This window comes from Sinorhizobium terangae, from assembly GCF_029714365.1.
In the GTDB taxonomy this organism is placed as follows: Bacteria; Pseudomonadota; Alphaproteobacteria; order Rhizobiales; family Rhizobiaceae; genus Sinorhizobium; species Sinorhizobium terangae.
In genome coordinates this window covers 399,581-514,923 of the sequence record NZ_CP121659.1, presented here as the reverse complement: position 1 = coordinate 514,923, position 115,343 = coordinate 399,581, and the positions used below count along the sequence as shown (strand labels likewise).

The following is a 115,343-nucleotide window of genomic DNA, read 5'->3' as shown; positions in this document are numbered from 1 at the left end:
GCCCACGACCTTTCCGACATTGCCGCCGACTGGCGGGCCTGGGCGGAAGCCTACCGCATCCCGATGCTGATGGTCGAAGCCGACGGCGTCGCACGTCCTCTGGAAGAGCACCTCGGCGATGTCCGCACGGCTCCGACGAAACCGCGCCGCCGCCACTCCTTTTTCGCCGAGCGCCGCCCGCGCTTTCTCGTGCGCCGCTCGACCGGGACGCTCGGCGTTCACATGAAAATCGGCGGACGCGAAATCATCGCCCGGACCTGATTCCACTCCCTATCGACGTCCAGTGCGAGGACCGGCCGAACCCTGCGGTCGGTTCTCGTCTTTTGGCGCCTGTGGAGCACGCGGGGAACGCCGCCAGGTTTTCCACATGTTGCGGGCAAATGTTACCGCAGAAACAGTGGCTTCGCCTTCATCATGCCATATGCGCTCCATAGCCAATGGCACGAATGAAGGAGATATCGCATGCGCAAGCATCTGCTCGCCGTCCTCACTGCCATCCGGGCCGCTTTTCGTGCACGTGCTGCCATCAAGCTGCGCAAGCCCGATGGCGGACCGAGCTGGGCGTAACCGGCGTCACGATGGACGAGGCTTGACCGAAATGTCCGGTCGACCGGAAGCCCACACGTCCTCCGGATCCAGCCGGAGGATTTTTCATATGAGACGGATGAGTAGCGTCAGGACAAGCCCTGCAAACACAATGAGACCGACGACGCTGTTGAACTTGAACAATGCAAGGCATTGCAGCGGGTCATGGATATTCAGCACCAGGATCTGATAGCCAAGCATCACCGCCGCCACCAAAAGGGCCGCATAAGCGAAGAAGCCCACGCCCGCCGCGACAAAAGCGAGCAACATAAGCAAGACGGCAAATCCATAGAGCCCGATCAGCCAAGGCCGGGGATTGTCGCCGAACCGGCGCGCGGTCGAACGGACGCCGATCAGTGCGTCGTCCTCCCTGTCCTGATAGGCATAGATGGTGTCGTAGCCAATGGTCCAGGCGATCGCGGCTGCGTAAAGCAAAATGGAGGCAAGGGAGAGCGCGCCGAACTCCGCCGACCAGCCCATTATGGCGCCCCAGGAGAAGGCAAGGCCGAGGAAGAATTGCGGCCAGTCGGTGAAGCGCTTGGCAAACGGATAGATCGCCACCAGCGCCAGCGACAGAATACCCAGGAAAATACTGAAGCCGTTGAACTGCAGCAGGACGAGAAGTCCCACAAGGGCCTGCAGTACGATGAAGGCCTTCGCCTGGAAGCGCGTGACACGCCCGGAAGGCAGCGGGCGCGACCGGGTGCGCGCCACTTCCATATCGATATCGTGGTCGACAATGTCGTTGTAGGTGCAGCCGGCACCGCGCATCGCGATCGCGCCGACCGTGAACAGCATAACGTGGAACAGGAAACGGCCGGCCGAGAAGCTGCCAAGGGTTGCCGCAGTTGCGGAAGCCAACGCCGCCGACCAGAGGCAAGGCCACAACAAAAGCTGCCACCCGATCGGCCTGTCCCAGCGGGCAAGCTGCGCGTAGGGCCAAAGCGCGCGCGGCAGCACGCGATAAACCCAGTTGTTGGATGGTGCGTCGTAAACGCGGCCGGAATCGAGAGAAGAGGTGTTCATCACTCCTGTTTGGCTCCCCGAGGGCGGACGGTCAAGCGGCAACGCTCCGTCCCACAGTCAGTGCGGCATGGTTGCGGCAATTCAAAGTGGTACAGCATCCTCTGCGCGCCTGATAAGACGCACGGCGCTGTGGGCCGTCAAGGAAGAGTAAAGTCGAAGCGATAGGTCGCGGCAACGCCGACCAGAAGCTGGTTTCGGCTGCCGCGTTCGCGCACCAGGCTCGAATCGGCGGCGGGGCCCATCAATCGCCGGTATTCGGCATAGGCGCTGGTCTCCAGCTTCTCTGTCGCCTGCCAGGTGATCGCAGCACCGAGGCCGGCGGAGTGGATGCCGCCGCCCGGGTCATAGGCGCTCAGGCCGGACGCGGCGGATTCCTTGTTGTTCACACCGTAATAGGTGTCGAAATAATCACTCGTCGCAGCCGTCAGACGCGGACCGCCGGAAATCCGTACTGTGTCGCTGACATCGACGAACGCGTCCGCCGCAACGTCCGCGACGACACCGTGATGGGTGCGGATACCCTGGCGGACTTCGGCGCGCAGACGCATCCAATCGGTCGGATAGACTTCGGCGAAGCCGCCGACTTCGCCGCCGAACTTGACCGGATCGAGGCCCTTCAGATCGCTCGACCTATCCTCGTCGCGCTCAAAGAGCAGCTTGCCCACGACGCCTGCCCGCAAGCCGCCCTGATCGAGGAGCCCATAGGACATATTGTCGTTGCGCGACGAAAAACGCACGGTGCTGCCGGCCTTGCCGAGCGAGACCAGCGGCGCCGCCTGGAACATCCGATTGGATGCGCCTTCATATTTCGGGCCGATGAAACCGGTGGCGCCGACCTTCAGATACCAATCGCCCGACCAGATAAAGCGGCCGTCTTCGGCCTTAGCCGCGCCGGCCAGCAGAAGAATAGTTCCGGAAAGAAAAGCAATACGGATACGCAATGAACAACTCCGGGTGAATCATGCAGCAATTCAAAGTGCTACAGCGACCTTTGCGCGTCCGACTGGACGCGCGGCGCTGTAGTCGGCTGGATCGTGGCACGAGCGAGGGAGAGAGCTCTTATGTGATACAACCGCCGCTTTATTTGTGGTGTATTCCTACGATTCCGTTAACCAGGTCAATTCAGCATTCATTTCCCATGGCATGTTGTCGGTCAGCTTGAGTGGTCGCGCAGATAGAGGCTTGGCGGTGCGCCAAGCATGCGCCGGAACATGGTCGTGAATGCCGCGACGTTCTCGTAGCCCGCATCGAGCGCCACGGTCGTGATCGGTTCGCCGTCGGCGAGGCGCGGCAGCGAGCCGAATATGCAGGCCTGCTGTCGCCAGGTAACGAAGCTGACGCCGGTCTCGTGCCGAAAAAGGCGTGTAAAGGAACGGCGGCTGATGCCCATGCGATCGGCCCACTGATCTATGGTCGCGTTCGCGGAAGGTGTCTTCAGGAACTGCCGGCATAAGGTGGCAAGCCTCTGGTTCCGCGGGAAAGGCAGGCCCAACGGCCGCTCGGCGAGCCGCGGGATCTCCGCCAGCAACAGATCCATGATCAGTTGCTCCCGTCGTTCCGACGATACTTCGTCCTTAGCACCGACCAAGGCGTCGATAAGGCTGCCGACGAGCGCCGTGATCTCCAGCACGAGCGGCCGATCCGCGCGATTGGAGGCGGCGGAAATATAGATCGAGTGCATCCGGACATCGCTCACCATCTCCGCCGAGTGTTCCGTGCCAGCGGGTATGAGCAGGGCGTGACCCGGAGGGATCATCCAGCGCCCGCCCGGCGTGTGCACCAGGACAACTCCGCAGCGCGCCCACCACAACTGCGTGCGGCTATGGCTGTGTGGCGGAATCCTCAAGCCGGAGGCGTAGTCCTTGCCGATCGCCAGGACAGAGGCGTTCGCCTTCTCGATCCATTCCAGGCTTCTGAAGTGATCCGCATCCGGCAGTTGCAGCAGGTGATTTCTTCTCGATACCGGCATTTGGCCCACTCGCGAAAGAACTGGACCAAATCACAAAAGCAGGCCAGCGACAAGCCGTCTAGAGATGACCGGCAGATCAACAGGTGAGCCGTTCGCAGGGAAACATCTCATGGCTTCAGTGACGTCGACAGCAAGCATCAGTCCCGAAAAGACCGCCTTTTCCGTCATTCTTGCGGTCAGCTTCTGCCACATGCTGAACGATGTCATGCAGTCGCTGTTGACCGCACTCTATCCGTTGCTGAAGGAGAATTACGCACTCGACTTCGTTCAGATCGGCCTCCTGACCTTCACGTTTCAACTGACCGCATCGATGTTGCAGCCGGCGGTCGGCATCGTCACCGATCGGTGGGGCCTGCCCTATTCCCTGCCGGTGGCCATGCTTTCAACCTGCTCGGGCCTCATTCTCCTCGCAAACGCCGATCACTTCTGGATCCTTCTCGTGGCCGCGAGCCTGATCGGCGTCGGCTCTGCGATCTTTCATCCCGAATCTTCCCGGGTGGCGCGGCTCGCGTCGGGCGGCCGCCACGGACTGGCGCAATCGCTCTTCCAGGTCGGCGGCAATGCCGGCAGCGCGCTGGGACCGCTGCTCGCCGCCTTCATCGTCATTCCATTCGGCCAGGGCAGTCTCGCCTGGTTCTCGATCGTGGCGATCACCGGCTTCTTCGTCCTTTCCTGGGTCAGCACCTGGTATGTGCGCCATCGCCGCATGACCATGAACCGGCCCGCTCCGAACCGCGCGCTTCCCTTGCCGAAGGCTCGCGTTCTGTGGGCAATCGCGATTCTCGTTCTGCTGACCGCGACGAAGAACGTCTATCTCGCCAGCATATCCAGCTACTTCACCTTCTTCGTAATCGAGAAGTTCGGCACGAGCGTGCAGCAGGCCCAGCTCATGCTGTTCCTGTTCCTCGGCTCGGCGGCTGCCGGGACCTTCCTCGGCGGCCCGATCGGCGATCGGTATGGCGCGCGCTTCGTCATCTGGTTCTCGATTCTCGGCGTCATTCCGTTCGCGCTCATGCTGCCCTATGCAAACCTGTTCTGGACAGGCGTGCTGAGCGTAATCATCGGCCTCATCTTCTCGTCCGCCTTCTCGGCCATCGTCGTCTTCGCACAGGAGCTCGTTCCCGGCCGCGTGGGGCTGATCGCCGGCGTCTTTTTCGGCTTTGCCTTCGGCTTCGGCGGCATGGGCGCTGCAGTGCTCGGCATCTTCGCCGACCGCCAGGGCATTACGTTCGTTTACGAGCTCTGCTCCTACCTGCCGTTGCTGGGCATCCTGACGGTGCTGCTGCCAAGGCTTCCGACGAGGTAGGACGCGGCCCATGCAGTCCCGGCGGAGGACATCGGTCCAGCTACCGGTCGCGTCGAAACCGGTTTGTGCCGACGCGACCCTCTGTAATCATTCATAAATTATTGCGCGTTAGCGTTATTGGATGGGGGCTTGGGCAGGGGCATGAAATGAGAGGGCGCGCGGTCTTTTCCGTCTTCCTGGCGACGCTGGCATACGCGTCCGCCGCTCGCGCCGAAACACTCAACCTGCTCATCTGGGAATCCTACATCGACCAGGAAATCGTCGACCGCTGGACGGCGAAGACGGGCGTCGCGATCCATCAGGTCAACTATGACAGCGGCGATGCCCGCGACGAGATCCTGGCGGACCCTGGCAGCAACATTGATATCGTCGTCGTCGGCGAAAACGGTGCAGCGCTTTTCGGCAGGAAAGGCGTTCTCGAACCGCTTACGGAAATCAATGTCCCCTCGCTCAAGGATTATGCGCCTGAATGGCGCAAGCGCTGCGCCGGGCACGGCCTGCCCTATCTTTGGGGCACCATGGGCATTCTCTACCGCTCCGATGTCGTGAAGGAACGCCCGACCTCCTGGCAGGATCTAATGCGCCCGAAGCCGGCGTTGAAGAAGCACATCGCGATGTTCGACGACCACAACGAGGCCTTCGTTGCCCCGTTGATGCTGCTCGGCGCGTCGATCAACGCCAACGACAACGAGACGCTGAAGGCCGCCTTCGACCTCATGAAGGAACAGGCACCGTCCGTGCTGACCTATGATTATGTGGTCACCTCCATCCAGAACCCGGCGATCGGCGGAAACATTCACATGGCGCTCGGCTACAGCGGTGATGAGCATGTGCTCAACGACAAGGTTGGCGTCTCCGGTCTCTGGAAGTATTCGGTCCCGAACGAAGGCACGCTTTCCTGGCTCGATTGCATGGCCGCGACGGCGGGCTCGCCGAACAAGCGGCGGGCGCTGGAATTTGTCGACTTCATCGGCTCGGCGGAGAGCGCAGCCGCAAACGCGGTGGCACTGTCCATGCCGACAGCAAGCAGCGCGGCGCTCAAGCTCCTGCCCGAAGCGATGCGCTCCGACGCGGCGGTCTACCCCCCTGCGGAAATCCTGGCGAAAAGCCAATATCAGCAAGAACTCTCTGTCCAGTCGGTGCAAGCGCGCCGGCGCATTATCAGTACGTTGGCGAATTTCCAGTGACACTCGGCAAGCGCGCACTCATCCTCATCTTCCCTGTGGTGCTTGCGGGCTACCTCCTCGCCGCCCTCTCGGTCCACATCGCCCAAAGCCGCTCGATCCGGTCGCTGGAACACGCCAAGCTGTCGCAAAGGCTCGAGCATGCGGCCGCGGTCTTTCAGAACGAGGTCCGACGGAGCAAGAGTTTCCTCAACGCTCTCCTGAACAGCAATGCGCTGCGCCAGTTCGTATCCGAAACGGACAGAACCTATCGCGCCACTGCGCTTGGCGTGCGTCTGCAGGAGAGCGTAAAGTCGCTCTCGGACGAGCCGATGGGTTTCGTCTCATTGGTCATCCTGACCTCCAGGCTGGACACGGAATACTATTTCGAAAACAGTTGGGATCCGTTTGCGGAGGTCGACCAGGCACAGGTCGAACTCGCCAGACAACTCGTCAAGGGCAGCAAGCTTACGGATTGGACCTATCTTCACGACGTCGGCGGACGACCCAGAATCGTCTACTCGCAGTTCATCGATCCGATAACCCTTGGTCGCCCTCTGCCCAGCAACAAGGCGAACGCGCTTCTGATGCAGGTGGCCGTACAGCCCGATCGGTTCCTTCAGATGCAGGCCGCGCTGAAGAAGGAATATGAGGCCGACATCGTTCTCCAGCCCTGGCCGCTCGCCGTTACCGATGACCTTTCGGCGAGCGCACCTCTCGGACCGGCGCTCTATGCGACGCTGACGATTTCGGACGCGCATTTCGACAGCCAGATGCTGCGCCAGAAGACGTTGCTCGCCCTCGGCGCAGTGGCGATGAGCCTTTTTTCCATATGGCTGATCGTCTTCCTGATCCGGCGCTTCATTACCGGGCCGATCGCCACACTCGACGCCAACGTCATGGCGGTCATGGTCGGAGCACGCGACGAAATCGTGGATCACGACGAAGCGGGCGAAATCGGCCGCCTGACGCAGAACATCCGAGAGTTGCATCGCCAGTCGGTTCATTCGCTCGAGCTCGTGCAGAAAAGCTCATGGACGGACACGCTTACCGGCATCAGCAATCGCGCGCATTTCAACGCGCTTGCTACCGGCGTCGTTCAGGACGCCATTTCGTCCGGCGAAAAATGCAGCTTGCTGTTCATCGACATCGACAACTTCAAATTTGTCAACGACAAGCATGGCCACGAGGTCGGCGACGAGCTCTTGAAGACACTTGCCGCACGACTTGCAGACCATGTCGACACCATCACCCAAAGGCGGGGACAGAAACCAGCGATCTTCGCCCGCCTGTCCGGCGACGAATTTGCCGTGCTGGTGCGCTCAAGGCCGGGCGACGGCACCGTCCGGGAAATCGCGGCGGCAATTCTCGCTCTGTTCGACGACGGCTTCGAGGTTTCAGGCAAACGCTATCCGGTGACGGCGAGTATTGGCGCGGCGATCTGTCCGGACGATGCGAGCAATGTTGCCGAACTGATCTCCAACGCCGACGCCGCCATGTATCAGGCCAAGAGCGCCGGCAAGAACCGCTCCAGCCGTTTCTCCCGCGCGCTGCACGACAAACGCACGCGCCTGCGCCAGATACAGGAGGAACTGCGCTCTCTCGATCCGGACGAGCAGTTTCACCTCGTCTACATGCCGATCGTGGACACGAGAGGCCGCGTCACCGGTTGCGAGGCCCTGCTGCGCTGGCACTCCCCCATTCTCGGCAACGTCACTCCGGACGAATTCGTGCCGATCGCCGAAAGCTCCGGGCTGTTTTCCAAGATCGACTGGTGGGTCATCAACAAGGCGATGTCCGATTGCCGCCAGTTGAAGGCGCTTTTCGGCCCCGATACCGTTCTAGCGATCAACATTTCCTCCGCCGAACTGCACTCGCGCTCGATCAGCGACTATTTCTCCGATTGCATCGAGCGCCATGGACTTCAGCCGCAATCGATCGACATCGAACTGACGGAGACCTTCGCGGTCAAGGTGAGCGATCAGTTGCGCCGGAACATCGACGATCTGCGCCAGAAGGGCTTCCGGCTCTCCATCGACGATTTTGGCGCCGGCTACACTTCGGTTCAGCAGATCATCGACTATGCCGCGGACACGATCAAGCTCGACAGGGCGCTCGTCTCCAACCTGACCGCGTCACAGTCCCTGCCCGTCCTCAAGGCCGTTGTCGCCCTCTGCCACGCGAAAGATATGGCCGTGGTCGGCGAAGGCGTGGACACGCCGGAGAAGCTTGCGATGCTGACCGCAGCGGGCTGCGACCGGTTCCAGGGCTATCTGATCAGCAAGCCGCTTTCGCTCGACGATCTCGGAATCTGGGCGCTGACCCGAACAGCGCGCGCCACGCCGGAAGCGGTTGAAGGAAGTGCCGAGGACTCGCGGACGGGCTCTCGCTCAACCCCGGTAGCCATGTGATTCCGCTGCAGGGACCGCTTTTTCCTTGACCTTACCCCGCTTGCCGTCCTAACCGCAGCGCAGCAATGACCTGATGGCGAGGGTGGCAATGAAGGTTCTTCTGATCGGATCGGGCGGACGCGAACATGCGCTTGCGTGGAAAATCGCACAATCGCCGAAACTGACCGCGCTTTATGCCGCACCGGGAAATCCCGGTATCGCCGAAGAAGCGACGATCGTCGCCCTTGATGTCGACAACCAGCAGGCTGTGGTCGACTTCTGCCAGCGGACTGCGATCGATTTCGTCGTTGTCGGCCCCGAGGCGCCACTTGTCGCGGGGCTCGCGGACACGCTCCGCGCCGCAGGCATTGCGGTCTTCGGCCCGTCTGCTGCCGCTGCCCAACTCGAAGGCTCCAAGGGCTTCACCAAAGATCTCTGCGCGAAATACGGCATTCCGACGGGCGCCTACAAACGCTTCACCGAGGCGGATGCGGCCAAGGCCTATGTGCGGGAGCAAGGTGCTCCGATCGTGATCAAGGCCGACGGGCTCGCCGCCGGCAAGGGCGTAACCGTCGCCATGACGCTTGACGAGGCCCTCGCTGCAATCGAAGAGTGCTTTGCCGGCGCCTTCGGGTCAGCCGGTGCCGAGGTGGTCGTCGAGGCCTATCTCGACGGAGAGGAAGCGAGCTTCTTCTGTCTCTGCGACGGCAAGAACGCCCTGCCGCTCGCCTCGGCGCAGGATCACAAGCGCGTCGGCGACGGCGACACGGGGCCGAACACCGGCGGCATGGGCGCCTATTCGCCGGCGCCGGTAATGACGGCGGAAATGGTCGAGCGCACGATGAGGGAGATCATCGAGCCGACGATGCGCGGCATGGCCGACAGCGGCTATCCGTTCACCGGCGTCTTTTTCGCCGGACTGATGATCACGAGAAAGGGCCCGGAACTCATCGAATACAATGTCCGCTTCGGTGACCCCGAGTGCCAGGTGCTTATGATGCGTATGAAGAGCGATCTGTTGCCGCTGCTTCACGCGGCAGCGACGGGAACGCTTAGCGAGATGAGCGTGGACTGGCGCGACGAGGCGGCGCTGACTGTCGTCATGGCCTCGCGAGGATATCCGGGCGCCTACGAGAAGAACACGCCGATCACTGCCCTCCCCGACGAATCCGCAACGACAAAGGTGTTCCATGCCGGCACGGCGATGAAGGACGATCAGTTGGTCGCGACCGGCGGCCGCGTGCTCAATGTCACGGCGATGGGCGAAAGCGTCAGCGAGGCTAAGGACGCTGCCTACGCGACGTTGCGCGGCGTCTCATGGGAAAACGGATTCTATCGTCACGACATCGGCTGGCGCGCCGTCGCGCGGGAAACCGCCTAGAGCATTTTGCAGTCAGGTGGGATCACCTGACGTCGCACAAATGCGGCGCACTTTTGGGCGACATGCATTAAGCGAAAAAGCCGGCATCATTCAATTTTTACCAATCCTCATGACGGGAAGGTAAGGGAAAACACATATCGTCGCCTCGATAGTTTCGAGGAGAATCCAATGCGTTCCCTGCTTATCGCCGCCACTTGCGCGCTTCTCGCCGGTACGGCCGCCGCATCGTCGATCGAGGACGTCGTCTCCGGCAAGGCGGTCAACTCCAGTGTCGCTACGGTTTCCTGCGTGGACTGCCCGCCGCTGCAGCCGAAAAAGAAGTCCTCCTATGTCGTCCCCGAGATCGCTCCCGGCACCGACAAGGTCGAACTCAAGGAAGTCGGTGGCGAGGTAAAGCTGGTGCGTACCGAAGCCTGGCTCGGCGGATCACCGGTCGTCTTCGTCAGCAAGGCACCCGAGGAAGTCGTGAGAGCCGCGGCGATGAAAATCGAGCCGGCAACGGCGAATGCGTCCGCAAGCGTGGATCTTATCCAGCCCGGCACGCATGAAGTCGTTTCCGTCGAGATCGATGAGACGGCGAAAACTGCGGCTGTTCTTCCAATCTCGCGCGCGGAACCGGTTGCAGCCTCGATGGCGGGCAACTCACAGGAATTTGATCCGGCTGGATTCGAACTTCGGCTAGAGTAAAACCATATAAATACAGTTCCCTGCCCCGTCCAGCTGACCCCTGACTCACGGCTGGCGGGCCTTCGCTGCAATGGCGAGAGATTGCGCCCCTGAGAGAAGCAGGGGCGTAATCTTTTGGAGGAAACCCCATTCCGCGCACGGCCTAGCGCATCGGCCCGAAAATCGGACCCGATTTTCGGAAAGCACGATGCGTGGAATCAAAGAGTTACAGCGGCCTTTGTGCGTCCCAAAGGACGCACGGCGCTGTAACCTTCATCTGCCCTACAGCGCCGTGTCTTATCAGGCGCGCAAAGAACGCTGAAGCACTTCGAATTGCTGCATGTTTTTCGGCTATGATTCAAGGAAACCTGCAGCGGCGACGAGGCGATCTATTTCGCTGTCGGAATAGACCTCGATGCCGTTCTGCCGCAGCAATGCGGCGGTCACGCCCATGCCCGAGTGCCGGGCGCCGCTGAAGTTGCCATCGTAGATGAAGCGTGAACCGCAGGACGGACTGCCGTCGATCAGCAGCGCGAAGCGACAGCCGGTTTCCAGCGCAAGCGCCAGGGCATTTTCGGCTGCGCGAACAAATTCCTCCGTCACGTCGCGGCCGGTGTTTTCGACCACCCGGGCCTTTCCCGAAAGCACGTCGGTTCCCGCTTGTCCGTCCGCGATCTCCGCCGGAGGTCGTGGAACCGGCATGCCGGCCGACATCTCGGGACAGATCGTCACCAGCCGACCCTCCTCGCGCCAGCGATCGATCGCCGGGTGAGCAAGCGGCTTCGATGCGCCGTCATAACGCACCGCATGGCCCATGAGACAGGCACTGACGAGGATCTTGGCGGTCATGCGGCTTCATAAGCGGTAACCACGCGTCCTTTCAAGCGGCGAATCTACCGGAGCAACGGCAGGGCGATGGAGGCCAGCAAAAGGAAAGCGAAGATCAGGTTGGCGACACGCGCCTTTCGCGGGTCGTGGAGGATCGCCGCCATAGCGGCACCGAACCAGAGCCAGGTCGTGTTTACAGCGATTGCGAGGATGCTGAGAGCGATAACCTTCGCCATGGCGCCTTCGCCGGCGCCGGTAGCGCTGCCCGCATAAACGGCGCCGATCGCGGCATAGGCTTTGGGGTTGGCGATCGCGAGCACGAGGCCGCTCAGAAAAGACGGAGCGTTCGAGCCCTGCTCTTCAGCGGCAACGGGCGGCGCAGTGGCGATATGCCACGCGAGATAGATCATGTAGGCGCCGGCGAGGACCATGAGCGCCGGCTTCATGCCCGGCAGTTCGAGAATAACGGCTGTTACGCCCGCTGCGATCGCCAGCACGACGGCAATCGTGCCGATATTGACGCCCGCGGCGTAGTGCGCGCTCAGCCGCACGCCGTGGGCCGCGCCCATGCCGGCGAGGCTGAGCGTTGCTGGACCCGGACTGCCCATCAGCGGCAGCGCGGCAAGAACAAGGAGAGCGAGATCTCCAGCCATGGCCACATCCTCTGTGTCAGATCCAGAGATCGTTTTCAGCCGTGCGCTCACCGCCCTCATGCCCGGTGTTCAGGATGCCGCGCGGTTCGATGAGCAGCATCTTCACCTCACGGTCGGCAAATGGCTTGTGCTCGACGCCCTTCGGTACGACGTACATCTCGCCCGGGCCGACGTTGACCGAACCGTCCCGGAAATCGATCCGAAGCGTGCCGTCCAACACGATGAAGGCCTCATCCGTTTCTGGATGCCAGACGATATCGCCCTCGATGCGAACGATCTTGACCTGATAGTCGTTGATTTCCGCGATCACGCGCGGCTGCCACTGGTCGGAAAACCGAGCGAGCTTGTCCTGACAATTGACCGGTGCGTAGGTCCGCTTCGACGCATCCATTGCCGCTTCCTCCTGCCATTTCGAACGAGGTTAAGGCGATCATCGCAAGCGGTATTGAACAATCGTGCGAGGCGGAGCGTTCAACTCCAGGCTGGTTTGCCCGCCATCCGCAGCCAGCGTCCGGGTGAAAGACCGAAGGCCTTCTTGAAGTGGCGATTCATATGCGCCTGATCGGCGAAACCGGCATCCAGCGCAGCCTCTGCGGGCGATGTCCCTCGTCTCAGATCGGCTTTCACCGCCTCCAGCCGGCGTTGCACGAGATAGCGATAGGGACTGGTACCGAACAGCCGCCGGAAGTCGCGGCTAAGTCCCCAACGGTCCCGACCGCTGATTGCCTCAAGCGTCTCGAGCGTAACCGTGCCCTCCGGCAAATCGTGCAGGTAGAGCCGCGCCCGTTCCGCCGCACGGTAGTCCAGCGCACGGCGGCCGGGCGAAGAGCCGCCGGCGGCGGCTTCGAGCGCATGGGCAAGCTCGAAAAGGCCGTCGTCGAACTCCAGCGCTTCGATCCGGGCGTCCGTTGCAGGCAGGAGCGCGCGAACCGCTGCAAAGAGCCGCGGATCGGATGAAATGCCGCCGACAATGAAGGGCAGCGGACGGCCGCCAAGGACGCTTTGGATGGCGGCCGGCTCGATGTAGATCATGCGGTAGCGGAAACCGTCATCGCTGCCCGCATGACCGTCATGCAACTCGTCGGGATGGAGCACCATCGTCCTGCCGGGGAGACTGAAGCGATCGGCGCCGCGATAGTGGAAGCTCTGGACGCCGGAAAGCGTCTGCCCGATGGCGTAGGTATCGTGCCGGTGCGGCTCATAGGCCGGGCCGGCGAAGAAGGCTTCGATGCGCTCGAACGGCATAGCGTCGTCGGCAACCGCTATCCAGTCGCCGCGGTGCTCACGGGCCAGCGGCTCGATGATGCCCTCACCTGCACTCGGATGCTCACTCGTCATGCCCTACGAAATAGGCCAATTGCTCTCGCTTGTCGATGCAAAGGGGCCCGACGCGGGCCTATCCAAGCAGGTGCAGTCAACCGCACGAGAATGACAGTCGCTACCCCGCAATCTTCGAGAAATCCGCAACCGCCCCCGTGGCGGAGCGGATGAGCCCCAGCAATGCCAGGCGGTTGGCACGGATCGCTGTGTCCTCGTCATTCACCAGGACATCATCGAAGAATTGATCGACCGGCTCACGAAGTTTCGACAACGCCGCCATGGCCGAGCGGAAGTCCTCCTTGACGATCGCGTCGCGGGCATCGCCGGTCGCGACCTTGATCGATGCGTGGAGGGTCCTCTCGGCATCGAGCTTGAAGAGCCGCTCGTCGACGGAAGCGGCGACTTCCGTGCCCTTCTTCTCCTCAGCCGCCAGGATCTGCGTTGCGCGCTTGGTGCCCGCCAGCAGGTTCTTGCCCTCCTCGGCGGTGATGAAGGCCGTCAGCGCCTCGACACGCCGCGCGATCAGCAGCAGGTCGTCGGCGTCCGCGGCCAATACCGCGTCGATCAGATCGTAACGTGCGCCAAGATCACGCAGATAGACCTTCAGCCGGTCATGGAAAAAGGCGAGAAGATCGGTAGCAATATCGCCGGCAACCTCGGGCCTCTGCTCCTTGAGCCCAGCGAGCGCAATTTCGAAAACAGGTCGGAGCGGCAGGCGCGTCTTGCCTTCCAGGATGAGCCGGATCACGCCGAGCGCGGCACGGCGCAGCGCATAGGGGTCCTTCGAGCCCGTCGGCTTTTCGTCGATCGCCCAGAAGCCGGCAAGGGTGTCGAGTTTGTCGGCAAGCGCAACGGTTACGGCAACGGGATCGGCCGGTACGCGGTCGGACGGTCCCTGGGGCTTGTAGTGGTCCTCGATTGCATTGGCGACGGCGGATGTCTCGCCCTGCAGCACCGCATATTTGTGACCCATGATGCCCTGAAGCTCGGGGAACTCCCCGACGGCTTCGGTCCGCAAATCCGCCTTGGCCAGCACGGCGGCGCGGTCGACCTGAGTAATGTCCGCACCAGTCACCTTCGTGAGTTCTGCGGCCAGTGAGCGGATGCGAGCGACGCGTTCGCCCTGCGTGCCGAGCTTGGCGTGGAACGTCACGTTCAACGCGTCGAGCTTTGCCATGCGCTGGTCGAGCGGCTTCCTGAGGTCGAGCCCGAATTTCTTCGCGGACAGCTCGAGCGTTTCGAGATCGGGCAGGTTGCCCTGGTCCCGCTTCCAGAAATGCGCCGCGTCCGAGAGGCGCGCGCGCACGACCTTGCCGTTGCCGTGGACGATTTCCTTGCCGCCGTCCTTGGCCTCGATGTTCGACACGAGGATGAATTTGTTCGACAGCGTCTCGGCGCCCGGCTCGCGCGTGACGAAGCACTTCTGGTTGGTCTTGATCGTCAGGCGGATGATTTCCGACGGGATTTCGAGATAGCTCTCCTCAAAACTTCCCATCAGCACTTGCGGCCACTCGACAAGGCCCGACACTTCCTCGAGCAGACCCTCGTCCTCGACGAGTTCAAGGCCGCTGGCGAAGGCGACGTTGTGGGCGTCGGCGGAGATGATCTGCTTGCGGCGCTCGGCATCGATCACGACCTTCGCCCTTTCGAGCTTCTCAGCGTAATCGGCAAACCGGCGAACGGCGATCGGCTCAGGCGCATGGAAACGGTGGCCATAGGTCACGTTGGAGGCGACGATACCGTCGACCTCGAACGGAACAACCCTGGTTTCCTCCGTCTCCGAACCGAAGGTGCAGACGATCGACTGGAGCGGGCGCACCCAGCGCAGGCTTCCGGGCTTCGCTGAGGCGGCACCGGAACGCATTGATTTCGGCCAGGGGAAATTGCGGATGATCCCCGGCATTATCTCGGCGATGATCTCCTCGGCGTCCCGGCCTGGCTTGAGAATATGGGCGACATAAAAGTCGCCCCTCTTTGGATCGCTGTGGACATGGGCCTCGCTGATCGACGAGAGGCCCGCACCGCGCAGGAAGCCCTCAATCGCCTTTTCGTTGGCGTCGGTGCGCGGCCCCTTGCGCTCCTCGCGAATATCGGCAGACCGCGCATTCAGGCCGCGGATATCGAGCGTCAGCCGGCGCGGCGTCCAATATTCACGCGCGCCCTCATAGGTCAGACCCGCCTCGACCAACGCATCCGTCACGAGCTTCTTCAGGTCGCCCGCCGCCTTGCGCTGCATGCGGGCGGGGATTTCTTCGGAGCGCAGTTCGATAAGAAGATCAGGCATAGGACTCTGGACTTTGTTCTGTTCCGGACGGTTGCGGCGGACTTAGCAAGCTCCGATGAAAAAGTCACCAAGCCCGGCAAGGAAATTGGCCTGTAGCGACGGCACTACCAGCCGCCACCGCCACCACCACCGCCGCCGCCGCCGGAAAAGCCACCACCGGTGGAAAAGCCCGAGGACGAGCTCTTGGGCGGCGGCGGCAGGGACGACGTCATGGTGTCCGCCATCGAACCGGCGAACCCGCCGATCCTGTCGCCGAAGGAACCAGGGCCAAAGGAATCGCCGTGATACCAGCTCGGCTGATAGGCAGCGGCAGCAGCGGCGCCCGCGGACGCGGCAAGCAGCCAGCGGTCGAATGTCTCCGTCCATGGCTTCTCGACGCCAAGCGCCACGGCATAGGGGAGCAGCGTCTCGAAGTGCCGGGGCGACATTTCCGGCGCGCCCTGGAGGTTCATCCGGTCCTTCTCGGCGAGCGTCATGTATTGCCGCAGCCCGTCGATCCCGTCCATCATCCGGGTGCCGAGCGGCGTCGGGGCCCCCATCAGGAAGAAGAAAAGCACATTTACCAGCACGATACCGCCAACCGCGAAGAGCAGCGGCAGGTCGTCCGCGCCAGTCGCCGAGAAAACTATGGCAGCCAGGACTCCGGAAAATATCGTAAGGAACACGAAGGCGAAGAAGGCGAGGAGCACGATCGACATGATCCGGCGCGCGAGGCTCGACCCGCGCCGCAACGACTTGCCAAAGGAGACGGCGAAAATCGAGACGAAAAAGGCGATGAAGACCGGCACGATGACCAGCGGAATGCTTTCCTCGCCAAGATCGCCAAAGATGAAGAGCGCGGCCAAGGCAAGCAGCGAAAGCACGACGCCGCCGACAATATATGCGATGTTGGCGCGGTAGTACTTGCCGCGGTGTTCCCGCTCCATCGAACTGCGGAAGGCAGACCCCGCCGCCTCGACCGTCTTGCCGTTCGCCCGATCGATCGTGAGCTTGCCGCCCGCAGTCCCAACCGCCTTCATCAGCGCCGCCTCGCCGATCGGCAGCTTTTCGGCACCCGCCTTGCCCGTCGCGGTGATGACGATCGCCTTCTTGAGGTCGTCAAGGACAACATGGCCCTTGACCGCCAGGTTGAGCGCGGCGGCCGACAGCGCGGTCCATCCCTCGCCGGAGAATCCCTTGTTGTCGATATAGTTGACGAGCGCCGGCGAAATGCCATCCGGCGCGTCCCAGCGCGGTACCATCACGCCCCGCTCCGGATCACGACCGACGCGCACCCAGGCGCGTCCGTAGTAGAGCGCGACAACGACAAGGCCCGCACCGGCAATGACCAGAGCCAGATGGTCGCGCAGCCACCAGATGTTTTCCTCGGATGCGCTTGGCCGGTCGATGCTGCCCTTCGGCAGCTTGACGGCGATCGTCAGGCCTTCCCGCGGGCGCAGCCGACGTGTCGTCGCGAAGAAGATCTCGTCCCCCTCCTCGACCGCGCGTGCATCCTTGCCCGTTGCGCCATAACCGCCGGTAAACACGTCGAGCGCTTCGGATTTCACGCCCCTCGGCAAGGTGACGGTGGCGGTTGCCTCCTCGATCGGGAAGGCCCACTCGGTTCCGGTCACATTCCAATAAAGTTCGTCGTGATCGTCGAAGAAACGTATCTGCCGGCTTGTCTCATAGGTGATCTGGAACGTGTGTTCCCCGCGCGGCAGGAACACGTCGGCCTCGCCGGTATAGATGCGGATACCCCCGTCGATCGATTCGGTGCGGTAGCTCTCCTTCTCGCCGTCGCGTTCCACGGAGATGAGATCGAAGTCGACCTTGCTGCGCCGGCCGCGCGCATCGGCGAAGGTCAGCGGGAAATCGCGATAGATGCCGCGCCGGATCTGGTTGCCCTCGACATTGGCCTTGATCGTCTCGGTCACGGTGAGCGTTCCGTCCTTTGCGACCTCGATGACCGAATGGAACGACGAGATAAACTCTTGCGCGGCTACGGTGAGTGGCCAAACAAGGACGAGAAGAACAAACGCAAGCGCTGCGGAAAACCGCTTCATCGCAATTTCCTTCTCCGCATCGTCAGAACTTGACCGATGGCACCGCCCGGTCCGCTTCGTTGGCAATCTCGAAATAACCGGCCTTGGCAAAGCGGAAGGCATTGGCGATCAGATTGGACGGGAAGCTTTCGACCTTCACGTTAAGGTCACGGGCAGCGCCGTTGTAATAGCGCCGGGACATCTGGATCTCGCCTTCGATCGTCTCAAGCGTGCGCTGGAGCTCCGCAAAATTCTCGTTGGCCTTGAGATCCGGATAGGCTTCCGCGAGCGCAAAGAGCTTGCCGAGCGCCTGTGAAAGAGCGCCTTCGACGGCGGCCCGGCCGGCAACGTCGCCCTGCGGCATGGCCTGCGCTCGATTGCGCAACGCGACGACTTCTTCAAGCGTCGACTTTTCGTGCTCCGCATAGCCCTTCACCGTTTCGATCAGGTTGGGGATCAGATCCGCGCGCCGCTTCAATTGCACATCGATGCCGGACCACGCCTCTTCGGTGACCTGCCGCGCCTTGACGAGGCCGTTGTAGACAAAAACCAGATAAAGGATCACCGCGACGCCGATTGCCAGTCCGATCATGAAAGCCCCTCCTTGAGAATCCGCCAGAGATTAGCACCGGCTTTCCGGCTTGAAAGGCATTTTTTGCAATCAAAGCAACGGGCGGCCACAAAGTTGCGAGCGGCTCGCCTGGCCTGCGCGAGCTCGATTTCCTTACATCGGAATCGACCACTGGCTGCAACTACAAAGCTGTTCCGCCGGGAACGGCGCTGAAACCAAAGATAGGCGAAATTCGCCTCATCGGCCAACTCAAGACGAAAAGCCCAGGACCATGAAAACGCTCGCAACCCACATCAACGTAATCGCCTTCCTGGCCCTCTTCGTTGCCTATGCGAGCGGAGCCCAGGGCGACAGGCCGAACGGCGTGCGCCGTGCCCTGCAGACTTATGGCGGCCAGTTGTCGGCGGAGATATATCCGGTCGCAGGTCTGCTGTTGACGGATACGCGCCGATGCGCCCGAGGCCCGTGCCGCTAACGATCTTTCGATCGAAACGGGCGGAGGCCGGCGACCTCGTCCACTATGCTGCTTCCCTGCTCCAGTTGGCGCCGCCGGCGTCGGTCAGCAGGAACGCCTCGCCGCAAGCCTTTGCCAGCGTGCGGACGCGCAGGATATAGCTCTGGCGCTCCGTCACGGAAATCACACCGCGCGCATCCAGCAGATTGAAGACGTGGCTCGCCTTGATGCACTGGTCATAGGCGGGGAAGACGCATTTATGCAGGCGATTGTTGCTGCTGTCACCGGGTGCGCCGGCCGCCAGCAGTGCCAGGCACTCCTTCTCGGCATCGATGAAATGCTGATGGAGCATCGCCGTGTTGGCATATTCGAAATTGTATCGGGAATATTCCTGCTCGGCCTGCAGGAAAACGTCGCCATAGCTGATCTTCTCGGCGCCCTCGCGGCCGTTGAAGTTCAGGTCGTAAACATTGTCGACGCCCTGGACATACATGGCGAGGCGCTCGAGGCCATAGGTCAGCTCGCCGGAAACGGGCGAGCACTCGATGCCGCAGACCTGCTGGAAATAGGTGAACTGCGACACTTCCATGCCGTCGCACCAGCACTCCCAACCGAGACCCCAGGCGCCAAGCGTCGGGCTCTCCCAATCGTCCTCGACGAAGCGGATGTCGTGCAGCAGCGGGTCGAGGCCGATCGCGCGCAGCGAGCCGAGATAGAGTTCCTGCAGGTTCGACGGGTTCGGCTTCAGGAGCACCTGGTACTGGTAATAGTGCTGAAGCCGGTTCGGGTTCTCGCCATAGCGCCCGTCGGTCGGGCGGCGCGACGGCTGGACGTAAGCCGCACGCCACGGTTTCGGTCCAAGCGCACGCAGCGTCGTCGCCGGATGAAACGTACCGGCGCCAACCTCCATGTCGTAGGGCTGGAGCACAGCGCAGCCCTTATCGGCCCAATAGTTGTGCAACGTCAGGATCAGGGCCTGAAAGGAGCGCTTTGGGTTCATATGGTCCGGGAGGGAGGCGGTGGTCATAGGATCACGTCCGAATTCTTCGAAATTTGCCGGACAGGTGCCATGCCACAAAGCAAGGGTCAAGCGTCTTACCTAATCCGCGTCAGGGATGAGGCATGCGTCTTTCACTCGTCATCGCGCTTCAGGCGGTATTCTCCGGTCTTCGGATCCTTGACAAGAGTTCCATTGGCGCCGGTCTGCTGTTCGCGGCGCAGGCGCTCGCGCTGCCGCGCCAGCTTTTCGGCGTCGGCGATGAATTTCCGATAACCGAGCCAGGCGATAATACCGATGATCACGAGCAGGATGAGCTGCGGCATTGTTCCTCCTCTGCACGCTTCCTCCGATTCCGGCGAAGCGATACAGCCTCTCAAAGTTCTACTTCCACCTGATGCGCCTGACCAGACGCGAGGGGTGGAGCAGCGCGCCTAAAGCGCGTCGCCTTCAATCGGACTCATGCGATGCGCCTTAGGTCATGCTCTTATGCATGTCGTTGTCCCAAAACCGCTACACACTTTTGGGCGACATGCACTAGAGCCCGTACCGCGCCCACAGCGCCCTTTCCTCAAGCGCTTCGGCAAGCCCCGCCGCCGCGGATGCCGCCAGGGGTGCTGCGATCGCGGCGGCAACGGCCGCGCCCGGCTGGCGGCGGCCGAAGAGGCTGCGCGCCGGCTGGATCAATTCGAGCCGCGTTTTTGCGCCATAGCGTCTTCTCACCTCTCCGCGCATATCGCCAAGTGCGTCGACAAGGCCGAGTTCCTGCCCACGCCGACCGGTCCAGAAAAGGCCGGAGAAGATATCGGGATGATCAGCCAGAAGGGTTCCCCGGCGGGTCTTGACCATCTGGATGAACGTGTCGTGGATCTCAAGCTGCAAGCTCTTGAGAAACTCGACGTCGCGCTCCTTTTCCGGCTGGAACGGATCGAGCACCACCTTGTTTTCACCCGCCGTGTAGACGCGACGCTCGACACCGATCTTCTTCAGGAGTTCGGGAAACCCGAATCCACCGGAAACGACGCCGATCGAGCCGACAATCGAGGTCGGATCGGCGATGATCTCATCGCCGGCAAGCGCGATCATGTAGCCGCCGGACGCAGCCACGTCTTCGACGAAGATGAGGACGCGCTTCTTCTTTTCTTCCGCGAGATCGCGGATGCGCTGGTAAATCAGGCGCGACTGCACCGGCGAGCCGCCCGGCGAGTTGATGGAGATGGCAACCGCCGGCGCATCCTTGACCGAGAAGGCCTTGTCCAGAAGCGGGGCCACAGTCGCAAGGTTGAGAACCGGGCGAAACTGGCCGCCGCCGGCCATGATCGCTCCGTGAAGCCGGATCGCCGGGATCGTCAATCCCTCCCCGCGGAACCGCTTCGGCACCAGCCTTTTCAAGAATCCGGCCATTTCAACTCCTGCCCGTCATAAACCTGTTCTGCATGTATGCACTGCCGTCGCAAACACAATGCCTCGTTTTTTCGCTTACGTTTTATCACCGACGGCGGTAAGCGGCCCGCCCATTGTTGAGGTCATCCACTTCCGGAGAAAACCGGTGTGTTCCCTCGTCGTGCATGATGAGCGGCGCGCGCAGAGCCAATCGCTTTCGGCTCTGCTTGATCGCCGTCACGAGGATGCGCACGGCGTTCTCGCCCGCGCGCGGGAGAAGCGGCGTGATCTCGATACCGCCGAAACGCCGACCGCATGCCGCGATGATCTCGGCGATCGACTCCGGCCGGGCAATGAGAGACAGCTGCCCGCCTGGTTTCATGATCGCCCCTGCGGTCTTGATCCAGGCCTCGAAAAGATCGTCGGTCATCGCGTGGGCCTCGGCCTTGAGGCTGTCCGGCGTCTTCCGGTCCGCGGCATCGTTGAACGGCGGGTTCATGATGACATGATCGAAGGCATCATCCGGCAGACCCGCGGCGGTGCGCGCCTTGCCGTTCAGCGACACGTCCGCCTCGAGCACCGAGACCCTCGAAGCGAAATATGCGTTCTGCGGCAGTGCGAGACTGCGGCGAGCGAAACCGGCCATGACGGCCGAACGCTCCACCAGGAGCACGTCAGCCTCCTCGAGCCTCGAGGCGACCGCCATGCCGGCGGCTCCTGCACCGGCGCCGAGATCGGCCACGCGGCAGCGATCGCGGCAGGAAACGAGCGAGGCGAGGAGCATCGCATCCATTCCCGAGCGATGCCCCTGGCCCAGCGGCTGAATCAAGTGAAATCGGCCGCGGTGGAAGGCATCCACGGTTTCCGGCATCGCCGTCATTGCACCGCCCCTCCATAAGGAAGGTCGCAAGTGGTTCCCGGAAAAGCCGAAATCACTGCCGCAATTCCTTTTCCAGGCCCGCATCGATCAGGATCCGCCTCGCCTTCTCGGCATCATCCTCAGCAACCATGAAACGGCGCGGCAAAAGTCCAAGCGAGCCCTCCAAAATACTCATTCCCTGATCGGCAATAAGGCAGCCGATTCCGGCATCCTTCATCAGGCTTTCGGCGAAGGAGAGGAGTACGGCGTCGTTGGTGCGGATCAGTTCCTTCATTCGGCTCGGTTTTCCTGTCTTATTTCAAGCACGCGAGGCAATTCGCCTCTTGCCGCCTGAAAGCCCTCTTTCTATTGTCGAAATCGACGATGAAACAGGAGTCCGGGCGTTGGGCGTAGTGATACCGCTGGAAGACAATAAAAACAAACAGGCGTCTGTGAAGCCGCTCGTCGACCTGACCATGTCCGACATGGAACGGGTCAATCAATTGATCCTGTCCAAGGCCGGCTCCGATGTCCAGATGATCCCGGAGGTCGCCAACCACCTGATTTCGTCCGGCGGCAAACGCCTGCGCCCCATGCTCACGCTCGCCGCCGCCTCGCTGTTCGGCTACGAGGGCGACGCCCACGTCAAGCTCGCAACTAGCGTCGAATTCATGCATACGGCGACACTGCTGCACGACGACGTCGTGGACGAAAGCGACCTCAGGCGTGGCAAATCGACGGCGCGCACGATCTGGGGCAACCAGGCAAGCGTGCTCGTTGGCGACTTCCTGCTCGGTCAGGCGTTCCGCATGATGGTCGATGTCGGCTCGCTCGAGGCCCTCGACGTGCTTTCGACGGCGGCCTCGGTCATTGCGGAAGGCGAAGTCCTGCAGCTTTCGGTCGCCAAGAACATGGAGACAACCGAAGACGACTACCTGCAGGTGATCCGCGCCAAGACGGCGGCACTCTTCGCGGCGGCGGCGGAAGTCGGACCGATCGTCGCGGCAACCAGCAATGCGAACCGCAAGGCGCTGAAGTCCTACGGCATGAACCTCGGCTTGGCCTTCCAATTGGTCGACGACGTGCTCGACTACGGCGGCTCTTCGAGCGAACTCGGCAAGAATGTCGGCGATGATTTCCGTGAAGGCAAGATCACGCTGCCGGTCATCCTCTCCTATCGCCGCGGTACGCCGGAAGACCGCACCTTCTGGCGCGAAGCCATCGAAGGAGGAAACAGCGACGGTGCCAATCTTGAAAAGGCGCTCGGCCTCATCCGGCGCTATGGCGGGCTGAGCGACACGATTGCGCGTGCGCAGCATTATGGCACAATCGCGCGTGACGCATTGGCGCCGTTGCCGGCTTCTCCCTGGAAATCAGCGCTGATAGAGGTGATCGATTTTTGCATCGATCGAGTAAGCTAGACCGGCGGACAATTCCATATTAGGAATTTCTTGCCGCGTTGCGCCAAAAAAGCCATTCTGTTCCTCAAGACTTGCTTCCGGCAATCTCTGATCGATCCGGAACAACCAGCGACGGTGAAGCAAAACGCACCGTCGGCAATGAAAGGTTTGATATGCGGCAAAATACATTCCTTCGCCTTCTTAGCAGCGCAGCACTGCTTGCTTTCGCATCAGTGTCCGGCAGCTATCAGGCTTTTGCCGAGGAAAAGGCGGCCGTCGAAGACACGAAGCCTTTCGACATCAGATCGGTCGACACCTTTTCCGGCGCATTTCTCGCCGCCCGCACGGCCGATGTGGATCGCGACTTCGCATCAGCAACCGAGCTCTACAAGATTGCCCTGCGGTTGGAACCGGACAACAACGACGTCAAGCAGCGGCTGATGATCACGCTGCTCATGGCAGGCAAGCTTGATGAGGGCGTCAAGATCGCCGACGACCTCAAGTCCGATCCGGCCGTCGAACGGATCACGACGGTGGTCCGTGCCATCGAGGCGATCCGCAAGCGCGAATACCGCAGCGCCCAGAAGCTCCTCGCCTATGACGGCCCGAACGATCTCGACCGGCTGATGAATACGCTTCTGTCCTCCTGGGCGAAGTTCGGCCAGGGGCGGCCGAAGGAAGCGCTCGCGCAGATCAAGGCGCTTGAGGGCCCGGAATGGTTCCGTGTCTTCAAGAACTATCACGCCGGCGCGATCGCGCTTGCCGCCGGCGACAAGGCAACGGCACGCGCACGGCTCAACGACGCCATTCTCGACCGAGAAGGCGGCAGCGCCGCCCCGGACACATTCATGCGTTCGGTCGAGGCACTGGCACGCTTCGAGGCTCGCGAGGGTAACAAGCAAAAGGCGCTCGACACGATTGCCGTCGGCGAAGGTATGGTCAACAACTACACGCCGCTCGAGGCGCTGAGAAAGAGCATCGAGGAAGGCAAGCCTCAGGAACAGCAGGTTCGCACCGCCGTACAAGGCGCCGCCGCCGTGCTCTTTTCCGTCGGAGGCGCACTCAATCGCGAAGGCGCGGAAGACGTCGTTTCGCTTTATCTGCAGACTGCACGCCAGCTCGATCCGGAAAGTGCCGACATCCTCGTCATGCTCGGCGGCATTGCCGAAAACCTGAAGAAGCAGGATGAAGCGATTGCGCTTTACAAGAGCGTGCCGGAAGGTTCTCCGATGCGCCGCCTTTCCGAGCTCCAGCTTGGCCTTAGCCTTGCCAGCGTCGGCAAGGTCGATGAGGCCAAGAAGCACCTGAGAGCGCTGATCGACGTCGATCCGAAGAATATCCGCAACTATCTCGCCTATGGCAGCGTTCTGTCGGACGCCAAGGATTACAAGGAGATGGGCGAAGTCTACGACCGCGCCGTGGCGGCCATCGGTCCGGTACCGAAACGCGGCGACTGGACCGTGTTCTTCCAGCGCGGCATCGCCTACGAGCGGCAGAAGATCTGGGAGAAGGCCGAGCCGAATTTCCGCAAGGCGCTGGAGCTCAATCCGGACCAGCCGCAGGTCCTGAACTATCTCGGCTACTCCTGGGTCGACATGAACATTAACCTCGACGAGGGCCTAAACATGATCCGCAAGGCCGTTGAGCTCAAGCCCGACGACGGCTACATCGTCGATTCGCTCGGATGGGCCTATTTCCGGATGAACCGGTTCGACGATGCGGTAACAGAACTCGAGCGGGCGGCCGAGCTGATGGCGGGCGATGCCACGATCAACGACCACCTCGGCGATGCCTACTGGCGGGTCGGACGCAAGCTCGAAGCGGTATTCCAGTGGAATCAGGCACTGGAATTGAAGCCCGAGGAAGCAGAAATTCCGAAGATCAAGGCAAAGATCGAAAACGGCTTGCCGCCCGTCAAGCCGCAGGTTCCTGCCGCGGCCGACGCCAAGGAGTTGCCGAAGAAGACGGGGCCCGCGACGCCGGGCAAGAAATCCTGAGAATATGCATTTGGACGGCATTCCGGGCTTCGCGCTGACATGCGCGGCGCCCGCCAAGATCAATCTGGCGCTGCATGTCGTCGGCCAGCGCGCCGACGGCCACCATCTTCTCCAAAGCCTCGTTACCTTCGCGGATTGCGGCGACCGGATCGGGCTTGCGTCGGCTGACGCCGACCGCTTCACGGTGTCCGGGCGCTTTGCGGACGGGTTGCCGCTTTCGGCGGAGAAAACGGGCGGCAATCTGGTGCTGCGCGCGCGCGACCTGCTGCGAAGAGACCTGATGTCACGAGGCATCGCCGCCGGTCCGGTCCATCTCCATCTCGAAAAGAACCTGCCGGTGGCCTCCGGCATTGGCGGCGGTTCGGCGGATGCGGCGGCAACGCTTCGTGGTCTCCTTACACTGTGGGGCGCGTCCGTGGAGCCGGCAAGGCTCGGTGCCGTTGCGCTCGAACTCGGGGCGGATGTGCCGATGTGCCTCGATGGCCGGCCGCTTCTCGCCGAGGGAATCGGCGAGGAGATCACCGCCCTTCCTGATCTCCCATCCTTTGCAATCGTTCTCGTCAATCCGCTGGTCGCCGTCTCGACGCCGATGATCTTCCGGACGCTCGTAAACAAGGTGAATCCACCGCTCGGCCTGCCGAAAGGCATGAACACGGCGGCGGAATGGTTGTCGGCGATGGGCGATATGCGCAACGATCTGGAGGCGCCGGCGCGGAGGCTCGTTCCGGTGATCGAGGAGGTGTCCGTTAGCCTGAAGGCGGCGGGCGCCACGCTTGTGCGCATGTCCGGCTCCGGCGCCACCTGCTTCGGGCTGTTCGACAGCGACGAAAGCGCGCATCGGGCCGCCGAGCGTATTTCCGCCAGCCATCCGGAATGGTACGTTTGCGCCGCGCGAACTACACGGAGAGATTAGCACCCAATGCCAGGCATCGACGAAGGCCGTCCCTTCATTCCCGTCGGCATTGCCGTGCTCACGGTGTCCGACAGCCGTACGCGCGCCGACGACAGGTCAGGCGACACGCTTGAGGCGCGCATACGCGCGGCCGGCCATCGGCTCGAAGCACGGGAGATCGTCACCGACGACCGGCAGAAGATCTACGATCAGGTGAAGGCCTGGACGCTGGACGAGGCGATCGACGTGGTCATTACCACCGGAGGCACCGGCTTCACCGGCCGCGACGTGACGCCGGAGGCGCTTGAGCCACTGTTCGAAAAGCGCATGGACGGCTTTTCCGAAGTGTTCCACCGGATCTCTTACGAGAAGATCGGCACGTCGACGATCCAGTCGCGAGCCACCGGTGGCGTTGCCAACGCCACATTCATCTTCGTCCTGCCCGGATCACCGGGCGCCTGCAAGGACGCATGGGACGGCATCCTGAAACAACAGCTCGACTATCGGCACATGCCCTGCAATTTCGTTGAAATCATGCCGCGGCTGGACGAGCACCTCAAACGCGGCTGATTGCGTCCCGCAGTCCTTGTCTCGATATTTTTCCTCATCCAACTGCGGGTTGTTCCCAACGAAACAGCCGGGCTCGATCAAGCCCGGTACATTTCTCACCGTCAGCCGGCGTTGGGGGTGGCCGAAGGCGAGACCCATCTCAAGCGCAGCGAAGACAAATCTTCCGACGACACGGGCGGGGGAAGAGCAGGATATATACGACGTGCCGTCCTCCGGATTGCATGGCAAGCCATTTTCGCTAGCAAGGTCATTTGAGAGCCGCTTCGGGGGGTGCCGCGGACAAGACAGGCACCCCATTCTTGCAGTAGCAAGCGACTACTCCGCAGCCGGCCGATTGCCGGCCGCCACCCAGGCGGGAACAAGCTCAGTCGACAGTTTGCGCACCGCACGAACATTGACCATGTCGCTGAGCCGCATATTCGCGCGGGCGACGGCGATTGCATCTCGCTTCTGCATCAGGAATCCCGTCTCAAGCGGGCGTGCCCTGCGCGAGAGACGACTTAACAGCGGACGGCGATGCATTCGTGAGGGAGAGAACCGCGCCGGGTTTCTGTTGAGCGACACATATTCGAGAAGCTCGTCCACCCATCTTCCGGTCGGTCGTGCGCCCGGCTCCAGGAGCATTACCCATTCCCCCCGGGCAGAACGGACAATGTCGCCCAAATCCCAATCGACACAGAAACGGCACCCGGCAGCATCGGCGACGCGCGACGAACCGTCCTTTGAACCGTGATCGAGAATGATGACGTCGCTGACGAGGCCCTCCACAGCGCCGGCAACAAGCACGGACAGCGTCTGCGCAAGCTCGGCCTCGTTGTCCCGTGTTTCCATGATGATCGTCAGCATAGTCGTTCCTACCGCATTGCACTCACAAATGCTACAGCCATCGGGGTCGCCCGCTTCGCCGCTCCGGTGCGATCTTCCGTCGCTCAAATTCTAAAGATTTGTTCTTGCTTTGTTCTCGCTTCTGCGATAGGAAAATAATCAGGACGAAACGAAGCCCCGTCTCTTCCGAGGAGATATCGATGACCGAGCTGTCTCAATTGAGGCAGGGCGCCTTTGCGCCCGCCAACACCGCGGACAAGGCCGAAGCAATGATCAAGGGGACGGGCCTGAGGATCGACATCGATCGCCGGCGTGGCCGCGGCGCGGGCCTGAACATGTCCGGCCGCTTCGAACCGCAATCGCGTGAGGTCTTCGACGACGGTTGGGAGAGCATCGAGGAACTGCCGCCCTTCAAGACGGAAGTCCAGGTCGAGAAGCCACGTGCGGTTATCACGCGCAACGAATCTCCGGACATTGGTTTCGACCGCTCGATCAATCCTTACCGCGGTTGCGAGCACGGCTGCATCTACTGTTTCGCGCGCCCGACCCATGCCTATATGGGCCTCTCGGCGGGCCTCGATTTCGAGTCCAAAATTTTCGCCAAGCCCGATGCCCCGCGTCTGCTGGAACGGGAGTTGGCGAGGCCCGACTATAAGGTTCGTCCGATCGCGATCGGCACCAATACCGACCCCTACCAACCGATCGAGAAGGAATGGCGGATCATGCGCCAGATCCTCGAAGTGTTGAAGGCGGCAAACCACCCTGTGATGATCGTCACCAAGTCGGCCATGGTGACACGCGACATCGATCTGCTTGCCCCGATGGCGGAAATGGGATTGGCGCGGGTCGGCATTTCGGTGACCACGCTCGATCGAAAACTGGCGCGCACGATGGAACCGCGGGCATCGACGCCGGCAAAGCGGCTCGAGGCGATCCGCGCCATCTCGGATGCAGGTATTCCCGCCGGTGTTCTGGTTTCACCGATCATCCCGGCGCTGAACGACCATGAGATCGAGCGCGTGCTCGATTCGGCGAAGGCGGCGGGCGCGTCGGAAGCGAGCTACGTGCTGTTGCGGCTGCCACTCGAGGTAAGCCCGCTCTTTCGCGATTGGCTGCTGCGGAATTATCCGGACCGCTACCGCCACGTCATGTCGCTGATCCGCTCCATGCGTGGCGGCAAGGACTATGACGCCGAGTTCGGCAAGCGCATGAAAGGGGCTGGCCCCTATGCCTGGCAGATCGGCCGGCGCTTCGAGCTTGCTGCCAAGCGCCTGGGGCTCAACCTGACGCGCCGGCAATTGCGCAATGACGTCTTCGTGCCGCCACTCGGAATGGGAGTTCAACTGTCACTGCTTTAGGTCAGCGCACCCCCTGAGACTTCTCGCCAAATACAAGCCGATCTCCTCTCCGACAGGAGTTCGATAGCATCGTTCAAGCAAAATCTCGGTTCCGGCGCCCTCCCCTGCCTCGTGATGGCGCTGGTTTTCCTCCCGGTTACCGCCGCACTCGTACCGGGGGGCTTGAAGGGAATCGGGCGAATATGCGAGGGTCCCCGCATGTCACGTCGCAATTCGCCCGATTCCCCACTCTTTCCCATCGAGCTGCCCGTCCCTGATTTCGGCTTCGAGCTTGCCGCCCGCCGCGATGGTTTTTGGCCTGTCGCCGGCGCGGACGAGGCGGGGCGGGGACCCTTGGCCGGCCCCGTCGTTGCTGCGGCGGTCATTCTCGATCCGGACGCCATTCCGAATGGTCTGAACGACAGCAAGCTCCTGAGCGCCGAGCAGCGCGAAGCACTATTTGAGCAAATTCTCGCGACGGCGACGGTGTCGATCGCCTCGTCTTCGGCGACACGCATCGACACGACCGATATTCTCAAGGCAAGCCTCGACGCGATGCGGCGGGCCGTCGATGGTCTTTCCACGACCGCGCGTTTCCTGCTCGTCGACGGCCGTGATGTTCCGCCGGGAATTTCCTGCCACGCCAAAGCGATCATCAAAGGCGATTCCCGGTCGATGTCGATCGCTGCTGCATCGATCGTCGCCAAGGTGACTCGCGATCGGATGATGGCGCGCGCCGATGTCACTTTCCCGGCCTATGGCTTCGCCATTCATGCCGGCTATGCCACCACAAAGCATCGAAACGCCATCGACAGCCACGGCCCCTGCTCGCTGCACCGAATGAGTTTCCGGCCCTTTCGCCAGGTTTGATGCCTTCGACCAGCAATCGACAGGTGGCGCGCCAGAGCATTTTGCAGTCAGGTGAAATCACCTGACGTCGCGCAAATGCGGCAAAAGCAAACGGATAAAGCGGTGGCGCGAACGCACGTAAGCGCATCCCGCGCTATAACGCGGCCCGTCTTCGAGACGCGCAAAGATGGCTGCAGCACATTGAATTGGCCGCCGAGCGAGCTTCCCCCCAAGGGTTGGACTGGCGCCGCGATAACTCCCCTCGCCGTCGACGTGCGGCAATCGCTCGCCTCAGACACTCGCGGCATGCAAAAACCCCCGAAAGTGGAGGTCCAACTTTCGGGGGTCAATTCGCGAGGTGACGCCTTCTTTGAATTTTCAGATCGTTGCCGTCTCAGTTGAGCCGAGTCTTGACCTCGCCGAGCGCCTTCTTGAACAGCGTATCCTGCGCATCGGCATCGGTCTTGGTCGACAAGACCTTCTCTGCGGCGCTGATCGCCAGATCAACGGCTGCCGAACGGACCGCATTGATCGCGTCGCTTTCGGCCTGCTTGATCTTCTGTTCGGAAAGTGCCGTGCGGCGCGCGACATATTCCTCGGTCTTCTGCTTGGCTTCCGCCGTCAGCATTTCCGCTTCCCGCTGCGCGGCGGCAACGATGCTGGCGGCCTCGGCCTCAGCGTCCTTGCGCTTGCGCTGATACTCGGCCACCAGGCTCTGGGCCTCTTCGCGCAGGCGCTTGGCTTCCGCCAGTTCGTTGCCGATCTTGTTGGCGCGAGCGTCGAGCGCGCTGGCCATCATCCCCGGAACCTTCAGATAGGCGATGAGGGCCAGGAAGAGGATCAGGCCGATAAGGGCGTAGAAAGTAGCATCAAGTGCCATCGTTCATTGTTCCTCAGTTGCCTGCCGATGCCTTGACGGCGGCAGCGATCTCGGCCTTGGTGACGGTTCCACCGATCAGTTGCTTGACGACCGCGGTTGCCGTTTCCTCGGCGATCGCGCCGACATCGGCGAGCGCCTTGGACTTGATATCGGCAATGCGCGTTTCAGCGGCGGTGATCTTCTTCGCCAAGTCGGCCTCAACCGCAGTCCGGTCGGCGCTGGCCTTCGCCTTGGCAGCCTCGCGTGCCGTATCGGCGATCGAATGGCCCTTGGCCTTGGCGGTTGCCAGTTCCTGCTCGTAGGACGCGATCGCAGCGTCGGCTTCGCCTTTGAGGCGGGACGCTTCATCCAGGTCCTGAGCGATCCGGTCGTGGCGGGTCTCGAGAATGCCGCCAATACGCGGAATGATGACCTTCGACATCAATAGATAGAAGAGGCCGAACGTGATCGCGAGCCAAAGCAACTGCGATGCGAAATGGCTCGAATCGAAGGGCGGGAACACGCCCGTGCCGTGTTCGCCTTCGGGGGCCACACCCGTTTCGGTGTGCACCTCGCCGGCTGCAGCGGGTTCGTGCGCTTCGCCTTCAGTGGTGGTTGACTGGGCATAAGCCGCGGTCACAAACATGCTCACCTCCAGGTGCACTCAAGAATATGCGTGACCGCGGCCCCTGCTGGAGGCCGCGGTCAAAACTTCGGTCCGTATTAGACGGCGAAGAGGAGGAGCAGGGCTACGAGTAGCGAGAAGATGCCCAGAGCTTCCGTAACGGCGAAGCCGAATACGAGGCGGCCGAACTGGCCGTCAGCAGCCGACGGATTGCGCAGAGCGCCGGACAGGTAGCTGCCGAAGATGTTGCCGAGGCCGAGAGCCGTGCCGGCCATACCAAGGCATGCAAGACCTGCACCGATGAACTTTGCTGCTTCCGCTTCCATGATTGACTCCTTCGAATGGTGTTGCGGCTTAGATTTGCGCTTCCGGCGGCTTGTCCGACCGGAAGCCAGCGACTGTTATTCCCTAGTGGCTTCCCGGATGGACGGCGTCGTTGAGGTACATGCAGGTCAGCACCGCAAAGACATAGGCCTGGAGGAAGGCGACCAGGAATTCAAGACCGGTGAGAGCGACGGTCATGAGGAGCGGCAGGACCGCGCCGCCGATGCCGAGCGCGCCAAACGCGCTGAGCGAGGCGACGAAGCCTGCGAAGACCTTCAGCGTGATGTGGCCGGCCAGCATGTTGGCGAAGAGACGGACCGAGAGGCTGATCGGACGGGAAAGGAACGAGATGACTTCGATCGACACCACCAGCGGCAGAAGCGCACCCGGCACCCCATGCGGCACGAAAAGCTTAAGGAAGCTCAGGCCGTGCTTATAGAAGCCGTAGAGAATGACCGTGCCGATCACGAAGACGGCGAGTGCGAAGGTAACGATGATCTGGCTGGTGACGGTGAAGAAATAGGGAAACATGCCGAGCAGGTTCGCCGTCAGGATGAACATGAACAGCGAGAACACCATCGGGAAGAATTTCATCCCGTGGCTTCCGGCGCCCTCGCGCAGCATCGAGGCGATGAATTCATAGGACATTTCCGAGACCGACTGCATGCGCGTCGGGATCAGGCCGCGCTGCGAGGTCGTCAGATAGAGAAAGCCGGCAGCCGCACCGACGGTCGCGACCATGAACAGCGACGCATTGGTGAACGAAAAGTCAATTCCGCCAATCTCGATCGGGACAATCTTGTTGACCAGGAACTGGTGGGTCGGATCGTTTGACACCGCGCTTCTCTTTCGTTTTGCCCGCCCGCGAGCGGAAATCGTGTTCATTCGGGCAACGCCTCAGGCGCCATCCCCGTCCTTCTTGTCATTTCCAGGGCTGCGTCTTCCCTGGTCCGGCGTTGCCACCAGCCCGGCCGACCGCAGCACATTCAAGACGCCGGCACAGAACCCGAGAAGCAGCAAGACGATCATGCCCCACGGCCCTGTACCCGCAAAGTGGTCCAAAAGATAGCCCAGAAACGCCCCGACCACGATGCCGGCGATGAACTCGCTCGAGAGCTTCATCGCCGCCGCGTAGCCTTGCCGACTTTCCGCAGCGCGCGTCTCGACGTCGTCCGACTTGTCCGTCCGCTTGGACGCGATGTCGTCGCCAAGGCGCTTCAGCCGCGCTTCCAGACTTTCTTCCGGCTTCTCCGTCACATGGCTCCCCTTTGCAGTCCCCACGCGGTCTTAAACGCGATCTCGGTCATACAAACGGCCGGTGTTCAAGCCACGCTTCGGCCCCATTTGAAGTCGCGCGCAACATAGTTTTAGGCACCCGCATAGTCAAGGCATACGAGCCCCTTCGACGTGGACAATATTTCTCCATGATTTCAGATGGTTAGCCAGAATATTGGCAAGCTGCGGCAAAGCGGCAACGAGAATCGGCGGCGACCGGACTGTATCAGGTAACCGCGCGGCGCCAGATCATCCGGCGGAGTCGAGACTGTCTATCAGCTCCAGCCGCCGCCATAGGTGCGATAGAAGATGTGCAAGCCGATCTTGCCGACGCGCTTCATGGTTTTTGCCCAGGCCGGGTTCACATAGGTCGCGTGATAATGTGTTGCCGACCCCACTTCCGGCAGCCAGATCTTACCGGCGGTGACGGCCATTGCGACTTCCTTGGCGGTCTTCCAGTGCGAGCGCGAGTAGATCAGGTCGCGGATCATGTCGCAGGCGAAGGAGAACTGGCAACGGTTGCGCCAGGCCTTGTTCTGATAGACGACGCCGCAAATCGTCTTCGGGTAGGTCGGGTTGCGGACGCGATTGAGAATAACCTGCGCCACTGCGGCCTGGCCTTTCACGGACTCGCTGCGGGCCTCGAAGTAGATTCCTTCGGCGAGGCAGGTCTGCTCTTCCTTGCTGAAGACCGTGGCGGGCAAGGCGGTTGCCGCCCAGGCATGGTCGTCGGGCGCGATTTCCGGAATGAAGCGGCCGGCGTTCTTGTCTTCCCTGAGAATCGAATCGAAGGGCGACTCACGCGCATAGTCCGGCTCGGGCCGGACATAGGCGGTCGCAAGAATATCGGCCTTGTCGTTGGTAATCAGCTTGGCGAGCATCGGCGAAACGCCGGGATCGGCCTTCGGCGGCTTCTTTCGGTAGAAGGCCGTGGCGATCTCGATCTCCTTGCCCTTGATACGCGGCTTGGCGAAAACCATCTTCTCGAGCCCGTCGAAGTCCGGCTCCATCAGCGAACTCGTACGCTGGAGGATCGAACCGGCGGTAAAGTCCTTCGGCGGCGTCACGGGGGTGACGGCAATGATCCGACCCTTCTTCAGCTTGCGGGTCACGCGGTCTTCGTCGGGCGAGGCGCCCTCGTGCTTGGTTTCCGCGGTCAGCGCCACATGGCTGCCGTCGGGCATCGTGATGCCGGCACCGCCATCCAGGGCACCGGTGGTGATCGGATCGGCGAACACCATCTCGACCTCGTGCAGCGAACCCGCCGGCGATTGTGTCAGATACATCCGCCAGCGCTCGCCGCCTCGGTTGATGCCGGACAGGAAGGTCGCCAGGTCGGAATAGGCGACCGCTGAGGGGAAGCTCAGGAAAATGGCAATGCCGATCATCGCGGGCGCAGCCCAGGCCGGCAAAGACATACGAGACTTGCAACGCAACTTCTGGCTCTTACGCACCAACCGGCTCCACGCAACACTACTCGGGCACGCGTTCTCCCAAGCCGGCGAAGGGCCAGCTCCAAGATTCCGTGCAGGAAGCTAAGATTTGGAAGCGGTCGGACAGCGCACCGAAACCGCCTCGGTAGAGCCTAGAAAATGCAGGAATAACCTAGTTGCTTGTGCGCGTTGTACGCTTCAGCCCCGGGCTAACCCTCATCTCTAACACTCCATGCATGAACCATAGGAGCGTCATGGTTAATGCTGGTTTAATGGACGACAGGAAATGCAGTTGCGCGAGTTGATGTCGGAGCAACGGGCCGTTTCTTTGAAGCTCAAGGCGGTGGGCGTTGCGTCGTTGAAGAGCAATATGGGCTGGTATAAGTCATCATCGGGGCCCTGCCGTTCCGTCGCAGTGTAGTCGCCACCGCCGCACCGGATCCTCTTTGGCGAACGGCGCCAGTCGCTGGGCGCACCGTTGAGCGCCCAGGCGAGCGCACGAGCATCGCTAGAACCGCAGCACAAGCCCAAGGATCGGCCCCTGCTGGACGGCATCGAACACGAATCCGTCGTCGCTATAGTCCACCCCCAGAGCGCGGTAGCCGGCGACCGCCGAAATCGTGTCGCTGAACCGGTAGCCGATCGCCGCGGCAACGTCCCAGTCGAGATCGGCAGCACCGGCACCGATGAGTCCCCAACCCGTCAGGTATATTTCAGGTGTCAGCGAATAGGTACCGCGAAAGCCGGCCAGACCGTCCACCCAGGTGGCGTCATCGCTTCTGGAGCGCCCATCAAGAAGCCCGCCGTGGAAGGAAAGCTCGCTTTCGACGGACCATACGCGCAGGCCGCCGACCACGTCCAACCGCGCTGCCCCGCTCTCGAAGACGGAGTATCCCACGCCGAGCAGCCCGGCGAACGTTTCCGATGTGAGCTCGACGTCCGTTGCGAGAACACCTCGTGGTGTGCCCGCTTGGCCCGAAATCTTGGTGTACATGACGTCAGCGAAGATGCTGTACGGTCCGTTGCGGGCTTCGCCAATCGCCATCGCACCGAACTCAAGGTGATCGAAGATATCGCTGAAACTGGCATCGACATCCACCGCCGGCAGCCCGAACTGCGCGACGTCACCCGACAATCCGGCCGCCCAGAAATAGGGGGCGAAGGAAAAGGTCCATCCGCTTTCGGTGGTCGTCTGCTGAACCTCCGGCGTCATCGGGGAATAAATGTCCGCGGCCTTGACCGTGCCGGCAACGAGGCAAGTTCCGATTGCCGCTAGAGTACGAACGATGCAAATCTTCATGATATCTCCCTGTAACGGTCGCTGTTGCGAGCAATCTCTCTTCCAAGCCCCTCGTTCAATCCCGGCTCAGGACAGCAGCCTGATCCGTCATCTGCCGGGCTATCGGCTGCAGTTCCCGGACCTCTCCTGACTCTGCTCTCCGCACGCGCTATCGGACGTATTTGACCTCGCCGCGCCGGATGGTCCGACGAGTGTCTCGACGTGGTGGACGTAATTCTGCCGCGTGTTCTGATCGACTATGGCAGCAGGAGCAGCAACGACCAGGCCTGCTGCGGTTCCGACGGTCTGGGCGGCCCCGGCGGTCACCGCCACGATGTGGTCGCCAAGCCCCAGACGACTGTCGGTCAAGGTCTGGCCGCTGGACAGTCGGCTGCCAATCAGTTGTACGATTTCCGGCGACTCCGCGAACTTTGTGTGGTGCAGATTGTCACCTGCCTTGATCCTGGTGAGATCGATGACGGTGATCCCGTTCGCAGCCAGTTCCTCCCTGTAGGGCGACTGCTCCGGATCGATCGCTCCCAGCCGCGAGACATTTCCCCAGACGCGACGAGAAACGGCGAGCGCACGGTCATCGCGGGAAACGAAGAGCGTGAAGCGCGGCCGTTGCTTGCCCATGTCGGCGATCTGCGAACCGAAGACGTCGACATCCACGTCCGGCGCCGCCAACATGACATTCTTGAACTTCGCCGGCAGCCCGTCGTTGCGGATGGCCATCTGCCGCAAGGATTCCAGCGCCAGCCAATTGCCCATCGAATGGGCCAGGATCGAGACTTCCTTAACCTCGGGATCACGCGCCAGATACTGAAACAAGTCTTCTACCGCGTTGCGGGTATAGTTGGTGCTTTCGCGGTCGTAGCCATAGGCGAGCAGACTCCCCCGTGACGGCCACGTCGCAAGCACCGGTACGCTGTGCGCACCCGAGTCGTGGATGATCTGCGCAAAACGGAAGACCGCATCCTCGAACTGGTTGTTGAACCCATGGATAAAGACGAGGACGCTGCCATCCGGGCTCTTGCGCACATGGCTGTTCAACCATTTTTCGGCCGCACTGCGGTCAACTTCCGCCGCCTTCAGTGCTGCGAAGTCCGTCTCCGGATTCGGCGGAAGCTTGCGCGGCCAAGCGACTTCACCCGCCTTGCGTGCGGTCTCAGGCGGAATGGACACTGTAATGTCCGCGAATGCCGGAATGAGCGCGCGTTCACCGCTGAACATCTCGCCCGGCTTTTCCGCCCGGCCCCGGGTCGTCGCAACCAGCATTTCAACTTGGGTGGCTGACGGATTGGCCGCTACCGGCACGAGCACCCCCGTCGGGCGGCCCGCACACGCGGAGAGCACCATCGCGCTCAAGGCCGCGACGCATGGTAAAAGCGGCCATGACAGTCGTCCTCCGCCTTTGGCGTTCCGGGAGTGGTGCCGCGTCAATTCAATTACTCCTGTATGCACGCCGGCGGAAAGAAGGACCGGCAAACGCAGAGTTTGCCGGTTCGACCGAAACCGGTGCTCACTTCAAGTATTCGACCTTCAGACGTTCGATCTTGCTGTTGAAGGCGAACGGCTTGCGGTCAAAGTACGCGAGGGAGACTGGAGAGTAGCTGTCTCTGCCCACGTCGAAGGCGTCATTGGCGGTGAACGCGAGCGGAGCGGAGCGCGGCACGCGCCCTTTCGCCACCTCTTTGCCATCGATGCGGATAACGACGTCGAGCGGTGCGCCGCGATTGCTGCCGGACTTGCGCGTCTCGACCTCTATGTTGACCTTGCCGCTCGGCAACGGTTCGGAGGATTGAAGACGCGTCCGCTCGATCTCGAACAGATTGTACTCGTAGGTGAGCTTGCCGTTCTCGACCCACAAAGCGACACCACCCGAAAAGGCACCCAATGCGTAGAGCACGCCCTCCGAGTCCGGCTTCAATTCCGCCTCGATGGTTACAAGGTTGCTGCGAGCTCCAACTTTCGGCGCCGTGAATTCGGGAACACCCACGACGTCTTGCGTGAACTGGAACTCGGTCGCGGGATTGGACGGCGCATCTTCCGGATGGAAGACGGCAGACCATAGCCCTCCCCCGACGGGGAACACCTTGTTGGCTTCGGCCTGAACGCCAAACGCCTTTTTCAGTTCCTCGACTTTTTCGGGATGATCGGCCGCGACGTCCTTCGCCTGGGAGTAGTCCTTGCTGAGATCGTGAAGTTCCCACACGTCATTGTCCGGCGACCATTTGAAGATGGCGGGATCGAGGCCGGGAGTCCATGGTGTACGCGGCCCGAAGACGGATGCGATCCACTCTTCCTGATAGATGGCACGGCTGCCCATGATCTCGAAGTACTGCTCCTTCTTCTGCCCCGCAGCCTCGGGAGAGTCGAAGGTGTAAGTCATGCTGACACCATCGAGGGGGTCCTGGGTGATGCCGTCCACGAGCTTCGGCGGCTGAATGTCCAGAACGTCATAGATCGTTGGCACGATGTCGTTGAGATGATGGAACTGGGAGCGCGGCTTCTTGTCCGGCTTGATCCTGCTCGGCCAGGAGACCACGAGCGGCGTTCGCGTTCCGCCGAAATGGGCGGCAACCAGCTTGGTCGATCGATGCGGCGTGGAACCGGCCCAGGCCCAGCCGGCATGATACATGTTGTCGGCCTTGGGTGATCCGAGAACATCCATTCCACCCAATTCATTCATCGTGCGGATGTGATCCTTGATTTCCGTAGCGATGCCGTTCTGCGCCAGAAGCTCGCTGATCGTACCGTTCTGGCCTTCCGCGCTGGACCCGTTGTCGCCCCAGACATAGAAGATGAGGGTATTGTCGCGAATTCCCAGTTCATCGAGGGCCTCGATCAACCGCCCGGCCTGAGTGTCCGCATGTTCGGTATAGCCTGCAAAGACCTCCATCAGCCGACGCTGGAACGGCTTCTCGTCTTCTGGAATGTCCTTCCATCCCGCAAGCGTATCCGGGCGGGGCGTCAGTTCCGTATTCTCCGGTATCCAACCGAGTTGTTTTTGGCGTGCATAGATGCGCTCTCGCATGGCATCCCAGCCGTCATCGAATTTGCCTTTGTACTTGTCCGCCCATTCCTTGAAGATGTGATGCGGACCATGTGCAGCGCCGGGCGCCCAGTACATGAAGAAGGGCCGGTCCGGCGTCAGCGCGTGCACCTGCTTCATCCACGACACCGCCTTGTCGGTCATGTCCTCGGTGAAGTGGTAGCCTTCCTTCCCGTGAGATGGATCGACGCGAACGGTGTTTTCGACAACGGCGGGCTCCCACTGGGAGGATTCCCCGGCAAGAAAACCATAGAAATAATCGAACCCGATTCCTTCGCCAGCGGGCCAGTCCGTGTACGGGCCGACCGCGGTCGTTTCATTGGCCGGGGTATTATGCCATTTGCCGAAGGCTGCGGTCGCGTAACCGTAATAGCCAAGGACTTTCGCGACGGTTGCGGAGGTGCGTGGTATCCTCCCGGTATATCCGTCCCAATCGTTTGCCAACTCGGCGATCTGGCCATTCCCGACGCGATGATGGTTGCGCCCCGTCAGCAATGCCGCCCGCGAGGGGGAGCACATGGCGGCATTGTGGAAGCGATTGTAGGACACTCCGTCTTCCGCAAGGCGGCTCAACGTCGGTGTTTCGATCACTCCGCCGAAGGTGTCCGGCAACGCCGGGCCGACGTCATCAAGCATGATAACGACGATGTTCGGGGCGTTCGCGGGAAGGCGCGGCTGCGCAGGCAACGGGCTGTAGGTGGACTGAGCTATCGTCGGGCCGGCTTTGCTCCCTGAGGGCTTCGGCGGAAAAGGCAGTGATTCCTGAGCCATTGCGGGAGCGCTCAGAAGCAGGAGCGCCGTGCTCACTCCCAACCAACGTGTTCTCGCGTGCTTAGGTGACTTCATACGACCCTCCCGGTCTGATAACGCATCTGAAACCGACGTGACATGTTGAGGTGTCTATAGGCTCGGCATGCCGCGCCGCTGGACGATAGCGACGGCAGTAGTTGGGCGCACATAGATGCGACCCGCCCTTCAACACCTTGCGCGGAATTCTTATCTCGGGCTGACAGGGATCATGGCTGTCGGCTTCGCGCCCGCCGCGCGGGTTTCTGGGAATACAGCACGCCTTCGAGGGGTCTGCCTCGTGCCGCGGCGAAAACCAGTCGGACGTCCACTCCCAAACGTTCCCGATCATGTCGTAAAGGCCGTATCCGTTGGGCGGGAAGGCTTTGACCGGAGAGGTGCGCGAATAACCGTCCTCAACGTTATTGGTTCTCGGGAAGGCGCCCTGCCAGGTATTGGCCAGATGACGTCCGGCAGGGATAAATTCCGAGCCCCAGGCATATTCAGCGCCATCGAGGCCGCCTCTGGCAGCAAACTCCCACTCAGCCTCCGTTGGAAGATCCTTGCCCCTCCACCGCGCGTACGCGAGCGCGTCGTGGTAGGAAACATGAACGACTGGATGGTCATCCAACCCTTTGATGTTGCTTCCCGGCCCGTATGGGTGATGCCAGCAGGCCCCCTCCAGAAAGGACCACCATCGAGTCCAGTCTTGCAGGTCGACGGCCCCGTTCGGCTGATGAAAGACCAATGAACCGGCATACAGCATCTCCGGTAAAATACCGGGGTAGTCCCGTGGATCAGGAGGAGATTCCGAAAAGGTGCGATAACCGGTCGCCTCAACAAACTCCGAAAACTCGGCATTTGTCACAGGCGTTTCATCGATTAGAAAGCCATCGACACGAACGCGATGTATCGGCCCCTCTTCGGGATAGTGTGCGTCGGACCCCATCGAGAAGGTTCCGCCCTCGATGAAGATCATGCCGGCTTGCGCGCACCCAGCAACGCCGGTTCGGTGAGCCGCTTCCAAGGTCACGCTTCCCCCTTGCCCCGTGGCGACAACGCGTTCGCAACGCTTGGTCACAGCGTTACAATAAGCGCAAGCGCGGCGCTTGCCATTTGATGCCAACTACGGGCAGAAACGGCCTGTTCAAGTAGTCTCGACGGGTACCAGTAAGAGCCGCCGGAAACGCTGTACTTTCGGCTTTCTCGCTGTGCCACAGGGATCATTATCGCTATATCTCAATCGCACCGTGCTTCCGGTGTGAGACGTGAGAAATCGATGGTCGGCTTTGCAGCCGCCACGGTAGCGTGCGCGTCAATACAGATGTCAACTCACCCTCTTCACGGGCGGTATCGTCCAAGAACCGTCAATGATGGACGGATTGCTCTCGTTGGGCCAATAGAGGCGCATCATTAGAATGAACTTTCCTTTGGGCGCCGGGAGCCAATTCGATTCCTTGTCCGCTCCCGGTGATTCATGCTGGATCAACAGGTCGATCGAGCCGTCCGGATTTGCCTTGAGTGGCTGCCTTGCGCTGATCGAGTAGCGATTCAGCGGATTGTCGACAAAGAAGTAGTCGGCATCATACATGGTCAATGACCAGAAGCCCGAAACAGGCGGCGTCAGGCCTTTCTTGAATGTCAGAACGTACTTCTCGGACCCGTTATATGGCCGCTTGATCAGTCCGCTGTCGGATTTCAGCGAGGTAGGGTAGATCGCATCCTGCGGCCGATTTGCTCCGAGACCGATCGCGGTGACCAGGGCACGCTGCATATAGTTGGTACCGTAGATGCCGGTCTTTGTCGTGAAGCCCCAGCCATCAATATCCTGCACGTCGCCGTCGCTGAATTTGAAATGCATCATGATGCGTGCGAAGCCGAGCTGCGGGACGCGCTTCACAAATCCCGGATCGAATTTGGTCTTGTCGAAGTCCTGACCGGGAACAATTCCCAGTTCAGCGAGCTTGGCGACCATGGGCGCGTCCGCGTCGGTCGGCGGATTGCGCTTCAGGAGCTCGGCGAAGAGAGTGAAGTACTCGATGGCGTCCATGTTGTTGACCTGCTCGCGAACGGCGGTCTTCATGTCGATCGACGGATCGACCTTGCCCTCGGGCGGAGCCCAGTCCTTCCCCCAAGCGCTCAAGGGGTAGAGCTTCACTTCATCCTGCAGTTTATGAACTTCGGCGTAGTCCTCCGGGGTGCCGGTGCAGTAGATGCGTCCCAGCAGCCACACGATGCTCGTCGGAGACTTGTATTGCGTCACACCCTCCGGGAGCTTCCCCTCCCAACCGGGGCCGGTGACCACGAACGTCTGGGCGTCCGTGCCCGTGGTGCGTTTTCCGGGAACGTCGAACACTGTCGTCCAGCCGTCCAGCATCGGAAACAGGGCATAGCGGTCTTTCATATCGGGCAGGCTAACGACCCAGGGCTCATCCCCCACGTCAAAGAACGCAGTCGTATAGAGGGTATCGGCGTTGGGTGCCGTCACGTCCCGGAACTTGGCGTCCGGATACTGGCGCAACTTGATCAGATGCCCCATAGGGCCCCGGCTTCCCTCCGCCTCGGCGACGTTGGTAATCACCCGCCTGGTCATTTCCATTGTCACGAGGGGATATGCATAAATATAGGCCTCGACAGCCAGCGCGAACTCATCGAGTCCTTCCGGCAAATCCGCTACCAATCCTTCTGCGGCCATTGCTGGCATACCAAGAGATCCAGCCGCCAGCGCCCCAAGGCCGGCTACCGTCAAGTCACGACGCGTAATATCCATTCTATCTCTCCAAGAAAAATTGAGTTGCGAACCAATGCGTTGAGTTCAGTCGATGTAAACGACGACGTAGCGCCCGCCTTCTGGTTGGTAGTAGACCCCGCCGCAACGCCACACCATGACGCCGCTGACGCTGGTCCTGACGCAGCCGGCCGGCAGTGTGGCGGCATAGACGGTGGAGCGGCGGATCACTCGACGCGTCGTACGGCGGGCGACGCCGGCCACACTTCCCGGCGTTACTGGCCGGCCTATGATTGCGTGCGCCTCCGATACGAACGGCATGGGAACGATATCGACCGCAAGCATGGCCAGACCGGCGACGGCGACCGAAAGGACCTTCAACCTGCGCCTCTTCATTGCGCCGCCTCCAGTGCAAGCTCGCCGGTAACGTCGGCATGGACGTGTTCAACTTTGTTCGCGTCGGCTGGCGGCGTGAATTTGAACTGCGCAGTATCGATCCCGTCCGAATTCCAGTTGCTCAGTCGCAGCGTATATTGCGGCGCTCCCGTCATCCATTTGGTCGTGATGACATATTTGAGCGGTAGTGGCCTGCTGCCCTTGCTGATCCAGATTTGCCAGTCGACGATATCGGTCCTGAAGGCGAGATGATCGCATTCGACGCCGTTGACGAAGGCCGATCCGACGACGGTTCCCTCGGTGACGCCATCAGTGAGGACGACATAGGGATCACTTGCCAGCAACTCCGCTCCCGGAGCATCAAGTTCGGTTGTGGCGCGAAGTTCCTCGGTCGCATCTTCAATGCTGCGGCCGGGACTTTGCAGTTGGGCATAAGCATTTGTGATCCGGTCGTGGAGCGATATCGTGGTGCCGTCGAATATCACCTCCGCCTGGGCAAAGGGGCCCATACGCTTCATCCGGAAACCCTTCGCGCGATCGAGTGCAATGGAGCCGGATGCGCTGTACTGAATCTTCTGGCCATCCAGAGTGAGGATTTCCTGATCTGCGTCGTAGTCGACGCCAAGCGCGGGCATCGACTTGAGATTCTCGCTCATCGCAGCCAGGATTCGCTCGGCCTCCGGGTCGATCCCGTCTCTCGCCGAGGCCGGCCATGCGACCACGCTGACTACGAGCATCGATATCAGTGTGTACGAGCGCCATGCCGTGCCAGGCGATCTCATTACGGGTTCATTCATTTGCTCACCTAGCGGACTCGTTTTCTGTGGGTCGCCGGGTCAACTTCCTTGCGAAAGCCTTCCCAATCGGTTGCATACTGCTCTAGTGCTCAACTTACGTCTTGCCTTTTCATGCCAAGTTTGCTGCTCGGATGTTATATTCTGTACCCTCGATCCGGGTTAGGGCCTTGCTGCCGATGGGCCCTGCCTCGCCAGGCACGATGTTTCGGCCATCGAGCTCTGCACGCCTCGGAATCTCGCCAAATGCGTTCCGGACGCGGCCGGCTGGCTCCCGCGCACCCACGCTCTCATATGCCCAACGAGTTGCGCCCGATGCCCGAGCAAGGTCAGCGGTTCGGTGTGGAACCGCCGTTCGCCGGGCCCGCTGGTCATCTCCAAGGCCGGTGCTTCGGCGGCCATTATAGGAGCGGGATGCGCCCATAGTTCATCAAGGTTCCGCATCCCGCTTCTTCACCCTCCGGAGGAACTAGCGCACGTAGATCGTCAGCCCGCCGTCGGCCGCCTGTTCGGCGCCGCCGATATTGTCGATCTCGATATTCTGTGCCTTAAGTTTCTCCAAGAGTGGCTTGTTGGCTTCGACTGCCGCAAGCAGCGCCGCGCGCTGGTCCGGCGTGGCGTTTTCAACCCACATCCGCGTCTGGTCCTGCTCCGACAGGGTGCTGACGAGGACGACATTCACCTTGTCGCCGCTATAGCTGCGCACGGTCGCCTCGATCTCCTTCGGCCAGTTCATGGTCGCGCCTTGGGCATAGGCCATTCCACCGAAGCTGAAGGCGGAGAGGGCGGCGATGACGGAGAAAGTCGCAATTCTGTTCATAAACATGCTCCTTCCTAGGGGTTGGGCTGGCCGCGCGGTAACAGGAGTGTTGAGCGCGCCAGCATCGCAGACACCAGCGCGAACCAATCCGCGCCGGATTCATGACATGCGCAGGGGCCCTATCCGACATCGGTTTAATCCAGTCGGTACAATCGCTGCGGGAGAGACCTGTGCGGGTAAAGCGGCGCTCGGTTTGATCCTGCCTTTTTGCCGCGATACTTAGTCCAGCGTTTCAATAGCAGGGCGGATAGGGATAATAGCCACAGGCCGGGCGGTAGTAGGGGGCTGCCGCAGCGGCGGCACCAGCGTACCAGGCGCCGCGATAGGCAGTGCGGCGGGCGACGCCGGCGAAGGAGAGCGGCGTCAGCGGCATGCCGATAATGTCGATGAACACCGAGGCCGGACCGTCGGCGCCATCGAGGCTTCCCTCCAGAACCTCGACGGCGAAGGACAGTTGCTCGCCATCGAGCCTGGGCGACGTCAGAACGACGACCGCGTCACGGATCGTCGAACCGTCCTTGCTCAAGACGGATATGGTTGCGTTCGGCGGGTCCTTGGCGAAACTGTCGCTGCCTTCCGCCCACTCCTCGATTAGCTGCTTGGTCGGCGCGTGGCCAGCCGCCCGCACCGGACGATCCGCAAACAGTATGGAGTTGGCGGCCACGCCGGTCAGGGTCAACGTTTTGTCCGCCAGATTGGCGCCGCGCGCATTGAGGACGATCAGCGACGGCACGACCTCGGTTCTTGCCTGACCGATTGTCTTTTGCAACGGGACGTGTACGGGCGCCGGCTCAGTGCTTTGCGCCAACGCCGTTATGTGACTGAGAGCGAAAAACGTGATCGCAATGGAGCTGGCGGTAAGTTTCGACGGCATCAGTTCCTCCTCAAGGTCGCTAAGCGTTGCCATGAACAACTTCGTCGCAAAGGTCTTCTCAGCCGGTTGCATACTGCTATAGTATTCAACTTACGTCTTGCCTTTCCATGCCAACTTTGCTGCTCGGATGTTACATTCTGCACCCTCCATCAGGGTTAGGGCCTTTCTGCCGATGGCGCCCTACCTCGCGAAGCACGATGTTTCGGCCATCGAGTTCTGCGCGCGCCTCGGCATCTCGCCAAATGTGTTCCAGAACGCGGACGGCTGGCTTCCGCGCGCCCAGTGCTTTCACATGGCCAACGAGTTGGCCGCTCTCCTGGGGGACCCGTTCGCGGGCGCGCATGTCGGGCGCTTGACCGAACTGCGCGATCTCGGCCAATGGGGACAGTCGGTTCTCGCAGCGGAGAACGTGGCTGATGCATGTGTGCTCGCGGCAGCCAACGTGTCATCGATCCATCACGGGTCGGATGTACGCTTCGTGGTGGAAGGCGGAACCGCTCGCATCATCTTCCGCTTCGCCGATCGTTTCGAGTTCGATCCGCGGCACTTCATCTTCGGAAGCCTCGCCGTATTGCGGAAGGTGCCGCTTCTGGCGGGAGAGCCCTCCGCGATAAAAGTTCGACTGACTGCGTCGAGGTCACGCGGAAGCGAGGCGCTGGAGGAGTGCTTGGGCCCCAACATCGAAATGGGATGCGATCACGATATGATCGAGATCGATCGGGAGCTGCTGAACCTTCCTCTCAAAATCCGACGCAATCGCCCTTCGAAGGTGACAGAGGCACTGGCCTCGACGGTGGAGGCGGCGAAGCTGCTTAGCGAAAGGCTGTCCGATGGTCATGCGCTTGGGCTGGAGGTCGTAGCAAGAAGCATTGGCATGTCGGCTCGGACCCTGCAGCGGCGCCTGAAGTTTTGCGGCGTCGATTTTGAGGACTTGCTCGACGAGACGCGGCGCGGGGAGGCCATCCGGTTGATCTGCGAAGGCGTTCACAGCATGACCGACATCGCCTTCAGGGTAGGCTACAGCGATTCCGCGCATTTCACGCGCGCGTTTAAGCGCTGGACGGGAGTGGCGCCCTCCCGCTTCCGGACGGATGCGCAAAGGGCGCCGTAGCACTTTGAATTTGCTGCACTGCGATCTAAGGATACGTGCAGGCGAACCGGCGATATTCTCGTCGGGGGAAGAAGATAGTCTTCCCTGGCGTTTCAGATGATCACGTGCGAACCGAGCTCGACCACGCGGTTGGTCGGCAGACGGAAATAGTCCGACGGGTCGATCGCCGCGCTGGCGAGCGCGATGAACAGACGATCCTGCCAGTGCGGCATGCCGGACTGCGCGTCGGGTACGAGCTTGCGGCGGCCGAGATAGAAGGACGTCGACATGATGTCGAATTTCAGCCCCGACTTGCGGAAAAGACCCAGGGCCTGGGAGACGTTCTGCGTCTCCATGAAGCCGAACTTCATCTCGAGAAGCGTGAAGCGTTCGGACAGGGGCTTCGCGCTGACCCGCTCCTCCTTGGGCACTTTCGGTGTGTTGGCCGTACGGATCGTCAGGATGAAGTTCTGCATATGCAGCACATGATTGTGCTTGATGTTGTGCAGGAGGGCCGCGGGCGTCGACTCCGGGTCGCTTGTCAGGAAAATCGCCGTGCCGGGCACGGCCACCGGCGCATGCTCGCTCTTGCGTTCGATCGACTTGATGAAGCTCGCCAGCGGAATGTCGATGTGCCGCGTCTTGGCATGCAGCAGTTCCGTCCCGCGCTTCCAGGTCCACATGATTATGATGAAGGTCGCCGCGATCAATATCGGCACGTAGCCGCCATCATGGATTTTCAGCATGTTGGCGCCGAGGAAGAAGAACTCCAACGTGAACAGTGGCAGCAGCGTGCCGGCTGCCCACCAGGCCGACCAGTTCCAGCGGGCACGCAGGAACTCGAAGGACAGGATGGTCGTCACGACCATGGCACCGGTGACGGAAATGCCATAGGCGGTCGCCAGCGCCTCGGAGGAGCCGAACATGAAGACCAGGGCCATGACGCCGAACATCAGCAGCGTGTTGACGTTCGGCAGATAGATCTGGCCGGTATGGGTCTCGGATGTGTGGAAGATCGCCATGCGTGGCAGGAAGCCGAGATGGATTGCCTGGCGCGTCAGCGAGAAGGCGCCGGTGATCACGGCCTGGCTGGCAATGATCGTCGCCGCCGTTGCCAGAATGACGGCCGGAAGCAGCGCCCATTTCGGAAACATCAGGAAGAATGGATCGGACATCGCCTGCGGGTTCTTGAGAACGAAGGCGCCCTGGCCGAGATAATTCAGCGTCAGTGCCGGAAACACCACGGTGAACCATGCCCATTGAATCGGCCGCCGACCGAAATGGCCGAGGTCGGCATAAAGTGCCTCCGCCCCGGTCACGGTCAGAAACACCGCGCCGAGCACGATCATGCCGACGAAGCCTTCGTTGAGCATGAATGTGGCCGCGTAGTACGGATTAAACGCAGCGAAGATCGACAGGTCGTCAGCGATGTGCATCAGACCGACAGCGCCCATCACCAGAAACCAGACAAGGGTAATCGGCCCGAAGAAATTCGAAACCGCAGCCGTACCCTTCGACTGCACTGCGAATAGCAGCAGCATGATCACCACCGCGATCGGAACGACATAATCGGTCAGGTCCGGCGTCACCAGCTTCAGCCCCTCAACCGCCGAGAGCACGGACAGCGCCGGCGTGATCATCGCATCGCCGATGAAAAGAGCCGCTCCGGCGATGCCCATGAAGAAAAGAATCGAGGTGTGACCGTTGGCGGTCTTCATCAACAGAGCGAGCAGCGAGAGCGTGCCGCCCTCCCCCTGGTTATCGGCACGCAACAGAAAGAGCACATACTTGATCGTGACGATGATGGTCAGCGTCCAGATCATCAGCGAGATCAACCCTATGATCTCAACGTCCGTGACACCGTCATGCGAAACGGGCCGCAGCGCCTCGCGGAACGCGTAGAGAGGGCTGGTGCCGATATCGCCATAGACGACGCCGATCGAGCCGAGCCCGAGGACGAGCAGGCGGCGCATATTCTCGGACCCGTGTACGGCAGGGGCAGACAATTGAGACATACGTGTCCAACAGGCTCTTAAAGCCAGCCTTTCCAACGGAAGAAGAAGAAGGGTATCACGGCCGATATCACCATAGCCGCCAGTGCCCACGGGTAGCCGAGCTGCCATTCAAGCTCCGGCATCACGCGGAAATTCATGCCATAGATGGACGCGACGAGTGTCGGCGGCAAGAGGACGACCGAGGCAATCGAGAAGATCTTGATGATCGCATTCTGCTCGACGTTGATAAGCCCCAGCGAGGCATCGAGCAGAAAGGTGATGTTTCCCGAGATGAACGCCGCGTGCTCGGAGAGCGATTGTATGTCCCGCGATATCGACCGGCAAAGTTCCCGGCTGTCCTTGTCGCCTTGCACAGCGGGAACAGTGTAGACGAAGGTCAAAAGCCTTGAAAGCGAGGCAAGGCTGTCGCGCGTTTTTGCGACCAGCCTGTAGTGACCCGCCACATCGCGCAGCCGTGCCTCGAGAAAGTGCGGCGGACGGCGTCTGGCCGCCGCCTTGTCGCCGAAAACCTCGATCGACAGGCCGTCTATCTTGTCCACCGCCTGCTCCAGGATTTCCGCCGTCCGGTCGGCGATCGTCTCGAGCAGCCGGGCGAGAAGCACGGCTCCGTTGCGGCACCCGCCGGGAATCCGGTGCATACCGGCTTTGAATAACCCGAACGCCCTGGGCTCCGCGTAGCGGATCGTCACCAGCCGGCCGCCCGAAAGAATGAAGCCGACATCCGTCAGGCCCGGAATTTCCGTATCGCTGCGATAGACCAGCGAAGCCGTCATGAAGACGGCGTCGTTCTCGGTGTAGAGGCGGCTTGACGGCTCGATATCCTTCAGGTCGTCCCGCGTCGGGATGGAGATCCCCAGCAATTTCTCCATCATCAGATCTTCCGTCTTGGTCGGCTCGACGAGATCGATCCAGACGACCTCGGGACGCAGGGACGCCGGCGGCTCTGCCGCTGACAATGCAACGGCGTCACCGTTCGTACAGTATCCCGTGATCATGCCGCTGCCCTTTTCATGCGGCCGACAAAATCGACCCACAAGGCTCTGAAGCGATCAACCGCCACACGATTTCCATAATGCAGATTCATCAGATGAAGCTTCCGCCCTGCACGACAAATCCTCAATCGTTTGTCGCGGGAGGCCATAGTCTCCGGCGAGAGGCGCTGAGCCGATCACCCTGCACAGGGGCGGCAAGGCATATGGCGCAACACGCGCGCAAAATCAATGCTCCTTTGCGCATGCCTGTCCTCGCAGGATTTCATTTCGGCGCAAACTAGAGCCTTTCATGTCTAAATGGAAGCGATTCTGCCGGAGCAGGTTTTCATCAGGATCAGAGGCGATTGCCTACTGCATGGTTCCTTAAATCGGAATCGATTTAAGGAACCATGCAGTAATTCAAAGTGCTACAGCGACCTTTGCGCGTCCGATTGGACGCGCGGCGCTGTAGTGTCGTACTTGACCGTACGGCCGAGGCGATCGCCTCTGATCCTGGCGGAAAGATGCCCGACCCTTCGCGTTGGCTGAAGCAGGCGGCCTGTTTGCTCGGACGGCTTGGCCGTATGCTCAGGCCACGGCGCGCGCCAGCCGAGCAAACGTTCCACTCCGCTTGAGCCAACAGAATCGTTTCCATTTAGACATGAGAGGCTCTGACCTGCTCGGACGACGCAAATCTATTCGAAGACGATATCGGGCATCGTCCGGCCCTTGGTCTGGCGAGCCGCCGAAACCTGCTCCCAGACCTTTGCTGCAATACCCCGGTAAATGCGCGCGACCTCGCCGTCGGGTTCGGAAACCACCACCGGCGTTCCCGCGTCTGAGGTTTCGCGAATACCCATGGTCAAAGGTACCTCGCCGAGGAACGGCACGCCAATGCGCTCGGCTTCTTTGCGCGCGCCGCCGTGACCGAAGATGTCGTAACGATTGCCGGTGTCAGGCGCCACGAAGTAGCTCATGTTCTCGACGATCCCGAGAACCGGGACTTCCACCTTTCGGAACATCGTGAGCCCCTTGCGTGCATCGACGAGCGCCAGGTCCTGCGGCGTCGAGACGATGACGGCGCCGGCCAGCGGCACCTGTTGGGCCATCGTCAGTTGCGCGTCACCCGTGCCGGGCGGCATATCCACGACGAGAATGTCGAGCTCGCCCCAGGCCACCTCGCGAAGCATCTGCAGCAGGGCCGACTGGATCATCGGGCCGCGCCATATCATGGCAACTTCCTCGTCGACGAGGAAACCCATCGACATGACCGTCAGCCCGTAGTTTTCCATCGGCCGAATGAGCCGCCCTTCGATCTGCTGCGGCCGGCCGCTGATTTTCAAAAGGCGCGGCATGGAGGGGCCGTAGATATCGGCGTCGAGCAGACCAACCTTCAAGCCATTTGCCTGCAATGCGAGCGCGAGGTTCACCGATGTCGTCGACTTGCCGACACCGCCCTTGCCGGAAGCAACGGCGATAATGGCGCCGACGCCGGGGATACCCGCCTTTGCCGGCGCGCCACCGGCCGGACGCTGAGCGTGCCCGTGCGCCGCGGGCGGAACCTGCCGCGGCGTCTGAACCGGCGCCGCCTGCGGTGCCGCCTTGCGATCTGCCGTCAGCGCAACCATTGCCGCCTTGACGCCGGGTATTTCGCGCACGACCCTCTCCGCCGCGGCGCGCATCGGCTCAAGCTCCTTCGCCCGATCGGCCGGAACGGTGATCGAAAAATAGGCTTTTCCGTCGGAAATGAAGACGTCGGAGACAAGGCCGAGGTCGACGATATTGCCCTCCATGTCCGGTCCGCGCACGTTCCGCAGCTTTTCAAGAACCGTTTCCCTGGTTACGTCCGGCATGCCGCCCTCTTCATCTGTCTTCGTTACGCCGCCTGGCATTGATTAGGCGGTAACATTTTGAACCACTGCAGTGCCGCGCGTCTCTTCCGACGTGCAAAGGACGCTGTAGCGCTTTGAATTGCTGCATGTTTTTATCCTAAATCGCCCACGATTTAAGGAAACATGCAGCGGATAATTTATCCCCAAATCTGACCCGATTTAAGGAATTATGCAGTAGATAGTTGAGGCGGAGCGGTTCGCCAATGCGACAGATTGGGAAAAACAGGGCCGCCAGCCGATCGTCGTGTCCGTACATCCGGGATCACAAACGACTGGCGGCGGCCCTGCTTCCTCGCAACCTTCGTGGGCGCTGTTTTATTGTAGTCCCCTCTGGACACAACACACAGATGCACAATGCGTGCCAGATTCGCGCCTTGCAGGAAAATATAGTGATTTCAATTGGATGAGGTCTATGCGCTTTAGCAATGCAGGCAAGGATGGCTGCACTGTTTCTGAGCAAGCATATTATTTTCGCGCAGGGGCGCGGCTCGCGCCGGGTATCAGCTGATGTAGCCCTTCTTCATCGCCTTCACGACCGCCTGCGTGCGGTTCACGGCGTCGAGCTTCTTGGTAACGTGATTGAGATAGTGATTGACGGTGTGCTCGGACAGACCAAGGATACCGGCGATTTCGGCGCTGGTCTTGCCGGCTGCCGTCCAGCTCAGGCACTGGATTTCGCGCTCGGACAGGGTGGTATTGGTATTCTTCCAGACGGCGCCGATCTCCGCCAATCGATTGTAGACGTGGATCGCGATCATCTGCAATTCCATCGCCGCCGTCATCGGCAAATCCGCTTCCGGCCCCATGAGAATAACTGCACCGCGGCCGCCTTCGGCATCGTGGACCGGGAAATAGTTGGCCTGCAAAAGGCCGTTCTCGTGCAACATGGCGATGTAGTCTGCAGCCGATGCCGGCTTGCCGCCCTCGTTTTCCCAGTCTTCAAGCATGATCTGGAACGGCGTCGTGGTCTCCCGCAAGCGACGCACGCCCGTGCTGAAGCGCAGCATCGACAGGCTGTCATACTTGTTGAGGAGTTCGGCCGGCATGTTGGATATGACGGTCGTTGCAGCCAGCCTCTCCACTTCGATCGCGGGAATCGAACAGATGAGAAAAACCTTGAAACCGAAGAGCTGCGTGACCCGCCGCATATAGCGGATGATATCGAACTGGGTCTCAAGCCTTGCGATTTCAGACGCGAAATCACCGCCCCGGGGCAGATCGGTGTCAGTCATCCCGGCCGTCATCGTATCTTGCATTTCGCACGTTCCATGGCATTCATCGATTACCAAATAGCCCGAGCAGTCGACCAATGCCAACAGATGATCCACGTTCGGCGCCATTCATGTGCAAAAGGCTGTGTATTTTCCCCCGCTTTGCGCGCCGCATGTTCCGTCCGGCCTTTTCGAAAAACGAAATTCAGTTGATCAGCCCTGCACGCATGGCTTTGGCAACGGTCTGAACACGATTGACGGAATCCAATTTGCGCGTCGCGCGATTGAGGTAATGGTTCACCGTGTATTCGGAAAGCGCCATGATTCTCGCCATCTCCATGGTCGTCTTGCCCGCGGCGGCCCAGCGGAGGCACTCGATCTCACGACGGGAAAGGCTGCCGGGTCCCCGCCGGTCACGGCCTCGCACCTCGCTCAGCCGACTGTAGAGAAGACCCGCCCAAAGGTTGAGCGCCTGCATCTCGTCATTGGAAACAAGCTCTCTGTTGCCACCAAAGGCGACGGCGGCGCGTCGTCCCGATGCGTCATGAACCGGCAGATACAGACCGCGCGGCAGACCGGCCGCTTCGAAGACACAAACCGCCGCGTCACCCTTGCCGTCGAGCCGCCTGCGCGCAAGCAGATGGGCATCGTAGGTGAACGGAATCGTGCTCCGGCGCAGCCGCTGGATGACAGGGCTACCATCGATCAGACGAGCGCTGTCGTAGCGCCTGAGAAACTCCGACGGCCAGGTTGTCATCAGCGCCTGCGTGCCCAGGCTGTGGCATCCGGCATCCGGGATCGACAAAACCAGGAATCCGCGAAAGCCGTAGGCGTCCGATATCTGACCGAGAACCCGCTTGATATCGTCTTCGTCGCCCAGCGCTCCCGCGACTGACCGCCCGCTCGGGAGTATTAATGAGGACATACCTGCGCTGAAATCTACCACCCGCTCGTCTCCCACATCCCGCGCCCGATCGAGCGAGGCCGCCTTCGCCGTGATAAACGACGTCAAAACTTCCGTCAAAAATCAAGTCCGCTTCAAGTCCTTGCAACCGGCCGTAGCGGCGCGCCTGATATATCGCAAGCTAATGATCTCGAAACAGCTCGTCCAGTCGAAGTTCCTAATTTACCGTAAAGCAGAGTTAACGTCCATTGCGCCCGGGGCCGAGGCGCATTCGGACCTCCTCCTCGATCTTTCCCGCCGCCCCCCGTACGACGTCGGCCCAAGCCGCCAGCTGCGCCATGTTGACGCGATAGGCAGGCCCGGTGACGGATACGCCCGCAACCAGATCGTGTTCCGGAACGAAGATCGGCGCGGCGACGCAGCAGATTTCCGCCTCGTGCTCTTCGCGGTCAAACGCGTGCCCATCGCGGCGAATTTCATCGATTTCCGCAAGCAGGCCGGCCGCAGAGCGGTGCGTATGGGCCGTGAACGGATGGAATTTCATGTTTGCGGCGATTCGCAACAACTCCGGCTGCGACAGCGACGACAGCGCGGCCTTGCCTATGCCCGTACAATAGGCCGGTGACGCCTTGCCGATTTGCGAACTCATCCGTACCGCCTGCCGGCTCTCGACCTTGTCGACATAGATGATCTCGGTCTCCTGCAGGACGCCGAGGTGAACCGTCTCCCCGGTCAGTTCGTGCAAACGCAACAGATGCGGCTCAGCGATGTCACGGAAGCGGTTGCCGGACCAGGAGCGATAGGCGAGCTTCAACAGGCGCAGGCCCGGCTCGTAAGACAGATCACGGCCCTGAACGAGCAGGCCTTCCTCGACCAGGTGACTGAGCAGCCGATGCACGGTGCCGCGCGGCTGCCCGACGGATTGAACGATATCCGTGAACCGCTGCGGGCTGCCCGCCGTCACCACCGCCTCGAGAACCGCCATGGCCTTGCCGAGCGTGCCGGTTCCGGCGATTTCAATCTCTGCGTCGGTCGTTTTGGTTTCGTTCATGTCATCAGGCTTCGTAGCAGCGGCGTGCCTTGACAGGATAAAAGCAACGGCGCGATAATTCCAGATAATAAAACAATGTTCCACATAATGGAACTGCCACCTCATCCAATATCAGCATAGAGGAAGCCATGCCATTGCCGAGCGGTCAGTTTCCCGACCTCCAAAACAAGGGTGTGCTCATAACCGGCGGTGGGTCGGGCATAGGCGCTGCTCTGGTGGAAGCTTTCCTGCGGCAAGGTTCGCGCGTGGCCTTCATTGACATCGCTGAGGAAGAGAGCCTTGCGCTTTGCGAGAAGCTGGCCGCCGAAACGGGAAGAAGACCCCAATTCATTCCCGCCGATCTCAGACAGGTCCCGAACTTGAAAGCGGCCGTCGAAACCGCCGCCGGCATGCTCGGCTCGATCCGCGTGCTCATTAACAATGCCGCACGTGACGACCGGCAGCAACTCGAAACGGTGACGGAAGAGAGCTGGGACGAAAGCCTGTCCGTCAATCTCAGGCACCTGTTCTTCATGTGCCAGTCAGCGGCACCCCACATGCAGCGCGCCGGCGGCGGGTCGATCATCAACTTCTCGTCGATCGCCTTCATGCTCAACATGCCGGATGTCCCCGCCTATGCCACCGCGAAGGCCGGCATTGTCGGCCTCACAAAGTCGCTGGCCGGGAAACTCGGGCCGGAGAATATTCGCGTCAACGCGATCCTGCCCGGCATGATCGTCACCGAACGGCAGAAGCGGTTGTGGCTGGACGACGACGCGATTGCGCGGATGCAAGAGAGACAGTGCCTGAAACGCATGCTGATCGCCGACGACCTGGTGGGGCCGTGCCTCTACCTGGCTTCGGATTGCTCGGCGGCGATGACGGCTCAGACCATGATCATCGATGGAGGCGTATTTTGATGACGGCAGGCTATTATGCCGCGGTCGATTGGGGAACCACGAGTTTCCGGCTGTGGCTCGTCGGGGAGGACGGAGCCGTCCTTGCGGAACGCCGCAGTGCTGAAGGCATGACGACGGCGGCGAAGGTTGGTTTCCACGCAGTACTCGACACCCATCTCGCCGCGACGGATGCTCCCGGCCATCTCCCGATCATCATTTGCGGCATGGCCGGTGCCCGCCAGGGCTGGAGGGAGGCCGGTTACCTCGATACACCGGCCGCCCTCACCGCGATTGCCGGCAACGCTATCTCCGTCCCGGACGTCGACCGCGATATCCGGATACTGCCTGGCCTCGCCCAGCGCGACATGCGCCATCCGGACGTAATGCGCGGCGAAGAAACGCAGCTTCTCGGCGCCGCCGGTACGCTCGGCACCGGGCGGCACCTCGTGTGCATGCCGGGTACGCACAGCAAATGGGTCCGCCTCAACGGCGACACGGTCGAAGGCTTTTCCACCTTCATGACCGGCGAACTGTTCGATGTCGTCTCGCGTCACTCGATTCTCAGTCATGCGGTGGCGGATGGAGGCGTCTTCGCCGGCAACGATCCGGCTTTTGTCGAAGCCGTGTCAGAGGCGGCGCGGAATCCGGCTCTTGCCACGAACCTGCTTTTTTCAGTTCGCGCGGGACAGCTTCTCCACGGGCTGAGCGCCACCGACGCCAAGGCACGGCTCTCCGGCACCCTGATCGGCATCGAGATCGCAGGCGCCCTCGCGACGGCCGGATCGATCGACGGAATTTGCCTCGTCGCCTCGGGCCCGCTCGGAGCGCTCTACCGCGCGGCCCTGCAAAGCCAGGGCCTCAAAGTTCAACATGTCGACGCCGATGATGCCGTGCGGGCCGGCCTCTCCGCCGCCGCCTGCGCCATCTGGCCCCTCTGACCGAAAGAAAGAAGATGAACCGCATCCCCTTGCCACCGATGAAATATCCGCTGGTCGCCATCCTGCGCGGGCTCAAACCCGCCGAAACGGAAGGCATCGTCGGCGCGCTGATCGAGACAGGCTTCACCGCAATTGAAATCCCGCTGAACTCGCCCGACCCGTTTCGTTCCATCGAGATCGCCGTGAAGATGGCGCCGGCCGGCTGCCTGATCGGCGCAGGAACTGTGCTGACGACCGAGCAGGTGGAACAACTTGCCGTCGTCGGCGGGCGGCTGATGGTGAGCCCCAATGTCGAACCGTCGGTGATCAACCTTGCCGCGGCGAAGGGCATGGTCACGATGCCGGGTGCGTTCACGCCGACCGAGGCGCTCGCCGCCGCCAGCGCGGGAGCGTCCGGTCTCAAGTTCTTTCCCGCGAGCGTACTCGGCCCCGCCGGTATTGCGGCGATCCGCACGGTTCTTCCAACCGATATCGAGATCGCAGCCGTCGGCGGCGTGTCGGAAAGCAACTTCGCCGACTACGCCAAGATCGGTATTCGCAGCTTCGGCCTCGGCTCGAGCCTCTACAAGCCCGGCATGAGCGCCGCAGACGTTGAACAGCGGGCGAAGGCGACGCTTCAAGCCTATGACGCAGTTTATGGAGGCCACCGATGACCGATCCCGTTCCGTTTTCCGGCCGCGTCCTCTGCGACCTCTGCTCCGAGCTCGGCGAAGGTCCGACCTTCGATCCCGGCAGCGGCACTGCCTGGTGGTTCAACATCACGGGCCGGGAACTGCACGAACTGCATGTTGAAAGCGGCCGCAAGACGGTTCACACGCTGCCCTTTCTCGGCACCGTGCTTGCCGTCATCGACCCGGCCCGGCAGTTGGTCGCGTCGGACCAGGGGCTTTTCATTCGCGATACGGGAAGCGACAAGCTCTCCCGTTTCGCCATGCTTGAGGACAAACCCGGCAACCGCTCCAATGACGGTCGCGTCCATCCATGCGGCGCTCTCTGGATCGGCACGATGGGACGGAAAGCCGAAAGGCATTCGGGTGCGATCTACCATGTCGCCGGCGACCGTGTGACCAAGCTTTACAGCAATATCAGCATTCCAAACGCCATTTGTTTCTCGCCCGACGGAGCCACGGCCTATTTCACCGATTCGGCCGTCAACCATCTGATGCGCGTCGATATTGATCCCGCGACCGCTCTTCCGACCGGGGATGCCGTTGTCCTTTCCGACGAGAGCACGTCTCCCGGAGACGTCGACGGCGCGGTCTGCGATGCCGACGGGCTGATCTGGAACGCGCTCTGGGGTGCAAGTTCCGTCGACGTCTACAGGCCGGACGGCCAAAAGATCGCCCGCTATGCCGTCCCCGCGACGCAGCCAAGCTGCCCCGCTTTCATCGGAGCGAAAGCCGATCGGCTGCTTATAACCTCGGCTTGGCAGGGAATGGACGAGACCGCCCGGGCGGCCGATCCCAATGCCGGGAAGACTTTCGACCTCGGCGTCGAAGTCAAGGGCCGTTTCGAGCCCGCCTTTCTGCTCTAACCGCATAACAAGTGCTGGTATCGGGCTGCCAAAAAGTCATACAATTTAGCCATGCGATGAATCGCCATGGAACGGGAGGGCTCGAATGAGCGAGAAGAAAAAGGATTTGAGAAGCCGCCATTGGTACGGCGGAACGCACAAGGATGGCTTCATTCATCGATCCTGGATGAAGAACCAGGGGTTCCCGGATCATGTTTTCGACGGGCGGCCAATCATCGGCATCTGCAACACCTGGTCCGAGCTCACCCCCTGCAACAGCCACCTGCGCGTCCTGGCCGAAGGCGTCAAACGCGGCGTCTGGGAGGCCGGCGGTTTTCCGGTCGAATTCCCGGTTTCCTCGCTCGGGGAGACGCAGATGCGCCCGACCGCCATGCTTTTCCGCAACCTTCTGGCGATGGACGTCGAAGAGGCGATCCGCGCCCACGGGATCGACGGCGTGGTGCTGCTCGGCGGCTGTGACAAGACGACCCCGGGCCAGTTGATGGGCGCCGCGTCCGTCGACCTGCCGACGATCGTCGTTTCCTCTGGGCCGATGCTGAACGGCAAATGGAAGGGCAAGGACATCGGCTCGGGTACGGATGTCTGGAAATTTTCCGAAGCCGTACGGGCTGGCGAAATGAGCCTGCAGGAATTCATGGCTGCGGAAAGCGGCATGTCGCGTTCGCCCGGCGTCTGCATGACCATGGGCACCGCAACCACGATGGCCTCGGTGGTGGAAGCGATGGGCCTTTCGCTCCCCACCAACGCAGCCCTTCCTGCCGTCGACGCGCGCCGCATGGCGCTCGCACACATGACTGGCAAGCGGATCGTCGAGATGGTGCACGAGGACCTTCGGCTTTCGAAGATCCTGACGAAGAAGAACTTCGAGAACGGCATCATCGCGAACGCCGCCGTCGGCGGGTCGACCAATGCTGTCGTGCACATGCTCGCAATCGCCGGACGCGCCGGCGTCGACCTCTGTCTTGAAGACTTCGATCGCGTCGGCGGCCAGGTCCCCTGCATCGTCAATTGCATGCCGTCGGGCAAGTATCTCATCGAGGATCTCGCCTATGCGGGCGGCCTGCCGGCAGTGATGAACCGCATCCAGCACCTGCTCCACGCCGACGCGCCGACGGTTTTCGGCGTGCCCATCAGCAAGTATTGGGAAGGTGCCGAGGTCTACAATGACGACGTCATCCGTCCACTCGACAACCCGCTGCGCGCCGCCGCCGGCATTCGCGTGCTGAAAGGCAATCTTGCCCCGAACGGCGCGGTCATAAAGCCATCGGCCGCGAGCGAGCATCTGCTCGCGCACGAAGGTCCGGCTTACGTGTTCGAGACAATCGAAGACCTCAAGGCCGAGATCGACGACCCCGACCTGCCGGTAACCGAGGATACGATCCTCGTCCTCAAGGGGTGCGGCCCGAAGGGCTACCCCGGCATGGCGGAAGTCGGCAACATGCCGATCCCGCGGCGGCTCGTCGAAAAGGGCGTTCGCGACATGGTGCGCGTTTCGGATGCGCGCATGTCGGGCACTGCCTTCGGCACGGTGGTCCTGCACGTCAGTCCGGAAGCCAATGCCGGCGGCCCGCTTGCGATCGTCAAGACCGGCGACCGTATCCGTCTCGATGCCATGAAGGGCGAGTTGAACCTTCTGATCAGCGAGGAGGAGTTCGCGGCTCGCATGGCCGCCTGGCAGCCGCCGGAGCAGAAATGGCAGCGCGGTTACTACAAGCTCTATCATGAGACCGTGCTGCAGGCCGATAAGGGTGCCGACCTCGACTTCCTCGTCGGCAAGAGCGGCAGCGATGTGCAACGCGAGAGCCATTAAGACGTCATCGGACAGCGCGCGATAGCGGTAAAGTATGAAGATCTCGGATTGAGCTCGTCCGGGATCTTCACGCGAAATTTCGTTACTCACCTAAGTATTTTCCGGGGGCCATGCGAGAAGTTCTGGCGACGGACGTAGTTTTAGCTATACCTTAACAAAGAAAGGCTGCGTTTGCCGACCCTGCATGACACGACCGCCAACGGCTTGATCCTGCCAAAACAACGCAGCCAAGGTAGAACCGCCACCACTTCCCTCGGTGGCTGCTTGCATTTTTTACGGAACAGATTTCGCCTCCGGACGTTGCTTGAGTATCACCAGCGCGGTGTGGGCAGGCCGCTCGCCAACGCCGTGGGGTGGTCGACAACGTCAACGAAAGGCAGTCTGATATGACAAAGAAACTTGTATCTTCCGTTGCGGCTGGCGCGCTTCTCGTGGGCGTTACCTTCGCCCCGACAAGTTTCGCGCAGCAGACAACGACTCCGCCTCCGGCAGCACCCACGCAGACGCAGCCGGGCGGCACGACACCGCCTGCGACGGAGCCTCCGGCCGACCAGGCCCAGACTCCTCCTCCCGCTGGCACCGAGGCACCTAAGGATACTGCCGCTAAATCGGACTATTTGACCGAGCAGGCAGCCGATCAGATCGCGACGAGCGATTATGTAGGCCAATCGGTTTACAATGCGGCCGATGAAAGCATCGGCAAAATCGACGATCTGATCATCAAGAAGGACGGCGGCGTCCAAGCGGCCGTGATCGGCGTCGGCGGCTTCCTCGGAATCGGCCAGAAGAACGTCGCGGTCCCGTTCGACCGGATCGAGATCTCCGAGCAGGCCGACACGGCAGCGCTGAAGCTGACCACGACCGAGACGGCCGACACGCTGAAGGCAGCGCCGGAGTTCAAGACGAAATCGCAGATGATGGCCGAGCGCAATGCAGCACAGCCGGTCGACACATCAACGACATCGTCAACCGGTACGTCACCGGCAACGCCGACGCAGCCGTCACCTCAGCAGTAAGCTGAATTGGCAGCGGACATCCCGCTCCCATACCTGAAAAGCGGCGCAATGCGCCGCTTTTCTACTGCATGATTGTTTAACCGGAATCGATTTAAGGACAAGATCATGCAGCAATTCAAAGTGCTACAGCGACCTCCAATTGAAAGCGCGGCGCTGTAACGGCCTCAGAAAAGCACGCAGTATCGCAGGGCATCATAGATGCCCGCGTGGATATTGCGGCTCGCGACCGCATCGCCGATCCGAAACAGATCGAACGTCCCTTCGGGATTGCGCGAGACAATTGGGTTTTCGCGACGGATGAGAGCCTTGTAGTCGACCGCGCCAAGGTTGCGGGACAGCGGCTTGAGCTCGATATAGAGTTCGGCCATCGGCACCGTGCCATGCTCGACGATCACCTGCGCCACCCGACGCTCGATCGAAGCGGTCTCCGAAAAATCCGAACACAAGGTCGCAACCAGTGAATTGCCGTCGCGTCTTACCGATTTCAGCCGCGTGTTGATCGTAACCCGCACATTCTTCTCGGCAAAGATCTTCGCATAGGGAACGTGGTTCATGCCGCCGATCTCGGGTGCGAACATGCGCTCCGGCGAAACGATCTCAAGTTCGACGCCAGCTCTGGCTATCAGTTCGGCCGCGGTCATGCCGCTGTGCGCGCCGTTGTCGTCATAAAGCAGAACAGGTCCCTCGGGCTTCACGGCGCCCGCAATAATATCCCAGCTCGAAACGACGAGGTCGTCGCCTGTCTCGAGCGCGGGATTCTGGGCGATGCCGCCGGTGGCAACGACGACGAGATCCGGTTCCCGCGCCAGCACGTCCTCCACGCCGGCAAAGACATTGTAATGGATCGGAACGCCGAGCCGCTCGAGTTCGGAAAGCCGCCAGTCGACAATGCCGATCATTTCCTTGCGACGCGGGTTCCGCGCTGCCAGCAGGATCTGGCCGCCGGCTTCACTGGTTGCCTCCAGAAGCTCGACCGAGTGACCGCGTTCGGCGAGCACGCGGGCCGCCTCTAGGCCGGCGGGCCCCGCCCCGACGACAACCGCACGCCGGCGGGGGCCATCGCTTTTCGAGATGACGTGCGGCACGATCGCCTCGCGTCCGGTCGCCGCGTTGTGAATGCAGAGGGCGCCGCCGCCCTCATAGATGCGGTCGAGACAATAGGTCGCGCCGACGCAGGGGCGGATCTCGGCCTCACGCCCCTCTTCGATCTTCCTGACGATATAGGGGTCGGCAATATGGGCACGGGTCATGCCGACCATATCGAGCTTGCCCTCGGCGATCGCATGCCGCGCCGTTGCCACATCGGCAATGCGGGCGGCATGGAAGACCGGAAATTTCGTGGCTGCCCGTACTTCTCCGGCGAAATCGAGATGCGGCGAGGCGGCCATGCCCTGGATCGGGATCACCTTGGTGAGCGGTGCGTCGTGCTCGATATGGCCGCGAATAATGTTCAGGAAGTCGATCTTGCCGGAGCCCGCGAGCCGTCTCGCAATCTCGACGCCTTCTTCCTTCGACAGGCCCTTGTCCCAGTCCTCGTCCGCGACCATACGCGTGCCGACGATGAAATCCGGACCAACCGCCTTGCGCACGGCGTCCACCACCAGGTTCATGAAGCGTAGGCGATTGTCGAGCGACCCGCCATATTCGTCGTCACGATGATTGGTGGCTGGCGACCAGAAGCTGTCGATCAGGTGGCCGTAGGCCTCGATTTCGATACCATCGAGACCGGCGGCCTGCATGCGGCTGGCGGCCGCTGCATAGTCGCCCACGATCCGCTCGATATCCCACTCCTCGATTTCCTTCGGAAACGACCGGTGCGCCGGCTCGCGGATGGGAGAGGCGCTCAACACCGGCAGCCAGTCGCCCTTGCTCCAGTTCGTACGGCGGCCGAGATGAGTCAACTGGATCATCACGGCGGTGCCGTACTCATGACAGTCGTCGGCGAGTTTCTTGAGCCACGGCACGATCTCGTCGGCATAGGCATGGAGATTGCCGAAGGCCGGCGGAGAGTCCTCGGAGACGATGGCCGAACCGGCCGTCATCGTCAGCGCTATGCCGCCCTTGGCCTTTTCCAGGTGGTAGAGACGATAGCGATCCTTCGGCATGCCGTCTTCGGAATAGGCCGGCTCATGGGCCGTCGACATGATCCGGTTCTTGAGTGTCAAATGCTTCAGACGGTAGGGTTGGAGCAGCGGGTCCTTCGAAACGGTCATCCAACGGTCCTTGAGGCTTCCACGCCCGTCAGTACCAGGCGTCGGGCATGCTGTTCTTTCGTCTGGCGACATAATCCACCAGAGCTTCGTCGATGGCTACATCCAGAGGCGGTGCTTCGTATTCGTCAAGCGTCTTTTTCCAGCTGCGGTTGGCGCGTGCCGCCATGTCCGTCTCGCCCTGCTCGACCCATTTCTCGAACGGTTCGTTGTCGGAAAGCGCGCTGTCCCAAAAAGCGGTCTGATAATTGCGCATCGTATGGTCGCAGCCGAGAAAATGGCTGCCCGGTCCGACCTCGAGGAAGGCATCCATGGCGAGCGCATTGTCGTCGACGACGACGCCCGCGAGATAGGAATGCAGCGCCCCGCAGAAATCGGTATCCATCACGAACTTCTCGTAGGACATGGCGAGCAGGCCATCGACGAAACCGGCCGAATGCAGGATGAAATTGGCACCGCAGTGGACCGCAGACAGCATCGACATGACGCCCTCCTGCATCGCCTGCGCATCCGGCCGCTTCGAATTGGAAAAGTTGCCGGCGCAACGCAGCGGCAAGCCCAGCCGGCGGGCGAGTTGACCGACGACCATGCTGCCGATCGCCGGCTCGGGCGTGCCGAAAGTGGGCGAGCCGGAGCGAAGCGACATCGATGACAGGAAATTGCCGAAGATCACCGGCGCCCCTTTTCGTTCGAGTTGCGTCAGCGCACAGCCTGCGAGCGTTTCGGCATAGGACTGGGCGATGGCGCCGGCATTGGTGACAGGCCCCATAGCCCCGCCCAGGATGAAGGGCACGATGACCGCCGCCTGATTGGCGCGCGCATAGGCGCGCAAGGATTTCGTCATCGTCCCGTCCCAGACGAGCGGCGAATTGACGTTGACGTTGCCGAGGATGACGCAATTCCTGTCGACGAAATCGGCGCCGAAGACAATGCGCGCCATCTCGATCGAATCCTCGGCACGTTCCTCGGCCGTGATCGAGCCCATGAAGGCGCGGTCGGAATACTTGATATGGCTGTAGACCATATCGAGGTGGCGCTTGTTGACCGGCACGTCGACCGGCTCGCAGATCGTTCCGCCGGAATGGTGCAGCCACGGGCTCGATTGGGCGAGCTTCACCAGATTGCGGAAATCCTCGATCGTGCCGTAGCGCCTGCCCTTGTCCAGGTCCATCACGAAGGGAGAACCGTAGGCCGGGGAAAAGACGACGTTGCGGCCGCCGATCTCGACGCTGCGGGCGGGATTGCGGGCATGCTGGGTGAACTGCGACGGTGCGGAACGGACGATCTCCTTCAGCATGCCCGGCTCGAAGGTGACCCGAGCCCCATCGACCTTCGCGCCGGCGCGCTTCCAATGGTCGAGTACCGCGGGATCATCGCGGAACTCGATGCCGACCTCCGCAAGGATGCGATCCGCGGTCCGCTCGATGCGCTGCAGGCTTTCCTCGCCGAGAATGTCGTAGGTCGGTATGTTGCGGACGATATAGGGAACGCCAAGATTGCTGCCCCCTTCCCGTCGCTGTGCGCGTGCACCGCGTGTTCTGCGGGGCGTCGCAACCGTTGCTGCTGACGTCGATTCCATTGCAACCTCCCATCATTTTTCATGATGCTAGTGACCATCAAGACCGTTGTAACGGTGGAAAAATTCGACGCATGCTATAAGGTGCATTTATGGAAAATCTGCGCCGCCTCCTTCCGTCCGCCGCCAGTCTCATCGTTTTCGAGGCAGCCGGCCGCCATCAGAATTTCACCCGCGCCGCCAACGAGCTCGGGATGACGCAAGCAGCCGTATCCTACGCCATCCGCGGTCTCGAGGACCAACTTGGCGTGCCGCTGTTTCACCGCGTGCACCGGGCGGTCGAATTGACTGAAGCGGGCGAGAAATTCCATGCAGACGTCTCGGTCGGCCTGTCGCGAATCCAGAAATCAGCCGAAGATATCCGCTCGAAGGGCCGCGAGACGAATGTTACCCTCGCAGCGTCCACCGCTTTCGCCTCGATGTGGATGCTTCCACGGCTGAACCGGCTGCGCGAAGACTTGCCGGAAATCGACCTTCGCATCCAGACCAGCGTGCGCGATCTCGACCTCGACGAGGAGCCGATCCCGCTCGGCATCCGAGGCGGTGATCCCGGTCACTGGCCACGCTATCATGCCGCCCTGCTGGCCGAGGAAGTGGTCAATGCCGTTGCGACGCCCGCCTATATCGAGGCGCACGGCCTGCCAGAGACGCCGGCCGACCTGTTGCGACACAATCTCATCCACCTCGAGGAACCCGTGCGGCGGGCCTGCGACTGGACGGAGTGGTTCGCAAGTGCGGGCCTTTCCTACCCGGTCCAGGGACGACGGCTGGCGATCAACGACTACGTGCTCGTCATCCAGGCCGTGCTTGCCGGTGAAGGGATCGCACTGGGCTGGGAGCACCTGATCGAGCGGCAGGTTCGCTCCGGTGCGCTCGTTCCGGTGGGCGGGCACGTCCTGAAGACCGGACACGCATTCTACGTCGTCTGGCCGCGATCGCGCGAGCTTAACACTCAGGCTCGGCGCATCAGAGATTGGCTTCTGGACGAGGGCTTGCGTGACCGCTGAAATCAAGCGTCACCGGGATGCCGCGCTGTCGCGATAGCGATCCGAAAGATAGCGCATCGTGGCAACGGCGTCCGCCGGCTTGCCGTAGAAATAGCCCTGTCCCATCCCGCAGCCAAGCGCCTTCAGCTTCAGCGCCTCGGCGAAATCCTCGATGCCTTCGGCGACGACCTCGAGCTCCAGCCCCTCGCACATCGAAACGATGGCCTTGATGATGTGCTCGGATGCCCGATCGGCGGAGATGCGGGATACGAAGGCGCGATCGATCTTCACCTTGTCGAAGGAAAAATCGCGCAAGCGGCCGAGGCTCGATTGCCCTGTCCCGAAATCGTCGAGCGACACGCGCACGCCCGCCGCCCGCAGTTCGGAAACGATCTTTTGCGCCACATCCGCATCAGCCATCACCGCTGTCTCGGTAATCTCGAGCTCCAGGCGGCGGGGGTCGAGCCCGACCTGGTTGATGATCGACAGCAGGCGCGAGCTGGTCGCCGGATCCATCAGCTGTGCTGAGGACAGATTGAAGGAAAGGAAGAGTTCCTTCGGCCAGGACAGCGCCGCCTGTGCCGCCTTGCGCAGCAACGTTTCGGCCAGCTGCTCGATGAATCCGCGCTCTTCGGCGAGCGGTACGAAGATCGACGGCGAGACGTAGCCGAGATCCGCGTCGCACCATCTCGCCAGTGCTTCGAAGCCGACGACCGTATCGCTGCGCAGGTCGACGATGGGCTGGAAATGCACATCGACCTGGTCGGCGATGATCGCGTTGCGCAACGCCTGCTCAATCTGAGTGGCGCGCTTCATTTCCTGGGCGATCTCCTGCGAATAGACGGTAATCTGGGCTCGACCCCGCCGCTTCGAGCGATAGAGTGCGGTGTCGGCGCTCTTCAGCAGGTCTTCAAAGCTGTCGCCCGCGAAAGGATAGACCGCGAAGCCGAAGGACGCAGAGAGCCGGACGTTTCGGTCGCCAAGATCGAAGGGAGCAGACAGGACTTCCTTCAGCACCCGGCCGAGTTTTTCCGCGCCATTGCGCTCGAAGATCAGCGGCAGCACGAAGGCGAACTCGTCGTCCGTGGTCCGTGTCACGGTCGCACCTTCCGGAACGCAGGCTTTCAGACGGTGCGCGACCTGCCGGAGGATCTGATCGCCGGCCTCCGGCCCGAACAGGTCGTTGATCGGCTTGAAACCATCGAGATTGGCAAGGCCAATGGTGAACGGAGCAGGGTCACTCGCGCGTTCGGCCGCAAGTTCACAGACCGTTTGGCGCAGATGCCGGCCATTACCCAGGCCGGTCAGTTCATCAAGAAGCGCCAACGCGTGCGTCACGTCAGTGATCTCATGACCCGCGACCTGCCTCCACATCATCGCCGCAAGCTCCCGCTGTCGGCCGATGCAAGCACTGCCAAACAGCCGTGGCGCCACGGCTCTCGCCGGTGGAGACGGACCTCTCGCATCGGGGAAGGTAGGGGCTGGGCGGCTGGACGAAGCACATACATTGCTGCGAGGCTCTACACTTTCTGGCAGTTCAACGCAGACGATGACAATCGGCGGTTAACAATCCCATAGCGCCTCGCTATCAAATCTATGGCCGGCCTCCCCAATTCTAGTGAGTTGACAGGATTCACGCCTCAGCCGACGACACGCATGTTTCCGGCCGGCATGTATTTTCTAAGCACCGCCTCGATCATGTCCGGGCTGACCGGTTTCATGATGTGGTCATCCATCCCCGACGCTTCGCATTGCCTAAGGTCGATGTCGAGCGCCTGCGCCGTCACCGCGATGATCGGTGTCCGCCGCCCCGTCCCCACTTCGGCATCACGGATGGCGACTGCGGCGTCGAAGCCGTTCATGACCGGCATCGATATGTCCATCAGCACCAGGGCCGGCTGAAGTTCGTGCCAGAGCTCCACTGCCTCCTTGCCATTCGCGGCGATCCGATGGGAGACCCCGAGCCCCTCCAGTATCTGGGCAAACACGAACTGATTGATCTGATTGTCCTCGGCGACCAGCACTTCGATATCCGGGACATGCGTTTCGGGCGCAACGTCGCCTTCGAAGGAGATCCCCCAGTCCGCCTGCGAAGGCGACGTCCGCGATTGCGGACGCTCGGCGCAAACACGAAAGATCTCGGCAAGCAGGGCGCCGGCATCGATGTCGGCGGCGATCTTGAGGACGGCGCTCGCGTGCCAGCCGGCAAGGACGTGCTCGACGCTCGGGAATGCGCCGTCGACCACCAGGATATCGAGCTTTACGCCGCAACGTTCGGCAGCGGACGCGAAAGCTTCGAGCTCGTCGATATTGCGCACCGCACATGCGTCGAGACCGGAACCGCGCAAACGCGCCACGAGCCGTTCCTCCGCGCCTCGGTCGCCGGTCGCAAGCAGCACGCGCAGTCCGCGCGCCGGCAGGGTCTCGATCATCGATCCCGCCTCGACCAATTGCTGCACGTTCAATGCACGGAAGGGATCGTAGAAGTTCTGGGCCGGCGTAAAGATGCTGTAATCGAGGATCTGAAGGCCGCTGCTGGCCGTGCCGTCGCCCGTACCGTGATACCAAGCCGCGATATCGGTGACGTCGTTCATGCAGGTCACCACAAAATGACGGCCGGGCATGCCGATGCGATATTTGCGTGTCACGACCCAGAGATCGCTGCCGTCGGCGCGAACGATGTGTTCCGCCTCCGAGTATGGCTTGCCGGTTTCGAGCACTGATCGGTCCGACTGTTCGAACCGTTCCGCCAGTTCGGCGTCGACAAGGTCCCACGCGGAGCGCCCGAGGATCGCCTCCTGAGAAACCTCATGGATCGTGCAGAACGCCTTGTTGACGGCGATGTAGTTGAGGTTCCGATCCTTGACGCAGATTGGATTGGGCTGTGCGTCGAGGATTTCTTCGGTCAGTTCCACGCGCTCGAGGTCGGTCTGAAGCTGTTCGTCGCGCTTTTTCTGTTCCGAAACATCGGTGACCGACAACATGCCGATACCGCTCGACAGCCGGCGCTTGCGCAATGAAACCCAGCGTGTGCGACCGGCCCGCTCGACGCTCTCGTAGCGCTCGCGCCAATGAAGCGCCATGTGTTCGGCGATCCAGTCTTCCCTGTTTGCTCGGCGGCGGCTGTTTTCGGGTAGTGTGCCGGGACGCACACCGGTATCGTAGACGGCGCCCAGGAAGTCGCGGAGCCGAGTGCCGGGCGTCAACAGGCGGGCGGGAACCGGAAAGAACTGCAGGATCGAGGGGGTGGCGAAGAGGATCGTATCGTCTCGACCGCAGACAAGCAAAGCGAGGCCAAGCGCGTCGCAACTCGACTCGAGAATGATCCTGTTGATGTCTGCGCCGCCCGACGCCACATCGGTCATTACGCTGTCCTCATTCGCCGTCTGCATGGTTCGTTGCACCGGATGCAGCAATCTAAAGTTTCACAGCGGCCCTTGCGTGTCTGAAAAGACCCGCGGCGCCGGCGCGGCGGTTTCATTCCGGGACATGCTGGCCGGCCTCGGAAGGCGTCTCTTCGGGCGGAATGCGTGACGGCGTCCAGCAACGCCGCAGGGCTCCAAAGACAAAACCCGTGCTCATTCAGGTTGCTTTGGAAAATCGCAGCAGAACGTTAAAGGGGAATTAAATCATGGCCTCATTTTTCCTGTGACTATCGGTGGCGACCGCCCGTGTGACCGTCCCCCCGCGGCAGATCAAGCGCAGACACCCCTTTCCCTCGCGCGGCGAATCCGGGAAAATGAGCCATGATCATCAAGCAACTTTCAGAAACGCTCATCAACCAGATTGCCGCCGGTGAGGTCATCGAGCGGCCCGCCAGTGCTGCCAAGGAATTGATCGAGAATGCGCTCGACGCCGGCGCGACAAGGATCGAGATTGCAACCGCCGGCGGTGGCAAGACGCTGCTCAGGGTGTCCGACAACGGCAGCGGCATGTCGCCCGCCGATCTCGCTCTGGCGGTTCAGCGCCATTGCACCTCAAAGATCAGCGACAGCCTGACGGATATCCGGACTCTCGGCTTTCGCGGCGAGGCCCTGCCCTCGATCGGATCGGTCGCGCGCCTGTCGATCACGACGCGAACGGCCGGCGCCAGTGAGGGGGCGGCGATCGCGATCGCGGGCGGCAAGACCGAAGCCGTGCGCCCGTCACCGGCCAATGTCGGCACCGTCGTCGAGGTGCGCGATCTCTTCTTTGCGACCCCCGCGCGGCTCAAATTCATGAAATCGGAGAAGGCGGAAGCCGCCGCAATTTCCGAGGTCGTCCGCCGCATGGCGATCGCCTTCCCGAAGGTGCGCTTCGTGCTTTCCGGCTCCGACCGGACGACCCTGGAGTTCCCGGCCACCGGCGAAGACCGCCTGGCGCGGATGGCGCAGGTGCTCGGCAGGGATTTCCGCGACAATGCGATCGAGATCGACGCCGAACGGGAGGACGCCCGGCTTACGGGCTTTGCTGGCGTGCCGACCTTCAATCGCGGCAACTCGCTTCAACAATATGTCTTCGTCAACGGCCGGCCGGTGCAAGACAAGCTCATCCTGTCGGCCATCCGCGCCGCCTACGCCGAAACCATCCCCCATGGACGCTACCCGGTCGCCGTCCTGGCGATCGAACTCGACCCGGCGCTCGTCGATGTCAATGTTCATCCGGCGAAGTCGGACGTCCGGTTTCGCGATCCGGGGCTTATCCGAGGACTGCTTATCGGCGCGATCCGCGAGGCGCTCGCACGCGACGGAGACCGCGCTGCGACAACCGGCGCAAGCGGGATGATGCGCGCCTTCAGACCGGAGATGCAGAGGCCACAGCAACCCTGGGCGCCTGCGGCCTCTCCCTACCGGCCGCTGCATTTCGATCAAACTGCAAACGGCTTCGCAGAGGCTCCGCAGCGAGCCTTCGCGGAATTCTCGGAGCCGTCGGCACGCTCCGCCGCTCCGGCCGAGGACACGCGCGTCGCGGCTGCATCCCCCGCGTCCTTTCCGCTTGGCGCTGCGCGTGCGCAGCTCCACGAGAACTACATCGTTGCACAGACGGATGATGGCCTCGTCATCGTCGACCAGCACGCCGCACACGAACGCCTCGTCTTCGAGACGATGCGGACGGCGCTCCATTCCCGCCCGGTGCCCGCCCAGACCCTGCTCATCCCGGAGATCGTGGATCTCCCCGAGGATGATTGCGATCGGCTGATGGCGCATGCAGCGGAATTCATCCGGCTCGGCCTCGCAATCGAACGCTTCGGTCCGGGGGCGATCGCCGTGCGCGAGACGCCGGCGATGCTCGGCGAGGTGGATGCGGCCGGCCTGGTGCGGCAGCTTGCCGACGAGCTTGCGGAATGGGATACGGCGAACGGCCTTGCGGGCCGGCTTGAATATCTCGCCGCGACAATGGCCTGCCACGGCTCGGTCCGCTCAGGCCGCCGGATGCGGACGGAGGAGATGAACGCGCTGCTTCGCCAGATGGAAGCAACACCCGGCTCGGGTCAGTGCAATCATGGCCGGCCAACCTATATCGAGCTGAAGCTGTCGGATATCGAACGCTTGTTTGGTCGCAGCTGACGAGCGATCGACTGCCGGTACTGGTGTTTTGCCGGGCGCTGGGATAGACCAAGAAAGCAATCGAATTCGGAAGGCAGACGCAGGCAATGATGAACCGCTTTGAAGGAAGTTCCTCGCGCGAGGCGAAGATCCGCTATCTCGACGGCGACTTCCAGATCGTGCTCGCCGGATCACATGTCGTCTGTGCCATGACGGGCAAAGCGATCCCGGTGGACGAATTGCGTTATTGGAGCGTCGCCCGGCAGGAGCCCTATGTCGACGCCGCCGCCTCCCTCGAAGCGGAAAAACGCGCCGGTGCGCTTCCCAACCAGCGACGTTGAATTCGGTACGAGCCCTCCTCACAGAGTGACTGCTTTGGCCTCCCGCAGCTTGCGCGCCCGTGCGGCGGCAAGCGTCCGATCTATGATTTTGCCGGGCACCGACGGATCGTCGAAGCGCACGTCGATTTCGATCACGTTGCTCTTGGCCGCCAGTTCTCCCGCCCGGCCATGGCCAGGTTCGAGACGGACCATGTCCTTCGACGTGGTTACCAACGTATAGCCCTGGCTCGCGGCGCGATCGAGCAGGTCGGCAATTTCATCGTCGGAGAAATGGTGATGATCGGGAAAGCTTCGCGTCTCCTCGACGATTGCACCCGTCTCACGCACGGTCCGATAAAACTTCTCCGGATCGGCGATACCGGCCCAGGCAAGAACCTTGACACCCGCGAGCTTGCCATCATCGATCCGGATGGTTTCCGCGGCATAGACGGGCTTGCCCGCCCGTGCAGTCCGGCGGACCAAAGGGTCGGCCGCTGACCCGCTGCCGATCTTGAGGAGCGCTGTTGCGTGGCGAAGCTGGTCGGCAATCGGCGCGCGAACCGGTCCCGAGGGGACCAGGTGCCCATTGCCGATGCCTCGCCCGGAATCGACCACGAGCAAGGCAAAGTCGAACGCAAGCCGCGCGCTCTGGAAGCCGTCGTCCATGATGATGATGTCGGCGCCTTCGGCAGCGAGCCTGTGCGCACCCTCGACACGGCGACGGCAGACGACGGTCAGGGCTTCGCGGGCGAGCAACAGCGGTTCGTCGCCGACGTCCCGGGCACGGTGGTGATGCGGGTCGACGATCGTCGTGACGTCCAGCGAACCGCCATAGCCGCGGCTCAGGAAGCCCGGCTTCAGCCCCTTCGCCTTGGCGGCGCGCGCAAGCGCGATGGCGGTCGGCGTCTTTCCGGCTCCGCCGACGGTGAAGTTGCCGACGCAGATCAGCGGCACCGGCGGCGCGGCGCGGCGGGCGCGATCCATGCGCATTCCGGCGATGCGGCCATAAACCCAGGAAATCGGCCAAAGCGCATAGGCGCGCCAATCGGCCTTGGTCCACCAGAACGGTGGCGCTTCTGAAACCATTCTGCCTAATCTGCCTCCACGACCTGCCCTGCCCCCAAACCGGCCAGGAACGCGACTTCTACAGCGCGGCGGCCGCGCTGGGCTGAACAACGCGACCGACAAAAAACGTCAGAATGGGAAAAAAGGCAAGCCGGTCGGTGCCGAGACCTACAGCACCGCCTCCAGTTCCGTTATGTCCGCCAGGCAATGGTCCGAGGCCGCGGCAAGCGATTGGCGCGAGCCGGTGCCGGTCAGCACTGCGACCGTGAGACCGACGCCGGCGCTGCGCCCCATATGCATGTCGTGATTGTTGTCGCCGACGACCGCCACCTGATGCGGCGCCAGCCCCGTCGCCGCACAGAAACCCAACACCATGCCCGGCTCCGGCTTGACGCCATGGCCGCTGTCATAGCCGGCGACGTAGTGCAGGTAACCATCGAAGCCGAAGCGCTTGGCGGTTTCCCGGATCGACCGTTCGTTGTCGCTCGATGCGACGCCGAGGCGGTAGCCCTTCGCGTGAAGGCCGGCAAAGAAGGCGCCGAGATCCGTCACCGGGACGGCATAGTCCGCGGACTGCGCAAAGAGGCTGTCGAAGAGCGTCGTCAATTCCTCGACCGTGAAGGGCGCGCCGGCGCCAACCATGCCTGTGGCAATTTCCACCGTATTGCCGGCGGCAAGCAGGCTGTCGGGCGCAACATAGCCGCTGTCCGGGTCCATTCCGCCCGCCTGAAGCAGCACCCTCGCAAGCGCCTCGTCGCCTTTCGCGGCGATGCGCGCCAATTCGTAGTTCACCGGCACCCAGCTCTTCACGTAGTCGAGAAGCGTCCCGTCCTTGTCGAACAGGATGCCGACGATGGTTTTCGATGCGACCATGATCCGATCCGCAATTGGCGCTTCAGCCTTCCATACGCGGCTCCAGCCGTGCCTTCACGACCAGCGGGTTGATATAGGGCTCAAGTCCCTTGATCGTCGCCGTCAGCGCGCCACGCATCTGTTGCACGCTTTCGAGACCGGCGTCTATCATCGAGCGACGCATGTCGTCGTTGCCGAGCAGATAATTGACGCCCTTGGCCAGCATCTCGACATCGCGCACGATCTTGGCGCTGCCGTTCTTGGCGAGCATCTGATAGGTTTCGCGGAAATTCTGGACATTGCCGCCGGAAAGTACCGCACAGCCAAGCATGGCCGGTTCCAGCGGATTCTGACCGCCTTCGGCGAAGAGCGACCGACCGACGAAGGCGACCTCGGTCAGGCGCAGATAGAGACCCATTTCGCCGATCGTGTCGCCGAGGAAAATATCGACGTCCGGCGTCAGCGGGTCGTTGCGCGTCCGCCGCGCGACCTTCAGTCCCCTGGCGATCAGTGCTGTCTCCACTGCATCGCAGCGCTCGGGGTGGCGCGGGACGATGATCGTCAGGAGACCGCTTCTATCCTTCAAGGCGCGGTGAACGGTCGCCGCGGCATCCTCCTCGCCGTCGAAGGTTGAGATCGCCGCCCAGGACTTGCGTGCTCCGATCTGCTGGCGATACTCCTTGAGCGCCTTCGGATCATGCGGCGGAGCGTCGGTGTCGACCTTGAGGTTGCCGGACACCATGACCGGGAGTGCGCCGAGCGTGCGAAAGCGTTCCGCGTCCACTTCGGATTGCGCGATGACGAGCGCCAGGTTCTCGAAGAGAGCCTCTGCGAGCGAGGGCCGCTTTTTCCAGCGCGCGAAGGTCCGGTCCGAAAGGCGGCCGTTCACCAGGACCTGCGGAATGTGCCGGCTGCCGAGTTCGACAATGGTCATCGGCCAGATTTCCGATTCTGCAATGATCGCCAGATCCGGCTCCCAATAGTCGAGGAAGCGGCTCACTGCGGGCTTGCAATCGAGCGGCACATATTGGTGTACGACGGCAGAACCCAATCGCTCAGCGGCAACCCGGGCCGACGTCGTCGTACCGGTGGTCAGCACCACGGAGATGCCACGGCGGCGGATTTCCTTGATCAGCGGTGTGACGGCGACCGTTTCGCCGACGCTCGCAGCATGGAACCAGACCAACGGTCCTTGCGGGCGCGGCGCGCTTGCATGGCCGTAGCGCTCGCGGCGGCGCGCCGGGTCCTCCTTGCCTTTCGCTGCGCGTATGGCGAGATACGACCAGGCCAGGGGATAGATCGCCGTCCCGATCCAGCGATAGCTGGAAAGCGCTAGCCGTGCACGAAGGCTGCTCATGAATACGCGCCCTCGCCCATGTGCCACCTGACACGGATGTCATGCACAGTCCGGGGGCAGGCACGCCGTGCGCGTCCGAATGACATCGACATCAATCATTTTCCGGATCGAGCAGCCGATGCATATGAACGATGAAATAACGCATATGGGCGTTGTCGACCGTCATCTGCGCCTTGGCCTTCCAAGCGGCATGAGCGCTGTCGTAGTCGGGAAAGATGCCGACGATGTCGAGCTTGTCCAAATCCCGGAAGTGGACGTCGGTAAGCGTCGTCAGCTCGCCACCGAAGACGAGATGCAAACGTTGCTTTTTCGCGGATTCTTGAGCCATCGTAATTCCATTTATTCTTGAAGGGTGTTGATTGCGGCATTCGCCTCCAAAGGTCAATGGGGCTCCAACGGGCGGGAGGCGGCAAGCAAAGCCGGCAGCGCCTGCCTCGAACCCGCGCCAAGAATGCCGTGCGTGACAATGGGGCGATTGTAGGACAGAGGCAGGCCGTCCAGCCCGCAAAGCGCACCGCCTGCCCGCGCAAGAATGAGGTCGGCAGCGGCAAGATCCCAGTCATGCGAGTTCTTCTTGACGATGGTTCCGTCGATCCGTCCGTCCGCGATCATCGCCAGCCGGTAGGCAAGCGATGGCACATGCTGAACGCGCACAATTTCTTCGCGGTAGGGCGAAGCCAGCTTGCCGACCAGATCCTCCGCCATCGCAACCTTCAGCGTCTCCTCGCGCTCGGGCACGCGCACGGCGATCGCGGTTCCGTTCTTCAGCGCCTCGCCGTCGCGGATGGCCTGAAATACCTCGCCGAGCGCCGGCGCATAAAGCGCGGCCGCAACTGGCTGGCCCCGATGGACGACGGCGACGCTCACACACCAAAGTTCACGGCCAGCGATGAAGGCACGCGTTCCATCGATCGGATCGACCACGAACACGCTCTCCCGGGAAAGGCGGCTCTCGTCATCATCGGTCTCCTCGGAAAGCCAGCCATAATCGGGTCGGGCACCCAGCAACCTTCCCTTGAGGATGTCGTTGGCGGCGAGGTCCGCCTCGCTCACCGGCGAGCGGCCCTCGTTCTTCCAGCGCACGTCAAAGGTCTTGCGAAAATATCCGAGCGCGGTGTCGCCTGCGGCGATCGCCGCAGCGAGGATCAGCTCAAGGTCCTCGCTCCAGGCAGGCGTGAGCGGTCGGGCTGTTTCTGACATTCAACTCCATACGCGCAAGACCTTCCCGCGCGCCTCAATGTTGGCGGAACACCCCGCCACAGCTCCGCGCGTCTCATCAGACGCGCAAAAAACGCTGTAGCACTTTGAATTGCTGCCTGTCTTTGTCCTCAAATCGGGGTCGATTTAAGGAGGCATGCAGTAGCGATCAGGTTCCGGCGAGCGTCATGCCTTCGATGGCAAGGGTCGGCGCAGCAATGCCGAATTTCCTGTCGATATCATCGGCAGGCGTCAAAGCCATGAACATCTGCTTGAGATTGGAAGCAATCGTTACCTCGGATACGGGAAAGGTGATCTCGCCATTCTCGATCCAGAAACCGGAAGCGCCGCGGCTATATTCGCCCGTCACCATGTTGACGCCCTGGCCGATGAGCTCGGTGACGTAGAAACCCGTCCCGACGCTCTTTATCAGGTCGTCGCGCGAGATCGTTCCGGGCTCCAGGGCGAGATTGGTCGAGGCGGGATTAACCGTCGGGCCGCCGCGAACGCCGCGTCCATTGGTTTCGAGCCCCAACTCCATGGCCGCTGAGGTCGACAGGAACCAATGCCGCAGCACACCGTCCTCGACCATCGACAGTTTCGATCCGCTCACCCCCTCGCCATCGAAGGGGCGCGACGAGGCGCCGCGGACGATCAGCGGATCATCGGTCACTTCGATGCCGGCCTTCATGATCTGCTTGCCCATCATGTCGCGCAGGAAGCTCGTCTTGCGCGCCACCGATGCGCCGTTGATCGCACCCGCCAGATGACCGACGAAACCGCGCGCAATGCGCGGGTCGAAAACGACAGTGACGTTCTTTGCGGTCGGAACCTGGCGCGGGTTGAGGCGCGCGACCGCCCGTTCGCCAGCGACGCGGCCAATGTCCTCGGCCGTTCGCAAATCATCGAAATAGAGGCGGCTGTCGAAATCGTAGTCGCGTTCCATCTTCGTGCCCTCGCCGGCAATGGCGCTGACGGAGCGGCCGAAGCGAGTTGCCATGTAGGAGCCCGAGAAGCCATGCGAGGTAGCCAGAACGAGTCCGCCCATGCCGGCCGAAGCACCGGCACCGCTTGAGTTGGTGACGCCGAAGACGGCAAGGGCCGCCTCCTCGGCGGCAAGTGCAGCCTCGGTCAAGGCTTCGGTCGATACCTCGCTGCCATCGAAGAGATCGAGGTCCGGGTAGGATGTCGCAAGCCGGCCGGAGTCAGCAAGGGATGCGTATGGGTCCTCGGGCGAGGCCTTGGCCATAGCGACCGCACGCTCGGCAAGCACCTTTAAATCGAAGCCGGGATTTGCCGAGACACTTGCGACCCGGCGCCCGACGAAGACTCTCAGCGAAAAGTCATCGCTTTCGGAGGCTTCCGTCGCTTCGACCTTGCCGAGCCGCACAGAAACCGAGCGGGAGCGGCCCCGTACGACCACCGCATCCGCAGAGTCCGCGCCGGCCCGGCGCGCGAGTTCAACGAGCTCGGCGGCTTGCTTCTCCAAAGCAGCGGAATCGATCATCTCAGACATGATTTGGCCTTTCATTCCTGCCCCATTTATTGTGCACTGAACCATGCATCAAGGGTATCTTCGTGATTCCCCGCCCCAGCATCCAAATGATATCCGGCAAAAGCCCTGCATGCAGGGCCCGCAGCAGCCGTGACAGCGAGAGCATCGAGCATGCAGACGACATCGTTTCTCTATACCCAGGCGCTCATGCTGCTCGGCGGCGCCGTGCTCGCGGCACCGCTCTTCAAGCGCCTGGGGCTCGGCACGATACTCGGCTATCTCGCAGCCGGCATCCTGATCGGCCCGGTCGCGCAACGGATTACCGAGGGAGAGGAGATCCTGCACGTTTCGGAACTCGGGGTCGTGTTCCTGCTCTTCATCATCGGTTTGGAATTGAAGCCTTCGCGCCTGTGGCAGATGCGGCGCGACATCTTCGGACTGGGTGCTGCGCAGGTTGTCCTGACCGGCCTCGCTCTCTCCTCCCTGATCGCATTCGCCGGCCTTCTCGAATGGAGGGGAAGCATCATTGCCGGTTTCGGGCTTGCGCTCTCGTCGACGGCCTTCGCAATGCAGATCCTCGACGAGAGTAACGATACCAATACGCGCTACGGCCAGCGCGCCTTCTCCATCCTGCTCCTGCAGGATCTGGCGATCGTTCCGCTGCTCGCCCTCATCCCCTTGCTGGCAGCGCAAGCTCCGGAAGACGCGACGACGCCATTTCAGGACTTCGCGATTGCGGTCAGCGCCATCGCCATTCTCTTCTTTGCGGGCCGTTATCTGCTCAATCCGCTCTTCCAGGTGATCGCCCGCACCGGAGCGCGCGATGTCATGATCGCGGCCGCCCTTCTCGTCGTCATGGGCGCGGCGACATTGATGCAGCTTGCCGGTCTTTCGATGGCGATGGGTGCCTTTCTCGCCGGCGTGCTCCTGGCGGAATCGTCCTATCGCCATGAACTCGAAGCCGACATCGAACCCTTTCGCGGTATCCTCCAGGCGCTGTTCTTCATGGCCGTCGGCCTGTCTCTGGAACTCGGCGTCATCGTCGAAAACTATCTCCTGATCATCGTTGCAGTGCCGTTGCTGATGCTGGTGAAGAGCCTCGTGCTCTATTGGCTTTGCCGCATCACCGGCTCCCGCCACAACGACGCGCTGCGCATCGGCCTTCTTCTGCCCCAGGGCGGCGAATTCGGCTTCGTGCTTTTCACCGCGGCGGCCGCTGCGGGGGTCTTTTCACAGGGAACCTCGTCGCTGCTCGTCGCCATCGTAACGCTCTCGATGGCGCTCACCCCCGTCGCGGCGATGCTCTCCAAGCGTTTGATGCACGAGCAGGACGAGTTGGCCGATGAGATCGAGGAGGACTTCGAGGGTGCCGGCGCCGACGTGCTGATGATCGGCTTTTCCCGTTTCGCCCAGATTGCCTCACAGATCCTGCTCGCCGGCGGCCGCGACGTGACCATTATCGATCACTCCGCCGCGCGCGTGCGCCAGGCCGCAACCTTCGGCTTCCGCATCTATTTCGGCGACGGTACCCGGCTCGACGTGCTGAGAGCCGCAGGCATCGAGCGCGCGAAGCTCGTTGCGGTCTGCACGCAGAAGAAGGAAACCACGGACAGGATCATCAGCCTTGTCCAGGCCGAGTACCCGAACGCCCGCATCTTCGCCCGCTCCTACGACCGGCTGCACACACTGGAACTGCGTGCCAGGGGCGTCGATTACGAACTGCGCGAGACCTTCGAATCCGGCCTGCTCTTCGGTCGCAAGACGCTGGAAGCACTGGGCGTTGGCGACGACGAAGCAATCGCCATCATGGACGACATCCGCCGTCGCGACGAAGCGCGCCTCGTTCTGCAAGAAGCCGAGGGCATCTCCGCGGGCCGCGACATGCTGCACTCGCGGCCGGTGAGGCCCGAGCCGTTGGTCAAGCCGAAGCGCGAAGTCAATCACTCCGCCGACACCGAGGAGCGGATCCTGCCGAGCCTTCCGGCCGAGGACCCGCCGCAGAAGGACGAGACGCTGGCGCAGACCGACTGACAGGGGCCTCGCCCCTCAGCCGATCTCCTTCCAGCTCTCGATCCGCTCGGAAAGCGCACGCTTGAATTGCTCCTTGGTACTTGCCGTCGCGGCCAGGACCTCGTGGGCGCGCAGGAAATCGAGAACCCGGAAGCGCCCGACATCGGGACGCATCAATATGTCGGGCGCGCCGTCTTTCATTTTCATCGCAATGATGGATTGCATCATCAATTGGCTCGTGCCGAACAGGCTGTCGATCCGGCTCGGTATCGTTCGCCCGTCGCCATCCGGACCACCGACGACATCGATAGCGACCAGAATATTCGCCAGGCCGCGTAAGTGATCGAATGGGATCGGATTGTAGATGCCGCCGTCGATCATGACTCGGCCATCGATCTTCACCGGCATGAATACGGCCGGCAGGGCAGCGGAGGCGGCAAGCGCCTTACGCAGGTCACCGCTTTCACAAACGCGTTCTGTTTGACCGTAGTAGTCCGTCGCCGTGACCTTCAGCGGGATCAACAGATCGGAAAAGCGGCTGGGAATCGCTTCGGGCAGAAAGGCGTTCAGGACGCGCTCAATGTTGAACCGGCCGAAATGGAGCCCGTTCGACACCGCCTCGGAAAGGGTCGTCGGCCTCAGTCGCCACAGCCGGTTGAGCACTTCGCCGCGATGGCCGACGGTCGACAGCACATGGTGCCGGATCTCCTCCCCGCGCATCCCGGCCGCCATGCCGGCGCCCATGAGCGCACCGATCGACGAGCCAGCGATCGCCACGGGCCGGATGCCCATCTCGTCGAGGGCCTCGATGATGTGGATATGTGCAAGTCCCCGCGCGCCTCCGCCTCCGAGCGCCAAGGCAACCGAGGGGCTCTGCCCCGCGGTCGGTTGCACGACTTCAGACAAGGTATCCTTCCGCATCACGCTCGTCTCCGCTCATCCGACGGGCACCCGATCGGCCGCTTTAGCACGTCGAACTGCTACACGATTTTGTCCTTAAATCGATTCCGATTTAAGGGAATCATGCAGTAGTCACTCGCCGCGGAATCGGTAGAAATGCATCCGCGTGTCGCCAAAAACGCGCACATCAAGCAGCTCGAACTCTGCCGGCAGCCGCGGCTCAATGTCGGCCCGTTCCTCGAGAATTGCCAGAGCGCCGGGGACGAGCCACTTGCCCGCAGCGGCCGCCGCAAGTGCACGCTCGCCGAGCCCCTTGGCATAGGGCGGATCTGCAAAAACCAGATGAAACGGCTCCATCGTCCCGACCGGCCCAAGATCGGTGGCGTCGCGACGGAAAATCTTGGCGCGCCCCTGAAGTCCGAGCGTCTCGATATTCACCCGGAGCAGCCCCCTGCCCTCGACACCCTGCTCGACGAAGAGCGCCTGCCGACAGCCGCGCGACAAGGCCTCGAGGCCGACCGCACCGGTACCAGCAAAGAGATCGAGCACGCGGGTGCCGTCGAGCGCTTCCGGATAGGCGTGGCTCAAGATATTGAACAGGCTTTCACGCGTCCGATCGGTCGTCGGACGGATATCGTTGGACTTGGGCGTGGCCAGGACGCGGCCGCGAAACTCTCCCCCGACGATCCGCAAGGCCGATTACTTCCCCTTGCCCCGGGGCTTGCCGCCGCCGGGGCGGCCGCCCGGCTTGCCACCGCCCGGCTTGCCGCCGCGGGGGCCGCCGGAGCGCTGGCCTGGCGATTTCCCTTGACTGGGCTTGCCGGCCGGCTTTCCGCGCGGGCGGTCGCCGGAAGGGCGGTTGCCGCCCTCACGACCTTGAGGCCGATCGCCTTCGCTGCGGTTTGTGCGCGGCTTTCCGGAGAATGCGCGATTTTCGCCCCCGGCGCGTGCCGGGCGCTCAGCGCGCGTGCGTTCACTGCTTTCGCGCCGCGGCGGGCGATCGCCATGATCCCGCGATTTCCGTTCTGCTGGGTCAGGCCGGCGTCGGCCGAAGCCACCTTCGCGCGCGTCGTCCTTGCGGCGCACAGGTTCGCTGGCGCTGATCCAGTCTCCATCTTCATCGCCGCGCTTGACGACCGACCGCGGAGCGCGCTCCGGGCGGACAGCGCCCTTGGCTGCTGCGCCTTTGCGGTCGGGATCGAACTTTCCCGATGTCTTCGTCGCCAGGCCATCCTTGGTGCGGCCATAGCGTTTCGTCTTCGGTGCGCCTTCCGGACGCTCGCGGCGCACGGGAGTCGCCGCTTGATCATCCGCCGACTTCGGCTTCTTTTCGGCTATCGGGCGTGCGCCCGGCGCCATCCAGACGTTGGCGGTGCGGCTGCGCTTTGCCGGCACCCGAGCCGGGCGGTCGGCAGGTCGGCCGCCGGAACGCTCGCCACGATCGCGCGAACGGCCTTCGTCGCGCCGCGTGTCGAGGCGTGCAAGCGCACGCTCGCGCTTGTCCTCCGGCTTTTCGCGCCGCCCGGCGCGCTCCGCCTTGCCGGCATCCTCGGCAACCTCGTCACGATCACCCCTCTCGGCCGCCGGCTGATCATTGTAGAGAGGCGCGTCGAAATTCGCCTTCGCGTCCTCGATCAGGCGAGGGCCGAGCTGGTCCCGCAGCGTGCGACCACGAATTTCCTGAACTTGGCCTTCCGGCAGGTCGCCCAACTGGAAGGGACCATAGGAGATGCGGATCAGTCGGTTCACATCAAGACCAAGCGCGCCGAGCACGTTCTTGATCTCGCGGTTCTTGCCTTCGCGCAGACCCATGGTGATCCAGACGTTCGATCCCTGAACCCGGTCGAGCGTCGCCTCGATGGCTCCGTAGAGGACACCGTCGACGGCGATGCCGTCCTTCAGCCGATCGAGCGCTTCCTGATCGATCTCGCCGTGAGCGCGCACGCGATATCGACGCAGCCAGCCGGTGGACGGCAGCTCGAGCACGCGAGCGAGCCCCCCGTCATTGGTCAAGAGCAGCAGGCCTTCGGTGTTGATGTCGAGGCGGCCGATCGAAAGCACGCGCGGCAGCCCCTCCGGAAGGTTCTCGAAAACCGTCGGCCGGCCTTCCGGATCGGCGTTGGTCGTCACCAGCCCAGCGGGCTTGTGATAAAGCCAGAGGCGCGTACGTTCGATGCCGCGGATCGGGTGACCGTCGACCTCGATGCTGTCGGCAAGCGTTGCGTTGACGACAGGCGTGTCGAGCACGACGCCGTTGAGCTTGACGCGCCCTTCCATGATCATCCGCTCGACATCGCGGCGGGAGGCAACGCCGGCGCGCGAGAGGATCTTCGAGATGCGCTGCGGCTCATCCGCACCGGGCGCGCTTGCAGCCGGCCGAATGTTGGCGGACGGGGTGGCGCCCGTCTTCTTCTCACCGGAACGAGGTTTCTTTTCCCGGCCGTTGGTCTTGCCGCCGGGCCGCGTGGACTTGTCTTTGGATGTCATTTGTGTTGCCTGCCTTTTGCGGCTGTCCTATCAGGTCAAGCGCCGTGGGTTAAGAGAAATTATTGATCGAGCGATGACGGATACGACACGCTTCATGGATGCGGCCCTCAAGGAGGCCCGGCAAGCGGCAGCACGCGGGGAAGTGCCGATCGGCGCTGTCGTCGTGCTCGACGGCAAGATCGTCGCCGCTGCCGGAAACCGCACGCGCGAACTGAACGACGTCACCGCCCATGCCGAGATCGAGGCGATCCGGAAGGCCGCCGCGATTGTAGGCGGCGAACGGCTGACCGGTGCGGATCTCTACGTCACGCTGGAACCTTGCACCATGTGCGCCGCGGCGATCTCCTTCGCCCGAATACGCCGCCTCTATTACGGTGCGGAAGATCCGAAGGGCGGCGCGGTGGATAGCGGCGTCAGGTTCTATGCATCGCCCACCTGCCACCATGTTCCGGATGTCTATTCCGGCCTTTCCGAGCGGGAAGCCGCCGATATCCTTCGCGATTTCTTTGCCGGCAAGCGCTGAACGGTCGAGCGGTTAACTGTCGGCAAGGGCCTTGAGCGCCGCCCCCGCAAGCCGGTAGCGCTTCCATTCCGCCATGGGCTCCGCGCCGACTGCCTCATAAACCCGGATGGCCGGCTCGTTCCAATCGAGCACGCTCCATTCGAAGCGGCCGCAACCTTGCGCAAGGGCGATGCGCGCAAGATGTTTCAGAAGCAGCTTGCCGGCACCCGAACCGCGGTATTCAGGTGTGACATAGAGGTCTTCGAGATAAAGACCCTTGCGCGCTTGCCAGGTGGAAAAGCTATAGAACCAGATGGCGAAGCCGGCAGGCACGCCGTCGATCTCGCAAATCACCGCGTGGGCGACGGCGTTCGGACCGAAGAGCGAAGATTGCAAGAGCTCGATGGTCGCTTCGACCTCATGCCCCGCCTTTTCGTAGATCGCGAGCTCCGTGATGAAGCGCAGAATCGTCTCCGCGTCTTCCGGGACGGCGTTGCGAATGCTGGGCTTCATGGCTTAGAACGGCCAGTACCACTTGGTGCCGGAATTGGCGATCTGCGCCTCCTTCTTGCGGCGGCGTTCCTTCACCTTTTCCGGCTCGCCGAGATCCGTTTCGGCACCTTCCGGGAGACGACGATATTCGATCGGCGGATCGCTCAGGAAGCGACGCTTGTCCGAATACGCGCCCTGCTCGATCTTGCGGGCCTCGCGATAGGCCTCCTGCTGCTCCTTGGCCGAAAGGCGGCGGCCATTGGCGCTCGCCTTCGCCAGAGGCGAGACATAGTTGGGATCGTTCTTGTTGGCGTCCGCCTCGTCACGCAGGCGCTCACGGACCTCCTCCGGCGACTCGACCCACTGCGGGTTCGTTTCGCGGTTCGCCATTGACTGCTGCGGCTCGATCAGAGCTGTCTGCTGTCCCTGCGGCGGCAGCACGAGCGCCGGGCGGGGTTGATATTTGACCGGATCGCGCTTCGGCGGGGCAAGGCTCACGGCGCTGCCGAGGTCGTCAAGCAGTTGTTCGCCTGCCGACTTGTCCGTACCGTAGGTTGGACCACCGATGCAGCCCGAAAGCACCAAACCGCCCGCCACGATGGCGGCAATGCTGGCGACAACTCGCAACTCTCGCGTCATTTCCATGAATTTCCTTCCAGCCAGCCGCACCCCACATGCCGCGGCCACTCAGCGCCCCTTGGCCGAAAAATCCGCCAAATTTCGGGCAGGTTGTACCGGATGAACGCGACAAGCGCAATTCACCCGGCCAAACGGTGCGTCAAGGCTTGAATCCAAGCTCCCTCAGAGCCGAAGCATCGCGGGCGGAAACGTCCGGATAGAGCGGGTCGGAACCGACATCCGTGGTGATTCGCCAGGAACGAGCGCATTTCTGCCCCTCGGCCAGCCTCGGCACGACACTGACCTTGGCGACGTCCGGCAACGCGAAGGCATCGGCCGGTCCCTCGGAGCCGACGACCTCGATCGCCGATGTGATGCAGATCTCGGCAAAGTCCTGGCCTTCGAGCGCCTGGCGCAAATCCGCATCCGCAACATGGACGACGGGCGCCGCTTCCAGCGACGAGCCGATGCGCTTTTCCTTGCGCTCGATTTCGAGTGCACCGGTCACGACCTTGCGGACTTCGCGGATCTTGCGCCACTTCTCGGCGAGCGCGTCGTTACGCCACTCCGCCGGCACGGTCGGGAACTGCTCCAGATGCACCGAGACGGCTTCCGGGTTGCGGGAGAGCCAGGCTTCCTCGGTGGTGAAAGGCAGCATCGGAGCGAGCCAGGTAACCAGACAATCGAAAATCGTTCGGATGACGTGCAGCGCGGCGCGGCGACGGATCGAGGACGGTGCGTCGCAGTAGAGCGCGTCCTTGCGGATATCGAAGTAGAACGCCGACAGCTCGACATTCGAGAAATCGATAAGCGCACGGGCGATCCGCTTGAAGTCGAAGGCGTCGTAGCCGTCGCGCACCAGCCGGTCCAATTCGGCCAAACGGTGCAACATCAACTGTTCGAGTTCCGGCATGTCGGAAAGCGCGATCACCTCGCCCTTGTCATGAGCGAGCGTGCCGAGCATCCAGCGGATCGTGTTCCTGAGCTTGCGGTAGGCGTCGATGTTGGTCTGGATGATCGTCTTGCCGAGACGCTGATCCTCCCAATAGTCCGTCGTCATTACCCAGAGGCGCAGGATGTCGGCGCCGGCATCCTTCATCACCTCCTGCGGGGTGACGGTGTTGCCCTTCGACTTCGACATCTTCTCGCCCTTCTCATCCATGGTGAAGCCATGGGTGACAACGGCGTTGTACGGCGCGCGGCCGCGCGTCGCGCAGCTTTCGAGCAGCGACGAGTGGAACCAGCCGCGGTGCTGATCCGAGCCCTCGAGATAAACGTCGGCCGGCCACTTCAGGTCGGGGCGATCCTCCAGCGTGAAGGTATGGGTCGAACCGGAATCGAACCAGACGTCGAGAATGTCCATGACCTGATGCCACTTGGCATGGTCATGGTCGTTGCCGAGGAAACGCTCCTTGGCGCCTTCGGCGAACCAGGCGTCGGCGCCCTCCTTCTCGAAGGCTTCGAGGATCCGGGCGTTGACGGCGTCATCGATGAGGATTTCGCCCTGATCGTCGGCGAAGATCGCGATCGGCACGCCCCAGGCACGCTGGCGCGAAAGCACCCAGTCCGGCCGCTGCTCGATCATCGCACGCAGGCGGTTCTGGCCGGCGCCGGGCACGAAGCGCGTGCCGTCGATCGCCTTCAGGGCGCGCGAACGCAGGGTCGTGCCGTCGCCGAAGTCCTTGTCCATGTAGACAAACCATTGCGGCGTGTTGCGGAAGATGACCGGCTTCTTCGACCGCCAGGAATGGGGATAGGAGTGCTTCAAGCGGCCACGAGCAAATAGCGTGTGGCGGGCGATCAGCGCCTTGATGACGCGATCATTGGCGTCGCCCTTCTTGCCCTTGTCGTCGATGACGCGACCGGCTCCACCTTCCGCATCCGGACCGAAGCCGGGCGCATCGGCGGTGAAATAGCCGGCATCGTCGACCGTGAACGGGATCGCCGAGGAGATGCCGCGCGCTTCGAGTGCGCGGGCGCTGTCCATCCAGGCGTCAAAGTCTTCGCGGCCGTGACCGGGGGCCGTGTGAACAAAGCCCGTGCCGGCATCATCCGTCACGTGATCGCCGTCAAGCAGCGGCACGTGGAAGGCATAGCCGCCGCCGAGACCGTGGAGCGGATGGGCGCACGTGATCGCCGCAAGCTCGTCCGCTTCGACGTCGCGGACGAAGCTGAACGTCACCTTCGCCTTGGCAGCCGACTCTTCGGCAAGGCGCTTGGCAAAGATCAGCTTTTCGCCGGGCTGCGGACCATAGTCGTTTTCGGCGGTCGCGACCTCATAGAGGCCATAAGCGTAACGGGACGAATAGGCGATCGCGCGGTTGCCGGGGATCGTCCAGGGCGTCGTCGTCCAGATCACGACGAAAGCGCCTGCGAGTGCGTCCGGGCCCTCGGTGATCGGGAATTTTACCCAGATCATGTCGCTCTCGACATCGGCATACTCGACCTCGGCCTCGGCGAGCGCCGTGCGCTCGACCACCGACCACATGACCGGCTTCGAACCACGATAGAGCTGACCGGCCTTGGCGATCTTCATCAATTCGCCGGCGATGCGGGCTTCCGCATGGAAGTTCATCGTCGTGTAGGGCCGCTCGAAATCACCCTCGATGCCAAGGCGCTTGAACTCCTCGGTCTGGACCTCGATCCAGCCGCCGGCGAAGTCACGGCACTCCTTGCGGAACTCGTTGACCGGAACCTCGTCCTTGTTCTTGCCCTTCTCGCGGTACTTTTCCTCGATCTTCCACTCGATCGGCAGGCCGTGGCAGTCCCAGCCGGGAACGTAGTTGGCGTCGAAGCCACGCATCTGGAACGATCGGTTGATCACGTCCTTGAGGATCTTGTTCAGCGCATGGCCGATATGGATGTTGCCGTTGGCGTAGGGCGGACCGTCGTGCAGCACGAACTTCTCGCGGCCGGCAGCCGACGCCCGGAGCTTCTTGTAGAGGCCCATCTTCTGCCAGCGGGCAACCGTCTCCGGTTCCTTCTGCGGCAGACCGGCGCGCATCGGAAACTCCGTCTGCGGCAGATAGAGGGTAGAAGAATAATCGATCTTTTCAGCGGTTTCTGTCATGGTCTTTGCGTTCGTCTTTTCCGCGCGGGTATCGTCACGCATGCGGAACGGGTCTCTGTCTCGAAGATGACTTTGGGGGGCGTGGAAACGCCGAAATCCCGGACCCGCCGGCGGTCTAGCGCGCGCGGAGGGCCGGGCCAATAATTCGCTGATCGACGATCAATCGACGGTGCCGGGTCATAGTGGCCGGTTCTTTAAGGCGTTTTCAGCCTTTTGAAAAGGTCCGCCAACGTCGCATGGCCGAATTCTTTGGCTGCGAAAGGCCGGGCGCCTCCCGGCAGAGCTCAGGCGAAATTGAGTCTCCGGTCGATCTCGCTCAGGGGCTGGACGCCGGAAAGGAGCTGGCGCGCCTCCTCCTCGTCGCGCTTGATCTGCGCCATCAGCGGCTCCAATCCATCGAACTTGAGCTCATCGCGGAGATGGCCGAAGAAGGAGACACTGCAGACTTCGCCGTAAAGCTCACCGGAGTAGTCGAAGACGAAAGTCTCCAGCAGCGGCTCGCCATCGCTGTCGACGGTCGGGCGACGGCCGTAGCTTGCGACGCCGTCGTAAAGAGAGCCATCGGCGCGGCGGAACCGCACGGCGTAGATGCCGTTCTTGAGTTCCGCTTCGGGCGGCAGCCTCATATTGGCGGTCGGAAAGCCGAGCGAGCGTCCAAGCTTCTTGCCGCCGATCACTTCCGCCTCGACCGTGTGACGGTAACCGAGCAGTCCTGCCGCGTGCGCAACATCCCCTTCGGCGAGCAGGGAACGGATGAAGCTCGACGAGATCACCGAAGCGTTTTCATCGCGGAAGGCATCGACGAGCGTGACGCCAAAACCCTCCCGCTCGCCGGCCGCCATCAGGAATGCCGGGCCGCCTTCGCGCCCTTTGCCGAAATGGAAGTCGAAGCCGGTGACCACGTGGGATGCATGCAGCCATTCGCGCAGGATGCGATGGATGAAATCGGACGCGGAAAGCTGAGAGAAGGTCCGGTCGAAGGGGTATTCGATGACGGCGCCGAAGCCCATGCCTTCGAGGATGCGGGCCTTGAGCGGGGCGGGCGTCAGGCGGAAGACCGGCGTGTCCGGCCTGAAGACGGTGCGTGGATGCGGCTCGAAGGTCAGGACGAGCGCGGGAACGCTGCGTTTCGCCGCTTCGTCCAGCGCCCGGTTCAACACCGACTGATGTCCGCGGTGAACGCCATCGAAATTGCCGATCGCGATGACGCCGCCGCGCAGGCGCTCCGGAAGCGGATCACGGGTTTCGTTGCGATGAAAAACCGTCATGTCCGTCTTCCCGTCAGCCAAGCCGCGGCATCCACCACTTCGGCGCGGCCCCTTCCCTTTTCAGGAAGGCGGCAAGTTTCGCCTCGTCGGTGCGGCTTTCATGCATGTATTCCTGGGCATGAATTCCGGCGCTGATATAGAGCAGGTCGAAGCCCGCGTCCTGCGCCCCCTTGACGTCGGTCGGCATGCCGTCACCGATCGCGATGACGCGGGAGAGATCGAACGCACCGCGCACGGCCTTTGCCTCAGTCAGGGCGGCGCGGTAGATCGCGATGTAGGGCTTGCCGGCAATGCGCGCCTCGCCGCCCAGATCCTCATAGAGCTTGGCGATCGCACCGGCACAGGGGATCAGCCGATGCCCGCGCTCCACGACGAGGTCGGGATTGGCGCAGATGAACGGGATCTTGCGCTTGGCGAGTCCCGTCAATGTCGCGCGATAGTGTTCGGGCGTTTCGGTCTCATCGTCATAAAAGCCGGCGCAGACGATCGTCTCCGCGTCCTCCGCCGAAACGATCTCGGTACCTAGACCTTCGAGCAGAGGCAGGTCGCGCTCGGCTCCGATAAAGAAGATGCGTTTCGCGGCTTGCGAGATCAACGCCCGCGTGACGTCCCCTGATGTAACGATGCGATCGTAGGCTTCGTCGGGAACGCCAAGGCCGCGGATCTGCACCACGACGCCGGGATGCGGCCGCGGCGAATTGGTAATGAGGACGACAGTCAGGCCTTTTGCGCGCGCCTCTGCGAGAGCCTCGCAAGCCGAAGCGAAGGCCTGGACGCCATTGTGGAGCACGCCCCAGACATCGCAGAGCACCACGTCGTACCGGCTGGTGATTTCCCGAAAACTGTTGATCCTTACGGCCATATCGGCTTCCCGCAAACTCGGCTTCTCGGCTCACATCGCAAGGAAGGGCAAAGAATACAAGTCTCGCGTTCAGAAAAACGCGGCGCTTCCCAAGAATTCAGACGCACAATGCAGCCAGCGATCTCAGAAAAACCTGAGGAGCGCGTCGGCGGCGAATTCGTCGTCATTGCACACGTCGAAGATTACCCGGGCCGTCGCGATACCCGTTTGTCTGGGGAAATGGAATTGAACGAGGCCACCGTTGACGTCTTTGCATGGTTGCCATTGGATGCGGATTTTGGCGCGATGCCTCGCGTGGGCCGTCCCTCTCCCCATGCAATTGAACAACAAAGGGCTCGCGGCCCATCAACGATCACAACCGGCAAAAATTCTCTCGACCGATCCTTGACTCGTTCAGCGCACGGTCCTATTTCGGCGACGCTAGCACTCGTGAGATATGAGTGCTAACACTCATCCACCGGGTCGATGAACGATCCGCAATGTCATTTGATCGAGGGATTAGACAATGGCAAGCACCAACTTCCGTCCGCTGCACGACCGCGTTGTCGTCCGCCGCGTCGAGTCTGAGGAAAAGACCAAGGGCGGCATCATCATTCCGGACACCGCAAAGGAAAAGCCGCAAGAAGGCGAAATCGTGGCTGTCGGTTCGGGCGCCCGTGACGAAAGCGGCAAGGTTGTTCCGCTCGATGTCAAGGCTGGCGACCGCGTCCTGTTCGGCAAGTGGTCCGGCACCGAAGTCAAGATCAACGGCGAAGACCTTCTGATCATGAAGGAAGCCGACATCATGGGCATCATCGGCTGATCGGCCGGCACCCTCCAACTTCCGTAATTTGAAACCGGGCCCGTCCCGGAACTTCGAAACCAGGAGCTTTCAAAAATGGCAGCTAAAGAAGTCAAGTTCGGCCGTACCGCGCGCGAAAAGATGCTGCGCGGCGTCGACATCCTCGCCGATGCAGTCAAGGTAACGCTCGGCCCGAAGGGTCGTAACGTCGTCATCGACAAGTCCTTCGGCGCTCCGCGCATCACCAAGGACGGCGTTTCGGTCGCCAAGGAAATCGAACTCGAAGACAAGTTCGAGAACATGGGCGCCCAGATGGTCCGCGAAGTCGCTTCGAAGACCAACGACATCGCCGGCGACGGCACGACGACCGCGACCGTTCTCGCTCAGGCGATCGTTCGCGAAGGCGCCAAGGCAGTTGCTGCCGGCATGAACCCGATGGACCTGAAGCGCGGCATCGACCTCGCCGTCACCGAAGTCGTCAAGGACCTGCTTGCCAAGGCCAAGAAGATCAACACCTCGGAAGAAGTCGCCCAGGTCGGCACCATCTCCGCAAACGGTGAAAAGCAGATCGGCCTCGACATTGCAGAAGCAATGCAGAAGGTCGGCAACGAAGGCGTCATCACGGTTGAAGAAGCCAAGACCGCTGAAACCGAACTCGAAGTCGTCGAAGGCATGCAGTTCGACCGCGGCTACCTGTCGCCCTACTTCGTCACCAACCCGGAAAAAATGGTCGCGGACCTCGAAGACGCTTTCGTTCTCCTGCACGAGAAGAAGCTCTCGAACCTCCAGGCCATGCTCCCGGTTCTCGAATCCGTCGTCCAGACCGGCAAGCCGCTGCTCATCATCGCTGAAGACGTCGAAGGCGAAGCGCTCGCAACGCTCGTCGTCAACAAGCTGCGCGGTGGCCTGAAGATCGCTGCTGTCAAGGCTCCGGGCTTCGGCGACCGCCGCAAGGCCATGCTCGAAGACATCGCGATCCTGACGGGCGGCACGGTGATCTCCGAAGACCTCGGTATCAAGCTTGAAAACGTCACGCTCGACATGCTCGGCCGTGCGAAGAAGGTTTCGATCTCCAAGGAAAACACGACGATCGTCGATGGTGCCGGCCAGAAGTCGGATATCGAAGGCCGCGTTGCCCAGATCAAGGCCCAGATCGAAGAAACCACTTCGGATTACGATCGCGAGAAGCTGCAGGAGCGCCTGGCAAAGCTCGCTGGCGGTGTTGCCGTTATCCGCGTCGGCGGTGCGACGGAAGTCGAAGTGAAGGAAAAGAAGGACCGCATCGACGACGCTCTCAACGCGACGCGCGCTGCCGTTCAGGAAGGTATCGTACCGGGCGGCGGCGTCGCCCTGCTGCGCTCTTCCGTCAAGATCACCGTCAAGGGTGAAAACGACGACCAGGAAGCCGGCATCAACATCGTTCGCCGCGCTCTGCAGGCTCCGGCCCGCCAGATCGCTGAAAATGCTGGTGATGAAGCCTCCATCGTTGTCGGCAAGATCCTCGAGAAGAACACCGACGACTTCGGCTACAACGCACAGACCGGTGAATATGGCGACATGATCGCCATGGGTATCATCGACCCGGTCAAGGTCGTTCGCACCGCCCTGCAGGACGCAGCCTCGGTTGCTGGCCTTCTCGTCACCACCGAAGCCATGATTGCCGAGCTGCCGAAGAAGGACGCTCCGGCAATGCCTGGCGGCATGGGCGGAATGGGTGGAATGGACATGATGTGATAAGGCGAAAGCCTTAGCACAGCGATGTTTCCGGTACCGGAACTGAGAGGGCGGCTTCGAGCCGCCCTTTTTGCTTTTCGTCAAACCAAATGATGCATCTCGAACAAGGCACTGCGAAAAAGAAACGGCAGCCCAAAACAGTGCAAAAAACCGTTGAAGTTGTAAAAAAACGAACTATAACAACGCGCCAAGTGAACACCAGATTCACGCGAAGGTGGAGAGCGGCCACGAACTGAACGAGCATCTGCTCGCTTTTGGCTTGTGTACCTGGTCCGAGTAAAGAACATCATCGCCAAAGCTTTTTTGATATTTGCTCGCAACATGGCCGACCTTCTTGCGAAATGATTTCGCTTGACGGGCTGTCTTTCCCGCGTCGAACCAATCGACCAAGAGATCAGCATGGCACGAGTGGCTTGGCCCTCGGATCAACGGCAGCGAGCGGTCCTTTTTCGAATGCGTCTGTCCGGACTTAGATACCGGCTGTTCGCTCTGCATGTTTCCTTAAATCGTTGCCGATTCAAGGATAAAACATCCGGCAATTCAAAGTGCTATAGCGGCCTTGCGCGTCTGATAGGACGCGCCGCGTTGCAGGGCATATCTGGGGCAAGTCGTGTTTAAGATCGCAAGAACAAATTCCCTGTCCTCCGGCATTCACGGCTTGCCACATCAGGAAATACCTGCGCAGTTCTGCGTTTCCGAGGGCTGGTCCGGTGATCTCACCACGGGTCTCTTCGTACTCGGCGACAAGGCCGCAGCGATTCACGGTCTGCGAGAGAACGAGTGCGGATTGCTCAATTTCGTCCGCTGTTACGATCCGGCCGATCGCAATCACGTGCTCGAACTTTTCGAGCAGGCGGCAACGTCTTCCTCGACCTTCTGCTTTTCCACGACGATCATCCTCGAAACCGGGCAAAGGCAGCCGCTCTTCTGCATCGGCGAGTCGTCTGGACTTGAAGAGCGCTATTCCGGCTCGATGCTTGGGGTCTTCTTTTTCCCGCGCTTTCTGATCGAGGGCCCGCAGGCGATGGTGCGGCAATAATCATTCACTGCTTCATTGAAACAGCAGATGGCCTAACTCTCTGAAACTACGCAAGCCTTGGGGTATGCACTTTCCTTCGACCTCCGGCCGGCCGCCGCAGTCGCATCAAGCGACGGCAGCTTGTACTCGCGTGCCCGGGGCTGCGGCGATGGGCGCTGGGCGCCCGAGCAGATAGCCCTGAGCCTCGTCGCAACCCTCCGCTTGAAGGATGTCGAGCTGTTTTTGCGTTTCGACGCCCTCGGCAAGGACCGGCACGGAGAGGCTTTGCCCGAGGGCGAGGATGGCCCGGACGATCGCCTTGGCCTGGGGGCTTCCTTCGACCTCCCACATGAAGCTCTTGTCGAGCTTGATCTTGTCGAAGGGGAACGACCGCAATGTTTCGAGCGACGAGTAACCGGTGCCGAAGTCATCGATGGCGATGGTGACTCCAAGCTCCTTGATCTGGCGGAGCGTCAGCAGCGCGCGCTCCTTGTCGTCGATAATGGTGGACTCGGTGATTTCGAGTTCGAGCCGCTTCGGGCTGAGCCCGGTTTCCGCGAGCACCTGCTGGACGAGGCTGACGATGTCACCATTGGCCAACTGCACCGGCGAGATATTGACGGCAATCTTGTGTTGGCCACCCCATCCGGCCGCCTCGCGGCATGCCTCGCGCAGGACCCATTCACCGATCGGCAGGATCGCACCGCATTCTTCGGCCAGCGGGATGAATTCATTCGGCGGGACCATGCCGCGTTCGGGATGATGCCAGCGCAGCAGCACTTCATAGCCGGTGACGTCGCCGGTCATCACCGATTTCTGCACCTGATAGTGAAGCGCCAGCTGGCCCTTCTCGACCGCGTCCCAGAGATCGTTTGCAAGAGCCCGGCGCTTGCGGGCAGCCTCGTCCATCGAGACCTCGTAGAAGCAGACCGCCTGGTTCAATGCCGCCTTGGCGCGATACATGGCGAGATCGGCATTGTTGATCAGCGTGTCGGCGGTTTCGGCGTCCTGCGGATAGATCGCAACGCCCATGCTACCGCCGGATTTCAGCTCGAAATCACCGAAGCGCATTTCCTCGTGCAGGCAATTTTCAATGCGCCGCAGGAAATCATGGAGCTCGGTGAGTTCCTCGAAGCGCTTCACCGCCGCAAACTCGTCGCCGCCGAAACGGGCAACGAACTCGCCCTCCTGAAGTAGCGCCTTCATCCGCTGCGCGATCGTGACCAGCACGAAGTCGCCCGCGGCATGACCATGCAAATCGTTGACTTCCTTGAACTTGTTCAGGTCAAGGCCGATGACGGCCACCTTGCGCGAGAACCAGGCAGCGGCATCGAGCTCCTCCTCGAGGTAGCTGTTGAACTGCAGCCGATTGGGTAGCCCCGTCAGACTGTCGTGTCGGGCGAGGAACGAAATCTGTTCCTCGGAGTCCAGTCGCTCGGTGATGTCCTCATAGGTGGAGACCCAGCCGCCATCCGGCAACATGCGGTGCTTCGTCAGGATGGAACGTCCGTTCGGCAGCTTCTCGACAAGGTCGGCTCCGCCCGTGCCGACAATGTCGATGCGGTGTTTCTGATAAGCCGCATCGGCTCTGGCCTTGGCCACCGCCGGGTCAGGATAGGCGCTGGCAGATGCCCGCTCGAGAATTTCCCGGAAAGTCACGCCCTTGCCGGCCATCGATTCGGAGAGATTGAAGATCTCGAGGCAACGCCTGTTCGAAATCAGCAGGCGGTCGGCCTTGTCGAACAGACATATGCCCTGCGTCATGTTCTCCAGCGCGATGTCGAGATTCTTGCTGACTTCGGCGATACGATCGGCGTTCGCCTTTTCCTTGGAAATGTCCTTGGCAATCTTGATGAAGCCGCCGTGCCGTCCGGCTTCATCGATGATCGGTTCGATCACCACGTGCGCCCAGTAGCGGGTGTCATCTTTGCGATAGCGCCAGCCTTCCGTCTCGTATTTTCCATCGAGAAGGGCGAGACGCAGCGCCTGTTGCGGCAGGTTGGCCTGCCTTTCTTCCGGTGCGTAGAAGCAGGCGAAATTCTTGCCGATGATCTCCGCGGCAGTGTATCCCTTGTTCGCCTCAGCACCGGCATTCCAACTGGTCACGTGGCCATCGATGTCGAGCATGCAGATCGCATAGTCCTTGACGCTCCGGACGAAGCGGGAAAACTCCTTCTCCGACGCGGCCGCCAGGACCTCCGCCTGACGGGCGAAACCGGCCGCAGTCAGAACGATCGACAGCAGGAAGAATGCCGTTCCTGCAATGACGAAGGCCAAGAGATGCGGCTGCAGCATGCCTATGCCCGCCTCAGCCACGGGGCCGGCTTCGATCGTCACGGCGGCCATCGCCGTAAAATGCAGCGTCACGATCCCAAGCGTCATCGCGGACGTCGCAAGCAACTTGGCCCTCAGCGGCTGGTCGCCGCGGGCGACTGCGAAAAGCGCGGCCACATCGAACAGCGATCCGGCAAGGATCGAAGAGACGACGAGCGTCGCGTCCCAGCGAATGAAGCCGGGGACGTCCAGCGCAGCCATGCCGAGAAAATGCATGGAGGCAACGCCGGCGCCAAGCACCAGCCCGCCGAACAGCCAGCCGGCGCGCCCCGCCACATAGGTCGCGATGCCGAGGGCCGATACCGTCAGCACAATTGCCGCCGCCAGCGACAGGATCATGAGGTTCGTCTGATAGCCGACCAAGACACCCGGATCATAGGCAAGCATCGCAATGAAGTGGGTTGCCCATATCCCGAAGCCGCTGGCGATGCCGGCGGCGGCGATCCAGGTCGCCCGTGGCCCACCGACCGCAGCGCGCGCACGCTGAAGCAAGGTGACAGCGCCGAAACTCGACAGGAAGCAAATCAACGCCGCCAGCACGACCATTCGCGGATCGTGTTCCACCACGAGGCATGTCAGGATCTTGAACATAACAGATCGCCCAAATAACCACTGCACGGACGCAGGTCACCTGCTCCGGCTCGCCATCTGTTGACGTTTCGCGGTTTAAAGAAGCGTGAAAACCCGACGAAGAGGGCCATTCCGAAACGGAACGGTGCTTTCTTCGTTAACAGATCGAGAATTCCGGGCGATGTCGCCGGCTAAATGAGCAGTGACTTGAGGTCAGTGTCAGGATCGGCGAGTTTCGCTCGATCCGGTGTTGTTCCGCTTTCGAGCAGCTTCTTTCCCGTCACATAGGCCTTGGCGTCGTTTATGGCATCGACGGCGATGAACTTGCCCTGGCGGAAATACCAGACCGATACGCTGCCTTCGCGCTGGCCCGGACGGACCAGCGTTTCGTCGTGGCCGAGACCGAAGCCGGCGATCTGGAGCTTCACGTCGTACTGGTCCGACCAGAACCAGGGCTTCGGATCGTAGGGCTCGGAGCTGCCGGCGAGGATGGCGGCAATCGCCTCCGCCTGGTCAACGGCGTTCTGAACCGATTCCAGGCGGATCCGCATGCCTTGCCACGGTAGGACCGCACAGTCACCCATGGCAAAGATCGCAGGATCGGAAGTTCGGCCGTAGCTGTCAACGATGATGCCGTTGGAGGTCTCCAAGCCCGCGTCATGCGCCAGAGCATCGTTGGCGCTGACGCCGATGCCGACGATCACCACGTCGACCGGGATCGTTGAGCCGTCCGCCAGTTCAGCGGCCGTCACGCGCCCATTGTCGCCGATCAGGCGGTGGAGGCCCATGCCCTCGCGGATTTCGACGCCGCGGGCGCGATGAATCTCGCGAACGATCGCGGATGTCGCGGCCGAGGCCACCCGTTGCAGGATACGGTCCGCCATTTCGATGACGGTCACCTCCATGCCGCAGGTGCGGGCGACCGCGGCGGCCTCAAGGCCGATATAGCCCCCGCCCACCACCAGTGCACGGCGACCGGGGCGCATCTCCTCGGCGAGCAGATCGGCATCCTTGAAATCCCGCACGACGTAGACGCCGGCAAGATCGCCACCGACCGAGGCCGGCAGCCGCCGCGGCGCCGCCCCGGTCGCGAAGGCAAGCGTCTCGTAACCGAGCACCGATCCGTCGCCCAAACTCACCTGCTTTTGCCCGCGGTCGATGCGTGTGACGGTGGTCGAAAGGCGAATGTCGATGTCGTGCTCCGAATACCAGGCCTCCGGCCGATAGAGCAGCCGGTCGAGCGTCATTTCGCGGAGCAGATATTTCTTGGAAAGGGGTGGCCGCTGGTAGGGAAGGCTTGCCTCAGAAGACACGATCGTCACTGGCCGCTCGTCCTTCAAAGCGCGAAGTTTGGCAACCAACGCGAAGGCGGCCTGACCGCCGCCGATAACAACAAGTCTTCCCGACACCTGCTTCCCCGTCTCTACTGCATGATTCCTCAAATCGGTATCGATGTGAGGATAAAATCATGCCGATTCAAAGCGCTACAGCGATCTTTGCACGCCTCGGAAACGCACGGCGCTGTAGACACTGCTTTAGCAAGCCGTACCCTTTCCGCCCGAGCTTCGTCAACTCGGGCGGAATGGCAGGACCGCCAGGGGATCAGGGCTTGCGCGGGATTTCCATCCCCTTCTGCGCGGCCGGCCGCGCGAGGCCGCGATCGACCCAGGCCATGACATTCGGGAAACTCTCGTATTCGAGCACTTCCGCGCCGCCATAGAATCTGCGCGCGCCCTCGACCCAGGGGTAGGTGGCAATATCGGCGATCGTGTATTCGTCGCCCATCAGCCACTGCCGGCCTCTCAGCCGCGTCTCGAGCACGCCGAGCAGGCGCTTCGATTCATCGCGGTACCGCTCCATCGGATAGGAGTTGTTGGCAACCCTTTCGGCCGCGAACTTGAAGAAATGCCCGAACTGACCGAGCATCGGACCAACACCGCCCATCTGGAACATCACCCAGCAAAGCGTCTCGTAGCGGCCGGCGGCATCCGCCGGGATAAGCTTTCCCGTCTTTTCTGCCAGATAAACCAGGATCGCACCGGATTCGAAAAGACCGATCGGCTTTCCGCCGGGCCCGTTCGGATCGATGATCGCCGGGATGCGGCCGTTCGGGTTGAGCGACAGGAATTCGGGCGACTTCTGTTCGTTGGCATCGAACGCAATGCGATGCGGCTCGTAGGGCAGGCCCAGTTCTTCCAGGGCAATGGAAATCTTCACGCCGTTCGGGGTCGGCAGCGAATAGAGCTGGATGATATCCGGGTTGGTTGCCGGCCAGCGGGTCGTGATCGGGAAAGAGGAAAGATCAGCCATAAGGATGCCTCGAGGTGGGATGGCGAAGGTGGGATGTGCCGCCCCTACATAGGTCGTCGCAATTGCAATTGTCAGCACCCGAGGTGAAATTTCCTGCGTGACACCTGAGGCTCGCCGCGGGCTCTCAGAGCGCGGCGCGGACGGCTGCCACGATCCGGTCAATGACGGGATCGCCCGCATGGGCCGCCTTCCGCGCCCTGACGAGGCAGGCTTCCGACCGCAGGATCACACCGTCCGAAAGGATCTTGAGATGGTTCGCCTTCAGCGTCGAACCGGTCGAGGTGATGTCGACGATGATGTCCGCGGAACCGGAAGCCGGCGCGCCTTCGGTCGCGCCCAGACTTTCGACAATACGATAGAGCTGGATGCCATGGCTTCCGGAGAAAAACTGCTGGGTCAGGCGCCAGTATTTGGTGGCGATTGCCAGCCTGCGGCCGTGACGTGCACGGAAATCGGCGGCGACGTCGCCGAGGTCCGCCATGGTATCGACGTCATACCAGATTTCCGGTACGGCCACGACGACATCGGCATGGCCGAAGCCGAGCCGGGCGCAGAATTCCACACGCGCATCCGCGTCGGCCAAGCCCTCGCGAACGAGGTCTTCACCGGTGACGCCGAAATCGACGGCGCCGCTGCCGATCTCGCGAGAGATTTCCGAGGCCGAAAGAAAGGCAATCTCGACGTCGTCCCAGCCTTCGACCCGGCCCCGGTAGGAACGATCGTTGCCGACCGCGACAATCTTCATTCCGGCCCGCTCGAAGATCGCCGAAGCATCATCCTTCATCCGCCCCTTCGAAGGCAGTGCAATCGTCACCGTCAATTCGCGCCCCCTGCGGCAGAAACCGCCTGCTCGATCCGGTCAAGCCACAGGGAGAAGCCGACTGCCGGAATATGTTCACGGGCGCCCAGAAGCGTCAGCAGGCGGTCGAAGCGTCCACCACCGGCGAGAACGGCCGCCATGCCTTCGACCTCGATCTCGAAGACGAGGCCGGTATAATAGTCGAGCGGACGACCAAAGGCGGCGCGATAGCGGACGAGACTGATGTCGGCGCCCGCCTGAGAAAGTGCAGCGACGCGCGCGTCGAAAAGCGCCAATGCGGCTTCGATCTTCAACCCCGACTTTGCAGCGAAGCGGAAAAGTGCGGCCGGCGCATCGGCGAGCGGCAGGTTCAGCGTCAGGAATTCGCGCATGACGGCGAGCGTGACCTTGTCCAGCCGCGTGTTCGCCAGTTCCATTTTTTCCTTCAGGCGGCGAGCGATGTCGCGCGGCGACCGGCTGGCATTGGTGGAGTAGCCGGTTGCCTCCATGGTCTCGCCGATAAGGGCAACGAGCCGATCCTCGTCCTCCAGCATGCCCATGATCGCAAGCCGCTCGACCTCGTGACCGAAGACACCTGCGGATTTCGGATCGGCGAGTTCCGCCAGAAGTTTCTGCAGCTGCTTCGGCTCGCCGAAGGCATGGATCAGCCGCTTCTGCCAGCCGCCAGGCAGCCCGCAGGCTCCGACAACCGCTTCGAACACCGATTGGTCGCCCAGCGTCACCTTAAGGCGCCGTCCCGGCAACCTGTTCGCAAGAACCTGCATCGCGTTGCTCACGGCCCGCGCGTCCGCCCGCGCGGTGTCCGGCTCGCCGAGATCCTCGATGCCCGCCTGATAGAACTCGCTCGACCCCTCGCGCCGCTGGCGGAACACTTCGCCGAGGTAGGCATAGCGCTGCGGCGTGCCGGTCGCCGTCTCGATATGACGAAGGCAAACGGGGATCGTAAATTCAGGACGAAGGCAAAGGCTCTCGCCCGTCTCGCTCTGGGTCAGGAAAATGCGACGCCGCAGGTCTTCGCCTGCCATGTCGAGAAAGGGTTCGGCCGGCTGGATCACCGGCGTATCGACGCGCAGGGTCTCCATCCGCTCGAAATCGGCAAGCAGGTCGCCAGCAAAGGCGGGGAGGTTGATCAGAGGCATCGCGTTCAGTTCGCCTTCGTTCGGTCCTCAGCCTGCGCCGCCAGCATCTCCCGCACCTTCTCTACCAGATCGCTCTCCGGCACGGAAATCTGGGCAACACGCGCCTCGCGCCAGGTAACATTGTCCTGGATTTCGCCCGAGAGACGCTTGCCTTCGATCAGGTCCTTGACCTGCACGACCCCCGAAGCGCGTTCATCGCCGCCCTGGATGATCGCCAGCGGGGAACCGCGGCGGTCGGCATATTTCAACTGATCGCCGAAATTCTTCTTGTTGCCCTGGTACATCTCGGCCCGGATGCCGGCGTGGCGCAGCTCCTGGACGAAGCGCTGGTAGCGGCCCATGCTCTCGATGTCACGATCCATGACGCAGACGACCACGGGCGCGATCACGTCCTCGGTCCCAAGCTTGCCAAGGTTTTTCAGCGCCGTCATCAGTCGCGATACACCGATCGAGAAGCCGGTTGCCGGCACCGGCTGCCCCATGAAGCGCGAGACGAGGCCATCATAGCGGCCGCCGCCGCCAACGGAGCCGAAGACGACCTTCTCGCCCTTCTCGTTCGTCACCGCAAACTGCAACTCGGCCTCGAAGACGGGGCCGGTATAGTATTCGAGGCCACGCACGACCGAGGGGTCGATCTTGATGCGGTCCGCTTCATAGCCTGCGCTGAGCACGAGGCTGCGGATCGTATTGAGTTCGTCGACGCCCTCTCCGCCCTTGGCGGTTCCGGCAACGAGTTCGGCGAGCTCGGCGGCGCTCTTCGCATAGTCAGTGATGCCAACGAAAAACAGGATCTTGCGGATCTGCTCGTCATTCAGGCCCGCACCCTTGGTGAAATCGCCGCTCTCATCCTTGCGGCCTTCGCCGAGCAGCAGTCGCACACCTTCGGGGCCGAACTTGTCGAGCTTGTCGATTGCACGCAAAACCGTCAGACGCGCATTCGCATGCTCGTCACCACCAAGACCGATCGCCTCGAGCACACCGTCGAGAACCTTGCGGTTGTTGACACGGATCACATAGTCGCCGCGCTGAATGCCGAGCGCTTCCATGGTGTCGGCCATCATCATGCACATCTCGGCATCGGCCTGGACGCCCGCCGCACCGACCGTGTCGGCGTCGAACTGCATGAACTGGCGGAAGCGTCCCGGTCCCGGCTTCTCGTTGCGGAAGACGTAGCCCGCCCGATAGGTCCGATAGGGAAGCTGGATCTCGTTGAAGTTCTCCGCCACGTGGCGCGCCAGCGGCGCCGTCAGGTCGTAGCGCAGGCTCATCCACTGGTCGTCGTCGTCCGTCAGCGAGAAGACGCCTTCGTTCGGCCGATCGCTGTCGGGAAGGAATTTTCCCAGTGCATCTGTATATTCGAACATCGGCGTTTCCACCGGATCGAAACCGTAGCGCTCGTAGACCTCCTGGATCTTGGCAATCATTTCGTCGACGGCGCGGATATCCGCCGCCGAACGATCGACAAAGCCGCGCGGCAGGCGCGCCTTGAGCTTCTGCGGTTTCTTCTGCTTTTCGTTCATGAAGAGTATTCCGGACTGTCAAATTCGGTCGGTGCATTCCCTACCGGATCACGTCAAGGGCGGCAAGGGCAGCGGGCACAAAGCGCGCGCATACCGGCCCACTGAGAGCCCCTTCGACGCGTGTCCCCGCTCTACGGCGTTCTGTCGCATGGTACGGCCTCCCCAATAACACATCCGTGATTGTACTTGTCGCTATGTTCTCCTATAGGTTAAGCGCTGGTCGGTCGGGTTGTCCGGCACTGCGACGCAAGGGTTTCAGTGGAGATTTTGGCGGCATGCTGAAATTTGTGAATCCCGGTGACGGGGCCGTCAAGCCCGCCCATCTGCAGGCACATGAAGGCTGGACGCGCGATCTGGAGCGCGGGGATTATCTCGTCGAGCCGTGGCGCTGCCACCTTGCCAGCGGCACATTCCTTCTGGGACCGCGAACGCTCGCGCTTCTCGGCGCGTCGCGAAATCCGTGCGGCATCGTCGACCTGTTGCGCGTCCACGACGGAGACGACAGATCGATAATTCTGAACATACTGGAGCAGGCGACCGGGGCAGCCTCCTCCTTCTGCTTCGCCACGCTCGTGCGTGGTCCATCTGGCCAGTCGGCGCCGCTCTGTTGCGTCGGAAATTCGACGCTTGCCAGCGAAGTTGGAGACGGCGCGCTGGAGGGCGTATTTGCTTTTCCTCGGCGCGCGGATGCGTTGGGGGTGTGACGGCGCCCGCCAACACCTCTTCCACTTGCTGCAACTTAACCTATCTTACAGGCATGCTGCGCCGCCTCGCCCTCGTTCTGCTGTTCCTGTCCGCGCCCTTGGTCGGCGCCCTGTCGGCCGCGACACAGGCCCGGGATGTCGCTACCGCGGGCATGGGGCACCATCATCTGGCGGCCGTTGCCGCGGATCATCACGCTTCCGGCCATCACGCTTCGGGCCATGACGTGCGTTGCGCGGCGGGGGAGCGCTGCAACCTTCCAACAAAGCTGCTGCATCCCGTGCTTTGCGCGGCGTGTCTGGCAATCAGCCCCGCACAGTCCAAAGTGACGCCGCCGGAAACCCCGTCCAGTCGCTTTTCCTTGCGCCACTACGCGGCGCCCGACGACGTAAACGCGAGACCGCCGGTCCCGCCGCCCAAGCCCTTCCTTTCAGCCTAGATCACAATGATTTTAGGTCGAATCGACCTAAAATCCATAAACGTGATCGATTCTAATGAGTTAGAGCGGAATGCGGGCGGAAAACCGTCCACACTTTTCCTCATCCCGCTCTAGAACGCCGCGGTTGTTCGACCCCCCCCCCGAGGACGTCTGAAACATCTCTCCGCTTTTCGGCGCCTCCGCCGGGAAACGGACAAACCCGCAAATCGCGGACGAGCATCCGCGAATAACGGATAAGATTTCGAAAGGAAAACATCATGCCCCTGAAAACCATCACCGCCGCCTTGATGTTGACGGCACTTGCCGCCGCTCCTTCGTTCGCACAGGAGAGCGGCCACGTGCATGGCTCAATGGAAGCCCCAAACACGACGGGCGACACGTCACCGTCCAGCAAGGCCTTCGCCATAGCAAACGCCAAGATGCACAAAGACATGGACATTGCCTTCACCGGCAAAACCGACCTCGACTTCGTGCGCGGCATGATTGCCCACCACCAGGGAGCGATCGACATGGCAAAGATCGAATTGGAACACGGCAAGGATGAAGAAATCCGCAAGCTGGCGGAAAACATCATCAAAGCCCAGGAAGCCGAGATCAAGGTGATGAAGGAATGGCTCGCCAAGAACGGCGGCTAAACGAAGAAAGGGGTTTCCCGCCGGCACACTCTGCTCTTGAACAAGGCAAGTACCTGACGGGAGAGGTTGCCGGCGCCTCGGTTTACGCGGACTGGCGCGCCGGCCTTTTGAATTGTTGCCGCATATCCTCGATGTTCGCGCGGCAAAAGCAGCCTTCGATATGGTCGTTGACGAGGCCTATCGCCTGCATGAAGGCATAGATCGTCGTCGGTCCGACAAAGGTCCAGCCGCGTTTCTTCAAATCCTTCGAAATGCGCGTCGACGTGGCGGTCGTCGGATTGGCGATCAAGGCCTCGTAGCTCACGATCTTCGGACGCTCGCTCTGGTCCGGCTCATGGGACCAGAAATAGGAGGCAAGCGATCCGAATTCCGCGCGCAGTTCCTTGGCGCGCCGCGCGTTGTTGATGGTCGAGACGATCTTGCCGCGGTGGCGCACGATGCCGGTGTCGGCGAGGCAACGCTCGATATCGTCCGCGCCGAATTCGGCAACCCGGTCGAAATCGAAGCCGGCGAATGCCGCGCGAAACGCTTCGCGCTTCCGCAGGATCGTCAACCACGATAGCCCGGACTGAAAACCCTCCAGGCAGATCTTCTCGAACAGCCGGTGGTCGTCCGTAACAGGCCGGCCCCACTCCTCGTCGTGATAGCGCCGATAGTCCTCGAGATTGCCGTGCCAGGCGCAACGATCAAGTCCATCATCTCCGGTAATCAAGCCTTTCGCGGCCATTGTCTCTTTCTCGCTTCAGTTGCTCTTTTGTTCTGTTTACCACTCTGAAACCACTTTCATAAAGTGGCCGATAACCCTACCCGGAGCTTTATCTACGCGCCGGCCTTTTAATGAATGGCCGTTTACCTTTCGGTGGCAACGCGGTGCCACGATCCGGCCATTGCCAGGCATCTCGGCAGGTGAAAGCGCCGCTTTCCCGGCCGCGAAGCCGTTGTTGAAGATTTTTGGCGTAATGTAGCGAGTCCGCCTCATGATGGAGAAATCCCTTTTTCTTGCCGTATCCCTCCTCTGTGTCGTTGCCGGTGAGGCCGGAGCGCGCGACCGGTATCACAACCGGCCGCCGGTCATCGTCAGCCCGGACCTGACGGCCCCTTGGTTGACGCAGCTTGGGGTGATGCAGCCCGGTGGCCAGGCGCGTCCGGTCGCTTACCGTCCGCAGATGCCGGCGGCCACCCGAAAACAGTTCGAACAACGCCAGGTAAGCCGCAAGTCCGGTCCGGCATTGGTACAGCCGGTTGCGGCAGTACGTCCGCAAAAGTCGGTAAAGACGAAGTTCGATCCGCAGTTCCTGCCGCAAACCGTGGCCTATGGAGGTCCGGAAAAGCCCGGCACGATCGTGATCGACACCAACAACCGCTTTCTCTATCTCGTCACCGGCAAGGGCGAAGCCCGTCGATATGGTGTCGGGGTCGGCAAGCCGGGCTTCGAGTGGGCCGGCGCCCACCGGATTACGCGGAAGGCAGAATGGCCGAGCTGGACCCCGCCACAGGAAATGATCGCGCGGGAAGCCGCGAAGGGACACTATCTGCCGGCCCGCATGGAGGGCGGCCCCGCAAACCCGCTCGGCGCCCGGGCGATGTATCTCGGCTCGACGCTCTACCGCATCCACGGCACCAACGCGCCCTGGACGATCGGCTATGGCGTTTCGTCCGGCTGCATCCGCATGCGCAACGAGGATGTCGTCGATCTCTATGAACGCGTGAACGTCGGCACCAAGGTTATCGTGATATAAAATCGCATATTATCTCAATAGCCCGCGCACAAGTTGCGTTTGCACTGGGGAACAGTGGTGCAAACGCAACAGCTGTTCCCGGAGATACAAGTTACGCCGATGCCGATGTTCTATCGGATATGGCGTGGGCGAAATCTTGCGGGTAATTTGAGAACCTGCACGCGATTAGGGTTGAGAGGGAATCGTTAATGAGAATTCATGCCAGCAAGGTGGTGGCGTTCGCTGCCGCGGCGACGGTGCTGTTTGCCGTGACGAATGCATCGGCGTTCACGCCGGCGAACGCACCGGAGGCCGCCGCCAAGCGTTCCGACGTTCTGTTGGTCGCCCATCAAAAGCGTCCGCCACAAAAATATTGGCGCACCAAGGTCCGTTTCCGGACGAATGAGGCTCCCGGCACCATTATTGTCGATACCAACAACAAATATCTCTATTACATCGACGGCCCGAACCGTGCGACGCGCTACGGCATTGGCGTCGGCCGCGAAGGCTTCGGCTGGTCCGGCGTCGTCAAGGTCGGCCGCAAGGCCGAGTGGCCAGCCTGGACGCCCCCGGCGGAAATGCGCGTGCGCGAACGGGCGAAGGGCCGCGTCCTGCCGATCACCCAGGAAGGCGGTATCGACAATCCGCTCGGTGCCCGCGCGCTTTATCTCTACCAGGGTGGCCGCGACACCATCTTCCGCATCCATGGAACGAACCAGCCCTGGACGATCGGCCAGAACATGTCGTCGGGATGCATCCGGATGATGAACGAGGACGTCGAGCACCTTTACGATCGCGCCGACGTCGGCACGAAAGTGATCGTCATAGGCCCAGGCAACAAGCACGGCGATGTTACCTACGACGATCGCGGCGTGGACATTTTCCGTCAGATCTTTGGCGGCTGATCGGATCGGCGGGGCAGTTTGTCCCTCACCCCAGCCCCCTCCCCGCTTGCGGGAAGAGGGGGTTTTAAGGGGGCGCCGCCAGTCGCCTTCGCCCCGCTTGCGGGGAGAAGGTGGCCGGCAGGCCGGATAAGGAGCACGCTTCGCCCATTACAGCCCGGCCGGCCTAGGTCCGCCATAGGCCCAGTCCAGCAGCTCAACGGTGTGCACGATCGGAATCGCCGTCCCGGTCGCGATCTGCGTGATGCAACCGATGTTGCCGGTCGCAATCACGTCCGGTTTCGTCGCCTCGATGTTGCGGACTTTGCGCGCCTTGAGCTTCGCCGATATCTCCGGCTGCAGGATGTTGTAGGTGCCGGCCGAGCCGCAGCAGAGATGGCCTTCCGCCGGCTCGCGAACCGTGAATCCCGCTCGCTTCAACAGCTCCTTCGGCACCGTCGTAATCCTCTGGCCATGCTGCATCGAGCAGGCGGAATGATAGGCAACGGCCATTTTCTGCGGCTCCCGCTGCGGCAGCTCGAGCCCGGCCAGATATTCGGTGATGTCTTTTGCCAATGCGGACACTTTCGCGGCCTTTTCCGCATATCCCGGATCCAGCCGCAGCATATGGCCGTAATCCTTGATCGTCGTGCCGCAGCCCGAGGCGGTCACGACGATCGCATCGAGACCGTCTTCTTCGGCGACCTTCAGCCAGATATCGACGTTACGGCGCGCAGCCTCGAGCGCCCGCTCCTCGCGTCCCATGTGGTGCACCAGTGAACCGCAGCAGCCCTCGCCAGCGGCGACGACAACCTCGATCCCCTGCCCGGTCAGCAGCCGGATCGCCGCTTCGTTGATCTCCGGCTTCAAGACCGGCTGCGCGCAGCCGGTCAGGATCGCGACCCGGCCGCGACGCTCGCCCTTCGTCGCGTAAGTGGCGGGTCTTGTCCCTGCGGACGCCGGCGGCACCGCCTTCGGAGCAAGGTCGAGCATGATGCCAAAAGTCTTCAGCCAAGGGACCCGCTTCGCCAGCCCCGCCAGCGGGCGGGCAACGCCGGCCGCGCGGAGCGCGAAACGGAATCGTCCGGGATAAGGCAGCACCGCGGCGAGAGCGGCGCGCGCCAAGCGATCCTTGAACGGCCTTTTGTAGGTCTTCTCGATGTGGATGCGGGCATGGTCGACCAGATGCATATAGTCGACGCCGGACGGACAAGTCGTGAGACACGAAAGACAGGAAAGACAGCGGTCGATATGGGTAACGGTCTCGCGGTCTGCCGCCCGGCCGTTTTCAAGCATATCCTTGATCAGGTAGATCCGCCCGCGGGGACTGTCGAGTTCGTCGCCGAGGACGACATAGGTCGGGCAGGTGGCCGTGCAGAAACCACAGTGCACGCATTTGCGCAGGATCTTCTCGGATTCGGCGACATGCGGATCAGCGAGCTGCGCGGGTGTGAAATTGGTCTGCAACCGAATACTCCAACTGGCAGGCCCTGCGGGCCCACTGCATGTTTCGTTAAATCCTAGCCGATTTAAGGACAAAACATGCAGCAATTCAAAGTGCTACAGCGTCCTTTGCGCGCCTGATAGGACGCGCGGCGCTGTAGACCGCGACGATTCGGATCGGCCGATCCGTAGCCGTCGAACCATTCCTATAATTTAGGGCGGAATGCGGGAAGATCTCAGCGCCTGCTGCATTTCGCCTCCCCAAAGCTAGACGAGCCAGCTCTCGGGATTGGTGATCGCCTCCTCCCGCGCCGCTTTCTGCAGGCCGATCACGCATCTGACGACGATCCACACCGCCGTGGCGACAAAGCCTAGAACGCCAATGACCAAAACCGTGAGCAGGGCCGAGACGATGCAGAAAAGCAAGGCGATCCAGAAGGTACGGATGGCCCAGATATAATGGGTCCTCGCCCATGGCTCCGCCTTGTCGCGGTTGAGATAGGCGAGCACGATCCCGATGAGCGCCGTGATGCCGATGACAAATGCGATCAGGTAAAGCACGTAGATGATCTGAATATTGACCTTGCCCGGTTCCAGCCAGCGATCGGTCTGGCCGGAAAGCGGTGCCTGTGGACCGGTATCGCTCATCGAATTCCCCCTTGGCATCTCTCGAACGGATCGCGGTGGCGCCTACGGCGCCGCGATGCGCCCCGGATTGAAAATCCGCGCTGGATCGAACCGAGCGCGGATGCGCTCCGTCAGCTGAGCGACGGCCGGTGCCTGCGGTTCGAAAGCCGGAATGCGGGCCCGCACGTCGTCGCCAGCCCTCACGAGGCTTGCGTGTCCCCCACCGAGCGCGCCGACATAGCGACGCACGAGTTCCGCCTCGGCATCCGCCTCCATCCGCAGCCAGACGAGCCCGCCCTGCCAATCATAAAAGGCATCGACGCCCGTTTGAAGGCGCAGCGCAGCGACGAGCTGGTGCCCGGCGGACGGCGCGACCGACACCCGCCACAATGGCCGCCTCGTACCGTCGGCGTAGGGTTTCACGTCGCGAATTTCCCCCCACAAGAGACGCGTCGCGTCAGCGTCGAGCCGTGAGACCGGCCCGAAGCGCGAAAGGGCCGCGCTGAGTCTCTCGGCACGCATGTCGACGGAATCCGCCAAGCCTTCGAGCCTCAGCACGGTTGCCGCGCCGTCGGGAAGTGCGCCATCCAGGAAGCGCCCGCGCACGCTCTCGGGCAGATGTGCCGCGCCGGAAGCCTCCACCGGCTGTGCCATCGTCTCGGCCATGGCCGCAGCAGCTTCGGCGTCGTTGAGGGCCGAAACCACCACCGTCGCGGCCGCCGGCGGAATGGGCAGCACCTTGAACGTGACTTCCGTCAGGATCCCGAGTGTGCCGTAGGAGCCCGCCATGAGCTTGACGAGGTCGAGCCCGGTGACGTTCTTCATGACCCGGCCGCCGGCCTTGATCAGGTCACCGGCGCCATTGACGAAGCGCACGCCGAGCAGGCTGTCGCGCGCCGCACCGGCGACGTAGCGCCGCGGACCGGAAACATTGGCGGCGAATACTCCGCCGATCGTCGGTTCGCCGGACGTGGCGAAGATCGGCCTATGATCCATCGGCTCGAATGAAAGCATCTGACCCTTGGCTCGCAGCGCGGCTTCGACCTCGGCAAGCGGCGTTCCGGCGAGCGCACTCATGGTCATTTCCGCCGGATTGTAGCTGACGATGCCGGAGAGGCGACGCGTCGAGAGCGTCCGATCGGTCCGCACCGGATTGCCGAGTCCCGCACGCGTGCCACCGCCGATGATTGCCAAGGTGACGCGTTCTGCTGCTGCGGAGCGCACGACGGAGGCGATGCCCTCCGCGCTGGCCGGTTCGAAGTGGACGATCATGCTGTCGGACGCCCTTCGAGCGGAAAAACCTTCGACGGGTTGAGGATCCACTCGGGATCGAAGGCCGAGCGCGCGGCCATCTGCTGGGCGAGATCGGCCCGGCTGTACTGGTGCAGCATCAGATCACGCTTCTCAATGCCGACGCCATGCTCGCCCGTCAGGCAGCCGCCGGCATCGACGCAAAGCTTGAGGATGTCGTTGCCCGCCGCCTCGGCTCGCGCCGCATCCTCCGGATCGTTTATGTTGTAGAGGATCAGCGGATGCATGTTGCCGTCACCGGCGTGGAAGACGTTTGCCACGCGCAGGCCATAACCGGCGACGATCTCGCCGGTCTTGCGCAACACATGTGAAAGCTGGCTTAGCGGCACGGTGCCATCCATGCAGATATAGTCCGCAATGCGGCCCGTCGCGCCGAAAGCCGATTTCCGACCCTTCCAGATCAGCGCCGCCTCCAATGCGGATTGGCATTCCCGGATCGTGGTGACGCCGTGGCGGCGAGCGACCTCGATGATGCGTTGAAGCATGGCGTCCATCTCCGCCTCGGACCCCTCGACCTCGACGATCAGCAGAGCCTCGACATCGAGCGGGTAACCGGCATGCGCGAAGGCTTCGCAGATCTCGATCGCCGGCTTGTCCATGAATTCGATGGCAACGGGAATGATGCCCGCTCCGATGACGTCGGCAACGCAGGCGCCGGCCGCCTCGGACGAGGCGAATCCGAAGAGCACCGGCCGCGCACCTTCCGGCTTGGCGATCAAGCGCACCGTTGCTTCCGTGACGATGCCGAGCTGGCCTTCCGAACCGCAGACGAGTCCGAGCAGGTCGTATCCGGCCGCGTCCAGCGCCTTGCCTCCGAGTTCGATCACGGTGCCGTCGAAAAGCACCATCTTCACGCCCATGAGGTTGTTGGTGGTGACCCCGTATTTCAGGCAATGGGCGCCGCCGGAGTTCATGCCGATATTGCCGCCGATGGTGCAGGCGAGCTGCGAACTGGGGTCGGGCGCATAGAAGAAGCCGTCCGCCGAGACCGCCTCGGAGATGTTAAGGTTGGTGACGCCCGCCTGAACCGTGGCCGTCCTGTTGAAGAGGTCGATGTCGAGAATGCGCGACATTTTCGAAAGACCGATGACGACGGCATCCTCCTGCGGGATGGCGCCGCCCGAGAGCGACGTGCCGGCGCCGCGCGGCACGACCGGAACGCCGTAGCGGCTGCAATATTTGAGCACGGCAGAAACCTGTTCCGTCGTCTCCGGCAGGGCGACGGCAAGCGGCAACCGCCGATAGGCCAGGAACGCATCGGTCTCGAAGGGCTTCAGCTCGCGCTCCTCGCTGATCAGGCAGCCCTTGGGCAGGAGATCCTTGAGATCGGCAACAATTTCCTGCCGGCGATCCAGAACGGCTTGTTTCGGTTTCAGAAACCCGATCGTCTCCGGCATAGGATCCTCCCAAGCAATACAGCCCACCGAGTGGTATTTTTTCTTTACCACTAGTGCGCCACGCGTTCAAATGAACGCGTAAAGAACGCCGTAGAACTTTGTATCTAGAGCATCTTATTCGCTTTGTGAAAGCGGAATGCACTAGGATCGACACCCGGCAGATGCTAGGGATCTTTTCGTTTTCGGCAATAATGGTCAAGATTGATGACAAATCTCGGCGATCTCGAGATCTTTGCGCGGGTCGTCTCATCCGGCAGCATGTCGGCGGCAGGACGCCTGCTCAGTCTATCTCCGGCGGTGATCTCGAAGCGCGTCAAGCGGCTGGAGGACAGGCTCGGCACGCGGCTTCTCCAGCGGACCACGCGGCAAATTTCGCTGACGGAGGCCGGACAAGGTTTTTACGACCGCGTCCTCGGCATTCTCGCCGGTATCGAGGACGCGGAAGCCTACGCCTCCGGGCGCTCGTCGCAGGCGCAGGGAACACTCCGGATCAGCGCGCCGACGTCCTTCGGGCGCATGCATATCGCACCGCATCTGACGGGCTTCATGAAGGATCATCCGGACCTCAAACTCCACATCGTTCTCAGCGACGATTTCGCCGATATCGTCGCTGAGGGTTTCGATCTTGCCGTCAGGATCGGCGAACTCACGGATTCGAGCCTCGTCGCGCGCAAGCTCGCGCCTGTCCGTCGCCTCCTCTGCGCCGCACCGAGCTATGTCGCCCGCCACGGTCTCCCGCGTGAAATCGACGATCTCGCGAATCATGTCTGCCTGCCGGCCCACAATAACGACAACTGGAAGCTGGAAGGGCCCGGCGGCAGCCTCACCTATCGCCCGGAGGGGCCGCTCGTCACCAACTCATCGGAGATCATCCGCGAGGCGGTGATCGCCGGGGCCGGAATCGCGCTGCGCTCCACCTGGGACATCGGCAAGGAACTGCGCTCCGGACAGTTGGTCCAGGTGCTGCCGCAATGGGAAGGTTCCCGCAACCTGGCGCTCTCGGCCGTTTATCCAAGCCGGCAATTCCTGCCCGCCAAGGTCCGTCTCTTTATCGATTACCTCGCCGCGCTTTACGGGCCGGTGCCCTATTGGGAGCAATAGCCGCGCGGCGTTATTTCTGCGCGCTTTCCTCGTGGTGGCGACGGATGCGGCGGACGACGAGCCAGACGCCGAGGACAGCAAATGGGACGGCAAGGCCGGTCAGAAGGTTGGGATCGACCGGCAGTTCGTGGCTCACGGCCTTGGCGAGATAGCCGAACAGCCCGACCACATAGTAGGAAATGGCGGCAACCGACAGGCCTTCTACGGTCTGCTGGAGGCGCAACTGCAGCTTGGCCCGGCGATCCATCGAGTTCAGCAGGGCGCTGTTCTGTTTTTCGAGTTCGACATCGATCCAGCTTCTGAGAAGCGCCGTGGCACGCGCCAGCTTGCGAGACAGGTTTGCCTGACGCTCCTCGACCGATTGACAGGTCCGCATCGCCGGCGCCAACCGACGTTCGAGAAAGGTGCCGATCGTTTCGTAGCCGGGCACGGCCGTCTCGGCCAGTGTGCGAATGCGCTCCTGCACGATGCCGTAATAGGCGCGGCTGGCACCGAAACGATAGAGGCTGAGGGCGGCACCGGCCTCGACGTCGGCCGCAAGCCGGGTGATTTCGGAGAGCATCTCGTCGGCCTCTTCGCGGACGTTTTCCTTCATCCGCTGGGTGATTCCGGTCAGGCCGTCCTCCGTCCTGCGGATTTCCGGCGACAGCGATTGCGCCAGCGGCAGGCCGAGCATGGCGAGCGTGCGATAGGTCTCGATATCGAGCAGGCGCTGCACCAGCGCGCCCGTACCCGCTTCCGTCAGGCCGCGGTCGATGACGAGAATCTGCGTCAGCCCGTCGCCGTTCTGGCGAAAATCGGTCACGAGTACCGCCTGCCCGTTCTTGGTTTCGCTGTAACAGAGGCTGGTCGGGTCGAAGGCCTTGATCGCCTCGCGCGTCTCCGGCGTGTCCGGCCGGATTTCGAGCCGAATACCGGAAATCAGGGTTCCCGGCGGCGAAAACCCGTCACCGAACGGGTGGATGGGCACCTCGCCGCCGAAATGGTCCGGCGCCGGAGCGTCCCAGAAATAGGTGGAGAATTCCGTGTGCCGTTCCCAGCGCAGCGTGCCCTGCCCCCAAGGCATGGCATGGTGATTGGCATCACGACCGGGCGGCGCGATGCCGCGTGAGCGCGACAGCTCGGACAAGACTGCGTGATCCACGATCGAGCCGCCTTCAGTCATGAAGGCAAGCTGAAAAATGACGCGAGGCGTCGTCACCAGCGCATAGGGGCGCGAGTGAACCTCACCGAGAACCTGCGCACGCAGCGGCGCGGACGGAAATGCAAAACTGCCCTTTGCCATGAAGCGCTTCATCCCCCTCACGCGTTCATCACCACTTTCTTATCAACCAGTCGAGCAAATTGAACAGGACGCATTGACGCAGTTTGACTTTTGTCAGTCGCTACCCGTGACGAAGTGGACAATCAATTTGACCACTTTCCCGAGCCTGCTAGATTGCGGCCGGACATGGAGGAGAAAAGCGGGAAGCGTCTCCCTCCATCGGGAGACATTGCCGTGACCGAAGACCAGCTCGACCTCTATGCACGCATCAGCCACAGCCGGACGGCGGACGAGGTCGTGCAGCAGATCGAGCTTCTGATCCTCGAAGGCGTGTTGCGCGACGGCGACCGGTTGCCGGGTGAGCGGGAGCTGTCGAAGCGTTTCGACGTGTCGAGGCCGATCCTGCGCGAAGCCCTCAAGGAGCTGGAGGCACGCGGACTCGTGGAAAGCCGGCATGGCGGCGGCACGTTCGTCGCCGACGTGGTCGGCCAGATCTTCTCCAAGCCGCTGATCGAGCTTATCGGGCGCCACCACAAGGCGACACAGGACTACCTGGAGTACCGGCGGGAGCTCGAGGGCCTGACTGCGGAGCTTGCAGCAAGCCGCGCCACCGATTTCGACCGCGACATTCTCACGCGCGTCATCGAGCGGATGCGGGCCGCACACCGCAACGGCGATTTCGACGAGGAGCTCTCAGCCGACATCGAGCTGCACAACGCGATCGGCGAAAGCGCGCACAACATCATCCTCCTGCATACGCTGCGCGCCTGCTACCGGCTCCTGACCCAGGGGATATTCTTTCACCGCACGTCGGTGTTCGGCGCTCCGGGCGCGCGCGACCGGCTTCTCGCACAGCATGAGGCGATCTACGATGCCATCATGGCTCGTGACCCGGAGGCCGCCAAGGCGGCGGCGCAAAGCCATATCGACTTCGTCGCCGCCGCGGCATACGAAGCGGAGCGCACCGGCGAATGGGCGCGCATCGCGCGGCTGCGTCTTCAGCAGCGGGATCGTGCCGGGTCCTAATATCGGGCTCGGCCGCCCCCGTGATCTCGATGAAATCCGCCGGATGCGACCCAGGCCGAGCCTCGCTTTTTGGCGAAATTAAAGCGCGTACATATATTTGGCATTGGACGGGGCGATACTGTCGGAACCGCAACGCGGTCTCGCCAGTTTATCGCTGGTCTGAGGTCATTTACAGACAAGATAGGCGCGCCATACTTGTGCAGTAATTGATGTCTATCGATTCGCAGGAGCATCGACCCATTGAACTTCCTGAACCGGTTAGCTGCTGATGTGCATCTGATGCTGCGTCGCCCGGCGCGCATGCAGTATGCTGCGCTCTGCTACCGGATCCGCAAGAAGACGGGTGCGCTGGAGATCCTCCTGATCACCAGCCGCGATACCGGCCGCTGGGTCATTCCCAAGGGCTGGCCGATGCAGGGCAAGCGGGCCCATGAGGTCGCCGAACGCGAGGCCTATGAGGAGGCAGGTGTGAAGGGCAAGGCGCAGAAAGCCGCGATCGGCGCCTATGTCTATCAGAAGCGCATGAACCATGGCCTGAAGGTCTCCTGCAAGGTCCAGGTACACGCGCTCGAAGTCGATGACTTCTGCAAGAACTTCCCTGAAAAGGGTACCCGGCGCCTTGAATGGGTCGACTGCAAGGAGGCGGCGAGCCGCGTTGCCGAACCCTCGCTGAAAAGCCTTATCCTGGCGTTCGGAGAACGGATGGCGGCGGCACCCGCATCCCTGCCCAAGAGCGCGAACGGCTAAACCGCAAAACGTCGGCGGACAACATCAGCCGTGCTTGGAAAGCCGGCATCGATCTAGCTGTCATTCTCCTTTCAATTCCGCTTGAACGCGCTCGCCCGTACCGTTACTGGCGATTATGACAATGGAGATCGATCCGTGGCAAAGCCGCGCCTGGAAAAGCTGACCCTGGACAAGGACCTCGACAAGCTCAGCCTTGCCGAAGAGGCCTCTCATCACGTCATGCGCAGGCTGGCGGCCCCTGGCCTGGCGCTGCTCTTCCTGATTCTCAGCATGGCGTTTGCGGCAATCTACGTTGTCGGCTCGTCGGGTGCTGCAATCGTCGTCGCCGCAGCGGCGATTGCCGGCTACATGGCGATGAACATCGGCGCCAACGACGTGACGAACAACGTCGGCGCCGCCGTCGGCGCAAAGGCGATGACGATGGCGACGGCCCTGGCGATCGCTGCCGTCTTCGAAATCGCCGGCGCGTTGACCGCAGGCCGGAAGGTCACGCTTACAATCGAGGCCGGCATCGTCGACGGAGGGCTCGTCGATCCTCAGACGCTCGTATGGGTGATGATGGCCGCGCTGATCTCGTCCGCAGCCTGGATCAACATCGCCACCTTTTCCCGCGCACCCGTATCCACCACCCATTCGATCATCGGCGGCATCGTCGGCGCCGGCATGACCGCCGCCGGTCTTTCCAGCGTCAAATGGTGGGCGCTCGCCGGCATTACGGCAAGCTGGTCGATATCACCGCTGCTTGGC

Annotated in this window: 105 protein-coding genes (2 of these 105 running past the window's edge); 36 read left to right on the top strand and 69 right to left on the bottom strand. The window is 61.9% G+C overall.

The genetic code is table 11. The features are described 5' to 3' along the window. Positions 1-261 carry the final stretch of a DUF6101 family protein gene (locus QA637_RS02400; protein ID WP_153438071.1) on the top strand. It extends 306 nt beyond the left edge of the window, so the window shows 261 of its 567 coding nt (coding positions 307-567); the start codon falls outside the window, past its left edge; its stop codon occupies positions 259-261. Between the two features lie 390 nt (positions 262-651). Here the strand turns inward: QA637_RS02400 and ubiA are convergent, their stop codons facing one another. From ubiA to QA637_RS02385, 3 genes are all read right to left on the bottom strand, one after another. Continuing rightward, complete coding sequence (gene ubiA, locus QA637_RS02395) at positions 652-1,611, bottom strand: 4-hydroxybenzoate octaprenyltransferase (RefSeq protein ID WP_153438073.1); 960 nt, start codon at positions 1,609-1,611, stop codon at positions 652-654. Between the two features lie 137 nt (positions 1,612-1,748). Beyond that, positions 1,749-2,552, bottom strand: coding sequence for a MipA/OmpV family protein (locus tag QA637_RS02390; protein ID WP_283063190.1), 804 nt, complete (start codon positions 2,550-2,552; stop codon positions 1,749-1,751). A 212-nt stretch (positions 2,553-2,764) separates the two neighbouring features. Further along, positions 2,765-3,580, bottom strand: a complete 816-nt coding sequence (locus QA637_RS02385; protein ID WP_283063188.1) for an AraC family transcriptional regulator — start codon at positions 3,578-3,580, stop codon at positions 2,765-2,767. Between the two features lie 109 nt (positions 3,581-3,689). On the opposite strand from QA637_RS02385, the gene QA637_RS02380 reads away from it, so the two are divergent. The 5 genes from QA637_RS02380 (at position 3,690) to QA637_RS02360 (ending at position 10,507) form a co-directional block, all read left to right on the top strand. After that, positions 3,690-4,886, top strand: coding sequence for an MFS transporter (locus tag QA637_RS02380; RefSeq protein WP_153438079.1), 1,197 nt, complete (start codon positions 3,690-3,692; stop codon positions 4,884-4,886). Positions 4,887-5,032: 146 nt separating this feature from the next. Beyond that, positions 5,033-6,073 carry a polyamine ABC transporter substrate-binding protein gene (locus tag QA637_RS02375; RefSeq protein ID WP_153438080.1) on the top strand — a complete coding sequence of 347 codons (1,041 nt, stop codon included), beginning with the start codon at positions 5,033-5,035 and terminating at the stop codon, positions 6,071-6,073. After that, the gene (locus QA637_RS02370; protein WP_283063184.1) at positions 6,070-8,460 is read left to right on the top strand and encodes a putative bifunctional diguanylate cyclase/phosphodiesterase; all 2,391 of its coding nucleotides are present in this window, start codon (positions 6,070-6,072) and stop codon (positions 8,458-8,460) included. The genes QA637_RS02375 and QA637_RS02370 overlap by 4 nt, the downstream gene beginning before the upstream one ends. Positions 8,461-8,548: 88 nt before the next feature. Next, on the top strand, positions 8,549-9,820 hold the full coding sequence (purD, locus tag QA637_RS02365; protein ID WP_283063182.1) for a phosphoribosylamine--glycine ligase: 1,272 nt from the start codon (positions 8,549-8,551) through the stop codon (positions 9,818-9,820). Positions 9,821-9,988: 168 nt separating this feature from the next. Beyond that, positions 9,989-10,507 (top strand): plant virulence effector HPE1-like domain-containing protein, encoded by a 519-nt coding sequence (locus QA637_RS02360; RefSeq protein WP_283063180.1) that lies wholly within the window; start codon positions 9,989-9,991, stop codon positions 10,505-10,507. A gap of 330 nt (positions 10,508-10,837) precedes the next feature. Here QA637_RS02360 and QA637_RS02355 read toward each other — a convergent pair whose 3' ends face one another. The 7 genes from QA637_RS02355 to QA637_RS02325 all read right to left on the bottom strand — a co-directional run bounded on the left by QA637_RS02355 (position 10,838) and on the right by QA637_RS02325 (position 18,187). Further along, the gene (locus QA637_RS02355) at positions 10,838-11,335 is read right to left on the bottom strand and encodes a 2-thiouracil desulfurase family protein (protein WP_153438086.1); all 498 of its coding nucleotides are present in this window, start codon (positions 11,333-11,335) and stop codon (positions 10,838-10,840) included. A 44-nt stretch (positions 11,336-11,379) separates the two neighbouring features. Beyond that, positions 11,380-11,967: a LysE family translocator gene (locus QA637_RS02350; protein WP_283063178.1), complete on the bottom strand. Its 588-nt coding sequence runs from the start codon at positions 11,965-11,967 to the stop codon at positions 11,380-11,382. Between the two features lie 16 nt (positions 11,968-11,983). After that, positions 11,984-12,358, bottom strand: a complete 375-nt coding sequence (locus QA637_RS02345; protein WP_283063176.1) for a cupin domain-containing protein — start codon at positions 12,356-12,358, stop codon at positions 11,984-11,986. A gap of 80 nt (positions 12,359-12,438) precedes the next feature. After that, positions 12,439-13,305 carry an AraC family transcriptional regulator gene (locus tag QA637_RS02340; RefSeq protein WP_283063174.1) on the bottom strand — a complete coding sequence of 289 codons (867 nt, stop codon included), beginning with the start codon at positions 13,303-13,305 and terminating at the stop codon, positions 12,439-12,441. A gap of 100 nt (positions 13,306-13,405) precedes the next feature. Further along, complete coding sequence (gene glyS / locus QA637_RS02335; protein WP_283063172.1) at positions 13,406-15,571, bottom strand: glycine--tRNA ligase subunit beta; 2,166 nt, start codon at positions 15,569-15,571, stop codon at positions 13,406-13,408. A gap of 104 nt (positions 15,572-15,675) precedes the next feature. Further along, on the bottom strand, positions 15,676-17,616 hold the full coding sequence (locus QA637_RS02330; protein ID WP_283063170.1) for a DUF2207 domain-containing protein: 1,941 nt from the start codon (positions 17,614-17,616) through the stop codon (positions 15,676-15,678). Between the two features lie 22 nt (positions 17,617-17,638). Then, complete coding sequence (locus QA637_RS02325) at positions 17,639-18,187, bottom strand: LemA family protein (RefSeq protein ID WP_283063169.1); 549 nt, start codon at positions 18,185-18,187, stop codon at positions 17,639-17,641. 250 nt (positions 18,188-18,437) lie between these two features. On the opposite strand from QA637_RS02325, the gene QA637_RS02320 reads away from it, so the two are divergent. Next, positions 18,438-18,641, top strand: coding sequence for a hypothetical protein (locus tag QA637_RS02320; protein ID WP_283063168.1), 204 nt, complete (start codon positions 18,438-18,440; stop codon positions 18,639-18,641). A gap of 43 nt (positions 18,642-18,684) precedes the next feature. Here the strand turns inward: QA637_RS02320 and QA637_RS02315 are convergent, their stop codons facing one another. From QA637_RS02315 to QA637_RS02295, 5 genes are all read right to left on the bottom strand, one after another. Next, on the bottom strand, positions 18,685-19,647 hold the full coding sequence (locus QA637_RS02315) for a glycine--tRNA ligase subunit alpha (RefSeq protein ID WP_153438100.1): 963 nt from the start codon (positions 19,645-19,647) through the stop codon (positions 18,685-18,687). A 104-nt stretch (positions 19,648-19,751) separates the two neighbouring features. Beyond that, a complete protein-coding gene (locus tag QA637_RS02310; protein ID WP_153438102.1) occupies positions 19,752-19,943 on the bottom strand; it encodes a hypothetical protein in 192 nt (63 codons plus the stop codon). 211 nt (positions 19,944-20,154) lie between these two features. Then, positions 20,155-21,021 (bottom strand): S49 family peptidase, encoded by an 867-nt coding sequence (locus tag QA637_RS02305; protein WP_283063166.1) that lies wholly within the window; start codon positions 21,019-21,021, stop codon positions 20,155-20,157. An 85-nt stretch (positions 21,022-21,106) separates the two neighbouring features. After that, positions 21,107-21,880: a tRNA1(Val) (adenine(37)-N6)-methyltransferase gene (locus tag QA637_RS02300; RefSeq protein WP_283063164.1), complete on the bottom strand. Its 774-nt coding sequence runs from the start codon at positions 21,878-21,880 to the stop codon at positions 21,107-21,109. A gap of 52 nt (positions 21,881-21,932) precedes the next feature. Further along, positions 21,933-22,154, bottom strand: coding sequence for a putative signal transducing protein (locus tag QA637_RS02295; protein WP_283063162.1), 222 nt, complete (start codon positions 22,152-22,154; stop codon positions 21,933-21,935). A gap of 109 nt (positions 22,155-22,263) precedes the next feature. Between QA637_RS02295 and QA637_RS02290 the strand changes: the two genes are divergently transcribed. The 4 genes from QA637_RS02290 to moaB all read left to right on the top strand — a co-directional run bounded on the left by QA637_RS02290 (position 22,264) and on the right by moaB (position 26,718). Then, complete coding sequence (locus QA637_RS02290; protein ID WP_153438109.1) at positions 22,264-23,280, top strand: polyprenyl synthetase family protein; 1,017 nt, start codon at positions 22,264-22,266, stop codon at positions 23,278-23,280. A gap of 152 nt (positions 23,281-23,432) precedes the next feature. Then, positions 23,433-25,256, top strand: a complete 1,824-nt coding sequence (locus tag QA637_RS02285; RefSeq protein WP_153438111.1) for a tetratricopeptide repeat protein — start codon at positions 23,433-23,435, stop codon at positions 25,254-25,256. 4 nt (positions 25,257-25,260) lie between these two features. Beyond that, positions 25,261-26,169 carry a 4-(cytidine 5'-diphospho)-2-C-methyl-D-erythritol kinase gene (locus QA637_RS02280; protein WP_283063158.1) on the top strand — a complete coding sequence of 303 codons (909 nt, stop codon included), beginning with the start codon at positions 25,261-25,263 and terminating at the stop codon, positions 26,167-26,169. A gap of 6 nt (positions 26,170-26,175) precedes the next feature. Continuing rightward, on the top strand, positions 26,176-26,718 hold the full coding sequence (gene moaB / locus QA637_RS02275; protein WP_153438115.1) for a molybdenum cofactor biosynthesis protein B: 543 nt from the start codon (positions 26,176-26,178) through the stop codon (positions 26,716-26,718). A 315-nt stretch (positions 26,719-27,033) separates the two neighbouring features. Here moaB and QA637_RS02270 read toward each other — a convergent pair whose 3' ends face one another. Next, complete coding sequence (locus QA637_RS02270; RefSeq protein WP_283063156.1) at positions 27,034-27,564, bottom strand: glycosyltransferase family protein; 531 nt, start codon at positions 27,562-27,564, stop codon at positions 27,034-27,036. Positions 27,565-27,743: 179 nt separating this feature from the next. On the opposite strand from QA637_RS02270, the gene QA637_RS02265 reads away from it, so the two are divergent. Then, entirely contained in the window at positions 27,744-28,901 is a 1,158-nt protein-coding gene (locus QA637_RS02265) for a PA0069 family radical SAM protein (protein WP_283063154.1), read from the top strand. A gap of 198 nt (positions 28,902-29,099) precedes the next feature. Then, positions 29,100-29,750 (top strand): ribonuclease HII, encoded by a 651-nt coding sequence (locus QA637_RS02260; RefSeq protein WP_283063152.1) that lies wholly within the window; start codon positions 29,100-29,102, stop codon positions 29,748-29,750. A 373-nt stretch (positions 29,751-30,123) separates the two neighbouring features. On the opposite strand, the gene QA637_RS02255 is transcribed toward QA637_RS02260, so the two are convergent. From QA637_RS02255 to QA637_RS02185, 15 genes are all read right to left on the bottom strand, one after another. Then, a complete protein-coding gene (locus QA637_RS02255) occupies positions 30,124-30,609 on the bottom strand; it encodes a F0F1 ATP synthase subunit B (protein ID WP_153438124.1) in 486 nt (161 codons plus the stop codon). Between the two features lie 13 nt (positions 30,610-30,622). Further along, positions 30,623-31,234: a F0F1 ATP synthase subunit B gene (locus QA637_RS02250; RefSeq protein ID WP_153438126.1), complete on the bottom strand. Its 612-nt coding sequence runs from the start codon at positions 31,232-31,234 to the stop codon at positions 30,623-30,625. 77 nt (positions 31,235-31,311) lie between these two features. Continuing rightward, positions 31,312-31,539 (bottom strand): F0F1 ATP synthase subunit C, encoded by a 228-nt coding sequence (locus tag QA637_RS02245; protein WP_012707029.1) that lies wholly within the window; start codon positions 31,537-31,539, stop codon positions 31,312-31,314. Positions 31,540-31,621: 82 nt separating this feature from the next. Then, the gene (locus QA637_RS02240; RefSeq protein ID WP_184108444.1) at positions 31,622-32,374 is read right to left on the bottom strand and encodes a F0F1 ATP synthase subunit A; all 753 of its coding nucleotides are present in this window, start codon (positions 32,372-32,374) and stop codon (positions 31,622-31,624) included. Between the two features lie 60 nt (positions 32,375-32,434). Beyond that, positions 32,435-32,794, bottom strand: a complete 360-nt coding sequence (locus tag QA637_RS02235; protein WP_136507290.1) for an AtpZ/AtpI family protein — start codon at positions 32,792-32,794, stop codon at positions 32,435-32,437. 293 nt (positions 32,795-33,087) lie between these two features. Further along, entirely contained in the window at positions 33,088-34,230 is a 1,143-nt protein-coding gene (locus QA637_RS02230; RefSeq protein WP_153438131.1) for a cell wall hydrolase, read from the bottom strand. A gap of 523 nt (positions 34,231-34,753) precedes the next feature. Then, positions 34,754-35,545: a hypothetical protein gene (locus QA637_RS02225; RefSeq protein ID WP_153438133.1), complete on the bottom strand. Its 792-nt coding sequence runs from the start codon at positions 35,543-35,545 to the stop codon at positions 34,754-34,756. 99 nt (positions 35,546-35,644) lie between these two features. Further along, positions 35,645-36,967 (bottom strand): alpha/beta hydrolase, encoded by a 1,323-nt coding sequence (locus QA637_RS02220; protein WP_283063147.1) that lies wholly within the window; start codon positions 36,965-36,967, stop codon positions 35,645-35,647. A 79-nt stretch (positions 36,968-37,046) separates the two neighbouring features. Further along, positions 37,047-39,425, bottom strand: a complete 2,379-nt coding sequence (locus QA637_RS02215; protein ID WP_283063145.1) for an arylsulfatase — start codon at positions 39,423-39,425, stop codon at positions 37,047-37,049. Next, complete coding sequence (locus tag QA637_RS02210; protein ID WP_283063143.1) at positions 39,412-40,344, bottom strand: formylglycine-generating enzyme family protein; 933 nt, start codon at positions 40,342-40,344, stop codon at positions 39,412-39,414. Before QA637_RS02210 ends, QA637_RS02215 begins: the two co-directional genes overlap by 14 nt. 348 nt (positions 40,345-40,692) lie before the next feature. Further along, on the bottom strand, positions 40,693-42,135 hold the full coding sequence (locus QA637_RS02205) for a DUF1254 domain-containing protein (protein ID WP_283063141.1): 1,443 nt from the start codon (positions 42,133-42,135) through the stop codon (positions 40,693-40,695). Between the two features lie 45 nt (positions 42,136-42,180). Further along, positions 42,181-42,489 (bottom strand): hypothetical protein, encoded by a 309-nt coding sequence (locus tag QA637_RS02200; protein WP_428843114.1) that lies wholly within the window; start codon positions 42,487-42,489, stop codon positions 42,181-42,183. Continuing rightward, a complete protein-coding gene (locus tag QA637_RS02195) occupies positions 42,486-43,271 on the bottom strand; it encodes a DUF2092 domain-containing protein (RefSeq protein ID WP_283063140.1) in 786 nt (261 codons plus the stop codon). The genes QA637_RS02200 and QA637_RS02195 overlap by 4 nt, the downstream gene beginning before the upstream one ends. A 481-nt stretch (positions 43,272-43,752) precedes the next feature. After that, positions 43,753-44,103, bottom strand: a complete 351-nt coding sequence (locus tag QA637_RS02190) for a hypothetical protein (RefSeq protein WP_153438140.1) — start codon at positions 44,101-44,103, stop codon at positions 43,753-43,755. A gap of 232 nt (positions 44,104-44,335) precedes the next feature. Next, positions 44,336-45,010: a hypothetical protein gene (locus tag QA637_RS02185; RefSeq protein ID WP_283063138.1), complete on the bottom strand. Its 675-nt coding sequence runs from the start codon at positions 45,008-45,010 to the stop codon at positions 44,336-44,338. Between the two features lie 139 nt (positions 45,011-45,149). On the opposite strand from QA637_RS02185, the gene QA637_RS02180 reads away from it, so the two are divergent. Beyond that, complete coding sequence (locus tag QA637_RS02180; RefSeq protein WP_153438142.1) at positions 45,150-46,088, top strand: helix-turn-helix transcriptional regulator; 939 nt, start codon at positions 45,150-45,152, stop codon at positions 46,086-46,088. Positions 46,089-46,180: 92 nt separating this feature from the next. Here the strand turns inward: QA637_RS02180 and QA637_RS02175 are convergent, their stop codons facing one another. From QA637_RS02175 to QA637_RS02150, 6 genes are all read right to left on the bottom strand, one after another. Then, positions 46,181-48,082: a potassium transporter Kup gene (locus tag QA637_RS02175; RefSeq protein WP_153438144.1), complete on the bottom strand. Its 1,902-nt coding sequence runs from the start codon at positions 48,080-48,082 to the stop codon at positions 46,181-46,183. A 17-nt stretch (positions 48,083-48,099) separates the two neighbouring features. Then, a complete protein-coding gene (locus tag QA637_RS02170; protein WP_283063136.1) occupies positions 48,100-49,077 on the bottom strand; it encodes a magnesium transporter CorA family protein in 978 nt (325 codons plus the stop codon). A gap of 671 nt (positions 49,078-49,748) precedes the next feature. Then, positions 49,749-50,906: an Mrp/NBP35 family ATP-binding protein gene (locus QA637_RS02165; RefSeq protein ID WP_283063135.1), complete on the bottom strand. Its 1,158-nt coding sequence runs from the start codon at positions 50,904-50,906 to the stop codon at positions 49,749-49,751. Between the two features lie 539 nt (positions 50,907-51,445). Then, complete coding sequence (locus QA637_RS02160) at positions 51,446-52,285, bottom strand: LuxR family transcriptional regulator (protein WP_153438152.1); 840 nt, start codon at positions 52,283-52,285, stop codon at positions 51,446-51,448. 76 nt (positions 52,286-52,361) lie between these two features. Further along, on the bottom strand, positions 52,362-53,102 hold the full coding sequence (locus QA637_RS02155; RefSeq protein ID WP_184108442.1) for a helix-turn-helix transcriptional regulator: 741 nt from the start codon (positions 53,100-53,102) through the stop codon (positions 52,362-52,364). 196 nt (positions 53,103-53,298) lie between these two features. After that, complete coding sequence (locus QA637_RS02150; RefSeq protein WP_283063133.1) at positions 53,299-54,111, bottom strand: IclR family transcriptional regulator; 813 nt, start codon at positions 54,109-54,111, stop codon at positions 53,299-53,301. A gap of 128 nt (positions 54,112-54,239) precedes the next feature. On the opposite strand from QA637_RS02150, the gene QA637_RS02145 reads away from it, so the two are divergent. The 6 genes from QA637_RS02145 (at position 54,240) to QA637_RS02120 (ending at position 60,287) form a co-directional block, all read left to right on the top strand. Beyond that, on the top strand, positions 54,240-55,010 hold the full coding sequence (locus tag QA637_RS02145) for an SDR family NAD(P)-dependent oxidoreductase (RefSeq protein ID WP_283063131.1): 771 nt from the start codon (positions 54,240-54,242) through the stop codon (positions 55,008-55,010). Further along, positions 55,010-55,927, top strand: a complete 918-nt coding sequence (locus tag QA637_RS02140; protein WP_283063129.1) for a 2-dehydro-3-deoxygalactonokinase — start codon at positions 55,010-55,012, stop codon at positions 55,925-55,927. The genes QA637_RS02145 and QA637_RS02140 overlap by 1 nt, the downstream gene beginning before the upstream one ends. 14 nt (positions 55,928-55,941) lie before the next feature. Further along, on the top strand, positions 55,942-56,580 hold the full coding sequence (locus tag QA637_RS02135; RefSeq protein WP_283063128.1) for a 2-dehydro-3-deoxy-6-phosphogalactonate aldolase: 639 nt from the start codon (positions 55,942-55,944) through the stop codon (positions 56,578-56,580). Beyond that, positions 56,577-57,461 carry an SMP-30/gluconolactonase/LRE family protein gene (locus tag QA637_RS02130; RefSeq protein ID WP_283063126.1) on the top strand — a complete coding sequence of 295 codons (885 nt, stop codon included), beginning with the start codon at positions 56,577-56,579 and terminating at the stop codon, positions 57,459-57,461. The genes QA637_RS02135 and QA637_RS02130 overlap by 4 nt, the downstream gene beginning before the upstream one ends. A gap of 85 nt (positions 57,462-57,546) precedes the next feature. Beyond that, the gene (locus tag QA637_RS02125) at positions 57,547-59,271 is read left to right on the top strand and encodes an IlvD/Edd family dehydratase (protein ID WP_283063124.1); all 1,725 of its coding nucleotides are present in this window, start codon (positions 57,547-57,549) and stop codon (positions 59,269-59,271) included. Between the two features lie 386 nt (positions 59,272-59,657). Next, positions 59,658-60,287, top strand: a complete 630-nt coding sequence (locus QA637_RS02120) for a PRC-barrel domain-containing protein (RefSeq protein ID WP_283063122.1) — start codon at positions 59,658-59,660, stop codon at positions 60,285-60,287. 164 nt (positions 60,288-60,451) lie between these two features. On the opposite strand, the gene QA637_RS02115 is transcribed toward QA637_RS02120, so the two are convergent. Both QA637_RS02115 and QA637_RS02110 read right to left on the bottom strand, forming a co-directional pair. Further along, positions 60,452-62,500, bottom strand: coding sequence for an NADH:flavin oxidoreductase (locus tag QA637_RS02115; protein WP_153438167.1), 2,049 nt, complete (start codon positions 62,498-62,500; stop codon positions 60,452-60,454). Positions 62,501-62,528: 28 nt separating this feature from the next. Continuing rightward, positions 62,529-64,076: a trimethylamine methyltransferase family protein gene (locus tag QA637_RS02110; RefSeq protein ID WP_153438169.1), complete on the bottom strand. Its 1,548-nt coding sequence runs from the start codon at positions 64,074-64,076 to the stop codon at positions 62,529-62,531. An 89-nt stretch (positions 64,077-64,165) separates the two neighbouring features. On the opposite strand from QA637_RS02110, the gene QA637_RS02105 reads away from it, so the two are divergent. After that, a complete protein-coding gene (locus QA637_RS02105) occupies positions 64,166-65,080 on the top strand; it encodes a LysR substrate-binding domain-containing protein (protein ID WP_153438171.1) in 915 nt (304 codons plus the stop codon). Positions 65,081-65,089: 9 nt separating this feature from the next. Here QA637_RS02105 and QA637_RS02100 read toward each other — a convergent pair whose 3' ends face one another. Both QA637_RS02100 and QA637_RS02095 read right to left on the bottom strand, forming a co-directional pair. After that, entirely contained in the window at positions 65,090-66,433 is a 1,344-nt protein-coding gene (locus tag QA637_RS02100) for a putative bifunctional diguanylate cyclase/phosphodiesterase (RefSeq protein WP_380785562.1), read from the bottom strand. 266 nt (positions 66,434-66,699) lie between these two features. After that, on the bottom strand, positions 66,700-68,424 hold the full coding sequence (locus tag QA637_RS02095) for a response regulator (RefSeq protein ID WP_283063119.1): 1,725 nt from the start codon (positions 68,422-68,424) through the stop codon (positions 66,700-66,702). A gap of 381 nt (positions 68,425-68,805) precedes the next feature. Between QA637_RS02095 and mutL the strand changes: the two genes are divergently transcribed. Together mutL and QA637_RS02085 are read left to right on the top strand one after the other, a co-directional pair. Next, positions 68,806-70,605: a DNA mismatch repair endonuclease MutL gene (gene mutL / locus QA637_RS02090; RefSeq protein ID WP_153438176.1), complete on the top strand. Its 1,800-nt coding sequence runs from the start codon at positions 68,806-68,808 to the stop codon at positions 70,603-70,605. A gap of 86 nt (positions 70,606-70,691) precedes the next feature. Next, positions 70,692-70,925 (top strand): DUF2093 domain-containing protein, encoded by a 234-nt coding sequence (locus QA637_RS02085; protein WP_136507310.1) that lies wholly within the window; start codon positions 70,692-70,694, stop codon positions 70,923-70,925. 18 nt (positions 70,926-70,943) lie between these two features. On the opposite strand, the gene lpxK is transcribed toward QA637_RS02085, so the two are convergent. From lpxK to QA637_RS02055, 6 genes are all read right to left on the bottom strand, one after another. Further along, complete coding sequence (gene lpxK, locus QA637_RS02080) at positions 70,944-71,990, bottom strand: tetraacyldisaccharide 4'-kinase (protein ID WP_153438178.1); 1,047 nt, start codon at positions 71,988-71,990, stop codon at positions 70,944-70,946. A 147-nt stretch (positions 71,991-72,137) separates the two neighbouring features. Beyond that, positions 72,138-72,842, bottom strand: coding sequence for an HAD family hydrolase (locus QA637_RS02075; RefSeq protein WP_153438180.1), 705 nt, complete (start codon positions 72,840-72,842; stop codon positions 72,138-72,140). Positions 72,843-72,864: 22 nt separating this feature from the next. Then, a complete protein-coding gene (gene waaA, locus QA637_RS02070; protein ID WP_283063115.1) occupies positions 72,865-74,178 on the bottom strand; it encodes a lipid IV(A) 3-deoxy-D-manno-octulosonic acid transferase in 1,314 nt (437 codons plus the stop codon). 91 nt (positions 74,179-74,269) lie between these two features. Continuing rightward, a complete protein-coding gene (locus QA637_RS02065) occupies positions 74,270-74,506 on the bottom strand; it encodes a DUF4170 domain-containing protein (RefSeq protein WP_153438184.1) in 237 nt (78 codons plus the stop codon). Positions 74,507-74,559: 53 nt separating this feature from the next. Continuing rightward, on the bottom strand, positions 74,560-75,378 hold the full coding sequence (locus QA637_RS02060) for a 3'(2'),5'-bisphosphate nucleotidase CysQ (protein WP_283063113.1): 819 nt from the start codon (positions 75,376-75,378) through the stop codon (positions 74,560-74,562). A 166-nt stretch (positions 75,379-75,544) separates the two neighbouring features. After that, positions 75,545-76,891 (bottom strand): TldD/PmbA family protein, encoded by a 1,347-nt coding sequence (locus QA637_RS02055; RefSeq protein ID WP_153438188.1) that lies wholly within the window; start codon positions 76,889-76,891, stop codon positions 75,545-75,547. 150 nt (positions 76,892-77,041) lie between these two features. On the opposite strand from QA637_RS02055, the gene QA637_RS02050 reads away from it, so the two are divergent. Then, positions 77,042-78,901: a monovalent cation:proton antiporter-2 (CPA2) family protein gene (locus tag QA637_RS02050; protein WP_153438190.1), complete on the top strand. Its 1,860-nt coding sequence runs from the start codon at positions 77,042-77,044 to the stop codon at positions 78,899-78,901. A 15-nt stretch (positions 78,902-78,916) separates the two neighbouring features. Here QA637_RS02050 and QA637_RS02045 read toward each other — a convergent pair whose 3' ends face one another. The 3 genes from QA637_RS02045 to QA637_RS02035 all read right to left on the bottom strand — a co-directional run bounded on the left by QA637_RS02045 (position 78,917) and on the right by QA637_RS02035 (position 82,267). Next, positions 78,917-79,801: a patatin-like phospholipase family protein gene (locus QA637_RS02045; protein WP_153438192.1), complete on the bottom strand. Its 885-nt coding sequence runs from the start codon at positions 79,799-79,801 to the stop codon at positions 78,917-78,919. A gap of 111 nt (positions 79,802-79,912) precedes the next feature. Then, on the bottom strand, positions 79,913-80,473 hold the full coding sequence (gene rsmD / locus QA637_RS02040) for a 16S rRNA (guanine(966)-N(2))-methyltransferase RsmD (RefSeq protein ID WP_153438193.1): 561 nt from the start codon (positions 80,471-80,473) through the stop codon (positions 79,913-79,915). Positions 80,474-80,479: 6 nt separating this feature from the next. After that, complete coding sequence (locus QA637_RS02035; protein ID WP_153438195.1) at positions 80,480-82,267, bottom strand: pseudouridine synthase; 1,788 nt, start codon at positions 82,265-82,267, stop codon at positions 80,480-80,482. 73 nt (positions 82,268-82,340) lie between these two features. Here QA637_RS02035 and QA637_RS02030 point away from each other — a divergent pair, with 73 nt between their 5' ends. Then, positions 82,341-82,790: a nucleoside deaminase gene (locus QA637_RS02030; RefSeq protein WP_153438197.1), complete on the top strand. Its 450-nt coding sequence runs from the start codon at positions 82,341-82,343 to the stop codon at positions 82,788-82,790. 12 nt (positions 82,791-82,802) lie between these two features. On the opposite strand, the gene QA637_RS02025 is transcribed toward QA637_RS02030, so the two are convergent. From QA637_RS02025 to QA637_RS02005, 5 genes are all read right to left on the bottom strand, one after another. Further along, positions 82,803-83,282, bottom strand: coding sequence for a GNAT family N-acetyltransferase (locus QA637_RS02025; RefSeq protein WP_153438199.1), 480 nt, complete (start codon positions 83,280-83,282; stop codon positions 82,803-82,805). A 3-nt stretch (positions 83,283-83,285) separates the two neighbouring features. Beyond that, positions 83,286-83,906 (bottom strand): hypothetical protein, encoded by a 621-nt coding sequence (locus QA637_RS02020; RefSeq protein WP_153438201.1) that lies wholly within the window; start codon positions 83,904-83,906, stop codon positions 83,286-83,288. Positions 83,907-84,039: 133 nt separating this feature from the next. Then, positions 84,040-86,949, bottom strand: a complete 2,910-nt coding sequence (gene ileS / locus QA637_RS02015) for an isoleucine--tRNA ligase (protein ID WP_283065051.1) — start codon at positions 86,947-86,949, stop codon at positions 84,040-84,042. 284 nt (positions 86,950-87,233) lie between these two features. Next, positions 87,234-88,217 carry a bifunctional riboflavin kinase/FAD synthetase gene (locus tag QA637_RS02010; protein WP_153438203.1) on the bottom strand — a complete coding sequence of 328 codons (984 nt, stop codon included), beginning with the start codon at positions 88,215-88,217 and terminating at the stop codon, positions 87,234-87,236. A gap of 13 nt (positions 88,218-88,230) precedes the next feature. Then, a complete protein-coding gene (locus QA637_RS02005) occupies positions 88,231-89,079 on the bottom strand; it encodes a TIGR01459 family HAD-type hydrolase (RefSeq protein WP_153438205.1) in 849 nt (282 codons plus the stop codon). A 505-nt stretch (positions 89,080-89,584) separates the two neighbouring features. Here QA637_RS02005 and groES point away from each other — a divergent pair. Further along, on the top strand, positions 89,585-89,881 hold the full coding sequence (gene groES / locus QA637_RS02000; RefSeq protein WP_012706990.1) for a co-chaperone GroES: 297 nt from the start codon (positions 89,585-89,587) through the stop codon (positions 89,879-89,881). A gap of 75 nt (positions 89,882-89,956) precedes the next feature. Continuing rightward, positions 89,957-91,594, top strand: a complete 1,638-nt coding sequence (gene groL, locus QA637_RS01995) for a chaperonin GroEL (RefSeq protein WP_153438207.1) — start codon at positions 89,957-89,959, stop codon at positions 91,592-91,594. Between the two features lie 204 nt (positions 91,595-91,798). Here the strand turns inward: groL and QA637_RS01990 are convergent, their stop codons facing one another. Beyond that, complete coding sequence (locus QA637_RS01990; RefSeq protein WP_153438209.1) at positions 91,799-92,089, bottom strand: hypothetical protein; 291 nt, start codon at positions 92,087-92,089, stop codon at positions 91,799-91,801. A 115-nt stretch (positions 92,090-92,204) separates the two neighbouring features. Here QA637_RS01990 and QA637_RS01985 point away from each other — a divergent pair, with 115 nt between their 5' ends. Next, a complete protein-coding gene (locus QA637_RS01985) occupies positions 92,205-92,633 on the top strand; it encodes a hypothetical protein (RefSeq protein ID WP_184108441.1) in 429 nt (142 codons plus the stop codon). Between the two features lie 105 nt (positions 92,634-92,738). Here the strand turns inward: QA637_RS01985 and QA637_RS01980 are convergent, their stop codons facing one another. The 6 genes from QA637_RS01980 to hisS all read right to left on the bottom strand — a co-directional run bounded on the left by QA637_RS01980 (position 92,739) and on the right by hisS (position 101,305). Then, entirely contained in the window at positions 92,739-95,537 is a 2,799-nt protein-coding gene (locus QA637_RS01980; RefSeq protein ID WP_153438213.1) for a bifunctional diguanylate cyclase/phosphodiesterase, read from the bottom strand. Between the two features lie 170 nt (positions 95,538-95,707). Next, the gene (locus QA637_RS01975) at positions 95,708-96,925 is read right to left on the bottom strand and encodes an NAD(P)/FAD-dependent oxidoreductase (protein WP_184108440.1); all 1,218 of its coding nucleotides are present in this window, start codon (positions 96,923-96,925) and stop codon (positions 95,708-95,710) included. Between the two features lie 193 nt (positions 96,926-97,118). Further along, positions 97,119-97,826, bottom strand: a complete 708-nt coding sequence (locus QA637_RS01970) for a glutathione binding-like protein (protein ID WP_153438217.1) — start codon at positions 97,824-97,826, stop codon at positions 97,119-97,121. Between the two features lie 124 nt (positions 97,827-97,950). Then, positions 97,951-98,646, bottom strand: a complete 696-nt coding sequence (gene hisG / locus QA637_RS01965) for an ATP phosphoribosyltransferase (RefSeq protein WP_153438219.1) — start codon at positions 98,644-98,646, stop codon at positions 97,951-97,953. Next, positions 98,643-99,785: an ATP phosphoribosyltransferase regulatory subunit gene (locus tag QA637_RS01960; RefSeq protein ID WP_153438221.1), complete on the bottom strand. Its 1,143-nt coding sequence runs from the start codon at positions 99,783-99,785 to the stop codon at positions 98,643-98,645. Before QA637_RS01960 ends, hisG begins: the two co-directional genes overlap by 4 nt. Before the next feature lie 5 nt (positions 99,786-99,790). After that, positions 99,791-101,305: a histidine--tRNA ligase gene (gene hisS / locus QA637_RS01955; RefSeq protein ID WP_153438223.1), complete on the bottom strand. Its 1,515-nt coding sequence runs from the start codon at positions 101,303-101,305 to the stop codon at positions 99,791-99,793. A gap of 275 nt (positions 101,306-101,580) precedes the next feature. Here hisS and QA637_RS01950 point away from each other — a divergent pair, with 275 nt between their 5' ends. Beyond that, positions 101,581-102,009 carry a hypothetical protein gene (locus QA637_RS01950; protein ID WP_153438225.1) on the top strand — a complete coding sequence of 143 codons (429 nt, stop codon included), beginning with the start codon at positions 101,581-101,583 and terminating at the stop codon, positions 102,007-102,009. Positions 102,010-102,044: 35 nt separating this feature from the next. Here the strand turns inward: QA637_RS01950 and QA637_RS01945 are convergent, their stop codons facing one another. After that, positions 102,045-102,230 carry a hypothetical protein gene (locus tag QA637_RS01945; protein ID WP_153438227.1) on the bottom strand — a complete coding sequence of 62 codons (186 nt, stop codon included), beginning with the start codon at positions 102,228-102,230 and terminating at the stop codon, positions 102,045-102,047. A 473-nt stretch (positions 102,231-102,703) separates the two neighbouring features. On the opposite strand from QA637_RS01945, the gene copM reads away from it, so the two are divergent. Continuing rightward, the gene (gene copM, locus QA637_RS01940; RefSeq protein ID WP_153438229.1) at positions 102,704-103,081 is read left to right on the top strand and encodes a CopM family metallochaperone; all 378 of its coding nucleotides are present in this window, start codon (positions 102,704-102,706) and stop codon (positions 103,079-103,081) included. Positions 103,082-103,163: 82 nt separating this feature from the next. Here the strand turns inward: copM and QA637_RS01935 are convergent, their stop codons facing one another. Further along, positions 103,164-103,808: a DNA-3-methyladenine glycosylase I gene (locus QA637_RS01935; RefSeq protein ID WP_153438231.1), complete on the bottom strand. Its 645-nt coding sequence runs from the start codon at positions 103,806-103,808 to the stop codon at positions 103,164-103,166. Positions 103,809-104,058: 250 nt separating this feature from the next. Here QA637_RS01935 and QA637_RS01930 point away from each other — a divergent pair, with 250 nt between their 5' ends. Continuing rightward, the gene (locus QA637_RS01930) at positions 104,059-104,820 is read left to right on the top strand and encodes a L,D-transpeptidase (RefSeq protein WP_153438233.1); all 762 of its coding nucleotides are present in this window, start codon (positions 104,059-104,061) and stop codon (positions 104,818-104,820) included. A gap of 188 nt (positions 104,821-105,008) precedes the next feature. After that, complete coding sequence (locus tag QA637_RS01925; protein WP_153438235.1) at positions 105,009-105,704, top strand: L,D-transpeptidase; 696 nt, start codon at positions 105,009-105,011, stop codon at positions 105,702-105,704. 147 nt (positions 105,705-105,851) lie between these two features. On the opposite strand, the gene glcF is transcribed toward QA637_RS01925, so the two are convergent. The 4 genes from glcF to QA637_RS01905 all read right to left on the bottom strand — a co-directional run bounded on the left by glcF (position 105,852) and on the right by QA637_RS01905 (position 110,458). After that, positions 105,852-107,147 (bottom strand): glycolate oxidase subunit GlcF, encoded by a 1,296-nt coding sequence (glcF, locus tag QA637_RS01920; protein WP_153438238.1) that lies wholly within the window; start codon positions 107,145-107,147, stop codon positions 105,852-105,854. A gap of 243 nt (positions 107,148-107,390) precedes the next feature. Beyond that, positions 107,391-107,771, bottom strand: a complete 381-nt coding sequence (locus QA637_RS01915) for a DUF4870 family protein (protein ID WP_153438240.1) — start codon at positions 107,769-107,771, stop codon at positions 107,391-107,393. A gap of 42 nt (positions 107,772-107,813) precedes the next feature. Beyond that, positions 107,814-109,022 (bottom strand): glycolate oxidase subunit GlcE, encoded by a 1,209-nt coding sequence (gene glcE, locus QA637_RS01910; protein WP_153438248.1) that lies wholly within the window; start codon positions 109,020-109,022, stop codon positions 107,814-107,816. Beyond that, positions 109,019-110,458, bottom strand: a complete 1,440-nt coding sequence (locus tag QA637_RS01905; RefSeq protein ID WP_153438250.1) for an FAD-linked oxidase C-terminal domain-containing protein — start codon at positions 110,456-110,458, stop codon at positions 109,019-109,021. The genes glcE and QA637_RS01905 overlap by 4 nt, the downstream gene beginning before the upstream one ends. A gap of 204 nt (positions 110,459-110,662) precedes the next feature. On the opposite strand from QA637_RS01905, the gene QA637_RS01900 reads away from it, so the two are divergent. After that, positions 110,663-111,559 carry a LysR family transcriptional regulator gene (locus QA637_RS01900; protein WP_283063092.1) on the top strand — a complete coding sequence of 299 codons (897 nt, stop codon included), beginning with the start codon at positions 110,663-110,665 and terminating at the stop codon, positions 111,557-111,559. A gap of 10 nt (positions 111,560-111,569) precedes the next feature. On the opposite strand, the gene QA637_RS01895 is transcribed toward QA637_RS01900, so the two are convergent. After that, complete coding sequence (locus tag QA637_RS01895; RefSeq protein WP_153438254.1) at positions 111,570-112,844, bottom strand: DUF3422 family protein; 1,275 nt, start codon at positions 112,842-112,844, stop codon at positions 111,570-111,572. A 213-nt stretch (positions 112,845-113,057) separates the two neighbouring features. On the opposite strand from QA637_RS01895, the gene QA637_RS01890 reads away from it, so the two are divergent. From QA637_RS01890 to QA637_RS01880, 3 genes are all read left to right on the top strand, one after another. Continuing rightward, positions 113,058-113,849, top strand: a complete 792-nt coding sequence (locus QA637_RS01890) for a FadR/GntR family transcriptional regulator (RefSeq protein ID WP_283063090.1) — start codon at positions 113,058-113,060, stop codon at positions 113,847-113,849. A 240-nt stretch (positions 113,850-114,089) separates the two neighbouring features. Further along, the gene (locus tag QA637_RS01885; protein ID WP_153438258.1) at positions 114,090-114,596 is read left to right on the top strand and encodes an NUDIX hydrolase; all 507 of its coding nucleotides are present in this window, start codon (positions 114,090-114,092) and stop codon (positions 114,594-114,596) included. A gap of 135 nt (positions 114,597-114,731) precedes the next feature. Next, positions 114,732-115,343, top strand: partial view of an inorganic phosphate transporter gene (locus QA637_RS01880; protein WP_184108439.1) — the 5' end (the start) only. It continues 885 nt past the right edge of the window; 612 of the gene's 1,497 nt are visible here — the first part of the coding sequence; it begins with the start codon at positions 114,732-114,734; its stop codon lies beyond the right edge, outside the window.

Bases quoted from the DNA above. Each gene is read 5' to 3' on its own strand.
- QA637_RS02195 (WP_283063140.1), bottom strand. From the start codon at position 43,271: ATGAGATCGCCTGGCACGGCATGGCGCTCGTACACACTGATATCGATG.
- QA637_RS01970 (WP_153438217.1), bottom strand. From the start codon at position 97,826: ATGGCTGATCTTTCCTCTTTCCCGATCACGACCCGCTGGCCGGCAACC.
- QA637_RS02325 (WP_283063169.1), bottom strand. From the start codon at position 18,187: ATGATCGGACTGGCAATCGGCGTCGCGGTGATCCTTTATCTGGTTTTT.
- QA637_RS02380 (WP_153438079.1), top strand. From the start codon at position 3,690: ATGGCTTCAGTGACGTCGACAGCAAGCATCAGTCCCGAAAAGACCGCC.
- QA637_RS02300 (WP_283063164.1), bottom strand. From the start codon at position 21,880: ATGACGGCGATGCCGGAAACCGTGGATGCCTTCCACCGCGGCCGATTT.
- QA637_RS02205 (WP_283063141.1), bottom strand. From the start codon at position 42,135: ATGGATATTACGCGTCGTGACTTGACGGTAGCCGGCCTTGGGGCGCTG.
- QA637_RS02100 (WP_380785562.1), bottom strand. From the start codon at position 66,433: ATGTGGAGGCAGGTCGCGGGTCATGAGATCACTGACGTGACGCACGCG.
- QA637_RS02045 (WP_153438192.1), bottom strand. From the start codon at position 79,801: ATGCGGAAGGATACCTTGTCTGAAGTCGTGCAACCGACCGCGGGGCAG.
- groES (WP_012706990.1), top strand. From the start codon at position 89,585: ATGGCAAGCACCAACTTCCGTCCGCTGCACGACCGCGTTGTCGTCCGC.
- QA637_RS02030 (WP_153438197.1), top strand. From the start codon at position 82,341: ATGACGGATACGACACGCTTCATGGATGCGGCCCTCAAGGAGGCCCGG.
- QA637_RS02140 (WP_283063129.1), top strand. From the start codon at position 55,010: ATGACGGCAGGCTATTATGCCGCGGTCGATTGGGGAACCACGAGTTTC.
- QA637_RS02200 (WP_428843114.1), bottom strand. From the start codon at position 42,489: ATGAAGAGGCGCAGGTTGAAGGTCCTTTCGGTCGCCGTCGCCGGTCTG.
- QA637_RS01950 (WP_153438225.1), top strand. From the start codon at position 101,581: ATGCTGAAATTTGTGAATCCCGGTGACGGGGCCGTCAAGCCCGCCCAT.
- QA637_RS02055 (WP_153438188.1), bottom strand. From the start codon at position 76,891: ATGTCTGAGATGATCGATTCCGCTGCTTTGGAGAAGCAAGCCGCCGAG.
- lpxK (WP_153438178.1), bottom strand. From the start codon at position 71,990: ATGGTTTCAGAAGCGCCACCGTTCTGGTGGACCAAGGCCGATTGGCGC.
- glyS (WP_283063172.1), bottom strand. From the start codon at position 15,571: ATGCCTGATCTTCTTATCGAACTGCGCTCCGAAGAAATCCCCGCCCGC.
- QA637_RS02035 (WP_153438195.1), bottom strand. From the start codon at position 82,267: ATGACATCCAAAGACAAGTCCACGCGGCCCGGCGGCAAGACCAACGGC.
- QA637_RS01945 (WP_153438227.1), bottom strand. From the start codon at position 102,230: ATGGCCCGAAGCGTGATGGCCGGAAGCGTGATGATCCGCGGCAACGGC.
- QA637_RS02060 (WP_283063113.1), bottom strand. From the start codon at position 75,378: ATGTCAGAAACAGCCCGACCGCTCACGCCTGCCTGGAGCGAGGACCTT.
- QA637_RS02190 (WP_153438140.1), bottom strand. From the start codon at position 44,103: ATGAACAGAATTGCGACTTTCTCCGTCATCGCCGCCCTCTCCGCCTTC.
- QA637_RS02270 (WP_283063156.1), bottom strand. From the start codon at position 27,564: ATGCTGACGATCATCATGGAAACACGGGACAACGAGGCCGAGCTTGCG.
- QA637_RS02310 (WP_153438102.1), bottom strand. From the start codon at position 19,943: ATGCCGCAGCTCATCCTGCTCGTGATCATCGGTATTATCGCCTGGCTC.
- QA637_RS02050 (WP_153438190.1), top strand. From the start codon at position 77,042: ATGCAGACGACATCGTTTCTCTATACCCAGGCGCTCATGCTGCTCGGC.
- mutL (WP_153438176.1), top strand. From the start codon at position 68,806: ATGATCATCAAGCAACTTTCAGAAACGCTCATCAACCAGATTGCCGCC.
- QA637_RS02095 (WP_283063119.1), bottom strand. From the start codon at position 68,424: ATGACCGATGTGGCGTCGGGCGGCGCAGACATCAACAGGATCATTCTC.
- QA637_RS02345 (WP_283063176.1), bottom strand. From the start codon at position 12,358: ATGGATGCGTCGAAGCGGACCTACGCACCGGTCAATTGTCAGGACAAG.
- QA637_RS02135 (WP_283063128.1), top strand. From the start codon at position 55,942: ATGAACCGCATCCCCTTGCCACCGATGAAATATCCGCTGGTCGCCATC.
- QA637_RS02175 (WP_153438144.1), bottom strand. From the start codon at position 48,082: ATGTCTCAATTGTCTGCCCCTGCCGTACACGGGTCCGAGAATATGCGC.
- QA637_RS02010 (WP_153438203.1), bottom strand. From the start codon at position 88,217: ATGACGGTTTTTCATCGCAACGAAACCCGTGATCCGCTTCCGGAGCGC.
- QA637_RS02150 (WP_283063133.1), bottom strand. From the start codon at position 54,111: ATGAACGAAACCAAAACGACCGACGCAGAGATTGAAATCGCCGGAACC.
- QA637_RS01895 (WP_153438254.1), bottom strand. From the start codon at position 112,844: ATGGCAAAGGGCAGTTTTGCATTTCCGTCCGCGCCGCTGCGTGCGCAG.
- QA637_RS02185 (WP_283063138.1), bottom strand. From the start codon at position 45,010: ATGGCAACGCTTAGCGACCTTGAGGAGGAACTGATGCCGTCGAAACTT.
- QA637_RS01905 (WP_153438250.1), bottom strand. From the start codon at position 110,458: ATGCCGGAGACGATCGGGTTTCTGAAACCGAAACAAGCCGTTCTGGAT.
- QA637_RS02320 (WP_283063168.1), top strand. From the start codon at position 18,438: ATGAAAACGCTCGCAACCCACATCAACGTAATCGCCTTCCTGGCCCTC.
- QA637_RS02355 (WP_153438086.1), bottom strand. From the start codon at position 11,335: ATGACCGCCAAGATCCTCGTCAGTGCCTGTCTCATGGGCCATGCGGTG.
- hisS (WP_153438223.1), bottom strand. From the start codon at position 101,305: ATGAACGAAAAGCAGAAGAAACCGCAGAAGCTCAAGGCGCGCCTGCCG.
- QA637_RS02180 (WP_153438142.1), top strand. From the start codon at position 45,150: ATGGCGCCCTACCTCGCGAAGCACGATGTTTCGGCCATCGAGTTCTGC.
- QA637_RS02215 (WP_283063145.1), bottom strand. From the start codon at position 39,425: ATGAAGTCACCTAAGCACGCGAGAACACGTTGGTTGGGAGTGAGCACG.
- QA637_RS02350 (WP_283063178.1), bottom strand. From the start codon at position 11,967: ATGGCTGGAGATCTCGCTCTCCTTGTTCTTGCCGCGCTGCCGCTGATG.
- QA637_RS02005 (WP_153438205.1), bottom strand. From the start codon at position 89,079: ATGGCCGTAAGGATCAACAGTTTTCGGGAAATCACCAGCCGGTACGAC.
- QA637_RS02170 (WP_283063136.1), bottom strand. From the start codon at position 49,077: ATGATCACGGGATACTGTACGAACGGTGACGCCGTTGCATTGTCAGCG.
- QA637_RS01915 (WP_153438240.1), bottom strand. From the start codon at position 107,771: ATGAGCGATACCGGTCCACAGGCACCGCTTTCCGGCCAGACCGATCGC.
- QA637_RS02110 (WP_153438169.1), bottom strand. From the start codon at position 64,076: ATGGAATCGACGTCAGCAGCAACGGTTGCGACGCCCCGCAGAACACGC.
- QA637_RS02330 (WP_283063170.1), bottom strand. From the start codon at position 17,616: ATGAAGCGGTTTTCCGCAGCGCTTGCGTTTGTTCTTCTCGTCCTTGTT.
- glcE (WP_153438248.1), bottom strand. From the start codon at position 109,022: ATGATCGTCCACTTCGAACCGGCCAGCGCGGAGGGCATCGCCTCCGTC.
- QA637_RS02375 (WP_153438080.1), top strand. From the start codon at position 5,033: ATGAGAGGGCGCGCGGTCTTTTCCGTCTTCCTGGCGACGCTGGCATAC.
- QA637_RS02260 (WP_283063152.1), top strand. From the start codon at position 29,100: ATGTCACGTCGCAATTCGCCCGATTCCCCACTCTTTCCCATCGAGCTG.
- QA637_RS01925 (WP_153438235.1), top strand. From the start codon at position 105,009: ATGAGAATTCATGCCAGCAAGGTGGTGGCGTTCGCTGCCGCGGCGACG.
- QA637_RS02315 (WP_153438100.1), bottom strand. From the start codon at position 19,647: ATGACCACCGCCTCCCTCCCGGACCATATGAACCCAAAGCGCTCCTTT.
- waaA (WP_283063115.1), bottom strand. From the start codon at position 74,178: ATGAGCAGCCTTCGTGCACGGCTAGCGCTTTCCAGCTATCGCTGGATC.
- QA637_RS02360 (WP_283063180.1), top strand. From the start codon at position 9,989: ATGCGTTCCCTGCTTATCGCCGCCACTTGCGCGCTTCTCGCCGGTACG.
- QA637_RS02245 (WP_012707029.1), bottom strand. From the start codon at position 31,539: ATGGAAGCGGAAGCAGCAAAGTTCATCGGTGCAGGTCTTGCATGCCTT.
- QA637_RS02025 (WP_153438199.1), bottom strand. From the start codon at position 83,282: ATGAAGCCCAGCATTCGCAACGCCGTCCCGGAAGACGCGGAGACGATT.
- QA637_RS02115 (WP_153438167.1), bottom strand. From the start codon at position 62,500: ATGACCGTTTCGAAGGACCCGCTGCTCCAACCCTACCGTCTGAAGCAT.
- QA637_RS02280 (WP_283063158.1), top strand. From the start codon at position 25,261: ATGCATTTGGACGGCATTCCGGGCTTCGCGCTGACATGCGCGGCGCCC.
- QA637_RS01930 (WP_153438233.1), top strand. From the start codon at position 104,059: ATGATGGAGAAATCCCTTTTTCTTGCCGTATCCCTCCTCTGTGTCGTT.
- QA637_RS02020 (WP_153438201.1), bottom strand. From the start codon at position 83,906: ATGGAAATGACGCGAGAGTTGCGAGTTGTCGCCAGCATTGCCGCCATC.
- QA637_RS02385 (WP_283063188.1), bottom strand. From the start codon at position 3,580: ATGCCGGTATCGAGAAGAAATCACCTGCTGCAACTGCCGGATGCGGAT.
- QA637_RS02255 (WP_153438124.1), bottom strand. From the start codon at position 30,609: ATGGCACTTGATGCTACTTTCTACGCCCTTATCGGCCTGATCCTCTTC.
- QA637_RS01980 (WP_153438213.1), bottom strand. From the start codon at position 95,537: ATGTTCAAGATCCTGACATGCCTCGTGGTGGAACACGATCCGCGAATG.
- QA637_RS02085 (WP_136507310.1), top strand. From the start codon at position 70,692: ATGATGAACCGCTTTGAAGGAAGTTCCTCGCGCGAGGCGAAGATCCGC.
- QA637_RS01935 (WP_153438231.1), bottom strand. From the start codon at position 103,808: ATGGCCGCGAAAGGCTTGATTACCGGAGATGATGGACTTGATCGTTGC.
- QA637_RS02285 (WP_153438111.1), top strand. From the start codon at position 23,433: ATGCGGCAAAATACATTCCTTCGCCTTCTTAGCAGCGCAGCACTGCTT.
- QA637_RS02265 (WP_283063154.1), top strand. From the start codon at position 27,744: ATGACCGAGCTGTCTCAATTGAGGCAGGGCGCCTTTGCGCCCGCCAAC.
- QA637_RS02105 (WP_153438171.1), top strand. From the start codon at position 64,166: ATGGAAAATCTGCGCCGCCTCCTTCCGTCCGCCGCCAGTCTCATCGTT.
- QA637_RS02340 (WP_283063174.1), bottom strand. From the start codon at position 13,305: ATGACGAGTGAGCATCCGAGTGCAGGTGAGGGCATCATCGAGCCGCTG.
- QA637_RS02130 (WP_283063126.1), top strand. From the start codon at position 56,577: ATGACCGATCCCGTTCCGTTTTCCGGCCGCGTCCTCTGCGACCTCTGC.
- purD (WP_283063182.1), top strand. From the start codon at position 8,549: ATGAAGGTTCTTCTGATCGGATCGGGCGGACGCGAACATGCGCTTGCG.
- ubiA (WP_153438073.1), bottom strand. From the start codon at position 1,611: ATGAACACCTCTTCTCTCGATTCCGGCCGCGTTTACGACGCACCATCC.
- QA637_RS01900 (WP_283063092.1), top strand. From the start codon at position 110,663: ATGACAAATCTCGGCGATCTCGAGATCTTTGCGCGGGTCGTCTCATCC.
- copM (WP_153438229.1), top strand. From the start codon at position 102,704: ATGCCCCTGAAAACCATCACCGCCGCCTTGATGTTGACGGCACTTGCC.
- groL (WP_153438207.1), top strand. From the start codon at position 89,957: ATGGCAGCTAAAGAAGTCAAGTTCGGCCGTACCGCGCGCGAAAAGATG.
- QA637_RS02120 (WP_283063122.1), top strand. From the start codon at position 59,658: ATGACAAAGAAACTTGTATCTTCCGTTGCGGCTGGCGCGCTTCTCGTG.
- QA637_RS02125 (WP_283063124.1), top strand. From the start codon at position 57,547: ATGAGCGAGAAGAAAAAGGATTTGAGAAGCCGCCATTGGTACGGCGGA.
- QA637_RS02065 (WP_153438184.1), bottom strand. From the start codon at position 74,506: ATGGCTCAAGAATCCGCGAAAAAGCAACGTTTGCATCTCGTCTTCGGT.
- ileS (WP_283065051.1), bottom strand. From the start codon at position 86,949: ATGACAGAAACCGCTGAAAAGATCGATTATTCTTCTACCCTCTATCTG.
- QA637_RS02075 (WP_153438180.1), bottom strand. From the start codon at position 72,842: ATGGTCGCATCGAAAACCATCGTCGGCATCCTGTTCGACAAGGACGGG.
- QA637_RS02145 (WP_283063131.1), top strand. From the start codon at position 54,240: ATGCCATTGCCGAGCGGTCAGTTTCCCGACCTCCAAAACAAGGGTGTG.
- QA637_RS02250 (WP_153438126.1), bottom strand. From the start codon at position 31,234: ATGTTTGTGACCGCGGCTTATGCCCAGTCAACCACCACTGAAGGCGAA.
- QA637_RS02225 (WP_153438133.1), bottom strand. From the start codon at position 35,545: ATGAAGATTTGCATCGTTCGTACTCTAGCGGCAATCGGAACTTGCCTC.
- QA637_RS02305 (WP_283063166.1), bottom strand. From the start codon at position 21,021: ATGGCCGGATTCTTGAAAAGGCTGGTGCCGAAGCGGTTCCGCGGGGAG.
- moaB (WP_153438115.1), top strand. From the start codon at position 26,176: ATGCCAGGCATCGACGAAGGCCGTCCCTTCATTCCCGTCGGCATTGCC.
- QA637_RS02230 (WP_153438131.1), bottom strand. From the start codon at position 34,230: ATGTCTTTGCCGGCCTGGGCTGCGCCCGCGATGATCGGCATTGCCATT.
- QA637_RS02160 (WP_153438152.1), bottom strand. From the start codon at position 52,285: ATGGCGCCGAACGTGGATCATCTGTTGGCATTGGTCGACTGCTCGGGC.
- QA637_RS02210 (WP_283063143.1), bottom strand. From the start codon at position 40,344: ATGATCTTCATCGAGGGCGGAACCTTCTCGATGGGGTCCGACGCACAC.
- QA637_RS01960 (WP_153438221.1), bottom strand. From the start codon at position 99,785: ATGCCTCTGATCAACCTCCCCGCCTTTGCTGGCGACCTGCTTGCCGAT.
- QA637_RS01990 (WP_153438209.1), bottom strand. From the start codon at position 92,089: ATGCAGAGCGAACAGCCGGTATCTAAGTCCGGACAGACGCATTCGAAA.
- QA637_RS02165 (WP_283063135.1), bottom strand. From the start codon at position 50,906: ATGCCGGACGTAACCAGGGAAACGGTTCTTGAAAAGCTGCGGAACGTG.
- QA637_RS02295 (WP_283063162.1), bottom strand. From the start codon at position 22,154: ATGAAGGAACTGATCCGCACCAACGACGCCGTACTCCTCTCCTTCGCC.